This is a genomic window from Enterobacter cloacae complex sp. ECC445 (assembly GCF_021892025.1).
In the GTDB taxonomy this organism is placed as follows: domain Bacteria; phylum Pseudomonadota; class Gammaproteobacteria; order Enterobacterales; family Enterobacteriaceae; genus Enterobacter; species Enterobacter chengduensis.
This window is the reverse complement of the sequence record NZ_JAKLRZ010000022.1, coordinates 1-115343: the sequence shown is the minus strand read 5'-3', so window position 1 is coordinate 115343 and position 115343 is coordinate 1. Positions and strand designations below refer to the sequence as shown.

Below are 115343 nucleotides of genomic sequence, written 5' to 3'. Positions count from 1 at the left end.
CTTGGCGGACAGGTCTGGCACGTAGCTGGTCTGCTCGATAGCCAGTTGAACGCGCGCCAGCGTTTCCGGCTTAAGGCGTTCCGGGGTGTTCAGCGCACGTGAGACCGTCATCAGCGATACGTTAGCCAGCTTTGCGACGTCCTTCAGGGAAGCCATTTTTTTACTCCGTTAATGCTCTGTGTGAAAGGGTATACAACTAAGTCGCTGATGTAAAAGGAAGGCTGATGCACATGCCAGGTCAGGCTTACCTCCGTGATGAATGTTTGATCGCGATCTCATTCTCTTAATGTTAACGTTAACTTTCGTGATTAACATCTTAAATCTTCACCAAACAGCATGAGAAAGAAATTATGTTAACGTTACCATTGTGTCATTACTCCAACATGAGAATGTCATGATGAAAACGCATCACTCTCACAGCTACCCTTTATTAAGCGCACTACTCTTTTTCTTTTTTGTCACCTGGTCATCTTCCGGCTCGCTACTCTCCATCTGGCTTCATCAGGAGGTGGGCCTAAAAGCGGGGGATACCGGCGTTATCTATGCCGTGCTTTCCGTCTCCGCGCTTTTTGCTCAAATCTGCTATGGATTCATTCAGGACAAGCTCGGCCTGCGAAAAAACCTGCTCTGGTTTCTGACCAGCCTGCTCATTCTTTCCGGTCCGGCCTTCCTGCTGTTTGGTTATCTGCTGCAAATTAACGTGTTACTCGGCAGTATTTTCGGCGGGATTTATATCGGGCTGACGTTTAACGGCGGAATAGGGGTACTGGAGTCCTATACCGAGCGCGTGGCCCGCCAGAGCCAGTTCGAGTTCGGCAAGGCGAGGATGTGGGGATCGCTGGGCTGGGCGGCGGCAACCTTTTTTGCAGGGCTCCTGTTCAACATTAATCCGAAGCTGAACTTCGCGGTGGCGAGCTGCGCCGGGCTGGTGTTTTTTGTGTTGCTGGCGCGCCTCAGGGTCTCTTCCGCTCCGCACGCCATGCAGGAGGCGGTGTCCGGCGGTAAGGTCACGCTGGAGGATGCCTTGCGCCTGCTGACGCTGCCGCGCTTCTGGGCGCTGGTGTTTTTCGTTATCGGCACCTGTATTTATGGCGTTTATGACCAGCAGTTCCCTGTCTATTTCTCGTCCCAGTTCCCGACGTTACAGGAAGGGAACGCCATGTACGGCTATCTCAACTCCTTCCAGGTTTTCCTGGAGGCGGCGGGCATGTTTTGCGCCCCGTGGCTGGTGAATCGCCTCGGTGCGAAAAACGGCCTGATTTTCGCCGGAATGGTGATGGCGATGCGTATGGTGGCATCGGGTCTGGTTGAGGGGCCGGTATTGATCTCCGTTACCAAGCTATTGCACGCGGTTGAACTGCCGGTTTTGCTGGTCTCCATCTTTAAATACAACAGCTTGCATTTTGATAAGCGGCTCTCTTCCACCCTCTATCTGGTGGGCTTTGCCTGTACAAGCTCGGTGATTGCCTCGGTACTGTCGCCGCTGGCCGGCTACAGCTATGAGAAATACGGCTTTGCCCAGTCCTATCTCATCATGGGGTTGTTAGTTTTCAGCACCACGTTTATCTCCATCTTCCTGTTGCGCTCGGGGAAGTCCTCTTCTGACCCGCTCATGCCGCAACCTTCCACTATCTGATCGAAAGAGTAGAGAAATGACGTATTCCATTACAAAAGCAGAACAGGAACTGCAGTCCGGACGCGAAGGGCTTAACCTGCGCTGGTATCCGCGTTACCACCTCGCCGCGCGTGCCGGCTGGATGAACGATCCGAATGGCCTGGTCTGGTTTGACGGCTGGTATCACGCCTTTTATCAGCATCATCCTTATTCGACCCAGTGGGGGCCGATGCACTGGGGCCATGCGCGCAGCAAAGATTTAGTTCACTGGGAACACCTCCCGGTTGCGCTGGCACCGGAAGGACCAGACGACAAGGACGGCTGTTTTTCTGGCTCAGCGGTGGTGGATGGCGACACGCTGGCGCTGATCTACACCGGCCACAAATTCCACGGCGATCCCGGCGATGAGGCTAATCTCTACCAGGTTCAGTGCCTGGCAACCAGCCGTGACGGCATCCACTTTGTGCGGCACGGGACCGTCATTGACACACCGCCTGGACTGCATCACTTCCGCGATCCAAAAGTATGGCGTGAAGGGGAGTGGTGGTACATGGTCGTTGGCGCGCGAGAGGGTGATACGGGCCAGGTGCGTGCGTACCGGTCTGCCGATCTGCGTGAGTGGCAGGACTGGGGCGTGCTCGCGGTGGCTGAAAAAGAGATGGGCTACATGTGGGAATGTCCGGACTTTTTCACTCTCAACGGTAAACGCGTGCTGATGTTCTCTCCTCAGGGGCTGGCGGCGGACGGATTCAAAAACCGTAATCTTTTCCAGAGCGGGTATCTGGTAGGTGAATGGCAGCCCGGCCAGCCCTTTGTGCGTGAAGGTGAATTTGTAGAGATGGATTACGGGCATGATTTCTATGCGCCGCAAAGTTTCCTGACGCCGGATGGTCGACGCATCGTCATCGGCTGGCTGGACATGTGGGAATCACCACTGCCGGAACAGGAGGATGGCTGGGCAGGCATGCTCTCCTTACCTCGCGAGCTGACGCTGAGTGCGGATAATCATCTGCAAATGCATCCAGCCAGAGAAGTTGAAACCCTGCGCGGGGCGTGGTTCCCCTGGCCGATAAGTACGCTTAATAACCAGCAGATGACGCTGGTGGAACACTGCGATGCGATGGAGGTCACTCTGCAATGGGATTGCGCGAACAGCAGCGCGGAGCAATACGGCATTCGTCTCGGCGACGGGCTACGCATCTATGTTGATGCCCAGATGCAGCGCCTGGTGCTGGAGCGTCACTATCCGCAGTATGGCTTGTGCGGTACCCGAAGCGTCGCGCTTAACCTGAATGACATGCTGAACCTGCGCCTGTTCTTTGATAGCTCTTCCGTGGAAGTGTTTGTTAACGAGGGTGAGGCGTGCCTCAGCAGCCGTATTTATCCTGATGCAGACGGCCGCGAGCTGGCGTTGTTTGCCTGGGCGGGGAGAGCGTCGCTTATCCATGGTGGGGCCTGGCAGTTAGAATAAAAGGGCTTATGGCATTTCTGACCCTTTGCATGGAGTGAGACCGGCAAATAAAAAACCGCGACCGCAGTCGCCTGATTTATTTTAGCGAACCCTTCTTTTACTGCTTCATTTGCATCAATCATCATATAATCCTCAAGAATAATTGAAAAAAACGCCCATCTGTTAAGGGCGGCTTTAGCAATACACTAAAGACTGACAATCACGAATCTAATATACTTTGCTATTTAGTCCCTTTTAAGTCAGGGGGATATTATTTTTAAAGCTGCGAATTAACGACTTTTCCATTTTCAACAGTCAGCAAAAGCGTATAGCCTTGTTTCTTCCATACCCCATTATTAGGCTTCCAGCCATTAGCAAGAAGATATTCAGCACTATCAGAGATAGGCTTATTCATTACATGATCAGCTTCCTTAGTGATGTTATTCACTTTAGGTGCTTTTGTATTGCATTGCCCCGCAGCATCCATCACTTGTGTACAGCCTTTAGGTAAACCATGCGCAGATTGTGCTTTCTGTACTGGATAGAGCGCTTGCGCGTTTTCCATTGCTTGCTTTTCAGCTGAAGCGTTTATCGTTGCTTGCCTGTTTTGTTCTGCAATGTAACAAGCATCACGGCTAATACCTTGAGCTTCACAATCTGCCATGCGTTGAGCCTGTGAAGTACAACCCGCTAACGCAGAAACAGACAAAGCTACTATCATCAACTTGTTCATATGTCCTACACCGTTATTTAAATAAAGTGAATCGTTAAGCGTGTATCTATAAGAATAGCTTCTTTCATAATCTCACCCATTCAACATACATTAGCCCTATAAAGAAACCTGTGGCCACTAATGCTAATGCCACTATAGTGGAGAATAAAATATATTTTGTCATGTTCGCTATCATCAGAATAATCAAATTAAGCCAGTTAGCCATAAGTCATAGGGTGAGTTTGTAGTGATATCGTTGGTTAACTGGCTTGTTATTTAAAACTCTTAATAAAAGCCTCTAACGAAGAGGCGTGGGTTAAAAACTTTATTTAGAAACCGAAAGCTACACCAGCCCCGTAAGTAGCGCCGCCGAAGGAACCCGCACCAACAGAAGCTTTAGTTACGATGTGATCGGTAACACGAGCAGAGATTCCTATAGCAACAGCACCTTGAGAGTCATAACCGCCAGCACCAGCACCGATAGCGAAAGTCTGAGAGTCTGTTACCTGCGGGATGTTGCTCATAGCGGCCACAGAAGCAACACCAACAGCAGCACGTTTACGGTTGTTATCTACATCATCCTTAAGGTTCTGGAAGTTGTTATTACTTTCATTTTCTAACGCTGTAATACGTTCTTCATGGTTCTTCAGTTGTGCGCTGTGATTCTGAATAGTGGTTTCTTGTGCTTGTTGACGCGACTGAACGTTAGCGACAGCAGCTTTATTAGCAGCGGCTACTGTTTGTGCATCAACAGCTAAAGATTGCGCATAAGCGCTCGTATTGATTGCCTGAGTCGCTTTGTCAGAAGCATCTTGCAGGGCTTGATCTTGTCTATCCTGATCGGCTTTGAATGTATTTGAATCTACTTTAGTAGTAAGTGCGTTTGTGTTTGCATCAGCTTTAGCGTTTGCATTAATCGCAGAGGTTAAAGATGTGTTAGCCGTATTTGTAGCAGGAATTGTTGTAGCTACCGGAGTTTGGCTATCTACTACAGTGATTGTTAATTTCTGAACCCCGCCCTGAACCCCGATAGGATCATTACGGCTAATTATCTGTTGTACAGGAGCCTGAATAATAGCTTTTGGCGGTATAGTTGGAGTGTACATTAAGTTAGTTTGTACTGTTGGGATTTTGCTCGGAACATTGTAAGGCTGTGCAACTGGTATAGGTTGTTTGTTAGGAATCTGCTGAATAGGGAGACTTATTTTAGGTGGCACATTATAAGGTTGAATTGTTGGTTGTTTAACCGGAACGTTGTAAGCCATAGGGACAGGAATTTTATTAGGGGTGCTATTGGTCAACAAAGGAGGTACTTTGTTAGGTATGCTATGTGGTAATGGAGAAGGTACACCCTGATTAATAGGTGTAGGAATTTGTTGTTTAACTATAGGAATAGCAACAGGCGTAGCTACAGGAACCTTCTGAACCAAAGGAGGAGTTTTAATTACTGGCTTTGGTGGTTCAACAATCAAAGACTGCTTAGCTGGAGTAGTTATAATACTGTTAGCATTTGTAGTGTTAGCTGGTGCTGCAATCAAACCAGGCTCATTTAAAGTTGTTTTAGTATTAGTTACAGCAGTGTTACCAGAAACTACTACGGGTATATTAGCAGCTAAATTTACTTGTGCAGGTGTAGAAGGGGTTAACGTGCTCATAGATACAGGTGGAGTGATCCCTCCAATCTGTGTTACATAGATTAATTTACCTTGCGCCTGATCATAATAGCTATTGCTTACGAGTGTGTTATTAGCATCATTCAATGTGTTGCTTGCTATTACATTGTCACGAATCCACGGGGCATATTTTACAATGTCTGGATGTGAATTAAAGTAAGAGTTGGCAGCAGCAAGATCAGCACCAGTTAAAGAAGCTTCAGCTACACCAGTAGACACAACACTAAACATAAAAACAGCGATAGCTGATTTATTTAAAGACTTCATTTGAAAGCTCTCATCAATGCAAGAAAAAATTAAAGTAAGGGTGCTATCCGGGCAGGGAGATATAACCTCCTGTTATATCTGGATTAAACCTTGGTGCGTCTCAAAATTTAAGTTTGATAACTTATTTCGCAACGTGCAGTAACTATCTATGAATGTGTAATTTTGATTATTGATCTAGATCATGGATAGCATTTATCGCTAAACAGGTCTGCTGTAATATGAAAGGTATTATCTTAATAAATACAATTAGATAAGATTTATGACGTTCTGGATCTCAGAACATGAGAAAATTTCAATTCATAAGGTATGCTTAAGCATTTAACTATAAAATCATGCTAAATGTGTAAAACAGTTAATTCAAATTTATAGATTTTTCTACATTCTTTGCTTTTGAATCCTTTTTGTGTTTTGAATGAAAGTTGGTATTCAACTAAAGATTTTCTCTGTAGTTACTCACTAAAAATAAATGTGTTGAAAACTTATACGAAGTTGTATCTAGCTTGAATTGCTATATCTAAGTAAGAAGGTTGTTATACGAAATGGAGAGTTTAGAAGAGGGGGCATGATAGCCCCATATTTAGAGTGGGTTATGCTAAGCTTGTCTCTTTTCATTCCAGGCATCGGAATGCAAGATATTGCCATCTTTATAAAGGTGAGTGATCTTTTCATAAGCTAAAGACACATCTTCCATATGGCCTGTACCCGTAGCCGTTCGGGTATCATGCATCACAGGGCTAAAGCTAACTACTTTCACATTTTCTAGTGTAATGGTGTAGTAAATTTCCTCTTGCCCGCTGTTGTTGATACGATAGAAATTAAACTCAGCGCTTTTAAGAGTTTGCCCCGTTGCAACTGCTTTAAACAGATAGGGTGATGAACTATCAATCTCTTTAGTGAAATTGAATGAGCAATGTTGTCGGCTTCCTGTCACTTTACCTGTTAAATTGTCTGTAGGAATGATCACGCTATGCTGTAAGCTACGTAGTTCTATGCTTCCATCACGTCCATGAACGTCACAAGACCCCATGATCTGAGATCCACCATCATCTTTTAAAATCAAATGTACTGGTACAGCCATTTTTAACGCTCCTTGCTGTTAGTCGTATAACCATCTTCCTGCTTTAGCCGATTCTGCAAACATCCTTACAGTAAGAGGTTTTGAGATTTGCTTTACTGGTTTATCAGTAAACCATCTTCTAAAGAACCACGTTCTAAACCACGGATAATATTTCTGATAATTCATTGCTGACATGTCAACATTAAAAAATCTGTCGTATTTATTAATGCAATAAATTAAATCATCATCGTCTGCATAGTCTTGAAGAATATCATCAAGCTCTAACGGTATCAGCTTTCCTGTGAATGTACCTGACACAGGTAACTCTTTACGGAATAGCTCTAAAACTTCCTGATCTGTTACCATATGCGATCTTTCTCGTGTGCGATTGTGTTGTAGTCACGAACGGTTTTATAAACGATTTTACTAATGTCGCTCGCTACTATAGCCCAACCAACAACAGGTAATCCACGCCCCACAAAAGCGCCCAGGTTAGTAACATATTTAGGCTTAAGTGTTGTTATGCTCGCTTCTGTAAGAGTTGGAAGTCTTACAGGTAATTCAGTGTTAAGAAGTTGGCGAAGGTATTTTGATGCTATTGACGTACCCGCTGTGGTTCCGTAAGGTTTACCTCTTGTTTTTAATAATGGCAGCCCAGAATAATACAGCTTATTGAAATAACATCTTTAATTCCGCCAAATTGATCATTAACTCTATCCAGTAAAATCCCAAAAAATAACTCTCCTGCAGTGATATTGCATACGCCACGATAGAAATATGTTCCATTTAATTCTTCAACTGTATCCATCAGTAACCCTTTAGTTTCAGGTAACATGTTGATTAATCGTACTGCGTGCAAGTACAAAGGGGAAGCTGTTTTTATGAAAAAGCACTTAAAATCAAAGTGCTGTTGGCTAAATGATAAAGGTTATGTGTGCAGGCTATACATTGAGACAGTCGGATACCAGTGAATTATATAAGGGAAAGAGAAGGGGATTCATTAGCTACTGCTCAATACCATCTATTAAAATGTTAATTATTTTCTTTTCTGTGAAGGATCTTTTAGTCGTTTAATTAAAAAGACAGAGAGTAATTGGGTGTCGTTGTTCTTTCTGAGTATTCGAAGTCTTTCGCTCCTGCCTTGCGTGAAGAATCATTATCCGAAAGAGTGGGCTTGCTTGAGCAAGCAACTTCCCCTAATCTGGCAAAAAGTAAGCTAATGCTTACCAAATGACTCGGGGTGCCCTTCTTCGTTGAAGGCTGAGAAATACCCGTATTACCTGATCTGGATAATGCCAGCGTAGGGAAGTCAGATGCCTTCCCGGTCATCGCTTCTTCACGCAAGGCAGGAGCGAAACCATGCAGCCTGACCTGCTCGATTTACACGTTTTACATCACTTCCGCACCCGTTCTCCGCTGACCCAGTGTATGACCAACGATGTCGTACAGTCCTTTACGGCCAACGTTTTGCTGGCGCTTGGCGCATCCCCGGCGATGGTGATTGAGGCCGAAGAGGCCGAGCAGTTTGCCGCGATAGCCGATGCGCTGCTGATAAACGTTGGCACGCTGACCTCGCCGCGCGCCCAGTCGATGCGTCGGGCGATTGAACGCGCGGTGGCGGCAGGCAAGCCCTGGACGCTGGACCCGGTTGCCGTTGGCGCGCTCGCGTTCCGCACCCGCTTTTGCCATCAAATCCTTGCCCTGAAACCGGCCGCCATTCGCGGCAATGCGTCAGAAATCCTGGCCCTTGCCGGGATGAGCGCGGGCGGGCGCGGCGTCGATACGACCGATACCGCCGCCAGCGCGCTGCCTGCTGCCGAAGCGCTGGCTCGCCAGACCAATGCCGTAGTGGCCGTCACCGGCGAGGTGGATTACATCACGGACGGACAGCGCACGCGCACCGTAACGGGCGGCGATCCGCTGATGACGCGCGTGGTGGGCACCGGGTGCGCGCTCTCTGCCGTTGTGGCGGCGAGCTGCTCGCTGCCGGGTGACCGGCTGGATAACGTCGCTGCCGCCTGCGGGTTTATGAAGCGGGCCGGGACGATCGCCGTTGCGCAGTCGCGTGGCCCGGGCAGTTTTGCCAGCGCGTTCCTCGACGCGCTCTACACGCTGGAGGGGCAGGCATGAAGCGAATTAATGCCCTGACCATTGCCGGCACCGATCCCAGCGGCGGCGCGGGTATCCAGGCTGACCTGAAAACCTTCTCCGCCCTTGGCGCATACGGCTGCTCGGTCATCACCGCCCTGGTGGCGCAAAACACGCGCGGCGTGCAGTCGGTCTACCGTATTGAGCCGGATTTTGTTGCCGCGCAGATGGATTCGGTATTCAGCGACGTGCGTATAGACACCACAAAAATAGGCATGCTGGCCGAGACGGACATTGTGGAAGCGGTGGCCGAACGGCTTAAACGGTATCAGGTGCAAAACGTCGTGCTGGACACCGTGATGCTGGCGAAAAGCGGCGACCCGCTGCTCTCCGCCACTGCCGTGGAAACCCTGCGCAAAAAGCTGCTGCCGCAGGTGGCGCTCATTACGCCCAATCTCCCGGAAGCCGCCGCGCTGTTGGGCACATCGCATGCGCGAACGGAACGCGAGATGAAAGCGCAGGGGAACGCGCTGCTGGCGATGGGCTGCGGGGCGGTGCTGATGAAGGGCGGTCATCTTGACGACGCTGAAAGCCCGGACTGGCTTTTTACCCGCGATGGCGAGCTGCGTTTTACCGCGCCGCGCGTGCAGACCAGAAATACCCACGGTACGGGCTGTACGCTCTCGGCCGCGCTGGCGGCGCTGCGCCCACGCCATGACGGCTGGGCCGAAACGGTGCGGGAAGCGAAAACCTGGCTCTCGGCGGCGCTGGCAAAAGCCGATACTCTGGAAGTCGGTCACGGTATTGGGCCGGTACATCATTTTCATGCATGGTGGTAAGACAGTATACTGGCAGGAAACACCACGCCTGAGAAAACAGAGATGGAACAAGCGCATACCCGGTTAATCGCTCAACTGAATGAACGGATCGCCGCGCCTGACAACACGCCGCTGTACCTGAAATTTGCCGAAACGGTAAAAAACGCGGTGCGCAGCGGCGTGCTGGAGCACGGGAATATTTTGCCCGGCGAGCGCGATCTGAGCCAGCTAACCGGCGTGTCGCGCATTACCGTGCGAAAAGCGATGCAGGCGCTGGAGGAAGAGGGCGTGGTGACGCGCGCCCGTGGCTATGGCACGCAAATCAACAATATCTTCGAGTATTCCCTGAAAGAGGCGCGCGGGTTCTCACAGCAGGTCGTGCTGCGCGGCCAAAAGCCCAATACGCTGTGGGTCAACAAGCGGGTGGTGAAGTGCCCGGAAGAGGTGGCGAATCATCTTTCAATTCCCCCCGAGAGTGAGGTTTTCCTGCTCAAGCGTATTCGCTACGTTGATGAGGACGCCGTCTCGATTGAGGAGTCCTGGGTGCCGGTCGGGCTCATTCCCGATCCGGATGCGATCGGCATTTCGCTTTACGATTATTTCCGCAGCCAGAATATTTTCCCGCAGCGCACCCGTTCACGGGTCAGCGCCCGCATGCCGGACAGCGAGTTTCAGGCGCACATTAAGATGGATGAAAAAATTCCGGTGCTGGTGATCAAGCAGGTTGCGCTTGACCAACAGCACCGGCCGATTGAGTACAGCATCAGCTACTGTCGCAGCGATCTATACGTCTTTGTGTGCGAGGAGTAATTCCTCGCGGGTGGGGGCGCAATCCCCGCCGCGGTGGCTGACAACCCAGGAAGCCACGGCATTTCCCAGCAGAACGGCGTCTGCCAGCGGCCATCCCGCCGCCAGCCCGGCAAGCGTGCCGCCCGCGTGGCTGTCGCCCGCGCCGATGGTGTCCACGACCGTTGCCGGAAACGCCGGAACCACGCCCGAACAACCGCCGTCATACCAGACCGCGCCGTCTTTATCGTGGCGCACAATCAGCGCGGCCCCGAAGCGCTGCTGCCACTCCGTACCCAGGTTTTCAACCCCGACGCCTGGCCGCCCGGCTGCGATTTCCGCTTCCTGACGATTAAGGGAGACGATTGGCCTGCAGGCCATAATCCGCGCCATCAGCGCGTCGGGGATGTCCGCGATGCGGGGGCCAAAATCGATAAAGGCCGTCACGTCCTGCAACCCCTCCAGCCAGTCCGTTAACAGCTCGCCGCAGGGCGAGGCCAGCTGATAGCCGGACAAATAGACCAGGCTGTTTTGCGGGATGTTTAGCACATCAAGCCAGCGCTGCTGCCACTGGTTCTCCACGCCGCTAAAGGACATAAAGGTGCGCTCGCCGTCTGGCTCCACCAGCGCCAGGCACCAGCCGTTGTCGCCGGTTTCGGCCTCGATGGCGCTGTGCAGATCCTGCTTCGCCATGGCGTTGCGGATGATATCCGCCCACACGCCGTGGCCGACGGGCAGGGCGTTTTGCGCCGAAATGCCGAGCCGCTTCAGGGCGATAGCGATATTCAGCGCGCAGCCGCCAATATTCACACCCTGCTGTTTGAGCTCGATATCGCACCCGCGCCAGGGCAGGGCGTAGGCGTCGGCGATGACGTCAATCACCGCTGCGCCCAGCACCGTCACCGGGCGCGTAGCGTGCAGAGCATCAAGACGTTGGGCAAATGACGTCATACGCCCTCCCTTTGCTCCCGGTAGTGCAGCAGCTTCTCGCAATAGTGGCCGAAATCGAGCTGGTTAACGGCGTCGAGCTCGGCTTTAAGCGCCGGATCAATCGCCCGTACGCCGTGCAGCGCACCGCAGATGGCCGTCGCCATGGCGCCAATGGTGTCGGTGTCGCCGCCCAGGTTGGCGCATAAAATGGCGCAGCGGTTCGGGTCGGTTCCCGCCAGTTCAACCATGGCAATGGCTGCCGGAACGGACTCAATGGTGCTGGTTCCCGCGCCAATCAGCTGATAAATCTGCTCGCTGGCAGAGTCGATACCGTTGGCTTCCCGCACGGTCTTAAGCGCCAGCTCAATACGTGCCGCCAGCGATGCGCTAAAGGTGGTGGTTTTCGCCTCCTGCGCATAGCGGGCGATACCCGGCAGCGCGTCGACGATGTTCTGCCAGCTTTCGCCGTCGATAGCGCGAGAAACCGCCCAGGTAATCACCACCGCGCCGGCAATGGCGAGGTCCGATTTATGGGTCGGGCTGGAGGCCAGCGCCACCTGCCCAACAAAGTGTTCCAGACGCGTGGCCGGGAGCAGGCAGCCCAGCGGGGAGGCGCGCATCGCCGCCCCGTTGGTTACGCCGTTGTTTTCCAGTTCGCTGACCGGCTTTCCGTCGCGAATCGCGTTTAGCGCGATTTTGGAGGTCGGGCCGAGCACGTTCTTATTGAACGCGTCGAAATCGAGCGCCCAGTTAAGGATATGTTTGCCGATAACGTCCGCGTTAATGTCTCCCTCACACTCAATAATCGCATCCGCCAGGCACAGCGCCATGGAGGTATCGTCAGTGAACTCTGCCTGTTTGAAATAGCAGGCCGCATTATTCTCTGCCGGGCCGGGTAAAAAGCGGTCGATCCAGCCGAAGTGCGCCTTGACGCGCTTTCTCGGCCACAGCTCCGACGGCATGCCCATCGCATCCCCTAACGCCTGCCCGTATAGGGCACCGAGAACACGTTCTTGTTTCATTTAACTTCCCCTTGTGTCAGCGCGGTATCGCCATCAATCACCTCAATTGCGGCGATCTCTTTATCCGATTCGCGGAAAAACAGCATAAACAGCACGGCAATCACGGCAATCATGATTGCGCCAAACGCCCACATTCCGGCCCAGTTGAAGGTCAGCCCGTTCACCGGCTCTTTGTATGCGAACATTTTTTCCATCATTACGCCGCCCAGGCGGTAACCCAACAGGCTACCAAAGCCCTGGCAGCACAGCGTAATCAGGCCCTGCGCGGCGGTGCGCATATGCACCGGCGCTTTTTTATCCACGTAGATGTACGCGGTGACGTAGTAAAAGTCGTAGCTCACGCCGTGCAGCAGAATGCCGAGGAACAGCAGGGCGTAGGTGAAGTACTGTTCCGCGCCGCCGTACACAAAGAACCCGTAGCGGATGGCGGCGGTAATCAGGCCCAGCAGTAAGACCTTCTTAATACCAAAGCGTTTGGTAAAGAACGGCAGGGCGAGCATAAAGAAGATCTCGGAGAACTGCCCGAGCGTCATCCAGCCGGTGGCGTTTTTCATCCCCACTTCGGTGAGGTAGCCGTTGGCGAAGATGTAATAGAAGGCCAGCGGCATAGCAAACAGGAACGAGCAGAAGAAGAACACCAGAAAGTTTCTGTCGCGCAGCAGGATCAGCGCATCCAGCCCCAGCATCACTTTGAAATCCAGCTTGCCGGTGCTCTTCGGCGGCGTGTTCGGCAGGAACAGGGCAAAGACGCCGAGCAGGGCGGAGCTGGCTGCCGTCATCAGCAGCGGAATATTGGTATCGGAAATATCGCTGTAGCCCAGCATCTGCGGCAGAAAGCCGCACGCCAGCCCGGAGGCGATCCAGCCGATAGTGCCCATCACGCGAATGCGCGGAAAATCGGCCTCGACGTCGTCCACGTTAGCGAAGGCGATACTGTTGGTCAGCGCGATGGTCGGCATATAGGTCAGGGAATAAACCAGCAGCAGCGGGAAGAAGGTGCTGAATTGGGTTTGCTGCGCGGCGAAGTACATCAGAATGGCTCCGGCAAACATCAGCACCGCCAGCACTTTCTGCGCGGCAAAGAAGCGGTCCGTCAGCGAGCCGACCAGAATCGGGGAGAGGATCGCCGCAATGGCGGTACAGGCGTAAGACCAGCCAATTTCCCCGGCGGTAAACCCGCTTTTGCTCAGCCACAGCCACAGCGGCACAAACCATGCGCCCCAGATAAACCATTCAACAAACATCATGAATGACAGTTGGACTTTCGTTTTCATTTTTTAATCCTGCATGTCAGAGAGGGTACGCCTTTAACATACCACTGAATAATACCTTTTAAATACCTTTGTGGCGATTGTTTGATCAATGTAACAGTTTTGTTGTACACGAATCGAGCCAGCAGATTGTGCTGAAAAAGAATGCAAAAATTGGAAAATCGGTTAAGTCGGTACCAGGCTTAGTCTGCCCATCAATAATGGGACTGGATAAACACACACCGACACGACGTCGGACCTACGGGAGTATCACATGACTGATATTGCGCAGTTGCTTGGCAAAGACGCCGACAGCCTTTTACAGCATCGTTGTATGACCATTCCAGCCGACCAGCTGTATCTGCCTGGTCATGACTACGTTGACCGCGTGATGGTCGATAACAACCGTCCGCCTGCGGTCCTGCGAAACATGCAGACGCTCTACAACACCGGGCGGCTCGGCGGCACCGGGTATCTCTCTATTCTGCCTGTGGACCAGGGCGTAGAGCACTCGGCGGGCGCGTCCTTTGCGGCGAATCCCCTCTATTTCGATCCGAAGAACATTGTTGAGCTGGCGATTGAAGCGGGCTGTAACTGCGTGGCCTCCACCTACGGCGTGCTGGCCTCGGTTTCGCGTCGCTATGCCCACCGCATTCCGTTCCTCGTGAAGCTGAACCACAACGAGACCCTCAGCTACCCCACCGAATATGACCAGACCCTCTACGCCAGCGTCGAGCAGGCGTTCAACATGGGGGCGGTAGCCGTCGGGGCGACGATTTACTTCGGCTCTGAGCAGTCCCGTCGTCAGATTGAAGAGATCTCCGCGGCGTTTGAGCGCGCGCACGAGCTCGGCATGGTGACCGTGCTGTGGGCGTACCTGCGTAACTCGGCGTTTAAAAAAGACGGGGTGGATTACCACGTGTCTGCCGACCTGACCGGCCAGGCGAACCACCTGGCGGCAACCATCGGCGCGGATATCGTGAAGCAGAAAATGGCCGAAAATAACGGCGGCTATAAAGCGGTGAATTTTGGCTATACCGATGACCGCGTGTACAGCAAGCTGACCAGCGATAACCCGATCGACCTGGTGCGCTACCAGCTGGCGAACTGCTATATGGGCCGCGCGGGGCTGATTAACTCCGGCGGCGCGGCGAGCGGCGATACCGACCTGTCAGACGCGGTGCGTACGGCGGTGATTAACAAACGCGCGGGCGGCATGGGGCTGATCCTTGGCCGCAAGGCGTTTAAGAAATCGATGGCCGACGGCGTGAAGCTGATCAATGCGGTGCAGGACGTCTATCTGGACAGCAAAGTCACGATTGCCTGACCTGGGGACGAAACGTAGGCCGGGTAAGGCGTAGCCGCCACCCGGCAATACCATCAGCGCAAAAGCACACAGTCCGGCGGCAGCCTGCACTGCAGCGCGCCGGGCAATACCTCAATGCGGAACTGCGTTCCGCTCAGCGGTTCCCCGTCGAGGTTAAACGTCATCCCGTGCGGGGCATTTACCTCAAACCACGCGGATTTCCCGTCAATGATATTTGGGCTTTCTTCCGGCTGCGTCAGCGTGGTAAACAGCGCGGGCAGCAGGCCGTCGCCCGTGAAAATCCGCAGCTGTAGCTGACCGTCATCGATCAGCGCCTCCGGGCACAGCTGCTGACCGCCCCCCGCCTGACGGCCATTGCCAATGCCGATCACCAGCGCGTCACCCTGCCACTGAAAATTCTCGCCGCGAATTTCGCAGCGGTCAGGCTTGAGGGTGTCCATGCGCATCAGACCGTGGATGAGATACGACACGCCGCCCAGCGCTGCCTTCAGTTTTTCCGGCGTTTCGCTGGTGATGCGCGTGCCGAACCCGCCGGTCGCCATATTGATAAAGCAGGTTTTGTCATTCACCTGCGCGATATCTACGGCGGTGGCCTTGCCGAGGATCGCCAGCTGAAGCGCCTTATCTAACGTCTCAGGGATCCCGGCGCTAGTGGCAAAATCGTTGGCGGTGCCGAGCGGTAAAATGCCCATCGCCGGGCGGTCTGTCGGCGGCAGGTCGATAAGCGCAGAGGCGATCTCGTTGATGGTGCCATCGCCGCCGCCGGAAATGACGGTGCTGACGCCAAGCCCGAGGGCTTCATTGATATAGCGTGCCGCGTCGCCTTTCTCCCACGTCACTCTGACGTGAATGCGTGCGCCGTCGTCACGCAACCCCTGAATGGCCTGACGCAGCAGATCGTTGCCTGCACTTTTGCCATTGAGAATCAATAAACTGTCTGGATAGGTTGCCATCCGCGCTGCTCCCTTTTTTAGCGTTAGTAAGAGTGTATAGCAGAGCGGCAAAAAGCGGGTAAGAACAGGATGAAAGACAAAAATATGGCTTCGGAAAGGGGGGGATATCCCCCTATGAGGCGTTTACCTTTTATAGGCCGATCTCTCAATTGACTCTTGCTGTCAACGTTTGAGTCCTGCCATTTGCCTGTTCTCAATCTTCAACTGCTTACGCCACACCCGATTATGTAGCGTTAGCGCAATTGAGCGGTAAAAGACTGATGTATTCATCCACACAATGTTCAGGCAGAAAAATCCCAGGCCTAACAAGGAGGTTATCTGCGGTGTGTAATTTTCTACAGCGCTGAATAAAAGCGAAATCCACGTCCAGAGAAAATAAACGATGCTCATCACGCCAGTCAGTGTAATAACAGAAATATGCAGCTTATATCCTATTAAGGACCCTCTGGCAGTTAAAAACATAGTGCTCATCACTACCATGCAATACACCACTGCTGCAAAGAATACCCCCATCATAACCTTAAATTCAGGTAAACCAAGCAGGCGAAAGAGCAAAATCCAGACAGAAACTTGTAGCAAAGCGTAGCAAAAAATAGTGAGTAAGGTACTTATTGCTAATGGAATGCCTGTCATATGTACACCCACAGGAACACCGAACTGATCTTTTAAGCGATCTTTCAATGATTCAAGCCTTTGGCGATCGTCAGTCGCCATTTCACCTGTTATCACAGTGCTTAATGCCAGGCTCTTCTTGATATAATTTATCATGTCCGGTTTAATAACTTCCTGTAAATGAAAAAGACTGAATCAAACCAAAAACGTATTTACCAGATTGTGTAATATTCTGAGGATTCCGGATTGTACCCGAGACAGCACTGCCAACAAACGCTGAGGAGTTTGAAATAGCATTCAATAGCTCACGCTGTAAGAGCTGCTGTAGCGCTTCTGAAGGATAGCGTTTAGGGTAAACCCCGGCTTTCATCGCTGCTTTAACGCCTGAATTCGAGATTCCGGGATTTCGGATACGAATGATTTCCTCAGTTAACCGCGTGCGATCCGCTCGGCTCATTTTTTGTAATAACGAGAGTAAGCTTTCAGACGTAGAGCGATTAAGCAGGCGATAGGTTAATACAGCGCTTTTCAGACCCGCAGCGGCCCCGGCAAGTGATATCGCATCGAGAGCAGTATTGGTTGCGGTGTACCACTCCTGGGAATCCATCCACGCAACATAGTCATTATGGTTCATGGCAATAAGCGACAAGCGGCCAAGCCCGTTTGCACACTGAATTCCTGTTGCTACACCACCAGCGACAATCACAGCGGCAACAGCACCGGAAGAACCTGCGGTGAGAGGAATGGCCATACCTGCGCCTGCAGCAAGAACGACAGTGAGAATGGCAGCTCCGCAAGAAATCGCCGTAGAACCAATTTCAGTTGCGAGTGAAGGTGACTGAATCGTCGTCGTCGTTGCCTGGATAGGATTACTTGATGAAGCGTTTACTTTAGTGATGACGACATGACTTACCGAGCTTTCGTTTGGCGATGCAATTCGTCTTGAGGGTCTCACTAACCACTGACGCGCACCGTCTGAGTAGATGATCCCAACCTGGCTAAAGTTACGGCTACAGTCTAACTGACTGGCAAGAGCGGTGAAATTTATATCGCCGCCGGAGGCAAGACCCAGACTGCGTGCGAGTGCGTAATCCGGAATATCCTTTGAAATCTGACCAGGAAATGTCATATCTACTCTCCGTCCGTGTGAAATCGTATATCGCCAAGAAATTAAGAGTAAGGGGCATGTTGTGGACGGGGATTAGGAATGATCCGAATAACGCGTTATCCCGCCAGCTCCACGAAAAGTTGTGATGAACGTCATACACCCGCCCGATTTTCGTAAAAGATATTCCAGCAGAATCTGTCACGAATCAACACCCTTCATTTGGTGGGGCAATGCATTCTCATTCTTAATAAGTGGAATGAATGGTACAAAAAAATAAGCCCGCGTAAGGGAGATTACGCAGGCTAAGGAGGTGGTTCCTGGTACAGCTAGCATTTATGGGTTATGTTTTTCAGCGGGGGGATAATACCCGTATTGAACGAAGCGGTATGTGATCCGATTCTAAGAATTATCCCACCGTGAAAAAATTTCCCTGATTGACTATTTGCCGTGCGGATTTCGGGTGCTTTCACCGTTGAAGTTACGCATCAGCAGCGCGAACTTCAGCTCCACCTCTTCCGGCACCGGCAGCCAGACGGTATGACCGTCGCCCGGCGCCACGTCAATCGCTTCGCCTTTGCCGTTTTCCAGATGCTCCAGCGTGAAGTTCATGTTGCCCTGCGGGGTCATCAGCTCCAGGCTGTCGCCTTTGGTGAACTTGTTTTTCACCGCCACGGCCGCCAGCGCGCCTTTGCGCTCGCCGGTGAAGTCACCGACAAACTGCTGGCGCTCGGAAACGGAGTAGCCGTGCTCGTAGTTCTGGTAGTCGTCGTGGGTATGACGGCGCAGGAAGCCTTCGGTATAGCCGCGGTGGGCCAGGCCTTCCAGCGTTTCCAGCAGGCTGGTATCGAACGGTTTACCGGCTGCCGCATCGTCGATGGCTTTACGGTATACCTGCGCGGTGCGCGCGCAGTAGTAATAGGATTTGGTGCGGCCTTCAATCTTCAGAGAGTGCACGCCCATCTGCGTCAGGCGCTCGACGTGGGCGATGGCGCGCAGGTCTTTCGAGTTCATGATGTAGGTGCCGTGCTCGTCTTCAAAGGCGGTCATGTACTCGCCCGGACGCTTGGCTTCTTCAATCATAAACACGCTGTCGGTTGGCGCGCCGATGCCCAGCGTCGGCTCAACGTTGGTCACCGGGATCGGCTCGTGCTTGTGGACGATGTTGCCGACGTCGTCCTCTTTGCCTTCCTGGACGTTATATTCCCAGCGGCAGGCGTTGGTGCAGGTGCCCTGGTTCGGGTCGCGCTTGTTGATGTAGCCGGAGAGCAGGCAGCGGCCGGAGTAGGCCATGCACAGCGCGCCGTGAACGAAGATTTCGATTTCCATATCCGGCACCTGGGTGCGGATCTCTTCGATCTCTTCCAGCGAAAGCTCGCGGGACAGAATGACGCGGGTCAGCCCCATCTGCTTCCAGAACTTCACCGTCGCCCAGTTGACGGCGTTCGCCTGTACGGAGAGGTGAATATCCATCTCCGGGAAGTTCTCCCGAACCAGCATGATTAAACCCGGATCTGACATGATCAGCGCGTCCGGGCCCATATCCACAACGGGCTTCAGGTCACGGATGAACGTTTTCAGCTTGGCGTTGTGCGGCGCGATGTTGACCACCACGTAGAATTTTTTGCCCAGGGCATGCGCTTCGTTGATGCCGAGCTGCAGGTTCTCGTGGTTGAATTCGTTGTTGCGCACGCGCAGCGAGTAGCGCGGCTGGCCCGCATACACGGCGTCGGCGCCGTAGGCGAAAGCGTAACGCATATTTTGCAGCGTTCCCGCCGGGGAAAGGAGTTCCGGTTTAAACATGTTTGTTCTCGTTCTGATGACAGGTCAGATCCGCGTGCACCAGGTGCAGCGGTAAGGGGAGATCCCCCACATTAAGGGCGGGCATTGTAGCGCTGCGGGGCAGGGAGGTAAAGCTTTGCCCCTCACCCTAACCCTCTCCCCAAAGGGGCGAGGGGACTGAAACACCCTCTCCCCTTTGGGGAGAGGGCTGGGGGAGGGGGTGTTTATTTACGCAATCCTGCACGCGTCCGCTTCCCAGCGGTACCCCACGCCGTACACCGCGCGGATAAACGACTGCTCGGCGTCCAGTGCCTCCAGCTTGCGGCGCAGGTTTTTGATATGGCTGTCGATGGTGCGGTCGGTCACCACGCGGTAATCGTCGTACAGGTGGTTCAGCAGCTGCTCGCGGGAGAACACTTTTCCCGGCTCGTGAGAGAGGGTTTTCAGCAGGCGGAACTCCGCGGGCGTCAGGTCCAGCAGCTTGCTGCGCCAGCTTGCCTGGAAGCGGCTTTCATCGACTATCAGCGGGCTTTCGGCGTCCAGCACCTGGAGCTCGCGCTGCGGCCTGCAGCGGCGCAGAATGGTCTTCACGCGGGCGACCACTTCACGCGGGCTGTAGGGCTTGCAGATGTAATCGTCCGCGCCGATTTCGAGCCCCAGCAGGCGGTCAATCTCCTCAATTTTGGCGGTGACCATGACGATCGGCACGTCGGAGAAGCGACGGATTTCCCGGCACAGGGTCAGGCCGTCAACGCCCGGCAGCATTAAATCAAGCAGGATCAGGTCCGGCGGCGTCTGGCGCACGTATGCCAATACCTGGTCGCCGTGGCTGATGAGTGACGGCGCGTAGCTGGCCGCGCGTAAATAGTCGATCAGCAGCTGCCCCAGCTTGGGTTCGTCTTCCACAATCAAAATGCGCGGCGTGTTTTCGTCAATCGGTAACTCGGTCATGCTTCTCTCGATAAATCCCGTTCCAGAGGTAACTCTACTGTAATGCTAACCCCGCCAAAAGGCGAATGGGCGGCGCGGATCGTGCCATTATGCGCCTCGACGATGTTAACGCAAATCGCCAGCCCCAGGCCGGATCCGCCGCTGGCGCGGTTGCGCGAGCCTTCGGTGCGGTAGAAACGTTCAAACAGTTTTTCCAGCTGCGCGTCCTGCACGCCGGGGGCGGAATCCGCGAAGGTGAGGGCAAAGCGCCCGTTTTCCTGCCTGCCGGAGATATGCAGCCCGCCGCCGCTGTCGGTGTAGCGCAGGCTGTTTTCCAGCAGATTGTTGAACAGCTGCATCAGCCTGTCTTTGTCGCCAAACACCACCGCGCTGTCCGGCAGGGAGAGATCGATTTTCAGGTTTCGGCTGGCAAACCGCTCGCGGAAGGCGCCGCTGATCACCTCCAGAATATTAATCACGTCCACCGGCGCTTTCTGGTAGGCCAGCGCGCCTTCGTCGGACATGGAGAGCTGGTGGAGATCGTCCACCAGCTTGGTGAGCGTGCCCACCTCCGCCTGCAGAGAGGCCACCGATTCGGGCGTAAACTGGCGCACGCCGTCCTGAATGGCTTCCAGCTCGCCGCGCAGCACCGCCAGCGGCGTGCGCAGCTCGTGAGAAATGTCGGCCATAAAGTCGCGGCGCATCTGCTGGTTTTTCTCCAGCGTGCTGGCGAGCTGGTTAAAGTCCTGGGCCAGCTTGCCGAGTTCGTCCTGGCTGCGGGTATCGACGCGGGTGGTGAAATCCCCGGCGGCCAGCCTGTGCGTGCCTTCCACCAGCCGTTTTACCGGGGCGAGCAGACCGCGCGCCAGCGGGAAGGTGGCGAGCGCGGCGAGCAGGGTGGAGAGGGCGACAATCAGCCAGCTGGTCCGGCGCTGCTGGCGGTCAAAGTTGATGTCGGTGTTGCGCGTCAGGCGCTCCACCGGGGAGGCGATAACCCAGCCGACGATGGCGTTATTGACCTTAATCGCCCGCCGGGTGCCGTCCGGCGGTATCGGCGCGCGCGGGCCAACCAGCGTGCGCATCTCCTGGTCGATTACCCAGAACTGCGTGCGCCAGCCGTGCGGCGGCATGCCCGGGCCCGGACGATCGTCACCGGTATCGTGCTCCAGCGAGCGCAGGATCTGGAAAATAAAGCGGTCGTTATTGCGAAGAAAACGCCAGTTGCCGTGCTGGGCGTACTGCTCGCCCAGCGCATCGCTTAAGCCCTGCAAGCGCTGTTCATTGCCATGCTTGATGTAATCGATAAAGCCGCGCTCGAAGCTGATCCGTACCGCCCAGTGCATGGTGATCAGCAGGACGATACAGGTGGCAAATATCGCCACGAAGAGCTTGCCGGTTATGCCCGGTCGCCAGAATTTCATGAGCCACTCCTTTTGCCGCGCCGAATCACGACGTTCTTGCTGGTATCATCCGGCACGCGGGCGAAGATGACAGCGGGCAGGGCGATGATAACCGCCATGCTGAGGTAGGTATACATAAAGACCTGATGCGCCACCGGCGTATCGACGCTGAGATGGTGCTGGCCGTACATGCCGAGCAGTAAACCGGCGAGGGTCACCCCAACGCTCATGGAGAGCTGCATGATCATCGACAGCAGGCTGTTGCCGCTGCTCGCCAGATCGTCCGGGAGGTCCTTCAGCGTCAGGGTATTCATCGACGAAAAGCGCATGGAGTTGACGATCCCCTGGCAGAACAGCACCAGCGGCAGAACGTAGTACCAGCCCATCAGCGCCACGGCCATAAACAGCAGGCTGACCAGCGCCAGCCCCAGCGTGGCGGTCACCAGCACGTGACGGTAGCCAAAGCGGTTCACCACCTGCACCACGATGCGCTTCATTCCCATGCTGCCGAGCACCATCGGGATCATCATCAGGCCCGCGTGAAACGGCGAAAATCCCATGCCAATCTGCAGGAACACGGGCGTCATAAACGGCAGCATGCCGCTGCCGACGCGTCCGGCAAAGCTGCCTAACAGGCCAAGGCGATAGGTAGGGTTTTTAAACAGGTTCAGGCTGAACAGCGCCTTATCGTTACCGCTGGCGTGCCGCAGATACCACAGTATGGCGGTAACCCCGAGCGCGATCAGCAGCCCGAGCGTCAGGGGCGAAATCCCCAGCCCTTTTTGCCCGTCCAGCGCCAGGGTAAGCGTGGCCATGCCCGCCGCCAGCAGGATAAAGCCGAAGAAATCAAAGCGCCGCGTCTGCATTTTGTAGTTCGGCATCAGCGTCAGGGTGGCGATGGCGCCGATGATGCCAACGGGAAGGTTGATTAAGAAGATCCAGTGCCAGGAGGCGTACTCCACCAGCATCCCGCCGAGCGCCGGGCCCAGCAGCGGCCCCACCTGGCCGGGCAGGGTGACAAAGGTCATCGCCGCCATGTACTGCTCGCGCGGCACAATCTTCATCACCGTTAACCGCCCGACGGGCACCATCATCGCCCCGCCAACGCCCTGCAGCACCCGCGCCATCACCAGCTGGTCGAGGGTACTGGCCTGCGCGCAAAACAGCGAGCCGGTGGTAAACAGCACGATGGCGGTAAAGAAAATATTGCGCACGCCCACCTTGTCCGCCAGCCAGCCGCTGGCGGGCAGCATCACGGCCACCGTCAGCACGTAGGCAACAATCACCATATGCATGTGCAGCGGGCTCTCCCCCAGGCTTTTCGCCATGGAGGGGAGGGCGGTATTGACGATGGTCGTATCCAGCGACTGCATAAAGAAGCCGAAGGCGACGATCCATAACTGCCAGCGAACGTTAGCGGGGAGATCGGTCATTTACTCGGTCACCGTGGTTCTGTTTTTACGCGAAAAGCGCAGCCGCAGGCGGTCGAAGAACAGATAGACCACCGGCGTGGTGTACAGCGTCAGCAGCTGGCTCATGACCAGGCCGCCGACGATGGCGATCCCCAGCGGCTGGCGCAGCTCGGAGCCGTCGCCGCCGGAAATCACCAGCGGCAGCGCGCCAAAGAGCGCCGCCAGGGTGGTCATCATAATAGGACGAAAACGCAGCAGGCACGCCTGGAAGATCGCCTCCTCCGGCGAGAGGCTGCCGTTGCGCTGGGCGTCCAGCGCGAAGTCGACCATCATAATCGCGTTTTTCTTCACGATGCCTATCAATAGCATAATGCCGATGAGCGCGATAAGGCTGAACGGCGCGCCGAACAGCTCCAGCGCCAGCAGCGCCCCCACGCCCGCCGACGGCAGCGTCGATAGGATGGTCAGCGGGTGAACGTAGCTTTCATACAGCACGCCCAGCACAATATAGACCGTGGCGATGGCGGCCAGAATCAAAATCACCTGCGAGTTCATCGTCTCCTGGAATACCTGCGCCGTTCCGGCAAAGCTGCCGCGCACGGTGGACGGCACGCCAAGCTGGGTCATCGCGCGGTTGATCGCATCGCTGGCTTCGGACAGCGACGAACCGGCGGGCAGGTTGAAGGAGATGGTTGACGCCGCCGACAGCCCCTGGTGATTGACCGACAGCGGGGCGTTGGCTGGCTGCCAGCTGGCGAAGTAGGAGAGCGGAATCGCCTTGCCGTCGCTGTTAATCACAAACATTTTGTCCAGGGCGCTGATGTCCTGGGTGTAGCGCGGGTCTACCTCCATCACCACCTTGTACTGGTTCATCGGCTGGTAGATGGTGGAAATTTCGCGCTGGCCGAAGGCGTTGTTCAGCAGGCCGTTGGCGGCCTCCACGTTAATGCCCAGACGCGACATGGTTTCGCGGTCGTAGGTCAGGGCCATCTCGGCGCCGTTGTCCTGCTGATCGGAGTTGACGTCCGCCAGCTCCGGCAGGGCGGCCAGCGCCTTGCGGATCTTCGGCTCCCACTCGCGCAGGGCGGCTAAATCGTCCGAAAGCAGCGTGTACTGATAGCTGGCGTTCGCCTGACGCCCGCCGACTCGGATATCCTGAACGGCCATCAAAAACAGGTTGGCCCCCGGCTCTTTGGCGAGCTTGACCCGCAGGCGGTCAATCACCTGCTGGGCGGTTTCGTTGCGTTCGCCGCGCGGTTTGAGGGTAATAAACATCATCCCGCTGTTGACGCGCGACCCGCCGGTAAAGCCGGTGACGTTATCCACGGCCTTGTCTTCACGAATGATCTTCATAAAGTCCTGCAGCTTGCCGCGCATCGCCTGGAACGAAATGCTCTGGTCCGCCTGAATGCCGCCCATCAGCACGCCGGTGTCCTGCTCGGGGAAGAAGGTTTTCGGGATGGTGATGTACATCCAGACGTTGAGCACGATGGTGCCGATCAGCACCAGGCCGACCAGCCGGGTATGGTTCAGCACCCACTTCAGCGATTTGCCGTAGCCCTCCTGCATCGCCATCAGGACGCGGCCAAAGCCTTTGCGGCGCGGCTGGGCGTGCGGCCTGCTGCGCTTGAGCATCCAGCCGCACATCATCGGCGTCAGCGTCAGGGAAATCACCAGCGAGATGCCGATGGCGACCGAAAGCGTGACGGCAAACTCGCGCAGCAGGCGGCCCGGCAGCCCGCCCATCAGCAGCAGCGGCAGAAACACCGCCACCAGGGACAGGCTCATGGAGAGCACCGTAAAGCCCACCTCGCGCGTCCCCTGCAGCGCGGCCTGCAGCGGCTTCACGCCCGCTTCCAGATGGCGGGAAATGTTTTCCAGCACCACGATGGCGTCATCCACCACGAAGCCCGTCGCAATCGTCAGGGCCATCAGCGACAGGTTGTTGAGGCTGAACCCGCACAGGTACATGGCGGCAAAGGTGCCGATCAGCGATACCGGCACGGCCACCGCCGGGATCAGCGTCGCGCGGCCGGACCGCAGGAACAGGAAGACTACCAGGATCACCAGCGCGACGGAGATAATCAGCGTCTGCTCCACCTCCTCAAGCGAGGCGCGAATGGTCGGGGAACGATCCTGGGCAATTTGCAGATCGATCGCGGCCGGGATGGTCTCCTGCAGCGCCGGGAGGCGGGCGCGGATGCTGTTCACCGTCTCGATAATGTTGGCTTCCGGCAGCTTGCGGATCATCAGCAGAATGGCGGGTTTGGCGTTGGTCATCCCCGCGTTGCGCACGTCCTGCACCGAATCGGTGACGCTGGCGACGTCGCTTAAGCGCACCGCCGCGCCGTTGTTGTAGTGAATAATCAACGGCTGATATTCGGCGGCAGTTTTCAGTTCGTCGTTGGTGTGGATCTGCCAGCGGTGGCTGCTGTCCTCAAGCGCCCCCTGCGGTTTGCGCACGTTGGCGTTGCTGATGGCGGAGCGCACGTCGTCCAGCGACACGCCCTGATTGAACAGCGCCTGCGGGTTTAATCCCACGCGCACGGCGGGCAGGGAGCTGCCGCCGACGCTCACGTCACCCACGCCGTTAATCTGCGAGATCGTCTGCGCCAGCTGGGTAGACGCAAAGTCGTAAAGCTGTCCCTGCGAGTAGGTGTCCGACGTCAGCGTCAGGATCATGATCGGCGCGTCGGACGGGTTGGCCTTGCGGTAGGTTGGACGGCTCGGCATGCCGCTCGGCAGCAGGCTTTGCGCGGCGTTGATGGCCGCCTGCACGTCGCGCGCCGCGCCGTTAATATCCCGGTCGAAGCTGAACTCCAGAATGATGCGCGTGCTGCCGAGCGAACTGCTGGAGGTCATCTCGTTCACCCCGGCAATCCGCCCGAGGGACCGCTCCAGCGGCGTGGCGACGGATGACGCCATGGTTTCCGGCGAGGCGCCCGGCAGCGAGGCGCTGACCATGATCACCGGGAAATCCACCTGCGGCAGCGGCGCGACCGGCAGCAGCCGGAAGCCCAGCACGCCGCAGAGGGTAATGGCGAGCGAGATGAGGATCGTCGCCACCGGGCGATAAATGAAGAGGGCGAAAAACTTCACTTATGCCTCCTCTTCACGTTTCGGGAAGCGGCTTTTGGCCCACAGCGCCAGGCGGTCAAACAGCAGATATATCACCGGCGTGGTGAACAGGGTTAATACCTGGCTCACCAGCAGGCCGCCGACCATGCCGATCCCCAGCGGACGGCGCAGCTCCGCCCCGACGCCGGTGCTGAGCATCAGCGGCAGCGCGCCCAGCAGGGCCGCCAGCGTGGTCATCAGGATCGGACGAAAACGCAGCAGGCAGGCCTGGAAAATCGCATCCCGCGGCGACATGCCCTGCTCGCGCTCGGCGGCCAGAGCGAAGTCGATCATCATGATGGCGTTTTTCTTTACGATCCCGATAAGCAGGATGATGCCGATAATGGCAATCACGTCCAGCTCGCTGCCCGCCAGCATCAGCGCCAGCAGCGCCCCCACGCCCGCGGTCGGCAGGGTAGAGAGGATGGTGATCGGGTGGATAAAGCTCTCGTACAGCACGCCGAGCACGATGTACATCGCCACGACCGCCGCGACGATCAGCCAGATGGTGTTGCCCAGCGCGGCCTGGAACGCGAGGGTACTGCCCTGGAACTGGGTCTGGATATCGGACGGGAAGCTGAGCGCTTTTTCAGCCGCCTGAATGGCCTCCACCGCTTCGCCGAGAGAATAATTGTCCGGCACGTTAAAGGAGATGGTGGTGGACGGGAACTGATCCAGGTGGTTAATCGACAGCGGGGTATAGCGCTCCTCCACCGTGGCGATAGCGCTCAGCGGCACAATCCCGCCGTCTTTGCTGGTCAGGCGCACCGAGTCCAGCCCCGCAAGGCCGGGCGTGTTCTCCGTGTTGTGCTCCAGCACCACGCGGTACTGGTTCGCCTGGGTGTAGATGGTGGAGATCAGGCGCTGCCCGAAGGCGTTATACAGGGCGTTATCCACGTCCGCCATGGTAATGCCGAGACGGCTGGCGGTATCGCGGTTGACGTTCACGTACGCCGCCAGGCCTTTGTCCTGCCAGTCGCTGCTGACGTCGGCGAGCTGCGGCAGGGTGTTAAGCTTATTCACCAGCTGCGGCACCCAGGTGCTGAGGGCATCCAGTGAGGTGGCCTGCAGCGTGAACTGATACTGCGTGCGGCTGACCTGGGTATCAATGGTCAAATCCTGTATCGGCTGCAGGTAAAGCTCCACGCCCGGCACGCGCGCGACGGCGCTTTGCAGCCGCTCAATGACGGCGTTGACGCGATCGTCGCGCTCGTCCAGCGGCTTGAGGTTGATCTGCAGACGCGCGCTGTTGAGCGACGGGTTGGTGCCGTCGACGCCCACGTAGGAGGTCAGGCTCTCGACCGCCGGGTCCTTCATGACGATCTCAGACACCTGCTGCTGGCGGTGGGCCATGTTGGCGAAGGAGACCGACTGCGGGGCCTGAAGCGTGCCCTGAATAATGCCGTTGTCCTGGATGGGGAAGAAGCCTTTCGGAATGAAAATCCACAGCATCACGCTGAGCGCCAGCGTGCCCAGCGCCACGCCGAGCGTGGCCCAAGGATGGTTCAGCACTTTCGCCAGCACCCGACCGTAGGCGGCAATAATGCGCTCGAACATCCGCTCGGAGGCGCGCGAGAAGCGGTTTTGCCTGCGCAGGGACGCGTGGCTCAGCATGCGGGCGCACATCATCGGCGTCAGGGTCAGCGACACCACGGCGGAGATCAGAATGGCCACCGCCAGCGTCACGGCAAACTCGCGGAACAGCCGCCCGACGATATCGCCCATAAACAGCAGCGGGATCAGCACCGCAATCAGCGAGAAGGTCAGGGAGATAATGGTAAAGCCGATTTCGCCCGCGCCCTTCAGCGCCGCCGCCAGCGGTTTTTCGCCTTTCTCGATATAGCGCGAGATGTTCTCGATAACCACGATGGCGTCGTCCACCACGAAGCCGGTGGCGATGGTGAGCGCCATCAGCGTCAGGTTATTGATCGAAAAATCGAGGAACACCATCACCGCAAAGGTGCCGACCAGCGAGAGCGGCACGGCGACGGCGGGAATAATGGTCGCCGGGACGTTGCGCAGGAACAGATAGATGATCATCACCACCAGCGCAATGGCCAGCATCAGCTCGAACTGGGTGTCGGTCACCGACGCGCGAATGTTGGTGGTGCGGTCGGAAAGCACCTTCACGCTGACCGATTTCGGCAGGCTGTCGATCAGCTGCGGCAGCATGGTGCGGATGCTGTCGGCGGTTTCGATGATGTTGGCGCCCGGCTGGCGCTGGACGTTCATCACGATCGCCTGCTGCTTGTTGGCCCATGCGCCGAGCCAGCTGTTTTCCGCCCCTTGCTCCACCGTCGCCACGTCGCCCAGACGGACCGGCGCGCCGTTCTGGTAGGCGATAATCAGCTGGCGGTATTCATCCGCGGACTGCATCTGGTCGTTGGCAGAGAGGGTGACCGCGCGGGTCGGGCCGTCCAGCGAGCCTTTCGCCGAGTTGACGTTGGCACTGCTGATGGCGCTGCGGATGGTTTCGCTGGTCAGCCCCAGCGCGGCAATCGCCTGCGCGTTGAGCTTCACGCGCACCGCCGGGCGCTGGCCGCCTGCCAGCGTAACGAGCCCGACGCCGGACACCTGAGAAATCTTCTGCGCCACGCGCGTTTCAACCATGTCTTCGACCTGCGTCATCGGCATGGCGGAGGAGGTGACGGCCAGCGTCACGATCGGTGGATCCGCCGGATTCACCTTGCTGTAGACCGGCGGGTTAGGCAGGTCCGACGGCAGCAGGTTGGTGGCGGCGTTGATGGCGGCCTGCACCTCCTGCTCGGCGACGTCCAGCGACAGCGACAGCTGGAACTGCAGCGTCACGACGGAGGCCCCGCCGGAACTCTGGGAGGACATCTGTTTTAGCCCCGACATCTGCCCGAACTGGCGCTCCAGCGGGGCGGTAATGGCGGACGTGACTACATCGGGGCTGGCGCCGGGATACAGCGTCACCACCTGAATGGTCGGGTAATCCACCTCCGGCAGCGCCGACACGGGCAGGAAGCGGTAGCCGATAATCCCGGCGAGCAGGATCGCCACCATCAGCAGCGTGGTGGCGACAGGACGGAGGATAAACAGGCGTGACGGCCCACCTGTAGAGCCTGGGGGCAGCACCTGCATCAGGATTTCTCTCCCTGTTTTGCAGGTTCAACCACTTCCACTTTGGCCCCTTCGGTCAGACGGTCGATGCCGTCGGTGACCACGCGGTCGCCTGCGGAAAGGCCTGCGGCGATCACTACCGTCTGGCTGTCCTGAATACCGGTTTTCACCAGGTGCTTGCTGACCTTATTGTCGCCGTTAAGCACCCAGACGAAGTTACCCTCGTTACCCATCTGCAGCGCGGCGGTGGGGATCACTACCGCGTTCTCTTCGGTGGCAACCAGCATCCGCGCGTTCACGAACTGGTTCGGGAAGAGGGCATCGTCCTGGTTATTAAAGCGCGCCTTCAGCCTGATGGTGCCGGTAGTGGTGTCGATCTGGTTATCCAGGCTGAGCAGGGAACCTTCGCTGAGCTTCTGCTTGTTGGTGCGGTCCCAGGCTTCCACCACCAGGCCCTTTCCGGCTTTCTGCGCCTGCATGACCGTCGCAATGTCGCTCTCCGGCAGGGTGAAGACTAAATCAATCGGGTGAGTCTGGGTGATCACCACGATGCCCGTGGTGTCGCCGCTGGAGATCTGGTTGCCGATATCGACCTGCTTCAGGCCCACGCGTCCGTCAATCGGCGCGGTGATGCGGCTCCAGTCGAGCTGCAGCTGCGCGCTGGCGACGGCGGCCTCGTCGGCTTTGATGGTGCCCAGCGTTTCGCTGACCAGCGACTGCTGGGTGTCCAGCTCCTGACGCGAGACGAGGTTGGTTTTTACCAGCTGCTGATAGCGCGCTAAATCGCGCCGGGCGTTGGCAAGGGTGGCGTTGTCTTTCGCGAGCTGGCCCTGCGCCTGGGCGAGGGTGACCTTAAACTGGCTCGGGTCGATTTCCGCCAGCAGATCGCCGGCTTTAACCTGCTGACCTTCCTGGAAGTGAATGGCCATCAGCTGGCCGTCGACGCGGCTGCGCACCGTAGCGGTGTTGGCGGCGGTAATGGTCCCGAGACCTGTGAGATAGCGAGGAACGGCTTTATTCACCGCCGTCGCCGCCTGTACAGGTGCAAGCGCGCCGCCGCGCATGCCGTGACGCCCACCGCCTGCCGTGCGCTGTGCCTGACCGCTGGCACCGGCGGGCGCAGCGGAGTTTGCGGATTGGCTGTGCCAGTACCAGGCGGCGGCAAGTGCCACCACAATGATGCCAGCGGCGATTGCCCAGCGGGATTTGTTACTGCCTTTCATCGTTATACGTTCTCATCCTGAAGACTTCGGGGAATGATACTAGTTTAGTCAGGCAACACAGCGGAAAAATGGAGGAAATATGGAAGACTGTCAGGAATGGTCTGAATGGAGGTAAAAGCAAAACGGCAACATCCGTTGCCGTTTTTGGGGTTTTCTCCCTCTCCCTGTGGGAGAGGGCCGGGGTGAGGGCAACAGACCGCACCACTACAACACTAGCTAAACATCACCTGCGCCCAGCGCGCCAGCCCTGCGGTAACGGAGCCAAAGTCATCCCCACCGGCAATCGGAATGCCCGGCAGCTGTTCGGCCAGCGCTTTCTTGATCAGCGGCGAACGGGCGCTGCCGCCGGTCAGGTAGATAACGTCCGGCTTCTCCTTGCCGTTCTCCAGCGCCAGCTGCACCTGCTCCAGAATACGCTGCAGCGGCTGCGCGAGCGCCGTTTCCAGGCCGTCCTGCGAAATCGCGGTGGCCAGATCGTCGCTGATAAACGGCAGGGAGACCGCGTGCTCAGCGCGGTCGGAAAGGGCAATTTTGCTCTCTTCCGCAGTACGCACCACGCGGTAGCTGAGGCGCTGACGCCACACTTTGTACAGCAGCGCGACCTTATCGGCGTCCTGCGCGTCGCGCACCAGATCGTTCAGCAGGCGACCGTTGGCGGTGCTGTAAAAATCACTCTGTGCAGGCACGTCGTTGATGGCAATCGCGTTCCACCACGGCAGGATCGGCAGGGCGATGCCCTTTTCCGTTTGCCCGCCCATGCCGAGCAGCGGCATCAGGCTCTTGAAGGCCAGGGCGATGTCAAGATCGTTACCGCCCACGCGGCAGCCGCTGTGCCCGAGCAGGCTGTTTTCGCGATCGCGACGGCTATGCCACTGGGGGCCCATCAGCAGCAGCGAGCAGTCCGTCGTTCCCCCGCCGATATCCACGACGAGTACGCGCTTCTCTTCCGTCAGCGTGGCTTCAAAGTCCAGCCCCGCGGCAACCGGCTCATACTGGAACACCACGTCGCGAAAGCCAGCGCGGTGCGCCGCGCGTTCAAGGATCCCCTGCGCCTGCTGGTTAGCCTCGTCGCCGCCCAGCCCCTGGAAGTTGATCGGGCGGCCAATCACCGCCTGGGTGATCGTATCCGTGACCTGCGTCTGCGCCTGATTGCGAATATGCAGCATCATCGCGCACACCAGGTCTTCGAACATCGCCACCTGCTGCGGCTTCAGGCCGCTGGCGCCGAGGAAAGATTTTGGCGACTTAACGAAGTAGACCTCTTCGGGGTCTTCAATGTAGTGCCCGAGCGAAGAGAGACCAAACTGCACGCTCGACGGGGTAACGTCGATATCTTCCTCGCGGTTAAAGCTAACCGCCCGGCGCAGCAGCGCCTGGGTTTCAGCCGCCGTGGCCGGAACCTGATGGTGGCGGAACAGCCACTCGCTTACCGCTTCACGCGTCGGCGCGCAGAGCATTGAGGGCAGCAGCGTGCTCTCTTTTTCCATTTTCAGGAGCTGCGGCTGTCCGTTTTGCATAACCGCAACCGAGCAGTTTGCCGTACCGTAGTCGAATCCAATAAACACAATAAATCCCCATGCCGGTGAGAAGGGGCGAGACTTTAGCGGAATGCCTCTCCTGCGACAACAGGAATATGAAAGCAAGGCGCAACAGGCCTTTTGCGTTTATCCTGAGGGGAACAAAAAAGGAGCAACGATGTATACCCTGACCTGGCTTCCCCCTTACGACTGGCAGTGGATGTTTGGCTTTCTTGGCGCGCGTGCGGTGACGGGCATTGAAACCGTCACGCAAGACGACTACGAGCGCAGTTTTGCCTGCGAAGGGCATCAGGGGATCTTCCGCGTGACGCCGGATATCGCCACCCATACGCTGACCGTGACGCTCAGCCCGGGGTTAATCCCGGTTGCGCAGACGTGCCTGGAACGCATAGAACGCCTGTTCGATCTCGCCTGTAACCCGCAGCGCATCGCGGATGCGCTGGGCGATCTCGGCGCGGCGCGGCCAGGCTTACGCCTGCCGGGGGCGATGGATGCGTACGAGCAGGGCGTCCGGGCGATCCTCGGGCAGCTGGTGAGCGTGTCGATGGCGGCGAAGCTGACGTCGCGCGTGGTGGCGCTGTGCGGCGAACCGATCGCGGATTGTCCGGGGTATCGCTGTTTCCCGCCGCCGGAGGCGCTGGCTGCAGCGGACCCGCTGGCGCTGAAGGCGTTGGGCATGCCGTTAAAACGCGCGGAGTCGCTGATTCATCTGGCGCAGTCGGCCGTTGACGGGACGTTTCCGCTGACGCCGCCTGAAAACGTTGAGGCGGGCATGAAGGCGCTCCAGCAGCGTCCGGGAATCGGCCGCTGGACGGCAAACTACCTGGCCCTGCGCGGCTGGCAGGCGAAAGATGTGTTTCTGCCGGACGATTATCTGATTAAGCAACGCTTTGCCGGGATGACCCCCGCGCAAATTCGTCGCTATGCCGAGCGCTGGCAGCCGTGGCGCTCTTACGCGCTGCTGCACATCTGGTATACCGACGGCTGGACGCCGTCAGTTAATGGCGAAATAGCTGGTGTTGAGCAGTAGATCCAGCGGCTGCGGCTCGGCGATGGTGTCGCCATAGATAAAATCGATGCCGATACCGGAGAGCGTATCCATCATGATGGGCTGATTACACGGGCCCGCGATGGTTTTCATCCCCAGACGCTGGGCGTGGCCCTGAACAATGGTCACCATCATCTCATCCATCAGGTTGCCATACACGTTGCTTACCACCTCTGCGTCCAGCATCAGATAGTCGGCCATATTGGCGCTCAGGTGGCTAAAGACGTTCATGTCGCGGCCCACCTGGCTAAAGATGACGCGGCAGCCCGCCTGGCGAAGCTTTTGCAGACCCCGCTGCAGGTTCTGGTCCGTGCTGCACACCACGTCGACAGAGATGACCAGATGCAGGAGCCGGCCCGGCATGGGGCTTTTATCCAGCAGGTCGAGAAGTTCATCAACCAGCGTCACGCTGGCTAAGCCGGCCTCCGAGAGCGGCAGCGCCACCCCCATGCCTTTGCTGGCGACCTGTGCGGCAGAGGCACGGAAAAATTCGCTAAAGATACGCCTGTCGAGGGCGTGCAGAAGCTCAGGCTCCGCCAGGCCCGAGCGGAAGGCGTGCTCTTCCAGCACTTCGCCCTGGCTGGTCCACAGGCGTAACGACAGCAGCCAGAAATTACTGCTCTCCGGGATGCGCGGGGAGGCGACGCTGCGGGCAATCATCATCAGATGATTGTCCTTAATCATGTGCCACTGTTCATCAAGCGACATCATGCTGCGCGTGTGGTGATCCCGCTCCTGCTGGGGCTCGTACACCGTCACCATGCCACGGCCGCTGTTTTTCGAGGCGTAACAGGCAATGTCCGCCTGGGACATCACCTCCGACGCCTGATGGTTATTTTCATCAATCAGCGTGATGCCGGCGCTGGCGCCGATACGGTGCAGACGGCCTTCCCACGTAAAGTGATAGTCATTGATCGTATGGATCAGGCGACCGGCGATATAGCGCGCGCTTTCTATGTTGCAGTCCGGTAGCAGTAACCCGAACTCATCTCCCCCAAGACGCGCCAGCACGTCGCTGGAGCGGAGCATGGTCAACATCAGGGAAGCAAGCTCTCGCAGCAGGGCATCACCCGCCGCATGGCCAGCCGTATCGTTGACGGCTTTGAAGCGATCGAGGTCGATAAAGACCAGGGCATGACGCTGGCGCGTTTCGCGAACGGTCTGCAGGAGCCGTTTGAGATGGCTTTCGAAGCTGACCCGGTTTGCCAGATGGGTCAGGGCATCGTGGGAGGCGCTGTAGCTCAGCTGGCGCAGCATTTTGCGCGACTCGGTCACGTCCTGAATGACGATAACTGAGCCAATATTCTGCCCATCCAGCGTGCTGAGCGGCGTAATGCTGTAATGAATATCGAAATTTCCCCCGGTGCGGCAGTTCAGCACCACGTCCTGATCGATATCGGAACGGGACATATCGCCGCTGTGAATATTCTCCATCAGCGGCCCTTTTTCACCAAAGGTGATGTGCAGCACCTTCAGGATCGGCTGACCAATAGCTTCGGTCTGCAGCCAGCCGCTCATTTTCTCGGCGACCGGGTTCATAAAGGTGACGTTCATGTTGACATCGGTGCACAGCACCGCTTCACCGATGGAGTCCAGGGTGATGTGCAGACGCTCTTTTTCCTGGAAGAGGGCCTCGTTGAGCTGCTTAACCTCGGTCATGTCCATGTTGATGCCGAGCAGGCGTTCGACTTCACCCTGCTTGTTGAGCACGCGGTTCGCCAGGGAGCGAATATGACGCACGCCTTCCTTCACGCGGATGCGGAACTCCAGCTTGAAGGGCAGGCGGGAAATCAGCGAGTCGCGCAGCACCTGCTCAGCGTGGGCGCGATCTTCCGGCAGCATCGTGTCGTGCCAGAGCTGCCAGGTGGGCTTGATGTGCGGCGGGATCTCATAGAGTTCAAACATCCGCTTATCCCAGCTGATAATGTCGGGCTCCAGATCCCACTCCCAGATGCCGATGCCGCCCGCTTCGTTGGCGAGGGTAATGCGCTCCATCAGGCGTTTATTGACCCACTCGGTCTGCTTCAGATCGTTAATGTCTTCAATCTGCGCGATAAAATAGAGCGGCGAGCCGTCGGCATGACGCACGACGGAGACGGCAAGCAGCGCCCACACCACTTCCCCGTTGCGGGTGTAATAGCGTTTCTCGAGGGTATAGGTATTGATCTCGCCGTTGACCAGCTGTTCGAGCTGCTCGAGGTCGGTGTCCAGGTCTTCCGGCCAGGTGAGCTGCTGGAAGGTTAATGACTGGAGCTCCGTCTGGCTGTAACCAAGGAATTTGCATAGCGCCTTGTTAGCCTGAAGCCACTGTCCCTCAATGCTGACCAGCGCCATACCGATGGCGGAATACTCCATCGCGTTACGGAAACGCGCCTCGCTTTCGGTAATGTGTTTGCGTTCGGCGCGGAAGGCGTACATCACCATCGTCATCACGTTCGCGGGAAGCAGGAGCATCAGGAACGGCAGCCACGGCGCGTTCATCATTGGCCCTTCGTGCTGCGTGGTCAGGGCTGAAGGGTTATGGGCAATCATCAGCGAAACGACCATCACGGTGACCAGAAACACGAGGAATGCTTCCACCCGCGGCAGGCGCACGGCGCTCCACATGAGCAGGACGATCACGCAGGTAAAGGGCCACGGCAGCCAGGTAATGGCGGCCCAGCTCAGGGCTAACGTCACGGCCATGGTGGCCAGCGTTTCCACGAGCAATCGCGGATCCCGGTGGCGCAGCAGGTAATGGGGTTTAAACAGCAGCCCCAGCGGCACCAGCGCCAGCGCGCCAATGGATTCAGACAACACCCAGACGATAAAATTACGCAGCGGCTCGGAGCCGGGGACCAGCAAAGAGACCAGAATACCGCCCACCAGCGGCGGCACCAGCGCGCTGCCGATCGCGAGGCGGATCCAGTCGCTCAAATTTTGCAGCGGGTTATACCACGGGAGCAGTTTGCGCAGTAGCACTGCACCAATGATGGCCTCAATAACGTTAACGACGGTGTAGATGGGGTTTATCTCAGCCCAGGAGAACAACATCCACGAGGCCAGAATATTGCCGAACGAGCAGGCCAGGGCAATGCCCGGCCACATTTTTCCTGCATGGCGGTAAAACGCCACCATCATAATGGCGGTGGGGAACCAGAGCGGCGCCAGCAGGGTACCGAAGCGGGTGAGCTCCAGCGAAAATAAGGTAAAGATAAAGGTGACCAGGCCCAGACAGACAAGTCGTATTAAAGGATGTGGGGTGGTAACCAAAACCCGCTGGTATTGTTTATTCATTACCGCTTTATCCAGAGACGCCATGCCGTCAGGGAAGATGTCCGAACGCGTGAATTTAATAATTTGGTTTATGCTAGTACAAACAATTTACAATTCATATGGCGACCGCTCAGAATTTGACATCGCAGACTTATTAAATAGAGACGCCGAGAAAAAAAACGGTGAAATGCTGAAAAAACGTTCATTTAAATTTCACTCAGGGAATAAAACGTCACTTTTCGGCCCGTCTCGCAGAACCTGTGCATTCGACTGGTATCACGCCCGCGAAATCCCTATAATTGCCGCGTTTGACGCTCCGGCGTCGTCCTTCCTTAACATCCAGGTTAATCAGGTCGCTAAATTTATGACTGATAAGTCTCATCAGTGCGTCATTATAGGCATCGCCGGCGCATCGGCTTCAGGTAAAAGTCTAATTGCCAGTACGCTTTATCGCGAACTGCGTGAACAAGTAGGTGATGAGCATATCGGCGTCATTCCCGAAGACAGCTATTACAAAGATCAATCCCATCTGTCGATGGAAGAGCGCGTCAAAACCAACTATGACCATCCCAATGCGATGGATCACAGCCTGCTGTTCCAGCATTTAGAAGCGCTCAAGAGCGGTCAGGCAATTGAGCTGCCCGTTTACAGTTACGTAGAACACACCCGCACCCAGGAAACCATCCGCATCGAGCCGAAAAAGGTCATTATCCTTGAAGGTATCCTGCTGCTGACCGACGCGCGTCTGCGTGAATCCATGAACTTCTCGATTTTCGTCGATACCCCGCTGGATATCTGCCTGATGCGCCGCATCAAGCGTGACGTGAATGAACGCGGCCGTTCGATGGACTCGGTCATGGCGCAATACCAGAAGACGGTTCGTCCGATGTTCCTGCAGTTTATTGAGCCCTCCAAACAATACGCCGATATCATCGTGCCGCGCGGGGGGAAAAACCGCATTGCAATTGATATCTTAAAAGCGAAAATCAGCCAGTTTTTTGAATAAGCCGCGCGAATTGTGTACCGTTCAGAGATAACCTGGTTTTACCCTGAGCGCTTACCGCCTCAGGGTACGATGCATAAAAGGAGAAAGTGCCGTGCGTCTTTGCGATCGCGATATTGAAGCCTGGCTGGATGAAGGCCGTTTGTCTATTACCCCACGTCCACCTGTTGAGCGTATCAATGGCGTGACCGTTGATGTTCGGTTAGGGAATAAGTTCCGCACCTTTAGCGGCCACACCGCGCCGTTCATTGACCTTAGCGGGCCGAAGGACGAGGTCAGCGCCGCGCTCGATCGCGTGATGAGTGACGAAATCATCATTGACGAAGGCGAAGCCTTTTATCTGCATCCGGGTGAACTGGCGCTGGCGGTCACGTTTGAATCCGTCACCCTGCCTGCCGATCTCGTTGGCTGGCTGGACGGCCGTTCTTCGCTGGCGCGACTGGGGCTAATGGTTCACGTGACCGCGCACCGTATCGATCCGGGCTGGTCCGGGCGTATCGTACTGGAATTCTTCAATGCCGGTAAATTGCCGCTGGCGCTGCGTCCGGGCATGATGATCGGGGCGTTAAGCTTTGAACCGCTGTCAGGCCCGGCAGACAGACCTTATAACCGTCGGCAGGACGCAAAGTATCGCGACCAGCAGGGCGCGGTGGCGAGCCGTATTGATAAAGACTGATCGTTAGTCCATTGAGGATGCCATGAGAAGAGTTCTGACAACGCTGATGATTTTGCTGGTGGTGCTGGTGGCTGGCCTTTCGGCGTTGGTACTGCTGGTTAACCCTAATGATTTCCGCGCTTACATGGTGCGGGAGGTCGAGGCACGCAGCGGTTATCAACTGAAGCTTGACGGGCCGCTGCGCTGGCACGTCTGGCCGCAGCTCAGCATTCTCTCTGGCCGCATGTCGCTCACGGCGCCGGGGGCGTCCCAGCCCCTGGTGTCCGCAGACAACATGCGTCTTGATGTCGCGCTGATCCCGCTCATTTCCCATCAGCTGCAGGTTAATCAGGTGATGCTGAAAGGCGCGGTGATTCAGCTCACACCGCAATCCGAGGCCGTGCGTGACGTAAATGCGCCGGTTGCGCCGCGCGAAAATACCCTGCCTGATGAACCGTCCGATACGGGCTGGTCCTTTGATATCGGCAAGCTGAAGGTGGCCGACAGCGTGTTGGTTTTCCAGCATGAGCACCAGGAGCAGGTGACCGTTCGCAACATCAGCCTGCAGATGGAACAGGATGAACACCATCTTGCGTCGGTGGAATTTAGCGGGCGCATGAACCGCGATCAGCGCGATTTGACCCTGTCTCTGAACGCCAGCGTCAACGCCTCAGACTATCCGAATCAGCTTACGGCCGACATCCAGCAGCTCAACTGGCAGTTGACGGGAGCCGATCTTCCCACCCAGGGGATCGCCGGGCAGGGAACGCTGCAGGCCGTATGGCGCGAAGAACAAAAGCAGCTGGAGCTGGATAATCTCAACCTGCAGGCCAATGACAGTAGCCTGAAGGGGCAGGCGAGCGTCACGCTTGAAGAGAAGCCGAAGTGGGTGGTGAACCTGCAGTTTGACAAGCTCAACCTGGAAAACCTGCTGCCGCCTCAGTCAGCCAGCGATACGGACCGCAATGCTGCGCAGACGGGACAAAGCCAGGCGCCGGTCTCTCGTCCGGTTATTTCGTCCAATCTCGACCAGCCTGAGTATAACGGCCTGCGCGGATTCACGGCGGATATCCTGCTGAAAGCCAATAGCCTGCGCTGGCGCGGTATTGATTTTACCGACGTGAGCAGCCAGATGTTTAACCATAACGGTTTGCTGGTGATCTCCGAACTGAGCGGTAAGATGGGCGCAGGGAACCTCTCGCTGCCCGGCACGCTGGATGTCCGTAAAGACGTTGCCAGCGCCGAATTCCAGCCGCGTCTCGACAACGTTGAGATTGGCACCATTCTGAACGCGTTCAACTATCCGATTTCGCTAACGGGGCAGTTGACGCTTGCGGGTGACTTTTCGGGCACGAAAATTGACGCCGATGCTTTTCGCCGCGAGTGGCAGGGGCAGGCGCATCTCGATCTGAAAAATACCCGTATGGAAGGGCTCAACTTCCAGCAGCTGGTGCAGCAGGCGGTGGAGCGCAGCAGCGATGTGAAAGCTCAGGAAAACTACGACAGCGCCACCCGCCTCGACAGCTTCACCACGGATCTGACGCTGGATAACGGGCAGCTCGCACTCGAAGGCATGCAGGGCACCTCTTCACTGTTATCAATCACCGGTGACGGCAAGCTGGATCTGGTGAAAGAGACGGCGGACACGCGCTTTAACGTGCGGGTACTTTCCGGCTGGCAGGGTGAAAGCAAGCTTATCGACTTCCTCAAAGAGACGCCGGTCCCGCTGACCGTCTACGGCAAATGGCAGGCGCTGAATTACAGCCTGCAGGTGGACCAGATCCTGCGTAAGCATCTGCAGGATGAGGCAAAACGTCGGCTTAGCGACTGGGCGGATCGTAATAAAGATTCGCAGAGCGGCAAGGATGTGAAGAAGCTGCTCGACAAGCTTTGATGCCCGTTGTGCCGGGTGCAAGTGCAGCTTGATGCCCTGACCCCGGCCCTCTCCCACGGGGAGAGGGCGCAAACACAAAAAACGGCAACGGGGTTGCCGTTTTGCTTTTACCTACACCTCAAAATCCAGTTCTTCCTCATCCCGTAACGGTATTAACTGCACCTTCTGCACGCGATGGTTTTCAATCTGCAGCGTTTTGAGCAGATAGTCGCCCACCTGAACCTCTTCTCCCGGCTGCGGGATACGCTGCAAATACTCCATCAGCAGGCCGGCAATCGTGTGATAATCCCGCTTTTCATCCAGCGGCAGCGGCACGTACTGCACCAGGTCTTCAAGCGGCATATGGCCGTTAGCCGTCCACGAGCCGTCTGCGTTTTTCTGAATGTCGTGGCGGGCGTCAATTTCATCCACCTCGTTTGGCAAGTTACCGGCGATGGTTTCCATCACGTCGCTGAGCGTAACCAGCCCTTCCACCGAACCAAACTCGTCGACCACAAAGGCAAAATGCGTGCGCGCGTTGCGGAATTGCTCAAGGGCGGAAAGCAGCGGTAGCCCCTCCGGGAAAACCAGCGGCTGGCGTACCAGGGCGCGCAGATTGAGCGCTTCGCCGTGAAGCTGCTGCGAAAGCAGATCAATGACGTGCACCACGCCCAGCAGCTCCTCTTCCTCTTCACCGCCTGTTACCACCACGCGGGTGTGCTGGTTTTTATCCAGCAGGGCGCGGATTTGCGCTTCCGGGGCCGTCAGGTCGATATGCTCAATGTCATGCCGCGACGTCATGATGCTGCTGACCGTCCGTTGATTCAGATTGAGCACCCGCTCGATCATCAGCCGTTCCTGCGGGTCAAAGATTTGCCCGTCCCTGTGATCGGCCAGCATCGACGAGGATTCGGGGTCCAGCTCCGCATCCTCTTTCTTGCCGCTTAGCAGACGCATGACCGTGTCGGCCGTGCGCTGGCGCAGGGTCTGATTGGCGGAAAGGAAGCGGCGGCGGTTAAATATCGCCAGCTGGTTGAGCGCTTCAATCATGACGGAGAACCCGATGGCGGCATACAGGTAGCCTTTCGGAATATGGAAGCCGAAACCGTCGGCGACCAGGCTAAAGCCAATCATCAGCAGGAAGCTCAGACAGAGGATCACGATGGTGGGGTGACTGTTCACGAAGCGGGTCAGCGCCTTGCTGGCCATCACCATCAGCGTGATGGCAATAATGACCGCGGCCATCATCACCGCAAGATGGTCCACCATCCCGACGGCGGTGATCACCGAGTCGAGGGAGAAGACCGCATCCAGCACCACAATTTGCGCCACCACCGGCCAGAATTTCGCCCCGCGGCGCTGGGTCGGGTTCTCGCTGTCTTTGCCTTCCAGCCGCTCATTCAACTCAACGGTGGCTTTAAACAGCAGGAACAGCCCGCCGAAGAGCATGATCAGATCGCGGGCGCTAAAGCTCAGACCGTGAACGGAGAACAGGGGCTGAGTGAGGGTGACCAGCCAGGAGATAGAGGCCAGCAGCAGTAGCCGCATCACCATCGCCAGCAGCAGACCGGTCACGCGCGCGCGGTCGCGCTGGGAAGGGGGCAGTTTTTCAGCGAGGATGGCGATAAAAACCAGATTATCAATCCCGAGCACGAGCTCGATGACGACCAGCGTAACCAGCCCGGCCCAGATTGAGGGATCGGCAATCCATTCCATAGTAATAGCAATACCTTCTGTTATATGACGAATGTCACACTTCGATCATGGATAAAGCTGGGGGAAATTGCAATGCCGGGGTGAGATTTCTCTTAATACGCAGGGTGAAAAAGAGAGCATTCCGATGACGGTGTAAATAAGGCGAATACGTATATTTAATTATGGGAATCGCACTTTAGGATATATCGCAGGTAAGGATTTTTACTCTCTTTTTGTCAATATAAAGAAAATCCTAAAAGGTCAAAAATTTGCCCTTAATATTAATCTTAAAAACGGATATTAGGACAGTTGTCTCCTTGCCTGCTATTAGGTTAGCTGCAACAATTCTCCCAGCATCAAATGTTAAATCTCGGTGTTGCTATTATTGTTCGGTCTTCTGGGATGGTTATTCATTATCCGTCGGGTATTTGCAGCGGCTGATATATTCCCACAAGACCTTACTTGAGAGGGTGTCTATCCATAACACATTGTTTAGTCAGTGGATTGGTAACTGAAAGCCAAGGGCGGTAGCGTGCCTGAAAGCGTGTGAATCAGCATCGATTATTCTGTCAATAGCCAATGGATGAATAAGCTTTTTTTAGGACTGATGCCAGTTAAATTTCTATTTGATTAACTGCATGCTGAAAACCAATACGACCCGAGCTTATTTAAATCGCACAGGATAATTACTCTGCCAAAGTGATAAATAATCAATGATGAAATCCAAAATGAAATTGATGCCATTATTGGTGTCTGTGACCTTGATGAGTGGTTGCACGGTCTTTCCCGGCAGCAATATGTCAACAATGGGTAAGGATGTGATCAAGCAACAGGATGCCGATTTTGATCTCGACAAAATGGTGAATGTTTATCCACTTACGCCACGTCTGGTCGAACAATTACGTCCACGTCCGAATGTTGCCCAGCCGAATATGTCTCTGGACCAGGAAATTGCCTCCTACCAGTACCGCGTGGGGCCGGGAGACGTGATCAACGTGACCGTCTGGGACCACCCGGAACTGACCACGCCAGCGGGCCAGTATCGCAGCTCAAGCGACACCGGTAACTGGGTGCAGTCAGACGGCACCATGTTTTATCCCTATATTGGTAAAGTCCACGTTGCGGGGAAAACGCTTGCCGAGATCCGTAGTGATATTACCGGCCGCTTAGCGCAGTACATCGCCGATCCGCAGGTGGACGTTAATATCGCCGCATTCCGCTCGCAAAAAGCCTATATCTCCGGCCAGGTGAACAAGTCCGGCCAGCAGGCCATCACCAACGTGCCTCTTACCGTGCTGGACGCCATTAACGCCGCGGGCGGGTTAACCGACGGCGCCGACTGGCGCAACGTGGTGCTCACCCACAACGGGAAGGAGCAGCGTATTTCGCTGCAGGCGCTGATGCAAAACGGCGATCTGACCCAGAACCGCCTCCTCTATCCGGGCGATATTCTCTACGTGCCGCGCAATGACGATCTGAAAGTCTTCGTGATGGGCGAAGTGAAGAAACAGAGCACGCTCAAGATGGACTTCAGCGGCATGACGCTGACCGAAGCGCTGGGCAATGCGGAAGGCATCGATCTGACCTCCTCCAACGCCAGCGGCATCTTCGTGATTCGCCCGCTGAAGGATGACGCCAGCAACAAAGGCAAGATTGCCAACATTTACCAGCTCGATATGTCCGACGCGACCTCGCTGGTAATGGCAACGTCGTTCCGCCTCCAGCCATATGACGTAGTGTACGTCACCACCGCGCCGGTTGCCCGCTGGAACCGTCTGATCAACCAGTTGCTGCCAACCATCAGTGGCGTTCGCTACATGACGGATACGGCGCGCGACATTCATACCTGGTAATCCGCGATGTTTAACAAAATTCTGGTGGTATGCGTGGGGAACATTTGCCGTTCCCCTACGGGTGAACGGTTGTTGAAGCACTACCGGCCCGAACTGATCGTTGAGTCGGCAGGGCTGGGCGCGCTGGTCGGTAAAGGTGCCGACGAGCGCGCAACCAGCGTGGCGCGGGATCATCAACTCTCGCTCGACGGCCACGTCGCCCGCCAGGTTACTGGCCGCATGTGCCGGGAGTATGACCTGATCCTGACGATGGAAAAACGGCATATTCACGCGCTGTGCGACATCGCGCCGGAGATGCGCGGCAAGGTGATGCTGTTTGGTCACTGGGACAATGAACGTGAAATCCCCGATCCGTATCGCAAAAGCCAGGAGGCCTTTGAGGCGGTTTACACCTTACTTGACCAGTCTGCCCAGCAGTGGGCGCAGGCACTGAAAGTTCAGCAGGGATAACAATGACAGAAAAAACAAGACCTTCTGCCGCCCCGACTTCGGGCAGTGATGAAATTGATATTGGACGCCTGGTCGGCACGGTTATCGAGGCAAAGTGGTGGGTGCTTGGCATTACCGCCGTTTTTGCCGCGGCGGCTGTCGTCTATACGCTGTTCGCCACCCCTATCTACAGCGCCGACGCGCTGGTGCAGATCGAGCAGAATACCGGCAACTCGCTGGTGCAGGATATTGGTTCCGCGCTGGCGAACAAGCCGCCGGCCTCCGACGCTGAAATTCAGCTTATCCAGTCACGCCTGGTGCTGGGTAAAACGGTTCACGACCTCGGGCTCGATATCTCCGTTACCAAAAATACCTTCCCTGTCTTTGGTGCGGGCTGGGATCGTCTGATGGGGCGAAACAACGACACGGTGAAAGTGACTGACTTCGTGCTGCCGAAAGGGGCTGCCGATCGGACGTTTACCCTGATGGTGCTTGGCCCGAAACAGTATCAGCTGACCAGCGACGCGGGCTTCAGCGCCCGCGGTGAAGTGGGGCAGATGCTGAGCAAAGACGGCGTCAGCATGATGGTCAGCGCGATCAACGCCCAGGAGGGCGGTGAATTCACCGTCACCAAATTCTCCACGCTGGGGATGATCAACAATCTGCAAAACAACCTCACCGTGACCGAAAACGGTAAGGACACCGGCGTGCTGAGCATGACCTTTACCGGTGAAGATAAGGATCAGATCCGCGACATCCTGAACAGCATTACCCGCAACTATCTTGAGCAGAACGTTGAGCGTAAGTCGGCCGAAGCGGCGAAAAGCCTGGCCTTCCTCGCGAAACAGCTCCCGGAAGTGCGCGCTCACCTGGATGATGCCGAGAACAAGCTGAACGCCTACCGTCAGGATAAAGACTCCGTTGACCTGCCGCTGGAGGCGAAATCGGTTCTCGATTCGATGGTCAACATCGATGCTCAGCTCAACGAGCTGACCTTTAAAGAAGCCGAGATTTCCAAGCTCTACACCAAGCGTCACCCGGCCTACCGCACGCTGCTGGAGAAACGCCGTACCCTGGAAGAGGAGAAGGCGAAGCTCAATGACCGCGTGACCGCGATGCCGAAAACGCAGCAGGAGATCGTGCGTCTGACCCGCGACGTGGAGTCCGGACAGCAGGTTTATATGCAGCTGCTGAACAAACAGCAGGAGCTGAAAATCACCGAAGCCAGTACCGTCGGTGACGTGCGCATCGTCGACCCGGCGATTACCCAGCCCGGCGTGCTGAAGCCGAAGAAAGCGCTGATTATTCTCGGCAGCATTATTCTCGGCCTGATGCTCTCCATCGTGGGCGTGCTGCTGCGTTCCCTGTTCAACCGCGGCATCGAAAGCCCGCAGGTGCTGGAAGAGAGCGGTATCAACGTTTATGCCAGCATTCCGCTGTCTGAATGGCAAAAATCCCGCGACAGCGTCAAAACCATTAAGGGCGTTAAGCGCTACAAGCAGAGCCAGCTGCTGGCGGTGGGTAACCCGACCGACCTCGCCATCGAAGCGATCCGCAGCCTGCGTACCAGCCTGCACTTCGCCATGATGCAGGCCAAAAATAACGTCCTGATGTTGACCGGCGTTAGCCCGTCAATCGGTAAAACCTTCGTCTGCGCCAACCTGGCCGCGGTGGTCAGCCAGACCAACAAGCGCGTGCTGCTGATCGACTGCGATATGCGTAAAGGCTATACCCACGAGCTGCTGGGCACCAACAACGTGAACGGCCTGTCGGAAATTCTGCTCGGCAAGGGTGACATCAGCCAGAGCGCGAAACCGACAACGGTGCCGAAATTTGACCTGATCCCACGCGGCCAGGTGCCGCCTAACCCGTCCGAGCTGCTGATGAGCGAACGTTTCACCCAGCTGATCGAGTGGGCGAGCAAAAACTACGACCTGGTGCTGATCGATACGCCGCCAATTCTGGCCGTGACCGACGCTGCCGTCGTGGGCCGCCATGCGGGCACCACGCTGATGGTGGCGCGTTACGCGGTGAACACCCTGAAAGAGGTGGAAACCAGCCTGAGCCGCTTCGAGCAGAACGGGATTGAGGTGAAAGGGGTGATCCTGAACTCCATCTTCCGCCGCGCGACCGGGTACCAGGATTACGGGTATTACGAGTACGAATATAAATCTGACAGTAAATAAAAAACACACCCCACACCCCTCACCCTAACCCTCTCCCCTGAGGGGAGAGGGTACGGTTCGGTGCCACTTTCACCCTCTCCCCTCTGGGGAGAGGGCTGGGGTGAGGGGTAGGAGGAAGATATGACCACACAACGCCCTTTGATTTCTATCTATATGCCGACATGGAATCGTCAGCAGCTGGCGATCCGCGCAATTAAGTCGGTCTTACGTCAGGATTACAATAACTGGGAACTGATCGTCGTGGATGACTGTTCTTCTTCGTATGAACAGCTGCAAAAGTTTGTCACCGATCTCAACGACCCGCGCGTGACGTATACCCATAACCCGATGAACTCCGGCGCCTGTGCGGTGCGCAACCAGGCGATTATGCAGGCCAAAGGGCAGTATCTGACCGGGATCGACGACGACGACGAATGGACGCCGAACCGCCTGTCTATCTTCCTGTCGCATAAAGCGCAGCTGGTCACGCACGCCTTCCTGTATGCCAACGACTATGTCTGCCAGGGCGAGGTCTACTCGCAGCCTGCCAGCCTGCCGCTGTATCCAAAATCACCGTACTCCCGCCGACTGTTCTACAAGCGCAACATTATTGGTAACCAGGTCTTCACCTGGGCGTGGCGCTTCAAAGAGTGCCTGTTCGATACCGAACTCAAGGCCGCGCAGGATTACGACATCTTCCTGCGCATGGTGGTGGAGTACGGCGAGCCGTGGAAAGTGGAAGAGGCCACGCAGATCCTGCACATCAACCACGGGGAGATGCAAATAACCTCCTCGCCGAAGAAGTTCTCCGGGTACTTCCATTTTTACCGCAAGCATAAGGACAAGTTCGACCGTGCCAGCCGGAAGTATCAGCTCTTTACCCTCTATCAGATCCGCAATAAGCGCATGAACTGGCGCACGCTGCTGACGCTGCTGTCCGTGCGTAACGGCAAGCGCCTGGCTGACGGGCTTCGGGGGAAATAATGTTTCTGGAAGATTGCCGCGCAAACAGCTGGAGCCTGCGCCCGTGCTGCATGGTTCTGGCGTACCGCATCGCGCACTTTTGCTCGGTGTGGCGTAAGAAAAACGTGCTGAACAATATCTGGGCGGCACCGGTGCTGGTGCTGTACCGCATCATCACCGAATGCTTTTTTGGCTATGAAATCCAGGCCGCTGCCACCATTGGCCGTCGCTTTACCATCCACCACGGCTATGCGGTGGTGATCAACAAGTTCGTGGTCGCCGGGGATGATTTCACCATTCGCCATGCCGTCACCATTGGCAACCGGGGTCCGGACAGCCTGGCCTGCCCGGTCATCGGCAATAACGTCGAGCTGGGGGCAAACGTGGTGATGATTGGCGACATTACGATTGGCAATAACGTGACGATTGGTGCGGGCAGCGTGGTGCTGGACAGCATTCCGGACAACGCGCTGGTGGTGGGAGAAAAAGCCCGCGTGAAGGTGATTAAATGAATATTCTGCAATTTAACGTACGCCTCGCAGAAGGCGGTGCGGCGGGCGTGGCGCTGGATCTGCACCAGCGCGCGCTGCAAAAAGGGCTTCAGTCTCGTTTTATTTACGGCTACGGCAAGGGCGGCAAGAAAAGCGTCAGCCACGATAACTTTCCGCAGGTGCACAAGCACACGCCGCGCCTGACCTCTATCGCCAACATTGCGCTGTTCCGCCTGTTTAACCGCGACCTGTTTGGCAACCTGAACACGCTTTACCGCACGGTGACCCGCACCTCGGGCCCGGTCGTGCTGCATTTTCACGTGCTGCACAGCTACTGGCTGAACCTGGACGAGGTGGTGGCGTTTTGTCAGAAGGTGCAGGCCCACAGGCCCGACACCCGCTTTGTCTGGACCCTGCACGATCACTGGAGCGTGACCGGACGCTGCGCGTTTACCGACGGCTGCGAAGGCTGGAAGGATAACTGCCGGAAATGCCCGACGTTAAGCAACTATCCGCCGGTGAAGGTGGATCGCGCCCACCAGCTGGTGGCCGGCAAGCGTCAGCTGTTCCGCGACATGCTCTCGCTCGGCTGCACGTTTATCTCCCCGAGCCAGCACGTGGCCGATGCCTTCAACAGCCTGTACGGGGCAGGGCGCTGCCAGATTATCAACAACGGCATCGATGTGGCGACGGAAGCCATTCTGGCGGAGCTGACGCCGGTGGCGGACACCGCGGGCAAGCCGAAGATCGCCATCGTTGCGCATGACCTGCGCTACGACGGGAAAACCAACCAGCAGCTGGTGCGCGACATGATGGCGCTGGGCGACAAGATTGAACTGCATACCTTCGGCAAGTTTTCGCCGTTCGACGGGGCCAACGTGGTAAACCACGGGTTTGAAACCGACAAGCGCAAGCTGATGAGCGCGCTGAACGAAATGGACGCGCTGGTGTTCAGCTCCCGCGTGGATAACTATCCGCTGATCCTCTGCGAAGCGCTCTCCATCGGCGTGCCGGTGATCGCTACCCACAGCGACGCGGCGCGTGAAGTGCTGGAAAAATCCGGCGGGAAAACCTTCGCGGAGCACGAGGTGCTGCCGCTGGTGCAGCGGCCGAAGGCGCAGATCGCCGAGGCTGTTTTTGGCACTGACCTGGAATCGTTCCGCAACCGCAGCCGCAAGGCCTACAGTGGACAACAGATGCTGGAGGAGTATGTCTCGTTCTATCAGAATCTGTAGTTATCTGCTGCTGCCGCTGATCTACCTGCTGGTCAACGTCAAAATTGCCCAGCTCGGCGAAAGCTTCCCGATAACCATCGTCACCTTCTTGCCCGTTCTGCTTCTGCTGTATGTCGATAAAATCAACCTGAAGAAGCTGATGATTGCCCTGGGATTGGGCACGGGACTGACGCTGTTTAACTACATCTTCGGCCAGTCGCTGGATGCCAGTAAATACGTCACCTCGACCATGCTCTTTGTATATATCGTCATTATTATCGGAATGGTCTGGAGTATTCGCTTCAAAACTATTTCCCCGCACAATTATCGGAAAATCCTCAGGTTCTTTTATATTGCCGTAGCGTTAATTGTTATGCTTGCTGCAATGGAAATGGCGCAAATTATTCTCACCGGCGGCAGCAGCCTGATGGAGATAATTTCGAAATATCTCATTTACAGTAACAGCTATGTATTGAACTTCATCAAGTTTGGCGGGAAGCGCACCACGGCCCTCTATTTTGAACCGGCGTTTTTCGCTCTGGCGTTAATCTCAATTTGGCTCAGCATCAAACAGTTTGGTATCAAAACGCCTAAGACCGATGCTATGATTCTTGCAGGAATTGTTCTGTCTGGATCGTTCTCAGGGGTAATGACATTTATCCTGTTTTACCTGCTGGAGTGGGCGTTTCAGTACCTGAACAAAGAAGCGATTAAGAAAAAACTGCCGCTGGCGATTATCTCCCTGACGGTATTTATGGTGGGCGTGGTATTTGCCTTCCCGTACATTTCAGAACGTCTGGGTGATTTGGGAACGGAAGGGTCATCGTCCTATTATCGCATCATCGGGCCACTGGTCATGGTGGGTTATTCATTAACCCATATTGATGGGGTAGTAAGATTCGGCTCACTTTACGAATATGTTGCATCATTCGGAATCTTTAACGGTGCGGATGTCGGTAAAACCATAGACAATGGTCTGTATCTGTTAATTATTTATTTTTCGTGGTTCGCCGTACTGTTGACCCTGTGGTATCTGTTTAAAGTTTTCAAGATGATGATTAACGCGTTTGGTGATAACCAGAACTTTCGCGTGCAGCTTTATCTTTTTACGCCGGTGTCGCTGTTTTTTACCGGGTCAATATTTAGCCCGGAATATGCTTTCTTAATTGTTTGTCCGTTTATTTTGCGCAAAGCGCTTAATATTACGAGTTCATGACGAGGTGGTCTTATGTTTCTTAGCGTCATTACTGTCGCTTTTCGTAATTACGAAGGGGTGGTAAAAACCTGGCGCTCGCTGCGCAACCTGGCGCGCGATCCCAGCCTCACCTTTGAGTGGATTGTCGTCGACGGCGGCTCGAACGATGGAACGGCGGAGTTTCTGGAAAAACTCAACGGTGAGTTCAACTTACGCTACATCAGCGAGAAAGATAAAGGCATCTACGATGCGATGAACAAAGGCATCAGCATGGCCCAGGGCCGTTATGCCATTTTCCTCAACTCCGGCGATATTTTCCATGAAGACGTGGCGCTGTTCGCCCGTCAGCTGGCGCGTCAGAAAGAGGACGCCATGTATATTGGCGATGCGCTTCTCGACTTTGGCGACGGGCATAAGGCGTGCCGCAGCGCGAAGCCGGGCTGGTATATCTACCACAGCCTGCCCGCCAGCCATCAGGCCATTTTCTTTCCGGTAAAGGGTCTGAAAAAACAGCCTTACGATTTGCAGTATAAAGTGTCATCCGATTATGCGCTGGCCGCCAGCCTGTATAAATCCGGCTACCCGTTCCGTCGAATTAAAGGGCTGGTGTCTGAATTTTCAATGGGCGGCGTGTCAACCTCAAATAATCTGGAATTGTGCCAGGATGCGAGAAACGTGCAGCGCAAAATACTACGCGTGCCGGGTTTCTGGGCGGAATTGTCTTATTTATTACGCCTGCGCACTACCGGCAAAACGAAAACCTTATATAACAAAGTCTGAATATAAGGAAGCACAATGCAGGATTTGAACGGTTTCTCCGTGCCGAAAGGCTTTCGGGGCGGGAACGGTATTAAGGTACAGCTGTGGTGGGCCGTTCAGGCAACGTTATTTGCCTGGTCACCACAAATATTGTACCGCTGGCGAGCATTCTTATTGCGCCTGTTTGGCGCAAAAATCGGAAAAAACGTAGTCATTCGGCCTTCGGTAAAAATTACCTACCCCTGGAAATTAACGCTTGGGGATTACGCCTGGGTAGGGGATGACGCGGTGTTATATACCCTGGGCGAGATTACGATTGGCGCAAATTCGGTGGTTTCACAGAAGTGTTATTTGTGCACCGGCAGCCACGATTTTATGAGTCAGCATTTTGATATTACCGCTTCGCCGATTGTGATTGGTGAAAAATGCTGGCTGGCAACGGATGTTTTTGTTGCACCGGGTGTTTCTGTTGGCGATGGCACGGTTATTGGTGCCCGCAGCAGCGTTTTTAAATCGCTACCGGCAAATAAAGTTTGCCGTGGCAACCCCGCAGTGGTGATACGCGAACGCGTTGAAACTGATTAAATTCATAAGTAGAGGAATATAAACATGTCTAAAGTCGCTCTCATCACCGGCGTTACCGGGCAGGATGGTTCTTATCTGGCAGAGTTCCTGCTGGAAAAAGGGTATGAAGTACACGGTATTAAACGTCGTGCATCGTCGTTCAATACCGAACGTGTGGATCATATTTATCAGGATCCTCACGCGGCGAACCCGAAATTCCACCTGCACTACGGCGACCTGACCGATACCTCCAACCTGACCCGTATCCTGCAGGAAGTGCAGCCGGATGAAGTGTACAACCTGGGCGCAATGAGCCACGTCGCGGTCTCCTTCGAGTCTCCGGAATACACCGCTGACGTTGACGCCATGGGTACACTGCGTCTGCTGGAAGCAATCCGCTTCCTCGGCCTTGAGAAGAAAACGCGCTTCTACCAGGCGTCCACCTCCGAGCTGTACGGCCTGGTGCAGGAAATCCCGCAGAAAGAGACCACGCCGTTCTACCCGCGCTCTCCGTATGCTGTCGCAAAACTGTACGCCTACTGGATCACCGTGAACTACCGTGAATCCTACGGCATGTACGCCTGTAACGGCATCCTGTTCAACCACGAATCTCCACGCCGTGGCGAAACCTTCGTGACCCGTAAAATCACCCGCGCTATCGCCAACATCGCGCAGGGCCTGGAGTCCTGCCTGCACCTCGGCAACATGGATTCCCTGCGTGACTGGGGCCATGCCAAAGACTACGTCAAAATGCAGTGGATGATGCTGCAGCAGGAACAGCCGGAAGACTTCGTGATCGCGACCGGCGTGCAGTACTCCGTTCGCCAGTTCGTTGAAATGGCCGCGGCACAGCTGGGCATCAAGCTGCGCTTCGAAGGCACCGGCGTGGAAGAGAAGGGTATCGTGGTTTCCGTAACCGGCCACGACGCGCCGGGCGTGAAGCCAGGCGACGTGATTGTCCAGGTTGACCCGCGCTACTTCCGTCCTGCTGAAGTGGAAACCCTGCTGGGCGACCCAACCAAAGCGCACGAGAAGCTGGGCTGGAAACCTGAAATCACCCTGCAGGAGATGGTTTCCGAGATGGTTGCCAAAGATCTTGAAGCAGCGAAAAAACACTCCCTGCTCAAGTCTCATGGCTACGAGGTTGCCATCGCGCTGGAGTCCTGAGAATGACAAAACAACGTATTTTTGTCGCCGGCCATCGCGGAATGGTGGGTTCCGCGATTGTTCGACAGCTCGAACAGCGCGGTGATGTAGAAGTGGTTGTCCGCACCCGTGACGAGCTGAACCTGCTCGACAGCCGTGCGGTGCAGGACTTCTTCGCGAACGAACGCATTGACCAGGTGTATCTGGCGGCGGCGAAGGTGGGCGGTATTGTCGCCAACAACACCTACCCGGCGGATTTCATCTACGAAAACATGATGATTGAGAGCAACATCATTCACGCGGCGCATCTGCACAACGTGAACAAGCTGCTGTTCCTCGGCTCATCCTGTATTTACCCGAAAATGGCGAAGCAGCCGATCGCCGAAAGCGAACTGCTGCAGGGCACGCTGGAGGCCACCAACGAGCCGTACGCGATTGCCAAAATTGCCGGGATCAAGCTGTGCGAGTCCTACAACCGTCAGTACAACCGCGACTATCGCTCGGTGATGCCGACCAACCTGTACGGACCGCACGACAACTTCCACCCGAGCAACTCGCACGTGATCCCGGCGCTGCTGCGCCGCTTCCACGAGGCGACCGCCGAGAACGCACCGGACGTGGTGGTGTGGGGAAGCGGCACGCCGATGCGCGAATTCCTGCACGTGGACGACATGGCTGCCGCCAGCATTCACGTGATGGAGCTGGATCGCGAAGTGTGGCAGGAGAACACCGAGCCGATGCTGTCGCACATCAACGTCGGTACCGGCGTGGACTGCACCATTCGCGAGCTGGCGCAGACCATCGCGCAGGTGGTGGGCTACAAGGGCCGCGTGGTGTTTGACGCGACGAAACCGGACGGCACGCCGCGCAAGCTGCTGGACGTGACCCGTCTGCATCAGCTGGGCTGGTATCACGAGGTGTCACTGGAGCAGGGGCTGGCCAGCACCTACCAGTGGTTCCTGGAAAACCAGCACCGCTTCCGGGGGTAACGATGTTTTTAAGTCAGGAAGATTTTGCCACGGTGGTGCGTTCCACTCCGCTCATCTCGATTGATTTGATCGTGGAGAACGAACGCGGCGAGTTCTTGCTGGGGAAACGAACCAACCGTCCTGCACAGGGCTTCTGGTTCGTGCCCGGCGGGCGCGTGCAGAAGGATGAGACGCTTCATGATGCGTTTGAGCGTCTCACTCTGGCGGAGCTGGGCCTGCAGCTGCCGATGGCGGCGGGCCAGTTTTACGGGGTCTGGCAGCACTTCTATGACGATAACTTTTCAGGCACCGGGTTCACCACGCACTACATCGTGCTGGGGTTCCGCCTGAAGGTGACTCAGGCAGACCTGCGTCTGCCTGATGCTCAGCATGACGACTACCGCTGGCAGACGCCAGAGGCGCTGCTGGCGAGCGACAATGTGCATGACAACAGCCGTGCCTATTTCCTCGCTGAACGTCAGTCCGGGGTGCCGGGCTTATGAAGATCCTCGTATACGGAATCAACTACTCGCCGGAATTAACCGGCATCGGAAAGTACACCGGCGAGATGGTGGAATGGATGGCGAGCCAGGGACATGACGTGCGGGTCATTACCGCGCCGCCGTACTACCCGGAATGGAAAGTGGGGGAGCGCTACTCAAGCTGGCGCTACCGTCGCGAAGAGGGGGCAGCCACCGTCTGGCGCTGCCCGCTGTATGTGCCTAAGCAGCCCTCGACGCTGAAAAGACTGCTTCATCTTGGCAGCTTTGCCCTGAGCAGTTTTTTCCCGCTGATGGCGCAGCGTCGCTGGAAGCCGGATCGCATTATCGGCGTGGTGCCGACGCTGTTTTGCACGCCGGGCATGCGCCTGCTGGGCAAACTCTCCGGCGCGCGCACCCTGCTGCACATTCAGGATTATGAAGTTGACGCCATGCTGGGCCTGGGGATGGCAGGTAAAAGCAAAGGCGGCAAGGTGGCGAAGCTCGCCAGCGCCTTTGAGCGCAGCGGGCTGCACAACGTGGATTACGTCTCGACCATCTCGCGCTCGATGATGAACAAGGCGCAGGAGAAGGGCGTCCCGGCGGATAAAGTGATCTTCTTCCCGAACTGGTCCGAAGTGGCGCGTTTTCGCGACGTGACTGAGCAGGACGCTCGGGCGCTGCGCGCCCGGCTCGGTTTGCCTGATGACCAAAAAATCATTCTTTACTCAGGCAATATCGGCGAAAAGCAGGGGCTGGAGAGCGTGATCGAGGCGGCCCAGCTGCTGAAAGAACATCCATGGATGTTTGTGATTGTCGGGCAGGGCGGCGGCAAAGCGCGGCTGGAAAAACTGGTCGGCGAACGCGGCCTGAGCAACGTGAAATTCTTCCCGCTTCAGTCCTACGAGGCTTTGCCTGCGCTGCTGAAGATGGGGGACTGCCATCTGGTGGTGCAAAAACGCGGCGCCGCGGACGCGGTGCTGCCGTCCAAGCTGACCAACATTCTGGCGGTGGGCGGCAACGCGGTGATTACGGCCGAAGCCGAAACTGAATTAGGCCAGCTGTGCAACAGCTACCCGGGCATTGCCGTTTGCGTGGAGCCGGAATCGGTTCCTGCCCTGGTGACCGGCATTGAGCAGGCGCTTGCCATGCCAAAAGCGAACACGGTGGCACGTGAATATGCCGAACGCACGCTCGAGAAAGAGAACGTGCTGAACCAATTTATTGCAGATATACGGGGATAAATCATGAGTCAAACCACTTTGTATCCGGTTGTGATGGCTGGTGGCTCTGGTAGCCGGTTGTGGCCGCTGTCCCGCGTGCTCTATCCAAAACAGTTCCTCTGCCTGAAAGGGGATCTCACCATGCTGCAGACGACGGTAAACCGTCTCCACGGCGTGGAGTGTGAAAGCCCGGTGGTGATTTGTAACGAACAGCACCGCTTTATCGTTGCCGAGCAGCTGCGCCAGCTGAATAAACTCACTGAAAACATCATTCTGGAGCCTGCCGGTCGTAACACCGCGCCAGCGATCGCCCTCGCGGCGCTGGCGGCAAAACGCAGCAGCCCGGACTGCGACCCGCTGATGCTGGTGCTCGCGGCAGACCACGTTATCCAGCAGGAAGACGCGTTCCGCGATGCGGTGCGTGCGGCCATTCCTTACGCCGAGAGCGGCAAGCTGGTGACCTTCGGCATCGTGCCGGATCTGCCGGAAACCGGTTACGGCTACATTCGCCGCGGCAGCGTGACGCCGGGTGAAGGCGATAGCGTCGCCTTTGACGTGGCGCAGTTTGTCGAAAAACCGAATCTGGAAACCGCGCAGGCGTACGTTGCCAGCGGGGAGTATTACTGGAACAGCGGGATGTTCCTGTTCCGCGCCGGTCGCTATCTGGAAGAGCTGCGCAAATACCGCCCGGATATTCTGAACGCCTGCGAGAAAGCGATGGCGGTGGTGGACCCGGACCTCGACTTCATCCGCGTGGATGAAGAGGCGTTCCTCGCCTGCCCGGAAGAGTCCATCGACTATGCGGTAATGGAACGCACGGCTGACGCCGTCGTGGTACCGATGGACGCCGGCTGGAGCGACGTGGGCTCCTGGTCCTCCCTGTGGGAGATCAGCGCCCATACCCCGGAGGGTAACGTCCATCACGGCGATGTCATTAGCCACAAAACGGAAAACAGCTACGTCTACGCCGAGTCCGGCCTGGTGACCACGGTCGGGGTGAAGGATCTGGTGGTGGTCCAGACCAAGGACGCGGTGCTGATTGCCGACCGTAACGCCGTGCAGGACGTTAAAAAAGTGGTAGAGCAAATCAAGGCCGACGGCCGACACGAACACCACATTCACCGCGAAGTGTACCGTCCGTGGGGGAAATATGACTCCATCGACGCGGGCGAGCGTTATCAGGTGAAACGCATCACCGTGAAGCCGGGCGAGGGGCTGTCGGTGCAGATGCACCATCACCGCGCCGAGCACTGGGTGGTGGTGGCGGGTACGGCCAAGGTCACCATCGACGGCGAAGTCAAACTGCTGGGCGAAAACGAGTCCATCTATATTCCGCTGGGGGCGACGCACTGTCTGGAGAACCCGGGGAAAATTCCTCTCGACTTAATTGAGGTGCGCTCCGGCTCGTATCTGGAAGAGGACGATATCGTGCGCTTCCAGGACCGCTACGGACGGGTGTAGCCCTCAGCATCATGCCCGGTGGCGCTGCGCTTACCGGGCCTACGAATGACAAAAAAATCAATTTGGCCATTAAGTGGTCAGGACCGACTGTTGCCTGAAAAAGGGGTCATCATGGAAAAATTAACCTGTTTTAAAGCCTACGATATTCGCGGCAGGCTGGGCGAAGAGCTGAATGAAGACATCGCGTGGCGCATTGGCCGCGCGTACGGCGAATATCTCAAGCCAGAAACCATCGTGCTGGGCGGCGACGTGCGTCTGACCAGTGAGTCCCTCAAGCTGGCGCTGGCGAAAGGGTTGCAGGACGCGGGCGTGGACGTGCTGGACATCGGTCTTTCCGGAACCGAAGAGATCTACTTTGCCACCTTCCACCTGGGCGTGGACGGCGGTATCGAAGTGACCGCCAGCCACAACCCGATGGACTACAACGGCATGAAGCTGGTGCGCAAGGGCGCGCGCCCTATCAGCGGCGACACCGGCCTGCGCGACGTGCAGCGCCTGGCGGAAGCCAACGATTTCCCGCCGGTCAACGAAGCGAAGCGCGGCAGCTACAAAAAAATCAACCTGCAGAAAGAGTACATTGACCACCTGCTCGGCTACATCAACGTGGCGAACCTCAAGCCGCTGAAGCTGGTCATCAACTCCGGTAACGGCGCGGCCGGCCCGGTTGTCGATGCCCTGGAAGCCCGCTTTAAGGCGCTGAACGTGCCGGTGACCTTCGTCAAGGTGCACAACAACCCGGACGGCAACTTCCCGAACGGTATTCCTAACCCGCTGCTGCCGGAGTGCCGCGACGACACCCGCAATGCGGTGATTGAGCACGGCGCGGATATGGGCATCGCCTTTGACGGCGACTTCGACCGCTGCTTCCTGTTCGACGAGAAAGGGCAGTTCATCGAGGGCTACTACATTGTCGGCCTGCTGGCGGAAGCGTTCCTCGAGAAAAACCCGGGCGCAAAAATCATTCATGACCCGCGCCTCTCCTGGAACACCGTCGACGTGGTGTCTGCCGCAGGCGGCACGCCGGTGATGTCCAAAACCGGCCACGCGTTCATCAAAGAGCGCATGCGTGAAGAAGACGCCATTTACGGCGGCGAGATGAGCGCCCACCACTACTTCCGTGATTTTGCCTACTGCGACAGCGGGATGATCCCGTGGCTGCTGGTGACCGAGCTGCTGTGCCTGAAGGGGAAAACCCTGGGCGAGCTGGTGCGCGACCGCATGGCGGCCTTCCCGGCGAGCGGGGAGATTAACAGCAAGCTGGCGCAGCCCGCCGAGGCGATTGCCCGCGTGGAGCAGCACTTTGCGATTCACGCGCTGGAAATAGACCGTACGGACGGCATCAGCATGGCGTTCCCGCAGTGGCGCTTCAACCTGCGCTCGTCGAACACCGAGCCGGTGGTGCGCCTGAACGTGGAGTCCCGCGCTGACGCGGCGCTGATGGAAGCCCGAACGCAGGACATTCTGGCGCTGTTGAATCAGTAATAACTGCCCCTCACCCCAGCCCTCTCCCCAAAGGGGAGAGGGTGTTCAAGTTCCCTCTCCCCTTTGGGGAGAGGGTTAGGGTGAGGGGTAAGGTTTAGAACTAAAGGAACAACGATGACGAATCTAAAAAAACGCGAACGAGCGAGAACGAATGCATCGTTAATCTCTATGGTGCAGCGTTTTTCTGATATCACCATCATGGTCGGTGGATTGTGGGCGGTGTGTCGAATCAGCGGGCTGCCGTTCTTATATATGCATCTGCTGATGGCCCTGATTGCGCTGGTCGTGTTTCAGATGATCGGCGGGATGACCGATTTCTACCGCTCGTGGCGCGGCGTGAAAATGACCACCGAACTGATGCTGCTGCTGCAGAACTGGACCCTGAGCCTGATCTTCAGCGCGGGCCTGGTGGCGTTCAGCCATGATTTTGATAATCGCCTCGTGACCTATCTTTGCTGGTATCTGTTGACCAGCGTCGGCATGGTGGTGTGCCGCTCCCTGATCCGCTTTGGCGCGGGCTGGCTGCGCAACCGGGGTTATAACCGTCGCTTCGTGGCGGTGGCAGGCGATCTGCCGGTCGGAAAGGTGCTGCTCGACAGCTTCCGCAAGGAGCCATGGTTAGGGTTTGAAGTGGTTGGGATTTACCACGACGCGAAGCCGGGCGGCGTGCCGTCGGACTGGGCGGGTAATTACGAACAGCTTATTGAAGACGCGAAGGCCGGTAAAATCCACAACGTCTACATCGCCATGCAGATGAAGGACGAATCCCGCATCAAGCAGCTGATGCGCGAGCTGGCGGACACCACCTGCTCGGTGATCCTGATCCCGGACGTGTTTACCTTCAACATCCTCCATTCACGCATTGAAGAGGTGAACGGCGTGCCGGTGGTACCGCTGTACGACACCCCGCTGTCGGGCATTAACCGCGTGCTCAAGCGCGTGGAAGATATCGTGCTCTCTTCGCTGATTTTGCTGCTCATCTCCCCGGTGCTGTGCTGCATCGCGCTGGCGGTGAAGCTGAGCTCTCCCGGCCCGGTTATTTTCCGCCAGACCCGCTACGGCATGGACGGTAAGCCGATTATGGTGTGGAAATTCCGCTCCATGAAGGTGATGGAAAACGACAAGGTGGTGACCCAGGCCACGCAGAACGATCCGCGCGTGACCCGCGTGGGTAACTTCCTGCGCCGTACCTCGCTGGACGAGCTGCCGCAGTTTATCAACGTCTTTACCGGCGGGATGTCGATTGTGGGCCCGCGTCCGCACGCGGTGGCGCATAACGAACAGTACCGCTCGCTGATTGAAGGCTACATGCTGCGCCATAAGGTGAAGCCGGGCATCACCGGCTGGGCGCAGATCAACGGCTGGCGCGGCGAAACCGACACGCTGGAAAAAATGGAAAAACGCATCGAATTCGATCTGGAGTACATCCGCGAGTGGAGCCTCTGGTTCGATATCAAGATTGTTTTTCTGACCATCTTCAAAGGCTTCGTGAACAAAGCGGCGTACTAAGATGAGCTTACGTGAAAAAACCATCAGCGGCGCCAAGTGGTCAGCGATGGCGACCATCGTCATCATTGGCCTCGGCCTCGTGCAGATGACCGTGCTGGCGCGCATTATCGATAACCACCAGTTCGGCCTGCTGACCGTCTCGCTGGTGATCATCGCGCTGGCCGATACGCTGTCTGACTTTGGTATTGCCAACTCGATTATCCAGCGCAAAGAGATCAGCCATCTCGAGCTGACCACGCTCTACTGGCTGAACGTGGGGCTGGGGGCTTTCGTGTTCTTGCTGGTGTTCCTGCTGAGCGACACCATTGCCAGCGTGCTGCACAACCCGGATCTCGCCCCGCTGATGCGAACATTGTCTTTTGCCTTCGTGGCGATCCCGCACGGGCAGCAGTTCCGCGCGCTGATGCAGAAAGAGCTGGAGTTCAACAAGATCGGCATGATCGAAACCAGCGCCGTGCTGGCGGGCTTCACCTTCACCGTGGTGAGCGCCCATTTCTGGCCGCTGGCGATGACCGCTATCCTCGGTTACCTGGTCAACTCCGCCGTGCGTACCCTGCTGTTCGGCTACTTTGGCCGCAAGATTTATCGTCCCGGGCTGCATTTCTCTCTCGCGTCCGTCTCGTCCAACCTGCGCTTTGGCGCGTGGCTGACGGCGGACAGCATCATCAACTACGTGAACACCAACCTCTCGACGCTGGTGCTGGCGCGCATCCTGGGCGCGAGCGTGGCGGGGGGCTACAACCTGGCCTACAACGTCGCGGTGGTGCCGCCGATGAAGCTCAACCCGATTATTACCCGCGTGCTGTTCCCGGCGTTTGCCAAAATCCAGGACGACACCGAGAAGCTGCGCGTCAACTTCTACAAGCTGCTTTCCGTGGTAGGGATCATCAACTTCCCGGTGCTGCTGGGGCTGATGGTGGTCTCAAGCAATTTCGTGCCGCTGGTGTTTGGCGAGAAGTGGAACGGCATTATCCCGATCCTGCAGCTGCTGTGCGTGGTGGGGCTGCTGCGCTCCGTGGGGAACCCGATTGGTTCGCTGCTGATGGCGAAGGCGCGGGTGGACATCAGCTTTAAGTTCAACGTGTTCAAAACCTTCCTGTTTATTCCGGCGATCGTCGTCGGCGGGCATATGGCGGGCGCTATTGGCGTCACGCTCGGCTTCCTGCTGGTGCAGATAGTCAATACCGTTCTGAGCTACTTCATCATGATCAAGCCGGTGCTGGGCTCCAGCTACCGCCAGTACATCCTGAGCCTGTGGCTGCCGTTCTATCTCTCATTGCCGACCCTGGCGGTGAGCTACGGTCTGGGCATCATCCTTCGCGGTCATCTGCCGCTGGCCGCGCTGCTGGCGGTGCAGGTGGCCGCAGGCGCGCTGGCGTTTGGCGTGATGATTGTGCTGTCACGCAATGCGCTGGTGGTGGAGATGAAGCGCCAGTTTTGCCGTAACGAAAAAATGAAAACGCTGCTTCGCGCAGGCTAGTTATTTAAGAGGCCATTATGAAATTATTAATTCTTGGCAACCATACCTGCGGCAACCGTGGCGACAGCGCCATCCTGCGCGGTTTACTGGATGCGATTAACACCCTTAAGCCTGAAACCGAAGTGGACGTGATGAGCCGTTATCCGGTCAGCTCATCCTGGCTACTGAACCGCCCGGTAATGGGCGATCCGCTCTACAGCCAGATGAAACAGCATAACAACGCTGCGGGCGTGATGGGTCGCGTGAAGAAAGTGCTGCGTCGCCGCTACCAGCACCAGGTGCTGCTTTCCCGCGTGACCGATACCGGCAAGCTGCGCAACATCGCGATCGCCCAGGGCTTTACCGATTTTGTTCGTCTGCTGTCCGGCTATGACGCCATTATCCAGGTGGGCGGATCGTTCTTCGTCGATCTCTACGGCGTGCCGCAGTTTGAGCATGCGCTGTGCACGTTCATGGCGAAAAAGCCGCTGTTTATGATTGGCCACAGCGTCGGGCCATTCCAGGATCCGCAGTTTAACCAGCTGGCGAACTACGTCTTCGGCCACTGCGACGCGCTGATCCTGCGCGAATCGGTCAGCCTCGACATGATGAAGCGCAGCGAAATTGACACCTCTAAAGTTGAGCACGGCGTGGATACCGCCTGGCTGGTGGATCACCAGGACGACAGCTTCCAGGCAAGCTACGCGGTGCAGCACTGGCTGGACGTGGCGGCAAAACAGAAAACCGTCGCGATTACCCTGCGCGAGCTGGCGCCCTTCGATAAACGTTTAGGCACCACGCAGGCGGCGTACGAGAAAGCTTTTGCCGACGTGGTGAACCGCGTGCTGGACAGCGGGTATCAGGTGCTGGCCCTGTCCACCTGCACCGGTATCGACAGCTACAACAAAGACGACCGCATGGTGGCGCTGAACCTGCGCAACCTGGTGAACGACCCGTCCCGCTATCACGTGGTGATGGACGAGCTGAACGACCTGGAGATGGGCAAGCTGCTCTCCGCCTGTGACCTGACCGTCGGCACACGCCTGCACTCGGCGATTATCTCCATGAACTTCGGCACCCCGGCGATTGCCATTAACTACGAGCACAAGTCTGCCGGGATTATGCAGCAGCTCGGCATGCCGGAAATGGCCGTGGATATTCGCCATCTGCTGGACGGTTCGCTGGGTGCGATGGTGGGCGACACGCTTGGCCAGCTGCCTGCTATCAATGAACGCCTGGCGGTGGCGGTGAAGGCCGAGCGCGAGAAGGGGATTGGGATGGTGAAATCGGTCCTCGACCGCGTGCGGGAGGGGAAATGAAGGTTGGTTTCTTCTTGCTGAAATTTCCGCTGTCGTCCGAGACCTTTGTTCTGAACCAAATCACGGCGTTTATCGATATGGGATATGACGTGGAGATTATCGCCCTGCAAAAGGGCGATACCCAAAATACCCATGCGGCGTATACCCAGTACGGGCTGGAGGCGAAAACCCGCTGGCTGCAGGATGAGCCGTCCGGGAAGCTGAGCAAGCTTGGCCGCCGGGCCAGCCAGACGTTGCGCGGGATCCATCGCGCGTCGACCTGGCGGGCGCTGAATGTTTCCCGTTATGGGGCCGAATCCCGCAATCTGATCCTGTCGGCCATCTGCGGTCAAACCGCGCGGCCGTATCGCGCCGACGTGTTTATTGCCCACTTCGGTCCGGCGGGCGTCACGGCCGCGAAACTGCGCGAGCTGGGGGTGATTGACGGCAAAATTGCCACCATCTTCCATGGGATAGACATCTCCAGCCGCGAGGTGCTGAACCACTACACGCCGGAGTATCAGCAGCTTTTCCGGCGCGGCGACATGATGCTGCCCATCAGCGATCTGTGGGCTGGACGGCTGAAAAACATGGGCTGCCCGGGCGATAAAATTGCCGTTTCGCGCATGGGCGTGGACTTAACGCGCTTTACCCGCCGCCCGGTGAAAGTGCCGGGCAAACCGCTGCAGATCATCTCCGTTGCGCGTCTGACCGAGAAGAAAGGCCTGCACGTGGCCATTGAAGCCTGCCGCCAGCTGAAAGCGCGCGGGGTGGATTTCCACTACCGCATTCTCGGCATTGGGCCGTGGGAGCGCCGTCTGCGGACGCTCATCGAACAGTATCAGCTGGAAGATGTCGTCGAGATGCCGGGCTTTAAGCCGAGCAACGAGGTCAAGGCCATGCTCGACGAGGCGGACGTGTTCCTGCTGCCTTCCGTGACGGGCGCCGATGGCGATATGGAAGGCATTCCGGTGGCGCTGATGGAGGCGATGGCCGTCGGTATTCCGGTGGTGTCGACCCTGCACAGCGGGATCCCGGAGCTGATCAAGTCCGAACATTCCGGCTGGCTGGTGCCGGAGAATAACGCGATGGCCCTTGCCGACCGACTAGCGGCCTTTAGCGACATTGACCAGCAGGCGCTGGAGCCCGTGCTGCACAATGCCCGCCAAAAAGTGGAAACCGATTTTAACCAGCAGGTGATCAATCGCCAGCTCGCGAGCCTGCTGCAAACGCTGTAACGCCGAGGTTGTATGCTGAAAAAGATTACCCGACGCACCTTTGTCTCTTCTCTGTCCGTTCTGGCGGCCACGCCGCTGCTGTCGTCACGCATTGCGCGTGCGGCAGCCGGGAGAACGGTCTCTGTTAATCAGTACAATAACAACGACTGGATTGCCGCCTTTAAGCAGGCGTTTAATGACGGCGACACGGTCGTGGTCCCCGCCGGGCTCACCTGCGAAAACGTCAATACGGGCATTTTCATTCCCGACGGGAAAACGCTGCTGATCCGCGGGGCGTTAACCGGCAACGGGCGCGGCCGCTTTGTTCTGCAGGAAGGGAGCAAGGTGATCGGCGAAGGGGCCGGGCGCACGGAGAACATTACGCTCGACGTTCGCGGCTCTGACTGCGTCATCAAAGGTCTGGCGATGAGCGGTTTTGGCCCGGTGGCGCAGATTTATATCGGCGGCAAGAATGCCAGCGTGATGCGCAATTTAATGATAGATAACATCAGCGTGAGTCAGGCCAACTACGCCATCCTGCGCCAGGGATTCCACAACCAGGTGGACGGTGCCCGCATCATCAACAGCAAATTTAGCCATCTGCAGGGCGATGCGATTGAGTGGAACGTGGCCATCAACGATCGCAATATCCTGATCTCCGATCATGTCATCGACAACATCAACTGCACCAACGGCAAGATCAACTGGGGCATCGGCATTGGCCTCGCCGGCAGCACTTACGATAACGACTATCCGGAAAAGCAAACCGTCAAGAACTTCGTGGTGGCTAACATCACCGGCAGCAACTGTCGCCAGCTGGTGCACGTCGAAAACGGTAAGCATTTTGTTATCCGTAATATAAAGGCCAAAAATATTACCCCTGACTTCAGTAAAAAGGCGGGAATAGACAACGCCACGGTGGCCATTTATGGCTGTGATAATTTCATTATTGATAATGTCGACATGGTCAATAGTGCGGGAATGTTAATTGGTTATGGGGTTATAAAAGGCGATTATTTGTCCATTCCGCAAAACTTCAAGCTCAATAATATTCACCTTGATAATCGACAGCTTGCGTATAAATTGCGCGGAATACAGATTTCCTCCGGTAACGCCACCTCGTTTGTGGCAATAACTAACGTGGAAATGCAGCGCGCCACGCTTGAATTACACAACAAGCCACAGCATCTTTTTTTACGCAACATCAATGTGATGCAGGAGGCCGCTGTAGGGCCCGCCCTGAAAATTAACTTCGACCTGCGTAAAGATGTGCGGGGTAAATTCATGGCGAAAGACGAGACGCTGCTGTCGCTGGCGAACATTAAGGCTGTGAATGAGAAGGGGCAGAGCTCGGTGGATATTGACCGGGTCGACCAGAAGGTGGTGAATGTGGAAAGGCTGAACTTTACGCTTCCGCACAGATAATCGCCACTTGTCAATTTTGAGACTATTCCTGGCATAAAAACGTGATCTTATCAGATTACAACTACGGAAATTTGTAGTGTCAGGGCGTAACATTACCCATGAATTACGGCAAATCATGCTGGCGAAAACAGGTTTAAGAGCTATAATTCGTCAACCATTTTAAGGTGGAAGAAATAATGATTAATTTGAAAGCAGTCATTCCGGTAGCAGGCTTGGGCATGCATATGCTGCCAGCCACAAAAGCCATTCCTAAAGAGATGCTGCCGATCGTCGACAAGCCAATGATTCAATACATTGTCGACGAGATTGTTGCTGCAGGGATCAAAGAAATCGTCCTGGTTACGCATTCGTCCAAGAATGCGGTTGAGAACCACTTCGACACCTCTTACGAACTCGAAGCGTTGCTTGAGCAGCGCGTCAAACGCCAGCTGTTGGCGGAAGTGCAGTCCATCTGTCCGCCGGGCGTAACCATCATGAACGTGCGTCAGGCGCAGCCGCTGGGTCTGGGACACTCTATCCTGTGTGCCCGCCCTGTTGTCGGGGATAATCCATTCATCGTCGTGCTGCCGGACATCATCATCGATACCGCATCTGCCGATCCGCTGCGTTACAACCTGGCGGCCATGGTGGCGCGTTTCAACGAAACGGGTCGCAGCCAGGTGCTGGCGAAACGCATGAAGGGCGATCTCTCCGAGTACTCCGTGATTCAGACGAAAGAAGCGCTGGAGACGGAAGGGCAGGTGAGCCGCATCGTTGAGTTTATCGAAAAACCGGATCAGCCGCAGACGCTGGACTCAGATCTGATGGCGGTGGGCCGCTATGTTCTGAACGCCGATATCTGGGCGGAACTGGAAAAAACCGAACCAGGCGCCTGGGACCGTATTCAGCTGACTGACGCGATTGCCGAACTGGCGAAAAAACAGTCTGTTGACGCGATGCTGATGACCGGCGACAGCTATGACTGCGGTAAGAAAATGGGGTATATGCAGGCGTTTGTGAACTATGGTCTGCGTAACCTGAAGGAAGGGGCGAAGTTCAGAACCCGTATTGAGAAGTTGCTGGCAAACGACTGATATTTTCTTAAACGCTTTGTATAAGCGGTAGTCATCATCAGGATATGTGAAAACATAGCTAAAATGATGACTACCGTTTTTTGTTATTATTCATAATGATAACATAGAGTTATCTGATTCAAATCTCGACAGATTTGTAACGATTTGTGCTTGTTTCTATGGTCATTTAGGACGACAATTAACGCCAGTTTTTTGTCTGTATCCAGACCAGAAACTGCTTTTCAGTAAATTCAATCAGTGCACTGGTAGCTGTTAAGCCAGGGGCGGTAGCGTGCCTTGCATTCGCAATTGAATATTGAACGAACAGTCCTGGTCTATACAGAGTTTCTCGCGATTCAGCACTTCTCGCGGGCAAAAAAATCAGATTGAGCAGATAGGGGATGGCAATGAAAGTATTGGTGACGGGTGGCACCGGGTTTCTTGGTACTGCTTTAGTCCGGACGTTGAAATCATCAGGACATGAGGTGATATTAACAACGCGCAAACAGGGGAACCCTGAACAGGGAATTTACAACCTGGGAGATATCTCCGCCGATACCAACTGGGTTAACCTCCTTGAGGGATGCGAGACTGTCATTCATACTGCGGGGAGGGCGCATATTCTTAATGATGATGCACAGGATGCTTTGGCGGAATTTCGTCGGGTTAATCACGACGCGACCATGAAATTAGCGGCAGATGCCGCGACCAGCGGGGTGAAGCATTTTATTTTCGTCAGCTCGATTGGTGTCAACGGTAACGCTACCTCGGGGATCCCTTTTTCTGAAGCGTCAAAACCCCAGCCAACTTCTGATTATGCCATTTCTAAGCTTGAAGCCGAGCAAAGTCTGCTTAAAAATTTCTCTGGCAGCAACATGGCGATCACCATTGTTCGTCCTGCATTAATTTGCGGTGAAAATGCTCCAGGTAATATACAGCGTCTTTTGAAACTGGTGTCGAAAAACCTACCGTTACCATTTAAAAACGTGAAGAATAAGCGGGCACTTGTGTCGCTAGATAATGTCGTCAGCTTTATCAGTGAGTGCGTAATTAATGAAAAATCAAAAAATCAGCTCTATCTGCTCGCAGATGCAGAACGACCTTCAACTGAAGATATGATTAATGCCTTTGCTTCAGGCATGAACATTAAAGCGAAAGTTATCTATTTCCCTAAGGTAATCCTGAAAATATTGCTTTCCGCTGCAGGTAAAGGCGGAATTTACGATCAGTTATTTGGCGATCTGGAAGTTGATGCCACCAAATCTCGGGAGCATTTAAACTGGACTCCTCCAATAACGCTTTATGAAACGATGAGAAAAACGGCGAACTATTATATCGAAGGTAGCAAATAATGATGAATTTGGGGATTGTGATATTCGCTTTTTTAGTGTCATGCGCACTGACTTGGGGATTGCGAGGTTATGCTATTAAGCATAACGTTATTGATCGTCCAAACCAGCGAAGTTCGCATTCTGTGCCAACGCCTCGTGGTGGTGGCGTAGCGATCGTCCTGACGGTCCTCGTTGCTTTAGTATACTTTTATTTTAACCAAACGTTTACGTTGGAGAACTTCCTGGGCCTATTTATTCCAGGCGTGATTGTTGCAATCATCGGTTTCCTTGACGATCATGGTCATATTGCGGCTCGCTGGCGCCTGTTGATGCATTTCCTTGCTGCTGCAATTGGTATTTATTTCTTGGGTTCCTTCCCTGTAATTACGCTTTTTAGTTACGATCTATCCTTATCCTGGATTGGTATGATTCTGGGCTGTGTGTATCTGGTCTGGATGCTGAACTTATATAATTTCATGGACGGGATTAATGGCCTGGCCAGCGCAGAAGCAATCACGTTTGCCGCATGCAGTGCGATATTGATTGTTGTAAGCCAGTACACGGACCTCCCTGGAAGTATTTATCCGCTGACGTTGGCCCTTATCGGTGGCGCGGCAGGCTTTATTGTCTGGAATTTTCCAGTAGCGAAAATCTTCATGGGCGATGCCGGGAGTGGTTTCCTAGGGATAACCATTGGGCTGATGATCCTCCATATTGCGAAAGTAGACACCCATTTCTTTATCGCGGAATTATGTTTGCTAGGCGTATTTATCGTCGATGCAACGACAACGTTGCTAAGAAGGCTCGTGGCGGGTAAAAAGGTCTATGAAGCGCATGCCAGTCATGGCTATCAAATTCTCGCTAGAAAATATGGCAGTCATGTTCCGGTGACAATGATGGCGATCGCCGTCAACCTGCTGTGGCTTTTCCCGATCGCCTTCCTTATCGCCTCAGCCAAAATTGATGGCGTTGTTGGGTTGATTATTGCCTGGCTCCCGCTTTTCGCAGTAGCACTCAAATGCGGTGCAGGCGTAAAAGACAAAGAGAGCAACGTCAATGCATGACCTAATGATTTTAGGTGCAGGTGGGCATGGAAGAACCCTGTACGAGATGGCGGGACTTCTGGGGTATGAGGATATCGTTTTCCTTGACGATAATAGATCACCAATCGTTGATACTAACAAACTTATCATCGGGAAAATTTCCGAACTAAAATTACACATCAAAAATGCCAATCACATAGCTATCGGAATTGGGAATAATACAATCAGAGAACAACTCTTTCGGCAGCTTATTAGCTTAGGTATTTCCCCCGTAACGCTTATACACCCCTTTGCATTTGTCAGTCCATCGGCAACGATTTCAGATGGCGCGGTTGTATTAGCAGGCGCAGTGGTTGGTGCCAATTCGAAATTAGGGGCGGGTACGATTGTAAATAGTCATTCGACAGTAGATCATGATTCTATTCTGGATGATTTTTCCCACTTAGGGGTAGGTGTCCATCTTGCTGGAGGTGCTGTCATTGGTAAGTCAGCGTTTCTGCAGGCGGGTACTGTCGGTGGGTATAATACAAAAGTAGACGATTACTCAGTGTGTCCTGCTGGTACTATTTTATAAACTGAATGCAAGCTTTAACGAGGCGACCAGTTTTAAGTATGCTAAATTATTTAATATCTTTGCCCAGACCAATAAAACGGATTATTACACTTTCGATAGATGTTGTACTTCTTTTATGCGCATTTTGGTTTGCATTTTGGGTACGCATTGATTCAATGACGCCGATATATAGTGCGAAATATTGGTTATTTATATTTTCGATAATCATCGTAACTTTGGCGATATTTGTAAAATTAGGACTTTATCGAGCTGTTATTCGCTATATAACTGCAAAAATATTATTGGTTGTTACAGTAGGGATGGTTATATCATCCATTTTGCTTATTGTTGCAGCATTTTATACCAATCTCTTTCTGCCAAGAACGATTCCATTTATTTATTTCTCCTTCGGATTACTGCTCATTGCCGGATCACGACTTGGGATGAGAATGCTGGTAAATCGTGGGTTAAACCTGGGCACTCGGGTGGTAATTTATGGTGCTGGGGCATCGGGCCGTCAATTACTACCTGCGCTGAGCCAGATGGATGAATACTATCCAGTAGCTTTCGTCGATGACAACCGTGCTCTGCAAGGTCAGGTCATTCATGGTGTCAGCGTTTTCGCCCCGGAAAAACTGCCATGGTTAGTTGAGAAATACGAAGCGAAAAAGATTCTGCTTGCCATGCCAAGCGCCAGTCGAGCCAGGAAGAACGAAGTCATTAAAACACTGGAAGGTTTGCCGTGCGAGGTACTCTCCATTCCCGGCATGGTCGATCTGGTGGAGGGGAAAGCGCGTATTGATGCATTGCGCAAAGTGGTTATTACCGATCTGCTGGGCCGCGATCCCGTTTCACCGATTCCGGAATTGGTGTCTCGTAATATTAACGGGAAAACGGTCATGGTTACCGGGGCAGGGGGATCGATTGGTTCGGAGCTTTGTCGACAGATAATTAAAAATAAACCGAACCAGCTTATTCTTTTCGAATTGTCCGAGTTCTCACTTTATTCCATCGACTCGGAGCTGCGTAATCTGAATCTGAGCCAGAATCTTCAGGTTAAAATTTATCCTATTCTCGGTAATGTTCAGGATAAAGAGCATCTCGAAAGATTAATCAACGCATTTAACGTTAATACGATTTATCACGCTGCGGCCTACAAGCATGTACCGCTTGTCGAATTCAACGTTCTTGACGGAGTTCGCAATAATATCTTTGGTACGCTGAGCTGTGCACAGGCTGCAGCGCGCTGCGGTGTAGAAAACTTTGTCTTAATTTCGACTGATAAAGCCGTGCGGCCGACCAATACAATGGGGGCGACCAAACGAATGGCTGAGTTAGTGCTTCAGGCGCTAGCGAAAGAATCCAGTAAAACTTGCTTTAGCATGGTTCGCTTCGGCAATGTACTAGGCTCGTCGGGTTCTGTCGTGCCACTGTTTGAAAAACAAATAGCTGCGGGTGGTCCCGTGACGCTGACCCATGAGAATATTACGCGCTACTTTATGACGATTCCTGAAGCGGCGCAGTTGGTAATCCAGGCGGGAGCTATGGGGACGGGCGGCGATGTCTTTGTTCTGGATATGGGTGAACCCGTCAAGATTATAGAGCTTGCGCATCGCATGATTACCCTTCAAGGGCTCACCGTTCGTGATGATAAAAATCCGTACGGTGATATTGAGATAAAAACGACGGGCCTACGTCCAGGTGAGAAACTTTATGAAGAGTTACTTATCGGCGACAATGTGTCTGTCACGCAGCACCCGCGAATAAGGACTGCTAACGAAGTGATGTTGCCGTGGAATGAGATGAGCATTATTCTCCACGACCTCGACAAGGCCTGCCGCGATTTCGACTACGAACGCGTACGTGAGATCCTGTTGCAAGCACCTGCAGCGTTCAATCCAACCGATGGTATCTGCGATTTACTTTGGAATGAAAAGATAAGTTAAAATAGCAGATTGTGCTTTCCTCCGCCCTGAATGCTTGCCGATAGCTACCGGGGCGATGGAATGTAATTGATTGTTTCTGAAAACATTAAGAGCGAAATAAACGTGAAAATTCTGGTCACTGGTGGAGCAGGCTTTATTGGGTCTGCAGTGGTACGACACATTATTAATGATACACAAGATTCTGTTATCAACGTCGATAAGCTGACTTATGCAGGTAATCTTGAATCGCTGGCTGATGTCTCACACAGCGATCGCTATCATTTTGAACATGCCGATATCTGCGACAGCGACGCCATGGCGCGTATTTTTGCAGAGCACCAGCCGGATGCTGTGATGCATCTGGCCGCTGAGAGCCACGTTGATCGCTCGATTACCGGCCCGGCAGCTTTTATAGAGACTAACATTCTTGGCACCTATGTGCTGTTGGAAGCGAGCCGCAAGTACTGGTCTGAGTTAAGTGCTGATAAAAAAGCGTCATTCCGTTTCCACCATATCTCCACAGATGAAGTGTATGGCGATCTTCCGCACCCGGATGAGATTGCAGGGGGCTCTAAACTGCCTCTCTTTACTGAAACTACCGCTTATGCCCCAAGCAGCCCATATTCTGCGTCTAAAGCGTCAAGCGACCATTTGGTCCGTGCCTGGCTTCGCACTTACGGCTTCCCGACCATAGTGACTAACTGTTCAAACAACTACGGTCCTTACCACTTCCCTGAAAAACTTATCCCACTGGTCATTCTCAATGCGTTGGATGGTAAAGCCTTGCCGGTTTACGGTAAAGGAGACCAGATTCGCGACTGGCTATATGTTGAAGATCACGCCCGTGCATTATATACCGTGGTGACGAAGGGTAAGATTGGGGAAACCTATAACATCGGCGGCCACAATGAAAAACAAAATCTTGATGTAGTAAACACCATCTGCTTCCTGCTGGATGAGATTGTGCCGAAAGAAGGCTCCTATCGTGACCAGATAACGTATGTTGCCGACCGTCCGGGCCACGATCGCCGCTACGCGATTGATGCAGAGAAAATTGGTAAGGAACTTGGCTGGAAGCCCCAGGAAACCTTCGAAAGCGGCATTCGCAAAACCGTAGAATGGTACCTGGCGAACACACAATGGGTAGAGAACGTAAAAAGCGGTAGCTACAAGTCCTGGATTGAAGAAAATTATGGAGATCGTACCTGATGAATATTCTTCTTTTCGGTAAAACCGGTCAGGTGGGTTGGGAGCTTCAACGTGCTCTTGCACCTCTGGGTAATTTGATTGCTGTTGACGTCAATTCTCAAGAGTATTGCGGCGATTTCAGTAATCCTGAGGGTGTTGCAGAAACTGTGCGTCGTATTAAGCCAGATGTGATCGTTAACGCAGCTGCGCACACCGCCGTTGATAAGGCTGAGTCAGAACCTGAATTCGCTCAGCTTCTGAATGCCACAAGTGTCGAGGCGATTGCCAAAGAGGCACAGAAATTAGGTGCCTGGGTTATTCATTACTCTACTGATTACGTATTTCCGGGTAATGGAACTACACCTTGGCTGGAAACTGACGCTACTGCGCCGCTCAATGTTTATGGTGAGACCAAACTAGCGGGTGAAAAAGCATTAAGCGAAAATTGCTCACGCCATTTGATCTTCCGTACTAGCTGGGTTTATGCCGGCAAAGGGAATAACTTTGCGCGTACTATGTTACGACTGGCAAAAGAGCGTTCTGAGTTGTCTGTGATTAACGACCAATTTGGTGCACCCACAGGAGCCGAATTATTAGCGGACTGCACGGCTCATGCAATTCGGGTTGCTCTGAATAAACCTGAAGTAGCAGGAACTTATCACCTGGTTGCCAGTGGTACGACAACCTGGTTCGACTATGCCTCTCTGGTATTCGAAGAGGCGCGTGCAGCAGGGATTGAATTGGCATTAAACCAGCTTCATGGGGTTGCGACCAGCGCGTACCCTACGCCTGCTAAACGCCCGGCAAACTCCCGTCTGAATACTTCAAAGTTTCAGGAGAATTTCGACCTTGTACTGCCACAGTGGGAGACTGGGGTTAAGCGTATGCTGACTGAGTGGTTCACAGCGACTGCGATTTAATGATGATCAAGATGCCTGGGTATGGGCATCTCACGAATATAGAGATGATGAAATGAAAACGCGTAAAGGTATTATTCTGGCGGGTGGCTCTGGTACTCGTCTGTATCCAGTGACCATGGCTGTTAGTAAACAGTTATTGCCTATTTATGATAAGCCGATGATTTACTATCCGCTTTCAACGCTGATGCTGGCTGGTATTCGAGATATTTTAATTATTAGTACTCCGCAGGATACACCGCGTTTTGAACAACTTCTGGGTGATGGAAGCCAGTGGGGGCTAAATCTGCAATACAAAGTCCAGCCAAGCCCGGATGGCCTGGCGCAGGCTTTCGTTATTGGCAAAGAATTCATTGGTAACGATGATTGTGCCCTGGTGTTGGGCGATAACATTTTCTATGGCCACGACCTTCCTAAATTGATGGATGCCGCGGTTAATAAAGAAAATGGTGCAACGGTCTTTGCCTATCACGTGAACGATCCTGAGCGTTACGGTGTTGTCGAGTTTGATAAAAATGGAACCGCCATCAGCCTCGAAGAAAAACCGCTGGAGCCGAAGAGTAATTATGCGGTGACAGGGCTGTATTTCTACGACAACAGTGTCGTTGAAATGGCAAAAAATTTGAAACCTTCAGCACGTGGTGAGCTAGAAATCACGGATATTAACCGTATTTATATGGAGCAAGGAAAGCTTTCCGTAGCTATGATGGGGCGTGGTTTTGCCTGGCTTGATACAGGGACTCACCAGAGTCTAATTGAAGCGAGTAATTTCATTGCAACCATTGAAGAGCGTCAGGGACTTAAAGTTGCTTGCCCTGAAGAAATTGCCTATCGCAAAGGGTTTATTGATGCTGAGCAGGTTAAAAAACTTGCCGCGCCTTTATCAAAAAACCAATATGGACAATATTTGTTGAAAATGATCAAAGGTTATTAACTGATGAATATTATTAAAACAGAAATCCCAGAAGTATTAATCTTTGAGCCGAAAGTATTTGGTGATGATCGTGGTTTCTTCATGGAAAGTTTCAATCAGAAAATTTTCGATGAAGCTGTGGGTAAAAGTGTTAATTTTATTCAAGATAATCATTCTAAATCCAGTAAAAATGTGCTACGTGGATTGCACTATCAACTACAACCCTATGCTCAAGGTAAATTGGTACGCTGCGTTGTAGGCGAAGTTTTCGATGTCGCTGTCGATATTCGCAAAGACTCAAAATATTATGGGAAATGGGTTGGAGTACATTTATCTGCCGAAAACAAAAAACAGTTATGGATTCCTGAGGGTTTTGCTCATGGATTTTACGTATTAAGCGATACAGCAGAGTTTGTATACAAAACCACTAGTTACTATTCCCCTGAACATGAACGTTCAATTTTATGGTCAGATAGTGAACTGAATATTGAATGGCCAATTAACCATGGTTGTTTACCGAGCTTGTCTTCAAAAGATCTTGTTGGTAAAGCTTTCAGAGATTCAGATTATTAATTTCTGCTTAGGCCTGTAAATATAATGCAGGCTTTTTTCGTTTAACTGAGTGTATCATACCAGTGAAAAAAAACATTATATTGCTGTTTTTTGTTCAGGCGTCAAACTATTTATTCCCTCTGCTAACGCTTCCTTATTTAATGCGTGTTTTGGGAGCGGAAAATTTTGGCGTTGTAGCTATGGCTCAGGCGTGGATACAATACATTATAATTTTTGTTGATTATGGGTTTAACTTTAGTGCAACATTGTTAGTATCAGTCAATAAAAATAAACAATCTAAAATAAACTCTATTTATACAGCAGTAACTGTAGCAAAGATAGTATTATTCTTGATAGTGTTATGTGCTTTTTCTATATATGTTATATTTAATGGTACGAATGTATACTCTTATTTAATTCTATTAGGGATGATATCCGTAATTGGAACAGTCTTATTTCCCGTCTGGCTTTTTCAAGGGATTGAAAAAATGCAGGGTATTGCGATCTGTACAACTATTGCAAAATGCATTTCTCTAATGCTGATATTCCTTTTAGTAAAAACACCGGAAGATATGAACATGGCCGTTATCAGTCAATCATCAGGAATGTTTTTCTCGGGGGTTTTGGCATGTTTCTTTATAAAAAAACAGAAACTGGCAAGGTTTACAAAAGTTTCAACAAAAGAAATATATTCGGTTTTATCCAAGGGGTTTGACCTTTTTGTATCAAATATAACGATTAGTTTCTATACAACTTTAAATATATTAATTATTGGGTATTTTGGTGGGCCTGCGTTAGCTGGTTATTTCTCTGCAGCAGATAAAATCCGAACTGCTGCACAAGGTTTAATGAGTCCGGTTCAACAAGCGATGTTTCCACGTGTCAGTTCATTGATCAATGAAGGTAAAGAGCTCACAGAAATCTTTAGATTATATGGAAAGAAATTTATTGCGTTTGGGATGTTAATTTCGATTTCTATTGCTATTGTTGGTTTTCCAGTATCTCTCTATTATTACAGTGCTGAATATCGCATATCCTCAATGATATTACTACTGATGTCACCTTTGCCATTAATTGTCTCAATAGGTGTTGTATTTGGGCAGTGGTGGTTGATACCTAATAATTTAACAAGAATTGTCAGGAAAACATATCTTGCTGTAAGCTTTATGCACGTTGTAGTTTCTATTATACTAATACATTTTACTCCAGTATATGGAGTGACCATTAGCGTGATTATAACAGAAATAACTGTTTCGGCTATTTTTGTCTTAGCTAGTTTTAATAGCAGAAAGAGATCAAAATGATTAAACCAAGGCCTAGAAATCCAGCTGGTTATTTAAGTCTTTATGTTATTGTTTCATTAGTATTATGGCTTTCACAAAATAGCCTATATAGAACATTTGACTCTGGCTTGATGATCCTGATTGTTGCTTACTTATACTTTTTTTTAGGATGTTATATTGGTAATAAAACAATAAGATCCAATCGGCAAATAATAACGGCAAGCAATCAACCAATAGTTAATTTTACCGTACAGATAAAAGTTTTACTTGTTATCAATTTATTGATATTAGTTTATCTGTCTCTACTTTTTAAGGATATAATATCAAGTGGTATATCTTTCGCGGACTATAGAGATAGTTTATTTAAAGACCAATCAATAAAAGAATATTATGGTTCATTTGCAGCATATCTATTTGTTTTTTCAACCTTAGTACCTCTCTTCGGTATCAGTTATGGGCTGTATTTAAAAATTAATAAAAACAGATCCACTATTTTATTTTTCTCTTTTTTAATGTTGATTGCAAAAGAAAGTATTTTAATTTCAAGATACTATGTATTCGCCCCGATGCTTGCAGCAATATTGGTTTTATATTGTTATGATAACAAAATGACCTTGAAAAAGGTTATATTTGCTCTTGTTATATTTTTGATGTTACTCTTAGCCATATTTGCTTTCAGAGGTGATAGTGATCTAAGTCAGAGCCTAGTTAATACTCGTAATTATGCTGTTGCCGGTTACTCACTTTTTACTCATGCAATTGATAGCGGTGATATTGAAACATTTTATGACCTATCTAGCCCATTTTCATTTTTAGGTATAGTCGGGTCAAAGTTTTATGATCAAAGTGCGTTCTTCGCAAAAGTACAGAATTTTGTTCTTTTAGGAAATTCTGGATATTTTAATGCCTTCTATACATCCTTATTATTACCTTTTTTATATTTTGGTAGTATAGGATTGTCTTTATTAAGTTTGGTATATGGATATATTGTATCGAGAAATCACAAACTATTTGTTTGTAAAAACTCATTCCTTAACTTTAACTCTCTCTTTGCTTTGATTGTTATTTTCTTTTCTCATCAGTTTTTGCCAGTGCAGCTATCCTTTTTTTGGGATTATTTTCTTATCTCAATATCAGTTCATTTTATTGTAGCGTGTTATAGAAATTTAAGGAGCAATTTTTGAAAACGTTAGCATTTTATCTTCCGCAATTTCATGAGATTGAAGAAAATAATAAGTGGTGGGGCAAAGGATTCACAGAATGGGTTAATGTCAAAAAAGCCACACCTCTTTTTAAAAATCATAATCAGCCTAGAGAACCACTGAATGACTATTATTATAATTTGCTCGAGGTAGAAACGTTAAAATGGCAGTCGGAAATCGCAAAAAAACACCACATTGACGGTTTTTGTTTTTATCATTATTGGTTTAATGGTAAGCGCCTATTGGATAAACCAGCTGAACTACTTTTAGATAATAAAGATATAGATCTCCCGTTCCTGTTCTCATGGGCTAACGAACCATGGACGCGTAGCTGGGATGGCAGTCATCGTGATGTTATCATGCCCCAAAGTTATGGGGATGAATCAGACTGGTTAAATCATTTTAATTATCTCAAGCCATTTTTCGAAGACGAAAGATATATTAAACATAATGGGAAGCCTGTTTTTCTTTTATATCGTTCTGCTAGCTTCGAAAAATGTAACGAGTGGATCCAATATTGGCGTAAATTGGCTAGAGAAACTTCGTTCGGTGACATCCATTTTGTTTCCACACTCACTTCTTTCGTTCAAGATCATCGTAAGCTAGATTTTGATGCAGAATTGAATTTTGAACCCATGTGTACTTTTGAACACAATATGGGGAAAGTTAAGCCGCTGGTGCGAAAGGTCGTCGGAAGAATAAAGCGTATTTCTAATGAAAAGTTGAAAACAAATTACGTTGAGCAAATATTATCTTATCAGTCAGTCTGGGATAAAATACTTGAAAAAGATTTTAGTGAGACACATTACTCTGGTGCATTTGTTGATTGGGACAACACGCCAAGGAAAAAAACTAAATCGTTGGTTATGAAAGGAAGTAACCCTCAAGTATTTAAGAGTAATTTTGACAACCTTTATAAAAAATCTGTCACAGCTAATGTTCCATACTTATTTATAAATGCATGGAATGAGTGGGCTGAAGGCACTTATCTTGAGCCTGATAAAAAAAATGGTTATGGTTATTTGGAAGCAGTAAAAGAAACTGTTGAAAAATACAAAGAAATTAATAGGTAAACGGCCGTGATTAGTTCTGTAACTGTAACATTTAATCCTGACATTCTTTGTTTAGAAAAACAGTTTCTGTCTTTGCAAGACCAGATAGATACTGCTGTAATTATAGATAATTGTTCTCGGAATTATAAAGATATAAAAGAACTAGCAGATAAATTTGATTTCAAATTAATCAGTTTGCCAGTAAATATGGGACTTTCCTATGCACAAAATATTGGTATCGAAAACGCAATATCACGCGGTGCTGATTATTTATTACTGCTTGATCAAGACAGTGTGCTAGGAGCTAATTTTATTAGCGCCATGAGCCAGATATATACCCAGTATAATGTTGGTATTCTGGGGCCCTCGTTTTATGATCCACACACGAACGAACTCTATTGGGGCACTAATTATATTGGCCCTTTCATTAAACGAACGGCGATACAAGAAATAACCGATGTAACTTATGTTATTGCTTCTGGCTCCTTCTTTTCTTCCGAAGTTTTCAAAAGAGTTGGCAAGATGGAAGAAGCACTTTTTGTGGATTATATTGATGTTGAGTGGGCTCTGCGTGCCAAAAAATTAGGGTATCGTGTGGCAATGACTAATAAAGCATCAATGGCTCACACGATCGGTGATTCAAGGCTGAATTTATTAGGGCGCAAAATATCTGTTCATAGTCCCATGCGACGTTACTTCCTGGTAAGGAATAGTTTCTTTATGATTAGGAAACCATATATTCCTTTGGGATATAAAATTCGCGAGATTTTCTTGAATTTTGTTCGCGCAGGAATATCTTTAATTCTTAACAAAGAAAAAAAGAAAACGTTGATGATGATATTTTACGGTGTCTATGATGGTCTTTCAGGTAGATTCGGTCCATTTAATAGAAATTAATATAAGTTCTATGTCTCGTTGCGAGTTGGTGGGAGTGAGTAACAATATACTCATTGAACTGATTCTAAAAACATGAGAACTCTTTATTTGATTACATGCGCGAATGAAATTGGTGGTGTTCATACTCGTTTGCGTAATATGACATCCACTTAGTAAATGATGGTCAATAAGTTAATCATTGAAGACAGAGTACTCTGGTTGATGAATTTAGCGCCTTTGAAGTGAAGGTTTATATTATAGCAGAGTTTTCAAGGAAATGTTGCCTTGTTAAGGAAATCATAAGCGTTATAATTACACGCAAACTTATAAAATAATCTCCTCAGCATGTGATTGCTCTTCATTCTTCTAGCGCAGGAATCGTAATGAGTTCTTCTCTGAAAACTTCTCATTCAACGCAATGTATAATAAAACTCAGAGCTTTATCAAAAAGCAATAAATAATAAACATAATAAGTGTTTCGATTTGTTATTTGTCATGATTAAGTTTAAATATAAATAAATCATACCTGTACTTTTCCTAAGGTTTATAATATATCCAGTTTTGTGTCGTCTTGGGTGATCAAGGCCACAAATGCCTATCTCTGACCCCGATTTATGAGTTAAGATTCTTGCAAATTATATCTGTCGGGGTTACCCGACAGTGACCACACCTGACAGGAGTATGTAATGTCCAAGCAACAGATCGGCGTTGTCGGTATGGCAGTGATGGGGCGCAACCTGGCGCTCAACATCGAAAGCCGTGGTTATACCGTCTCCGTTTTCAATCGCTCCCGTGATAAGACCGAAGAAGTGATTGCCGAAAATCCAGGCAAGAAACTGGTTCCTTTCTATACGGTTAAAGAGTTCGTTGAGTCTCTGGAAACACCTCGTCGTATCCTGTTAATGGTGAAAGCGGGCGCAGGTACCGATGCAGCCATCGACTCCCTGAAGCCATACCTCGAAAAAGGTGACATCATCATTGATGGCGGTAATACCTTCTTCCAGGACACCATCCGTCGTAACCGTGAGCTGTCTGCTGAAGGCTTCAACTTCATCGGTACCGGTGTATCCGGTGGTGAAGAGGGCGCGCTGAAAGGCCCGTCTATCATGCCTGGCGGCCAGAAAGATGCATACGAACTGGTTGCGCCTATCCTGACCAAAATCGCAGCCGTCGCTGAAGATGGCGAGCCTTGCGTAACCTATATCGGTGCGGACGGTGCAGGTCACTATGTGAAAATGGTGCACAACGGTATCGAATATGGCGACATGCAGCTGATTGCGGAAGCGTATTCCCTGCTGAAAGGCGGCCTGAACCTCTCTAACGAAGAGCTGGCTGAAACCTTCACCGAGTGGAACAAAGGCGAGCTGAACAGCTACCTGATCGACATCACCAAAGATATCTTCACGAAAAAAGATGAAGAGGGTAAATACTTGGTTGATGTGATTCTGGATGAAGCAGCCAACAAAGGTACCGGTAAATGGACCAGCCAGAGTTCGCTGGATCTGGGCGAGCCGCTGTCTCTGATCACCGAGTCCGTCTTCGCTCGCTACATCTCTTCTCTGAAAGAGCAGCGCGTTGCGGCATCAAAAGTGCTGTCAGGCCCACAGGCCAAACCAGCCGGTGATAAAGCTGAATTCGTTGAGAAAGTGCGTCGTGCCCTGTACCTGGGTAAAATCGTCTCTTACGCGCAGGGCTTCTCTCAGCTGCGTGCCGCATCAGACGAGAACAACTGGGATCTGAACTACGGCGAAATCGCCAAGATCTTCCGCGCGGGTTGCATCATTCGTGCGCAGTTCCTGCAGAAAATCACCGATGCCTACGCTGAAAACGCCGGTATCGCCAACCTGCTGCTGGCTCCGTACTTCAAGAAAATTGCGGACGAATATCAGCAGGCGCTGCGTGATGTGGTGGCCTATGCAGTTCAGAACGGGATTCCGGTTCCGACCTTCTCTGCTGCAGTAGCCTACTACGACAGCTACCGTTCAGCCGTTCTGCCTGCCAACCTGATTCAGGCACAGCGTGACTACTTCGGCGCGCATACTTACAAACGCACCGATAAAGAAGGCGTGTTCCATACCGAATGGATGGAATAATTTAACTACACGCTATTCGCAACCCGGAGCCTGTCTCCGGGTTTTTTTTGCAAAAAATGTCGCCTGTTATTCGAAGTAGTCCGAATCTCATCCTGCTCGAAGCGATTACTCCTGGTTTGCCTTGACAGTTAACTTTGCCAGGAGGTACAAAGCCCAACAGTTATGTTTATCGCGATGGTCTGGCGACCATCAGTACAGTTAACTCACAGAAGTCATTAGCGAATGAAAATAACAATCTCCGGAACAGGGTATGTCGGTCTTTCTAACGGCATTCTGATTGCTCAAAATCATGAAGTGGTTGCGCTGGATATCGTGCAGGCCAAAGTGGATATGCTCAATCAGAAAAAATCGCCGATTGTGGATAAAGAAATCCAGGACTATCTCAGCAATAAATCGCTGAATTTCCGCGCCACGACAGATAAAGAAGATGCATACCGCAATGCGGATTACGTCATCATTGCAACGCCTACTGACTACGATCCTAAAACCAACTATTTCAATACCTCAACGGTAGAAGCGGTGATCAAGGACGTTATTGCGATCAACCCTAATGCGGTGATGGTCATTAAATCAACCATTCCTGTTGGGTTTACCAAATCTATTAAAGAAAAGTTCGGTATTGATAATATCTTCTTCTCGCCGGAATTCCTGCGTGAGGGGAGAGCCCTTTACGATAACCTGCATCCTTCCCGTATCGTGATTGGCGAACGTTCCGAGCGCGCTGAGCGCTTTGCCGCTCTGCTTCAGGAAGGCGCAGTGAAGAAAGATATTCAGGTGCTGTTCACTGATTCCACCGAGGCGGAGGCGATTAAGCTTTTCGCAAACACGTATCTCGCAATGCGGGTAGCTTACTTTAATGAGCTCGACAGCTATGCAGAAAGTCTTGGGCTGAACACCCGCCAGATTATTGAAGGTGTCTGTCTCGATCCACGCATTGGCAACCACTACAACAACCCGTCATTTGGCTACGGCGGTTATTGCCTTCCGAAAGACACGAAGCAGCTGCTGGCAAACTATCAGGCGGTGCCGAATAACCTGATTTCGGCGATTGTTGATGCTAACCGTACGCGCAAAGACTTTATCTCCGATTCCATCCTCGCGCGCCAGCCGAAAGTGGTCGGCGTTTATCGTCTGATCATGAAGAGCGGTTCCGATAACTTCCGCGCCTCTTCCATTCAGGGGATCATGAAGCGTATCAAGGCGAAAGGGGTTGAGGTTGTCATCTATGAGCCAGCCATGCCGGACGACCAGTTCTTCAATTCCCGGGTGATCCGCGATCTGGATGCCTTCAAGAAAGAAGCCGATGTCATCATCTCAAACCGCATGGCGGAAGAGCTGGCTGACGTGGCGGATAAGGTTTATACCCGCGATCTCTTTGGTAGCGATTGATTCTCTGTTTTATCCTGTAAAAAACCCGGCTGATACGCCGGGTTTTTTATGTTCAGACGTTATAGTAGTCGCGATACCAGTCAACGAAGTTTTTCACGCCATCTTTAACCGAGGTCTGCGGCTTAAATCCAATTGCGTCATAAAGTGGCTGGGTGTCGGCGCTGGTTTCCAGTACATCCCCGGGCTGGAGCGGCATCATATTTTTTTCCGCTTTTTTACCCAGAGCGTCCTCCAGGGCGAGAATATAGTCCATGAGTTCTACGGGTGAACTGTTACCGATGTTGTAAACCCGGTATGGCGCCGAGCTGGTCGCCGGTGAGCCTGTCTCCACCGTCCATTCGCTGTCTGCTTGCGGAATGACATCCTGCAGGCGAATAATCGCTTCAGCAATATCATCAATGTAGGTGAAGTCGCGCTTCATCTTACCGTAGTTATAGACATCAATGCTTTTGCCTTCAATCATCGCTTTCGTAAATTTGAATAGCGCCATGTCCGGGCGTCCCCATGGACCGTACACGGTAAAGAAGCGCAGGCCGGTAGTCGGCAGGTTATAGAGATGCGAATAGGTATGCGACATCAGCTCATTGGCTTTTTTGGTCGCGGCATAAAGAGACACCGGATGGTCAACGGAATCGTCAGTGGAGAAAGGCATCTTGCGGTTGAGACCATAAACGGAGCTGGATGAGGCATAAAGAAGATGCTGAACGTTGTTATGCCGGCAGCCTTCGAGCACGTTGAGGTGGCCAATCAGGTTGGCTTCCGCGTAAACGTGAGGGTTTTCCAGGGAGTAGCGTACCCCCGCCTGTGCGGCCAGATGAATAACGCGATCAAACTTCTCGCGCGCGAAAAGCGCTGCCATACCTTCGCGATCGGCTAACTCCAGCTTGTGGAAGGTGAAGCTCTCGGAATTTAGCAGTTCCAGCCGCGCCAGCTTCAGATTGACATCGTAGTAGTCATTCAGATTATCAACACCAACAACCTGATGACCCGCCTCAAGGAGGCGTTTACTGACATTCGCACCAATAAAACCCGCTGCACCCGTGACCAAAAATTTCATAGCTTCCCTCATAAACCTGTCTTCTTACTGACGCCATAGCGCATCATATGGGGGCTATGATAGCGCGAAGGGTGAAAGTTACATAACCCATCTTTCCGATATTACTCATCGGATTCTTATAGAAATATCCACAGCATTGGATAAACTATACAAACAAAATTAAGTTTGCCCTTTTTTATCAGTTAGGGATTGTATGACGCAAAACAACAATAGCCAGGTCAGCCGAAGCAATGAGCCTGAGCAAATTGATTTACTTGATTTAATGCTGCAACTGTGGCGTGGGAAGTGGACGATAGCAATCTTTGTTGTTGTTTTTATTGCCCTGGCTGTAGGATATCTGTCTGTTGCGAAAGAAAAATGGACGTCAAGTGCGATTATCGCGCAACCTGATGCGGCTCAAATTGCAACTTATTCCAACGCATTGAACATCCTGTATGGTAGTGCTGCTCCTTCCATGACGGACATTCAAACGCGCGCGATTGGTCGTTTCAATTCTTCCTTCTCTGCGTTGGCGCAGGCACTTGAAAACCAGGAAGAACCTGAAAAACTGACCATCGAACCTGCTGTTAAGGGAGAAGCGTTACCTTTAAGTGTTTCCTATACCAGCACTTCATCCGAAGCTGCACAAAAACAGCTGGCGCAATACATTCAGCAGGTTGATGAGCAAACGGCGAAAGAACTTGCCGTTGACCTTAAGGACAATATCAAGGAACAGATCAAGACCCTGAACGATTCTCTGCAAAACCAGGAGAAGGTTGCTCAGGAGCAGAAAGATCTGCGTATCAAACAGATTGCTGAGGCGCTGAAAAACGCTGAGGCTGCTAAAATCACCTCCCCGCAGATTCAACAAACCCAGGATGTGACGCAGGAGACGATGTTCCTGCTGGGAAGCGAGGGGCTGAAATCAATGATTGAAAACGAAGCTACGCGTCCACTGGTCTTTTCCGCTGCATACTATCAGACCAGGCAGAACTTACTGGATATTCAAAACCTGAACGTCAACCCGGACACAGTCCACGTATACCGTTACGTGATGAAACCGGATCTGCCAGTTCGTCGTGACAGTCCGAAAAAAGCTGTTATTTTGATCCTCTCCGTTTTGCTTGGTGCTGTGGTCGGTTCTGCTGTTCTACTAGGCCGCAACGCATTGCGCAACTACAAGCCTAAAGCTTGATTCACATCAGATATAAAAAAACCGGGGAATTTCCCCGGTTTTTTTACTTGTGACGCTTACGAAGATTCTCTATCACAGCAGTCAAATCCAGCTGCTGATCCTGCAGCAGTACGAGCAGGTGATACATCAGGTCAGACGCTTCATTCGTCAGCTCATCGCGGTCATGTACCGTCGCGGCCAGGGCCGTTTCCACGCCTTCTTCACCCACCTTTTGCGCAATACGCTTAGTCCCGCTGGCGTACAGCTTCGCGGTATATGAACTTTCAGGATCGGCAGTTTTACGCTCTGCCAGCAGCTGTTCAAGTTGATACAGGAACAGCCACTGGTGACTCGCCTCGCCGAAGCAGCTGCTGGTGCCCTTATGGCAGGTTGGGCCGATTGGGTTGGCCAGCACAAGCAGGGTGTCGTTATCGCAGTCCGGCGCCATGCTGACCACATTCAGGAAATGACCTGATGTTTCACCTTTCGTCCACAGTCGCTGTTTGGTGCGGGAGAAGAAAGTCACCTTGCCGCTGTCGAGGGTTTTCGCCAGCGCGTCCTGGTTCATATATCCCAGCATCAGCACTTCGCCTGATACGGCATGCTGGACAACCACCGGCAGTAATCCGTCGGTTTTTTCCCAGTCCAGCTGCGCCTGTTGTTGCTCTGTTAACATACCCTGATCTCCACTCCCTGGTCGGCCAGGAACGTTTTTAACTCACCAATATTAATAATCTGCTTGTGGAACACGGACGCGGCCAGCGCGCCGTCCACGTTCGCGTCGCGGAAGGCTTCCAGGAAGTGTTCCATGGTGCCCGCGCCGCCGGAGGCAATCAGCGGAACGTGGCAGATCGCGCGGACCTTTTTCAGCTGCTCGAGGTCATACCCGTTACGCACGCCGTCCTGGTTCATCATGTTGAGGACAATCTCGCCCGCGCCACGCTTCTGCACTTCCTGCACCCAGTCGAGCGTTTCCCACTGCGTCACGCGCGTGCGGTTTTCATCGCCGGTATACTGGTTGACGTGGTACTTCCCCGTGGCGGCGTCATACCAGGTATCGATCCCCACCACAATGCACTGCACGCCAAAGCGATCGGCCAGACGGGTAATCAGCTCCGGATCGGCCAGGGCAGGGGAGTTGATGGAAATCTTGTCGGCGCCAAAAGAGAGAATTTTGGCGGCGTCGTCTGCAGACTTAATGCCGCCCGCCACGCAGAACGGAATGTCGATCACTTCCGCCACGCGCGCGACCCAGCTTTTATCGACCACGCGGCCATCGCTGGATGCGGTGATATCGTAAAAGACCAGCTCGTCTGCGCCTTCATCGGCATAGCGTTTTGCCAGCGGGACGATGTCGCCAACGATTTCATGGTTGCGGAACTGCACGCCTTTCACGACCTGACCATCGCGTACGTCCAGGCAAGGAATTATCCGTTTTGCCAGCATTGGATCGCCTCCGTTACAGTAAATTTACCTTCCAGCAGGGCCCGGCCCACAATCACGCCCTTTACGCCGGTTCCGCGCAGCGCGGCCACGTCGCCTATATCACCAATTCCGCCCGAAGACTGGAACGCCACCTGCGGATAACGCGCACAAACCTCTTCGTACAGCGAGACGTTGGAGCCCGCCAGCGTACCGTCGCGGGAGATGTCCGTGCACAACACGTGTTTGAGACCAACGGGCAGATACATGTCAACCAGCTCTTCCAGCGTCACGCCGGAGTTTTCCTGCCAGCCGCTCACGGCCACCTGCTTATTGCCCTGTTCGTCAATGCGAACGTCCAGCGCCAGCACCAGGGCATCGGCACCAAAGCGGCGGAACCAGCCTTTCACGGTCGCAGGATCTTTCACGGCGGTTGACCCCACCACCACGCGGGCCACGCCAGCGGCCAGCAGCGCCGCGACGTCATCTTCAGTACGCACGCCGCCGCCGACCTGGACGGGCACATCAACACCGGCAACAAGGTGTTTAAGCAGCGCGATCTGACGTTTTGCCGGATCTTTCGCACCGGTCAAATCCACCAGGTGCAGTACCTGCGCACCCTGAGCGGCATAATCCTGCAGACGCGGCAGCGGATCGTTTCCGTAGTCGCGCTGCTGGCCGTAATCACCCTGATGAAGACGGACAACCGTGCCGTCAATTAAATCTAACGCGGGAATAATCATCACATCTCCAGGAAGTTTTTCAGCAGCTGCGCGCCTGCGGCACCCGAGCGCTCCGGGTGAAACTGCACGCCGAAGAAATTGTCTTTCTGTACGGCTGCCGTAAACGCCTCGCCGTAATTGCACTGGGCGATCGTATTCACGTTCACCGGCATGGCGTAGCTGTGCACGAAGTAAAAATACGCGCCGTCTTCTATGCCGCGAAACAGACGGTCGCCCGCCTTGGCGTAAACGCGGTTCCAGCCCATATGCGGCAGAGGCAGGCCGTGGTCGGTCATTTTCGGCACGTCTTCGTCAATGATGCCTAGCAGCTCAACGCCGTTACTCTCTTCACTGCGGCGGCCGAGGATCTGCATCCCTAAGCAAATCCCCAGCACCGGCTGGGTACAGGCTTTGATTAGATCGACCAGCTCGCGTTCGCGAATTTGATCCATTGCCGCCTGCGCGGTGCCCACGCCCGGCAGGAATAGCTTGTCGGCGCGCAGCACCACGTCCGGGTCACGGCTGACCACCGGCTCATAGCCGTGGCGCGCAATCGCCGATTTGACGGAGTTCAGGTTGGCGCATCCGGTATCCAGAATCACCACGTTCATTACAGCACTCCTTTCGATGAAGGCAGAGCGTCACCGTCCACGCGAATCGCCTGGCGAAGGGTACGGCCAAAGGCTTTAAACAGGCTTTCCACCCGATGGTGATCGTTTTTACCTTTGGTCTTCAGGTGCAGCGTCAGGCCCATGGTGTAGGACAGGGAGCGGAAGAAGTGTTCCACCATTTCGGTGCTGAGATCGCCCACGCGCTGGTAGGTGAAGTCGGCTTTATACTCCAGGTGCGGACGACCGGAGATGTCCATCGCGCAGCGCGCCAGACACTCGTCCATCGGCAGGACAAAGCCGAAGCGGTTGATGCCGCGCTTGTCGCCGAGCGCCAGCTTCAGGGCTTCGCCCAGCGCCAGGCCGGTGTCTTCCACGGTGTGGTGATCGTCGATATAGAGGTCGCCTTTTACCGCGATCTCCATGCGGAAGCCGCCGTGGGTGGCAATCTGGTCCAGCATATGGTCGAAGAAACCGACGCCGGTGTGGATCTTGCTGCCGCCTTCACGGTCCAGCCAGACCTTCACGTCAATCTGCGTCTCTTTGGTGTTGCGCTCAACGTGGGAATAGCGGTCACGTTTTGTCAGCTGCTCGCCAATCTTCGCCCAGTTAAGGCTGTTGCGGTCGTAGCGAAGCCCCGCAATGCCCATGTTTTCCGCCAGCGTAATATCGGTAATGCGATCCCCGATGACGTAGCTGTTGGTTTTATCCAGCGCATCATCCGCCAGGTAGCGCTCGACCAGCTTCACCTTTGGCTTACGGCAGTCGCACTCATCGGCCGGCATGTGCGGGCAAATCAGTACCTCATCAAATATCACGCCCTGAGAGGTCAGCACCTGCATCATCAGATTATGCGGGCCGTCAAAGTCCGCCTGCGGGAAGCTGTCGGTACCCAGGCCGTCCTGGTTGGTGATCATCACCAGCCGGTATCCGGCCTTTTGCAGCTTGAGCAACACTGGTATCACGTCCGGTTCAAAAGCCAGCTTGTCGAATCGGTCAACCTGAAAATCGGCTGGTGGCTCCGAAATAAGGGTGCCGTCACGATCGATGAAAAGGATCTTCTGGGTCATACTTTCTCCGCTTTCAGGGCGTCAATCACGCGCTGGCTCTCTGCACGGGTGCCGATGGTAATGCGCAGGCAGCCGCTCAGGGATGGTTGTTTATTCTGGTCACGTAAGATAATGCCCTGATCCCATAAAGATTTAAATACGGCGCTGGAGGCGGTGAAGCGCACCAGGATGTAGTTCGTTTCCGAGTCGAACACCTGCTCTACGCAGGGAATCTCCTTCAGAGCGGTCACCAGATACTGACGTTCCACCAGGATTTGCGCCACGCGCTCGCGCATCGCGTTGATGCCCTGGGGCGTCAGCGCCTGGGCCGCAATATCGGCAACCGGCGTGGAAAGCGGATACGGGGCGATGACTTTCAGCAGCAGGTCGATGACCGCTTTATTCGCCAGGGTGAATCCGCAGCGCAGACCCGCGAGGGCAAAGGCTTTCGACAGCGTACGCAGGACGACCAGGTGCGGATATTCTTCCAGCCAGCCTGCCAGTGTCGCCTGCGGGCAGAACTCGATGTAGGCTTCGTCGGCCACCACCAGCGCTTTACCGCGGGTCATCTCCAGCAGGGTGCGGATATCCTGCGGGTTGATAATCTGTCCGGTGGGGTTGTTCGGGCTACAGACAAACACGACTTTTACGCCATCAAGACTGTCGGCAATGCCCTGCAAATCCAGCTGCCAGTTGTCCAGCGCCTGCACGTTGCGGCACGCCACGCCGAAGGTTTCCGCGCTGACGCTGTACATGCCGTAGGTCGGCTGGCAGTACATCACCGCGTCTTTGCCCGGCTCGCAGAAGGCGCGGATCAGCAGCTCAATCCCTTCATCCGCGCCGCGGCTGACAAGCACCTGCTCGGGCTTTACGCCTGCGTACTGCGCGTAGTTTTCAATCACCGCTTTCGGCTGGCATTCCGGATAGCGGTTCAGCGTCTGCTGCGACAGCTCGAACTGCACCGCGGTCGGGAATTCGTTAGCGTTCAGCCAGACATCACCTTTGCCGCCCAGACGGCGCGCGGACTGATAAGGCGTCAGGCGACGGACATTTTCGCGGGCTAACTCTTCAATGTTCATGCTTGCTCCTTCAGGGCTGCAACGCGCAGCGTAACGGCATTTTTGTGGGCGGTCAGTCGCTCGGCGGCGGCCAGGGTTTCAATGGTGGACGCCAGGGAGGCAAACCCTTCGCGGGAGAGCTCCTGCACGGTCATGCGTTTCTGGAAATCCGCCAGGCCCAGGCTGGAACAGGTAGAGGTGTAGCCATACGTCGGCAGCACGTGGTTGGTGCCGGAGGCGTAATCGCCCGCGGATTCCGGTGACCAGTCGCCGAGGAACACCGAGCCCGCGCTGGTAATGCCGTCGACCAGATCGCGCGCGTTGCGGGTCTGAATAATCAGGTGCTCCGGGCCGTACTGGTTGGAGATGGCAATGCACTGGTCCAGGTCGCGCGCCACAATCAGGCGGCTGGCCGCTAACGCCTGGCGTGCCGTGTCGGCCCGGGGCAGGTCGGCAAGCTGACGCTCCACGGCCTCACCCACGCGTTTCGCCATATCGGCATCCGGCGTCAGCAGGATGACCTGCGAGTCCGGGCCGTGTTCAGCCTGTGAAAGCAGGTCGGAGGCCACGAAATCCGGCGTTGCGCCGCTGTCGGCAATCACCAGCACCTCAGACGGACCGGCAGGCATATCGATGGCCGCACCGTCCAGACGCTGGCTGACCTGGCGCTTGGCTTCGGTCACGTAGGCATTGCCGGGGCCAAAGATCTTATCGACCTTTGGAATGGATTCGGTGCCGAACGCCAGAGCTGAAATCGCCTGCGCGCCGCCCACTTTATAGACCGCCTGCACGCCGCACAGCTTTGCCGCATAGAGGATCTCGTCGGCAATCGGCGGCGGGGAGCAGAGCACCACTTTCTGACACCCGGCAATGCGCGCGGGAGTCGCCAGCATCAGTACGGTGGAGAAAAGCGGCGCAGAGCCGCCGGGAATATAGAGGCCAACGGACGCAACCGGGCGCGTCACCTGTTGGCAACGCACGCCGGGCAGGGTTTCGACATCCACGGTCTGGAGCTTTTGCGCGGTGTGGAAGGTATCAATGTTCTTCACCGCCACGGCCATTGCCTGCTTGATGTCGTCACCCAGACGATTGCTGGCATCAATGATTTCCTGCTCTGTAACCCTCAGCGCGCCGACTTCGGCTTTATCAAACTTCGCGCTGTATTCACGCAGCGCGTCATCGCCGCGGGCTTTGACGTTATCCAGGATCTCCGCCACGGTGCGCGAGATGCTTTCAGAGGCGGAAATCGCCGGGCGCATCAGCAGCTCGCGCTGCTCTGCGTCGCTACGGGTATTCCAGTCGATGATTGCGTTGAAGCTCATGGCCATTACTCCATCATCTTCTCAATTGGCAGCACCAGGATGGAGCTTGCGCCCAGCGCCTTCAGTTTTTCCATGGTTTCCCAGAACAGGGTTTCGCTGCTCACCATGTGCATTGCCACGCGCTGCTGATCGCCCGCCAGCGGCAGGATGGTTGGGCGCTCGGCGCCCGGCAGCAGGGCAATCACCTCATCCAGACGCTCGGTTGGGGCGTGCATCATGATGTATTTGGATTCACGCGCCTGAATCACGCCCTGAATACGGGTCAGCAGTTTGTCGATGAGCTGCTGCTTGGCGTCGGCCATCTCGCCGTCACGCTGAATCAGGCACGCCTTAGAGCGGTAGATAACTTCCACTTCGCGCAGGCCGTTGGCTTCCAGCGTCGCGCCGGTAGAGACAAGGTCACAGATGGCGTCAGCGAGACCCGCGCGCGGCGCCACTTCAACAGAGCCGTTCAGCAGGCAGGACTTGAACTGCACGCCTTTCTGGTCGAGATAACGCTTTAACAGGTGAGGGTAGGAGGTGGCGATACGTTTGCCGTTCAGCGCGGCCGGGCCGTCCCACGCTTCATCGACCGGCGTTGCCAGCGACAGGCGGCAGCCGCCGAAGTCCAGGCGACGCAGCGTAAAGTAACGCGGATCTTCGCCCTGCGCGCGGCGGGTCAGCAGCTCTTCTTCCAGCACGTTTTCCCCAATGATGCCGAGGTCAACGACGCCATCCATGACCAGGCCAGGAATATCGTCATCACGCACGCGCAGAATGTCGATGGGCATGTTTTCAGCCAGGGCAATCAGGCGCTGGGTGTGCAGGTTAATTTTAATCCCGCAGCGGGCCAGCAGTTCGCGTGAATCGTCACTCAAACGGCCTGATTTTTGAATAGCTATGCGTAAACGTGAGTTATCTAACATTCTTTATTCCTCGTTAACCTGTTTTAACCTGTCTGAATTTGGTCCAAAAAAAAGCCCCCGGAAGAAGATCTTCCGGGGGCTTTTTCATGCGTTCATGCACCACTGGAAGATCCAAACGTCTTCCAGCACACATCGCCTGAAAGACTAGTCAGGATGATGGTGATGATGGTGGTGTTTAAATTGAACGCGTGTCATATAAATTCTCGATGAATGCTTATTCATTTGATGTCTTTTAACCTAAACCAGTTGTACGACATATTGCAAGGGCTTTTTTTGATCATTAATTCATTTCATATTGATGCTATGAATTGTGTGTTCTGCCAGGCTGGCGTAGCCTTATGAAAGACGAGTAAGAGCCAGGAGAATTCGCATGAAAAAGGTCGCGATTGTCGGTTTAGGATGGCTGGGAATGCCGCTGGCGATGTCATTAGCCGCGAAAGGCTGGGAGGTGACCGGCAGCAAAACCACGAGGGATGGGGTTGAGGCAGCGCGGATGTGCGGTATTGATGGCGTTGAACTGCGTCTTGAACCGGAGCTGGTGTGTGATGCTGACGATCTGGACACGCTGATGAACGTCGATGCGCTGGTCATCACGCTACCCGCGCGGCGCAGCGGCCCGGGCGAGTCGTTTTATCTGCAGGCGATGCAGGAGATTGTCGACAGCGCGCTGGCGCACCATGTTCCGCGCATCATTTTTACCAGCTCGACGTCGGTCTATGGCGAGGTTGAAGGCGTGGTGAAAGAGAGTTCCGCGCGCCGTCCCGTTACGGCCAGCGGTCAGGTTCTGAAAGAGCTGGAGGACTGGCTGCATAATCTGCCCGGCACGCAGGTCGATATCGTCCGCCTTGCGGGGCTGGTGGGCCCGGGCCGCCATCCGGGGCGCTTTTTTGCCGGGAAGTCGGCGCCAGACGGCCAGCATGGGGTCAATCTTGTGCATCTTGATGATGTGGTTGGCGCAATTGAGCTACTCTTACAGGCTCCAAAAGGTGGACACATCTATAATATATGTGCACCGTCTCATCCGGCTCGCAGCACGTTTTACCCGCTGATGGCGCGTCAGCTGGGCCTGGCACCGCCGGTCTTTGGTGAGGCAAAAGAGGGCAGTAAAGGCAAAATTGTCGATGGCAATCGCATTTGCCATGAGCTGGGGTTTGAGTATCAGTATCCCGATCCGCTGGTGATGCCCATGGAATAAGTCCCGCAGCGGAGACGATCGCGCACCAGAAGGGGGCGAGCATGAAACCGCTGCTGGATGTTCTTATTATTCTGGATGCTCTGGAAAAAGAGGGGAGCTTTGCCGCGGCGTCGGCAAAGCTCTACAAAACCCCGTCTGCGTTGAGCTATACCGTTCAAAAGCTGGAGAGCGATCTCAATATCCAGATCCTCGATCGCTCCGGGCATCGCGCCCGTTTTACCCGTACCGGACAGATGCTGCTGGAAAAAGGCCGCGAAGTGCTCCATACCGTTCGTGAACTTGAGAAACAGGCCGTAAAACTCCATCAGGGGTGGGAAAACGAGCTAACTATTGGCGTGGATGATACCTTTCCGTTTTCTCTGCTAACGCCGCTGATTGAAACCTTCTATCAGCACCACAGCGTCACCCGGCTTATCTTTATTAATGGCGTATTGGGTGGCTCCTGGGATGCCTTAACGCAGGGGAAGGCGGATATCTTTGTGGGGGCGCTTCATGAGCCTCCCCAGTTGAGTGAGTTTGGTTTTGCCCGTCTGGGCGTGCTGGAGCAGGTGTTTGCCGTGGCGCCCCATCATCCGCTGGCACAGGAACCCGAGCCGATTAACCGTCGCGTGATTAAAGGCTACCGCGCCATCGTGGTCGGAGACAGCGCGCGTCCGGAATGTTCGGTCTCCTCGCAGCTGCTTGATGAGCAGGAGGCCATTACCGTTTTCGACTTTAAAACCAAGCTGGAACTGCAAATAAGCGGCCTGGGCTGCGGCTATTTACCCCGCTATCTGGCGCAGCGCTTCATTGATAGCGGCGCGCTTGTTGAAAAGCAGGTACTTTCTCAAAGCAGCCATGAATCGGTGTGGGTGGGCTGGAATGAACAAACGGCCGGGCTGGCCAGCGCCTGGTGGCGGGATGAGATTTTAGCAAATAGTGCTATCGCCGCCGTTTACTCTCAGCCCGGCGTCCAGAAATCAGCCAGTTAGCAAAAAGAAAATTCCCCGCTGCGTTGCAAAGTATTGCCTTTTGTATCCGATGTGGGGCAAAATGCCGCCGCTGCAACCAAATGAATAATCGACGATATAAAAGGCGTCGGTTATTTTTTTTTGCATGTACGAAACGAAACTAAAACCAAGAGGCCGGGCTTCGTACCGGATAGATATTTACTAAAATCCGACAGTTGTTGTCGCTGAGGAAGAAAGAAATGGGGCAATTTTTCGCTTACGTGGCGGTTATCACCGTAAAGGAGAATAACGATGTCGCATAACGCAACTCCAAACACCTCTCGCGTGGAATTACGTAAAACGCTTACGTTGATTCCGGTTGTTATGATGGGCCTGGCCTATATGCAACCGATGACGCTGTTTGATACATTCGGTATCGTATCGGGCCTCACCGACGGTCACGTTGCAACGGCGTACGCCTTTGCGCTGGTTGCCATTCTCTTTACTGCGCTGAGCTACGGTAAACTGGTTCGCCGTTTCCCGTCTGCAGGCTCTGCCTATACCTATGCCCAAAAATCCATTAGCCCTGCGGTTGGCTTTATGGTGGGCTGGTCATCCCTGCTGGACTACCTGTTCATGCCGATGATCAACATTCTGCTGGCAAAAATTTACTTCGAAGCGCTGGTGCCTTCTGTTCCATCGTGGATCTTCGTTGTCGCGCTGGTGGCCTTTATGACCATCTCTAACCTGCGCAGCATCAAGACCGTGGCGAACTTCAATACCCTGATTGTTATTCTGCAGATGGGCATTGTGGCGGTAATCGTTGGCCTGATCATTTACGGCGTTTCTCATGGTGAGGGTGCCGGTACGCTGACCAGCACGCGTCCATTCTGGTCTGAAGGTGCGCACGTTGTGCCGATGATTACCGGTGCGACGATCCTGTGCTTCTCGTTCCTGGGCTTTGACGGTATCTCTTCCCTGTCCGAAGAGACCAAAGATGCTGAGCGCGTGATCCCGAAGGCGATTTTCCTGACGGCGCTGATTGGCGGCCTGATCTTTATCGGGGCGTCCTACTTCCTGCAGCTGTACTTCCCGGACATCTCTCGCTTTAAAGATCCGGATGCGTCACAGCCTGAAATCATGCTGTACGTAGCGGGTAAAACCTTCCAGTGGGGCGTGCTGATCTTCTCCAGCGTGACCGTACTGGCATCCGGCATGGCGGCACACGCAGGCGTATCTCGCCTGATGTACGTGATGGGCCGTGACGGCGTATTCCCGACGCGTTTCTTCGGCTACGTGCATCCGAAATGGCGTACTCCGGCGTGGAACGTGCTGCTGGTTGGCGCGATTGCCCTGCTGGCGATTAAATTCGACCTGGTGACGGCGACCGCGCTGATTAACTTCGGTGCGCTGGTGGCGTTCACCTTCGTTAACCTCTCCGTGATTTCGCAGTTCTGGATCCGCGAGAAGCGCAACAAAACGCTGAAAGACCACTTCAACTATCTGGTACTGCCGGTGTGTGGTGCCCTGACAGTGGGCGCGCTGTGGATTAACCTGGAAGAGAGCTCAATGGTTCTGGGTCTGATCTGGGGTGCTATCGGTCTGGTTTACCTGGCCTGCGTTACGAAGAGCTTCCGTAACCCGGTTCCGCAGTACGAAGACGTCGCGTAATGACTCGCCGGGTGGCGCTAGCGTTTACCCGGCCGACAAAATAACGCACCCGTAGGCGCGCGTAAGCGCAGCGCCACCGGGCAAAAAAAAGCCGGAGACATCGCCTCCGGCTTTTTTTTGCCCCTCTCTCAAACTATCTCTTGCGCGTACTGGAACAGGGATTTCAGCAGCGCCTGTTTCTCAGCATTTCCCTCATACTGGCCATAAAGCATTTCCAGCTCCTGGGCGTAGCTGTGCAGATACTCCGGCGTAAACACGTTACGACGATGCTGCAGCCAGCGTTCCTGCTCTGCTTCATCTAGCGTGCCTGGGAAGTTACGCGCGCGGTAGTTAAACATCAGCTTTTCGATACGGCTATCAGCGAAGGTGATATCCAGCGCCGGTAGGTTGCGCGGTTCGGTTTGCAGTACGATATTCATGGCCGCGCGATCGGCATCGCTGAAGAAACCGTTATAAAGCTGGGCGTCCACGTTTTCAGACGGCACGAACGGCTCCGCTTCGGCAAAGATGGCGACCACCTTCTCGCGCACCTGCGGGTTATCGCGCAGCACCTTCAGGTTATCGAGGCAGTGCTGGCGGTTAATACCCAGCCTGTCCGCATCTTCCGGGCGCAGCGTATTTGCCTGCGCCAGGACCGGACATTTATTGATATGCACCAGTTTAACCGGCACCGCAGGCAGATCCCCGAGCTCATTTTTTGGGGTGTAAAGCCGTCCGCGCAGGGTATCGCTGTCGAGCTCCAGAAGCGGCGAAACATCGCCGGCCAAATCGACCATAATGACCGCGTTACGGTTGTCCGGATGCCACGCCAGCGGCGCGACCCAGCTGGTATTGCCGCGCCAGGCGCCAAACATGCCGGAAATATGCACCAGGGGTTTCATCTGCGGTACGTCGATAAGGGTCATGAGCTTCTGCTTGCTGCGGTGGCTCAGCAGATAGTCAAACAGCCGGGGCTGCGCGCTTTTCACCAGCTTAGCCATGGCAATGGTGGCGTAGACGTCAGCCATCGCGTCGTGGGCATTGCTGTGCTCAATGCCGTTGGCGCGCGTCAGGTGTTCCAGCCGGAAGCTGGTCAGCCCTTCCTCATTTTCCGGCCAGTGAATGCCCTCAGGACGCAGGGCGTAGCATGCCCGCATGATGTCGAGCAAATCCCAGCGCGAATTGCGGTTCTGCCAGCTCCAGGCATAGGGATCGTAGAAGTTGCGATAGAAAACGTTGCGCGTTACTTCGTCATCAAAACGGATGTTGTTGTAACCGACCACGCAGGTATTGGGGACGGTAAAGAGATCGTGGATGCGGCGGGCGAATTCTGCCTCGTTAACGCCTTTTTCCCGCGCTTCCTGAGGGGTGATGCCGGTTACCATGACCGCCCCGGGCTGCGGCAGGTAGTCATCAGCCGGTTTACAGTAAAAGACCTCGGGCTCGCCAATAATGTTGAACTCGTCGTCGGTGCGGATGGCGGCAAACTGCGCCGGCCGGTCCAGCGCCGGGTGCGTGCCAAAGGTTTCGTAGTCGTGAAATAAAAAAGTCGGGCGAGCGGCAGAGTCAGACACCAGTAATACCATCCTGTTAAAAAATGACGTCACTATGGTAAACGATCGTGCCGTCCAGACCGAATAAAAAGCGCCGCTGTGACGCAAATCTGCGCGCCAGCTTCAGGGAAAAATCTGCGCTCTGTCACATTTCTTTGCAATTAAGCCAGGTAACGACATCAGAACTCCCGTAAAAAGGTCATCGATTTTTAATGACCTGAGGATATACCGTTGAAACGCCGTCTGTTTATTGCTGTTTCTTTACTCGCTTCGAGTATCTCATCTGCTTTTGCGGCCGAACCGCTGGATTTTTCGCCGCAGCCTCCTGCCATTCAGGCGGGCTCCTGGGTGCTGATGGATTACACGACTGGTCAGATCTTAACGGCGGGCAACGAGCATCAACAGCGTAATCCGGCGAGCCTGACCAAGCTGATGACGGGGTATGTGGTCGATCGGGCCATTGACAGCCACCGTATAACGCCGGACGACATCGTCACCGTCGGGCGCGATGCCTGGGCAAAAGGAAACCCGGTGTTTGACGGATCGTCGCTGATGTTCCTGAAAGAGGGCGATCGCGTCTCCGTGCGTGACTTAAGCCGCGGCCTGATCGTCGATTCCGGCAACGACGCCTGCGTGGCGCTGGCCGATCACGTGGCGGGCGGGCAGCCGCAGTTTGTGAAGATGATGAACGACTACGTGCAGAAGCTGAACCTGCGCGATACGCACTTTGAAACCGTCCACGGGCTGGACGCGCCGGGCCAGCACAGCTCCGCTTACGATTTGGCCGTGCTCTCCCGCGCCATCATCCACGGTGAGCCCGAGTTTTATCATATGTACAGCGAAAAGAGCCTGACCTGGAACGGGATCACCCAGCAAAACCGTAACGGCCTGCTGTGGGATAAAACCATGAACGTGGATGGCCTCAAAACGGGACACACCTCGGGGGCAGGGTTTAACCTGATTGCCTCCGCCGTGGACGGCCAGCGCCGCTTAATCGCGGTGGTGATGGGGGCCGACAGCCCGAAAGGCCGCGAAGACCAGGCCCGAAAACTGCTGCACTGGGGGCAGCAGAATTTCGATACGGTGCAGATCCTGCATAGCGGTAAAAAAGTGGGGACGGAGCGCATCTGGTACGGCGACAAGGAGCAGGTGAAGCTGGGCACCGACCAGGACTTCTGGCTGGCCTTGCCGAAAGCGGAAGTGCCCAACATCAAAGCCAAATACGTGCTGGATAAAAAAGAGCTGGAAGCGCCGATTGCCGCACATCAGCGGGTAGGGGAGATCCAGCTCTATGACCGTGACAAAGTGGTGGCGCACTGGCCGCTGGTGACGCTGGAAGCCGTTGAGAAAGGGGGCGTGTTCTCCCGCCTGAGCGATTATCTTCACCACGTGCTCTGACGGCAGATGAGCAGACTGGCAGGGTTGCGAGTCTGCTCACATAATAAACACTTCACGTTTGCTGAACGCTCAGAGCTTGCATTATAGTGTATATATATACAGTAATAAGTGGAGGCAGCATGGACTACAGCATCAAGCAGCAAAAGAAACGTAAGATTGCCGGTTTTCATTTGGTGGGGCCGTGGGAACAAACGGTAAAGCAGGGCTTTGAACAGCTGGTCATGTGGGTGGACGGGCGTCACATTGAGCCGCTGGAGTGGGTTGCGGTCTACTACGATAACCCGGATGAAGTCCCGGCAGAAAAACTGCGCTGCGACACGGCAGTGACGGTAGCGGATGATTTCGTTATTCCGGAAAACAGCGAAGGCGTCATGATGACGGAAATCGCGGCCGGGGATTATGCCGTGGCCACGGCGCGCGTGGAAAACTACGACTTTGCCACACCGTGGTACCAGTTCTTCAACTCCCTGCTGCAGGACAATAAGTACCAGATGGCGCTCAAACCCTGCTTCGAGCGCTATCTCAATGACGGCAATGCGGACGGCTACTGGGATATCGAAATGTATATCGCGGTAGAGCATAAAACGGTTTAAGCCTGCTTAATGAAGGGTTTTTCAGCCGGAAGCGATCCGCCCGGCTGAAAACACAGTACAATTGTGATTTGCCGTGTAGCTGGAGAGCGGGTGTGCGTCCCGACAAATCATTAACCCCTTTTGAAATTCGATTGTATAAACATTATCGCGTGGTGCACGGGTGTCGCATCGCGCTGGCTTTCGTGTTGACGTTTATCCTGGTCCGTATGCTGGATGTTCCGGAAGGGACGTGGCCGCTGATCACGCTGGTGGTGGTGATGGGGCCTATCTCGTTTTGGGGGAACGTTGTTCCGCGCGCCTTCGAACGAATTGGCGGGACGGTGTTAGGCTCAGCCCTCGGGCTTATTGCCCTAAAGCTTGAGCTCATCTCATTTCCCGTCATGCTGGTATGGTGCGGTGCGGCCATGTTCCTGTGCGGCTGGCTGGCGTTGGGTAAAAAGCCCTATCAGGCGCTGCTGATTGGGATTACGCTCGCGGTGGTGGTCGGTGCGCCCGCCGGGGACATGACCACGGCGCTGTGGCGAAGCGGGGATGTCATTTTGGGTTCACTGCTGGCCATGCTCTTCACCGGTATCTGGCCGCAGCGTGCTTTTCTGCACTGGCGTATTCAGATGGCTAACTACGTTACCGCCTTTAACCGCGTGTATCAGGCCGGTTTTTCTCCGAACCTGGTAGAGCGCCCGCGGCTGGAAAAGCACCTGCAAACCATCCTCAACGACGTGGTCAAAATGCGTGGACTGATTACGCCTGCCAGCAAAGAAACCCATATCCAAAAATCGATTTTCGAAGCCATCCAGACGGTAAGCCGCAATCTGGTCTGCATGCTTGAGCTGCAGATCAACGCCCACTGGGCCTCGCGACCCAGCCATCTGCTGATGCTTAACGCGCAGACACTCAAAGAGACCCAGCAGATGACGCAGCAGACGTTGTTGACCATCGCCCATGCGCTCTATGAAGGGAACCCGCAGCCGATACTGGCCAACAGCGAGCGATTGAATGAGATCGTTGCGGAGCTCAGGCTGTTAATCAATGAACGCCAGAGCGATAACGTGGCGGAAACGCCTATTCATGGCTACGTCTGGCTGAGCATGGAGCTGGCGCGGCAGCTTGAGCTGTTATCGCATCTTATTTGTCGGGCGCTGCGCAAATAAAACGCGGATGTGACGGCTGCTGCTTCGATTCAGCAGCAATTGGGGTTATGATACCTTTAAACGATATAGTCATTGTCATTCGCAGCCGCTGTCAGTAAGGTTATTGTTACAACGGTTGCTTTAACGAATCCGAATCTCACATTATCAGGGGTGTAAAAATGGAAACTACCAAGCCTTCGTTCCAGGATGTTCTGGAATTCGTCCGCCTGTTCCGCCGCAAAAACAAGCTGCAGCGTGAAATCCAGGACGTTGAGAAGAAGATCCGTGACAACCAGAAACGCGTTCTGCTGCTCGACAACCTGAGCGACTACATCAAGCCAGGTATGAGCGTAGAAGCAATCCAGGGCATCATCGCCAGCATGAAGAGCGACTACGAAGACCGCGTTGATGACTACATCATCAAAAACGCCGAGTTGTCCAAAGAGCGCCGCGACATCTCCAAGAAGCTGAAAGCAATGGGCGAAATCAAAAACGGCGAAGCAAAAAGCGAGTAATCGCAGCGAACAGTGAAAAAGGCTCTCTGGTGACAGAGAGCCTTTTTTTATGATGCAGACTGCGGCTGTAGCTGATAAATCCAGGCCTGAACCTGCCGGCCTTCAAGGGAGGTCACCGTGACCTCAACCCTATCGTAGCCGTCTTCAAATTCATCCAGCATGTCCCAGTGCGCGGCAAGGCTATCAGAGATAAACAGATAGCCTTCGACGCGGGGTCCATCAGGGTGGAGCACAACCCCCGGGAATTCCGCCGCAGCGCCCCAACCGCGTTCGTAAAACGTACCGGTGACGAAGCCGGCCAGCCACTCGCCGCCAATTTTTTCAAGAATATGCGCATTAGCGTGGCCCGGGCGCAGCGTGCCGTAGACAAACAGAGCGTTCATTTTCCCTTACCTGTGAAGCGAAAAACAGAGCGCTATAGTTTAAGTGTACTCGAACGACCCTGACAATAAAAAACGATGAGCATCGTCAGCGGGTTACGCATTAATAAATGCATAAATAATTCAATCAGCATATTGATACCGCCAGAACTGTTGCGCTCAATAAATTGCATTTTAATTGCACGCCGTGTAATTATATTTTAGTCAGTTTCATGTATTTTCATATGCCATGATTGTATTTACTCAATGGTGAGTATTAAAGAGGTAAATAAATCATGAAAGATATTAAAAAAGATGTTATTGACGTCCCGTTCACGACATCTACAACTGAATCAACAACGATCTACCAGTATACGGCTACGGAAGATATGATGTTTCTGGCTGAAATTATGGATAGTACATATTATCCCGTTTCGCTTGAACTCTATCAGACTGACTCTCAAACGGCGAGCCAGATTGTTTTCGAATATCAGTATTCTATTGGCGCTGATAGAGGTTATGTATTTATGCCAGCCGGGAGTCAGTGGTCATTTGAAATGAGTTTGACACATACTGCTGCTTCAGGAACCATTTCGTTCCAGTTTACACCTGCTGCCGAAGCCTCAATTCCGTTTTCACTCCCGCCGCAATCAAGAACGTTGCTCACTTCTTTCACTGCGCCTATCTATTCAAATATGGAGCTCGCATTATATGCTGCCTCGGCGTTTCCTCTGGATGCTCAGGTTGTCGACAAAGCAGGAAACGTGCTTGGTGCGTATTCCTACATGAGCGACCCGTATATGCATGTATCGTGGTTCTTTAACGGTACGACATTTGAACCAGGAAGTGAGTATGATATTTATATCAGCAATCCCGCAGATTCTGGCAGTGATGTTTCTGGTTATTTTATTTTAGAACTCTTACTTACAGAAAATGACTCAGCGCAGTTTACCCTTCCGGCAGATAAACTACCGCAGACAGTTTACACACGCGTGTCTCCAAGTGACGAGTATATTACGAAAGTGACATTAGCTGAGGCTTCTGATCTACCGGTCATTTTACAAATTACTAATGGCGATTTAGTGATGGAGCATGAGTTCTTCATTGCAGGTCAACAGTGGCAGCCGGATCAGATTGTGTATTTTAAATTCAATTCTGAAACGCAGTTCAACCTAATCAATAACACATCACCGCTAACTGCTGTCAACGGTCAACTGGACTTCATTTTTACACCGCATAACAATATGGAATAAAGGCAAGACGGTCATCTGGTGATGATTTTGCGTTAATCAATAGGCGGGTGGCGCTTCGTTCACCCGGCTATTTTTCGCGGGTAGTGGCGTGACCCCTGATAGTGATGATGCAGAGCGCCAGAGAATCGAAATAGACAACGTTTATAAATGCAAAAAGCAGACGTCAGTGACGTCTGCTTTTCTTAAATTTGGCTCCTCTGACTGGACTCGAACCAGTGACATACGGATTAACAGTCCGCCGTTCTACCGACTGAACTACAGAGGAATCGTTGTGGAGGCTTATCTTAGCGGCGAAAAAAGTTTTGTCAAACCTGATCTTAGGAAAAATCGACTGATTGCTGATTCTGTCGACAGTTTGTTGTAAATCCACACATCTTTTTCTGGAAAATACTTTGCAGGATGAGCATTTGTCCCCCATTATTTGAAATGGAGTTTCAACTTTTCTTGCTAAGGTCCATTTTGAACGTCACTGCCTCCTTACGCCAGGCGATAGCCCGCACGCCATGGTATGCAAAACGTAAAAGCTATCGTGTCCTGTTCTGGCGTGAAATCACCCCGCTTGCTGTGCCTATCTTCCTGGAAAATACCTGCGTTCTGCTGATGGGGGTATTAAGTACCTTCCTGGTGAGCTGGCTGGGGAAAGAGGCGATGGCGGGGGTGGGGCTAGCGGACAGCTTTAACATGGTGGTGATCTCGTTCTTTGCCGCCATCGATCTCGGGACGACGGTGGTGGTGGCCTTTAGCCTCGGCAAGCTTGATCCCAAACGTGCCCGCGAGGCGGCCCGCCAGTCTCTGATGATCATGACTGTCTTTTCGATCCTTCTGGCGGCGGCGATCCACTATTTCGGTAAAGAGATTATCGACTTTGTTGCCGGCGAGGCTTCGAACCAGGTTAAAGACCTGGCGCTGACCTACCTGGAGATGACCGTCATAAGCTACCCGGCGGCGGCGATCGCGCTGATTGGCAGCGGTGCGCTGCGCGGGGCGGGCAACACGAAAATTCCGCTGTTGATCAACGGCGGGATGAATATCCTGAACATTATCATCAGTAGCGTCCTAATCTACGGCGTGTTCTCGTGGGACGGGCTAGGCTTCGTCGGCGCGGGACTGGGGCTGACTATTTCACGCTATATCGGTGCGGCGGCCATCATTGGGGTGCTGATGGCGGGGATCACGCCTTCGCTGCGCCTGACGCTGAAGAGCTATTTCCGCCCCTTTAATTTCGCCATTATCTGGGAAGTGATGGGGATCGGCATTCCTGCGAGCATAGAGTCGGTGTTATTTAACGGCGGGAAGCTGCTGACGCAGATGTTTGTCGCCGGGATGGGAACCGACGTTATCGCCGGCAACTTTATCGCTTTTTCGATCGCCTCGCTGATTAACCTGCCGGGTAACGCGCTGGGGTCGGCATCGACCATCATCACGGGTAAACGGCTCGGGAAAGGGCAGATAGGTCAGGCGGAGCGACAGCTTCGGCACGTGTTCTGGCTGTCGACCATTGGGCTGACGCTGATCGCCTGGGGAACCGCGCCGTTTGCCGGGCTGATGGCCTCGTTCTATACCCATGAAGACGACGTTAAAGAGGTGGTTAAGATCCTCATCTGGCTCAACGCGGCCTTTATGCCGATCTGGGCGGCCTCCTGGGTATTGCCCGCCGGGCTGAAAGGCGCACGCGACGCCCGCTTTGCGATGTGGGTGTCGATGTTCGGCATGTGGGGATGTCGCGTTGTCGCGGGGTATACGCTCGGGGTGATGCTCGGTTGGGGTGTGGTTGGCGTCTGGCTGGGGATGTTCCTCGACTGGGCCGTGCGGGGCGCGCTGTTCTACTGGCGTATGGTTAGCGGACGCTGGCTGTGGAAATACCCGCGGAAAAATGCCTGACAATTGCGCGAAGTGAAGAATAATTCGGCAAACGATCGAAAAACTGCATTCTGCCTTTGACATCACGGGGGAGCATCGATAATATGCGCCCCGTTCACACGATTCCTCTGTAGTTCAGTCGGTAGAACGGCGGACTGTTAATCCGTATGTCACTGGTTCGAGTCCAGTCAGAGGAGCCAAATTTAAAAAGCCTGCTTTTAAAGCAGGCTTTTTGCTATTCTGGGGCGGGTGAAATTGTCGGGTGGCGGCTTCGCCTTACCCGACCTACGGGATTGTAGGCCCGGTAAGCGCAGCGCCACCGGGCAAACAACAAACCGCACTTCACTTACAAACGAATCGGTGCCGTCGCCTCTTCCAGCCACGCACGCGCCTCGCTGTTCACCAGCGGTGCCAGCGCCTCACGCACCTGCCGGTGGTATGCATCCAGCCACTGTATTTCCTGTTCGCTCAACTGATGCAGCTCAACCTGGCTTAAGTCGATCGGGATCAGCGTCAGCGAGGCAAATCGGCAGAACCCCGGTCGGCTCTCCACAATCTCCACCTGGTTTTCGATACGAATACCGTGGCTATCGCCCAGATAGTAGCCCGGCTCGATCGTCATGATATTGCCCGCCACCAGCGGCCACGGGTTGACCTTTTTGGCGATGCGATGCGGGTTCTCGTGGATCAGCAGCTGGTGCCCCACGCCGTGCCCCGTGCCGTGATCGTAATCCAGCCCCATCTCCCACAGCGGGCGACGCGCGAATGCATCCAGCTGATGCCCCTGAGTTCCGGAAGGAAACTGCAGGGTAATGAGCGACAGGAAGCCTCTCAGCACGGCAGTGTAGTGCAGACGCTGCTGCGGACCGACGTTACCCCACGCCAGCGTGCGCGTGGCGTCGGTGGTGCCATTAGCATACTGTCCGCCGGAATCGTTCAGGTAAAAATGATCGTGGCCGATGGGCTTATTGCTGGCCACGCTCGAATGATAGTGGCACATCGCCGCATTGCTCGAAGAGGCGGAGATAGTCGCAAAGCTCTGCTCGATAAAGCCGGGCTGCTGTTGACGGAACGCAAGCTGCTGCGCCTGGACGTCGAGCTCGGTTAGCGGATGACCTGCCGCCTCTCGCCGAGGCACTTCACGGCTCAGCCAGGCCAGGAAGTTGACCCACGCGGCGCCGTCCCGGTGATGACACTCGCGATAGCCCGCCAGCTCGACCGGGTTTTTGGTGGCCTTCATCAGGGTGATGGGGTCGGTTTGCCAGACAATCTCTCCCCGTGGCTCAATGGCGAAGCGCAGGGCAACCGGCGCGGAATCGGCATCAACCATCACCCGTTTGCCTTCAGCAATCTGCCGGCAGCGATCGATAAAGGTATCCTGCGGCGCAAGGGTGAAAGCACCGCGCACATCGTCAGGCAGCGCGCTGAGCTTGTTGTCGTTAACAAACCACTCAACGTAGCCGTCACGCCCCAGCAGGGCAAAGGAGAGCGGTACCGGGCTGTAAGGGATATCCGCGCCGCGCACGTTTAACAGCCAGGCGATGTTATCCGGCAGGGTAATGGCGAGATAATCGGCACTATTTGCGGCCAGCACGGCGGCGACGCGCTGACGCTTGTCCGCGCTGCGTTCGCCGCTGTGCTCAATCGGCATTTCCCGGATAAGCCCCGCCGGCGCGGCAGGGCGGTCGGTCCATAAGGTGTCAAACGGACTGGCCTTCAGGGGAACCAGCTCGCACGGCGTGGCAGACAGTTGCTCAAACTCCGTGTTGGTCATCAGCAGCGCGTCAAAACCGATGCGTGTTCCTGCCGCAACGTTTTCTGCCAGCCATTGCGCCAGGGGCTCGTTGTGCAGGTGGTGGATCGCAATCTCATCCGTATTAACCTGAACGCGGGCCTGAACCTGATAGCGACCGTCGACGAACAGCAGCGCTTTGTTTTTCAGCACCAGCGCCACGCCGGCCGAACCGTCAAATCCCGTCAGCCAGGCCAGCTTTTCGTCGTAGGGCGCGCAATATTCACTCTGCCAGGCATCCGCGCGCGGGACGATCATCCCGTCGAGATGGCTGGCCTCAAGCCAGTGGCGCAGGGCAGAGAGCGGAGATGTGCTGGACATGGTTTTTCCTTATTGCTGTTAGCGGAACGGCGGCTCGTTGAAGGTACGCAGCTTGCGGGAATGCAGTTTGTCACCTTCTGCCCGCAGCAGGTCAATGGCGCGAATGCCAATTTGCAGATGCTCTGAGATGGCCCCTTCGTAGAAGCGGTTGGCCTGACCCGGCAGCTTAATTTCACCGTGCAGCGGCTTATCGGAGACGCACAGGAGCGTGCCGTAAGGAACGCGGAAGCGATATCCCTGCGCGGCGATGGTGGCGCTCTCCATATCGATCGCCACCGCGCGGCTCAGGTTGAACCGCAGCGCGGAGGCGGAGTAGCGCAGCTCCCAGTTGCGATCGTCCGTTGTGACGACCGTGCCGGTGCGCAGGCGCTGTTTAACCTCTTCACCCGGCATGCCGCTGACCTCTTTGGTGGCGTCATACAGGGCGCGCTGGACTTCGGCGATGCTCGGGATGGGGATGTCCGGCGGCAGTACCGCATCCAGCACGTGGTCATCGCGCAGATAGGCGTGGGCCAGCACGTAGTCGCCAATCAGCTGGCTTTCGCGCAGGCCGCCGCAGTGGCCAATCATCAGCCAGACGTCCGGGCGCAGCACCGCCAGATGGTCACAGATGGTTTTGGCGTTTGACGGGCCTACGCCGATGTTGATCAGCGTGATGCCCTGACCGTCGGCGGTGATCAGGTGCCAGGCGGGCATCTGATGTTTTTTCCACGCCAGGTCGGAAATGGCCTGCTCGGGCGCTTCGGTCTCCGCGGTGATCCAGATCCCGCCCGCGCAGGAGAGCGCGATGTAGGGGCTTTCCGGGTCGAGGATCTGGCTGCAGCCCCAGCGGACAAACTCGTCAACGTAGCGGGTGTAGTTGGTAAAGAGCACGAACGGCTGGAAATGTTCGACCGGCGTCCCGGTGTAGTGGCGCAGGCGCGCCAGGGAGAAATCGACCCGGCGGGCATCAAAGTGCGACAGGGGAGAAAACTCTGCCGGGTGATAGATCCCGTCAGCCGTCTCGTCGCCAATTTGTGAAAGCTCAGTGGTCGGGAAGTGGCGGGTTAGCCCCGCGCTCATGGAGCGGTCAAGCGTCAGCGCCGAGCCGTCAATCACGTAGGGATAGGGGATCTCATGCCGCGATGGCTCAACGGCAATGTGCGCACCGTAATCCTGGTATAACAGCGTGAGCTGTTCTTCGAGGTAGGGGCGGAACAGTGCAGGGCGGGTGACGGTGGTGCTGTAGCAGCCGGAGTGGGTAAAACGGGCGTAGGCGCGAGTTTTCGGCGTCGTGCTGGCGCTGCCGTCCCAGGTCACAGAGAGCGATGGATAAACAAAAAGGCCCTCGGATCTGGCCTTTTCGTCGGGAAGTTTCCCTGTTTCAATATATTCGCTGATGGCGTTGCGCAGCGCGTTGACGGACTGTTCATACAGCGCGTCGAGTTGTTCCAGCGCCTGAGCCGGGGTCAGGCTGGAGCCCTTATTATTCATCTCTGTCTCCTTGTTCCACAGGTGTGCGACTCTACCCGATAGTATGTCACACGCCTGTGAAACAAAAGGGAGATCAGCCGTGGCGCGTCTCTTTCATCAGCAGCGCCGTCGCCGCCGACAGCAGACAGCCGGCCAGCAGATAAATCGCCACGCTGTGCCAGTTACCGCCGGAGAAGGTCACCAGCGCGGCAGCAATAAACGGCGTAAACCCACCGCCGACCACGCTGGCGACCTGGTAGCCTACGCCCGCGCCGCTGTAGCGATAGCTTGCGCCGAACAGCTCGGTAAACATCGGCTGCTGCACGCAGACCACCATATCGTGAGCGATGTTCGCGAGCATGATGGCGAAGAAGACGATCCAGAAGACGGACTGCGCCTCCAGCGCCATAAAGAACGGCCAGGCGCTGAGGGTGCCAATCAGCGCCCCGGTGATGTAAACGCGACGGCGGCCAAACCGGTCCGCCAGCCAGGCAAAGCAGGGGATGGTCAGGCAGCTGATCCCGCCCACCAGCAGGCCGATATTCAGGAACAGTTCGCGCGGCAGGCCGAGATTCTGCGTCGAATAGTTCAGGGCAAACGCGGTGACGATATACATCGTCAGCAGTTCGCACAGCCGCAGGGCGATAATTTTCAGAAAAGCGCCAGGGTGCTGAATCAGGGCTTCCATCACCGGCAGGCGTTTTTTGGCGGCCGGTTTTTCCTGCTGCTGTTGTTCGAATTCAGCGGACTCCTCCATCCCGTTACGGATCCACAGGGCGGCAATCACCAGAACGATGCTGAAGATGAACGGAATGCGCCAGCCCCAGCTCAGGAACTGCGCGTCGGTGGTGAGCTGGCTGATTAACGATACCAGCCCCGTGGAGAGCAGCAGGCCTACGCCGTAACCCACCTGCACGCCGCTGCTGTAGAACGCTTTACGGTTTTTCGGCGCGCTCTCGACGGACAGCAGCGCCGCACCGCCCCATTCGCCGCCCACGGCGAAGCCCTGGATGGCGCGCAGGGTGACAAGCAGTACCGGTGCCCACCAGCCAATGGCGGAAAACGAAGGGAGAACGCCTATCAGCGCGGTGGCGATCCCCATCATCCAGACGGTGAGCATCAGCATGCGCTTGCGGCCGAGACGGTCGCCGAAGTGGCCGAAGATCACCCCGCCCAGCGGGCGAAACAGAAACCCGACGCCGAAGGTGGCAAAGGCGGCGAGCGTGCCCATCGCGGGGCTGACCTGCGGAAAGAACTCGCGGTTGAAGACCAGCGCGGCAGTGATGCCGTAAAGCAGAAAATCATACCAGTCGACGACGGCGCCCGCGAAGCTGCCCAGGGCTGCGCGGCGGGCACGATTGAGCGAAGGGGTCTCCTCGCCGGGGCGGTCGGAGATAAGGGTGGAGTCCATAGTTGTCCTGTCCATACTGATTTTAATTATTGGTATAAGAAAAGGTCACTCACATAGCGGCCGTCATATAAACGGAACCTATGAGACTACCGCGACAGAACGTCTGAGAAAACGTTTTTATCTTTCCGAAAGACGCTGAATAAAGAAATTTCATCAACACCTTCAGCGATATAATTATGTCTGCTTGACGCGGTGATCTGCTGAATGGTTTACAGTAATAGTGACCGCTGCGTGAGTTAAGCTGAGGGAAACACGATGCAACGCACCTTTTCGGCAATCTGGATGTTCCTGTTTTTATTCGTCGCACCGCTTCACGCGGAGCCCAACGTCTACGGCGAACAGCGCATCAGCGGCTGGTGGAATGCGCTGACGGATGATATTTCACAAACCTGGGAGCAGCCTCAACGTTACGATCTGTACCTGCCATTTTTAAGCTGGCATGCCCGCTTTATGTACGACAAAGAAAAAACCGACAATTACAATGAAATGCCGTGGGGCGGTGGCCTGGGCGTCTCCCGCTATAATGAAGAGGGCAACTGGAGCGCCCTTTTCGCAATGATGTTCAAAGACTCGCACAACGAATGGCAGCCCGCGATGGGCTATGGCTGGGAGAAGGGCTGGTATCTGGATGACGCCAACGATTTCCGGCTTGGGCTCGGTGCCGCGGCGGGGATCACGGCGCGAGATGATTTTGCAAACTATGTCCCGCTACCGTTCATCTTCCCGCTGTTCTCGGCAAGCTACAAGCGCGTTACCGTCCAGTTCACCTATATTCCAGGAACCTATAACAACGGGAACGTGCTTTTTGCCTGGCTGCGCTTAGGCTTTTAAAGGGTGATCACCTTTTTTGCCACGGCGTTAGACAATACCAGCATGGAGAAGAGAACAGAGCTGACGAACGTGAGCACAATCAACGTCAGCTTCATGCCGAGAGAGGTCACCGGTATCAGCGCCGTCAGCAGATGAAATACCGAGTAGTGCATAATGTACACGCCGGTCATCGTTTTGCTGATGGCGGCCAGGATGGACTCCTTCAGTTCAGCATTGCGGCGAAAGCGTACGCCGTTCGCCGCAATCACCAGCGCGACGATCAGAACGTAAATTTGAGAGCCGGTGAGGATAAAGGCGTTTCTGTCGGCCTTAAACAGGGCAAAAAAGAAGTGGCGCTCGTAAAACCAGGTAAAGAGGTAGATGAACGGGATGGCAATAACCGCTGCCCGAACCACCGATTTGCGGCTTATCCACTCGGCTATTTTGGGGTCGCAGAAGAGTTGCCCCGTCAGATAAAACAGCAGCCATGTCCACAGCCGATACTGCGGTGACAGGGAGAGGATGTGCGCGTCAGGATACAGCGCCGATAACAGGTCGTATCCGTAAGAAAAGACCAGCAGTGCAGCAATCGCGGTGCAGAACAGCGCTCGCCGATGGCTGAGCCATTCCACCGCAGGATGGAAGGCGTAAATCACGACAAACGCGAACACGAACCACGGCTGGATTAAATACCCGCGCTGATATGGCTCCCACAGGTAGTAGATCGTTATCCAGAAAAGAAAGACGGTCACCAGGCTTTTAATTTTGCCCAGCTGCCAGCGGCTCCCGTGCCGGGATTGCCCGTCGAGATAGCCCGACACCACAAAAAACAACGGTGTGGCAATCGTCGAGATGAAGGTTAAAAATCCCAGGATCCAGTGGTAGTCATAATCATAACGATCCCAGGTGTTGTAGATGGTGAAGAAGGTAACCGCCGTCATACAGCCCAGCGTCTTGATAATATTCAGCCCTGTCGCATTCATTGTTGTTTGGCTTCGTCCTTACGATGGAAACACGCGTAGATTACGGGAAGTACCAGCAGCGTCAGGATTGTAGCAAACCCCAGTCCAAACATAATCACAACGGCCATGCTCTGGAAGAAAACATCCAGCAGAAGCGGCGCCAGGCCCAGTACGGTCGTAAACGCGGTAAGCAGGATGGGGCGCAGGCGCGAGGTGGCGGCGTAGACGATCGCCTCACGCTGAGCTTTGTGCGCCTTCTGCTGCTCGATCTCTTCCACCAGCACGATGCCGTTGCGGATGAGCATTCCGCTCAGGCTGAGCAGGCCGATCAGCGCCATAAAGCCGAACGGGATCCCGGTGATCAAGAATCCCGGCGTGACGCCAATCAGCGCCAGCGGCACGGTCAGCCAGATGGCGACGGCGTTTTTCACCGAGCTGAACATCAGCACGGTGATGACAAACATCACCAGGAACCCGATCGGCAGCGTGGTGAAGAGCCCCTGCTGTGCTTCGCTGGAGTTTTCCGCATCGCCTCCCCATTCGATGCTATAGCCGTGGGGCAGGGCGAGGGCGTCAATGCGCGGCTTCACCCGGGCGAGGATATCGCCGGAGGTTTGCAGGCTAAGGGGATCGGGGTCGGTCATCACCGTCAGCACCCGCGAGCGGTCGCGCCGAAGGATGAGCGGATCTTCCCACTCCAGCGAGAAGCGGCTAACGACGTTGCTTAGCGGGATATACTGCTGTCGCGTCTGGCTCCAGACCAGCACGTTGTTCAGGTGATTGGCGTCCAGCCGTTCGCTTTCCGGCGGGCGCACCACGACCGGAAGCAGGTCGCTGCCTTCCCGGTATAATCCCGCCCGGCTGCCGGAAAAGTTCATCTCCAGCGCGTTGTCGACGTCCTGCTTGTCCACGCCAAGCTCGCGGCCCAGCGCGGCGACGTACTGCGGACGGATCACCTTGCTGCGGTTTTGCCAGTCGTTTCTCACGCTGCCCGTCGCCGGGTCGCTCGCCAGAATATCGTCCACCCGGCTGGCAATCAGGCGCAGCCTGTCAGGATCGGGGCCCTTGATGCGTACCTCAATGGCGCTGTCGCCGGAGGGGCCAAACATCACGCGTTTGGTGCTGGCGTTAACCTGCGGATAGTTTCGCGCAATGTACTCATCGACGTGGCGCGTCAGTGCGGAGATGTTGCGCTGGTCATCCATGCGCACCATGATCTGCGCGTAGTTGCTGTACTGCCGCTGTCCGCTATAGGTCAGAATAAAGCGCATGCTGCCCTGACCGATGGTGGAGACGGTGGTTTCCACGCCGGGCTGGCCGTTAATGGTTTTCTCGATATCGCCGGTCATCTTCTCGGTCCATTTGATATCGGTGCCGTACGGTAACCAGAGGTCGACAAAGAAAATCGGCGTATTTGACGAGGGGAAAAAGTTTTGCCGCACGGCGCCAAAACCCCAGACTGACGCGGCCAGCAGCGCAGCCATCACGATGAGCGTTGGCGCTTTGCGGAACAGCAGCGCGTTCAGGAGGCGCTGATAAAGGCGGTAGAGACGTTTGTCGTAAGGATCTGACTCGTCGGGCTTCGCGGCCGCACCGTCGTTTTTAAACAACCACCACTTAATCAGCACCGGCGTGATGGTGAGCGCCGAGAACCAGCTCAGCATCAGGGAAATCAGCAGCACCTGGAACAGGGATTTACAATATTCCCCGGTAGAATCCTGCGACAGCCCGATAGGCGCAAATGCCAGGATGGCGATCACCGTCGCTCCCAGCAGCGGCAGGGCGGAGCGCCGGATGATGTAGTTAATGGCGGTCAATAGCGGGGAGCCCTGCTGACGCGCAACCAGCACCCCTTCAACAATCACGATGGCGTTATCCACCAGCATGCTCAGGGCGATGATCAGCGCCCCGAGCGAGATGCGCTGCAGCTCAATGCCCCACAGATACATGATCAGCAGCGTGCCCAGCACGTTAAGCGCGAGGGAAAACGCAATGATGATCCCGCTGCGTACGCCCATAAAGATCAGCAGCACGCCGATGACAATCGCCAGCGCCATCAGAAAGTTGATGATAAAACCGTTAACAGAGTGGCCCACTTCGGCGGCCTGATCGTAAAACAGGTCGATGTGTATCCCGGCCGGTTTTTCCGCTGACATCTGGTTTAGCTTCGCCTCCAGCGCGTGGCCCACGTCGATCACGTTCACGCCGGGAATAAACGAGACGCCCATGGTGACGGCTTTTCTGCCGTTAGCATGGTAGATACTGGCGGGCGATTCGTTCAGCCCGCGCGACAGCGTGGCGATATCCCGCAGACGCGTCGCTGCCCCGGTGCCGGAAGGCGTGATGATGAGGTCGGCCAGTTCATCCAGATTTTCGAACTCACCGGTCGGATGCAGGCGAATGGATTCCGTTCCCGAGCTGATTTCTCCGGCGCTGGAAACCACGTTCAGCCTGCCGAGCAGGGCGGAAAGCTGGTTCAGCGTGATGCCGCGCGCGGCCATTTTGGTCAGGGAGATATCGATGTTGACCTGCTGGCTGACGGCTCCGCCGATGGCAACTTTACCCACGCCGGGGACCAGAACCAGTTCGCGACGCAGCTGCTCGGCATATCTCACCAGTTCAGGATTGCTGAATTCATCCCCGGAAATCGCAAAGAAAAAACCGAACACGTCGCCGAAATCGTCATTTACAAAGGGCGTCACGACGCCGGGCGGGAACTGGCGCGAGGCATCGCCCACGCGACGGCGCAGCTCGTCCCAGATCTGCGGCAGTTCGTTCGAATGATAGCGCGAGGCAATGTTCACGGTGATTTGCGACAGGCCGTTTGAAGAGATCGAGCTGACATTGTCCAGATAAGGCAGCTGCTGAAGGGCATTCTCCAGCGGAAGCGTCACCTCTTCTTCCACCTGCTGAGCGGAGGCGCCAGGATAGTGGGTAATGACCACGGCGGTTTTGATGGTAAAGGCCGGATCTTCCAGCCTGCCAATGTTGAGCAGGGCGAAAATGCCCCCCACGCCGAGCAGCAGGATCGTTAGCCAGACGCGAATGGGGTTATTAATAAACTGGCGAGAGATATCCATTACAGTCCCCGTTCACGCGTCCAGACACGTACCGGCTGGTTAGCATGAAGCTCACCAACGCCTGCAGCCACCACGCGCTCGCCCGCCTTGAGCCCGTGCGTAATGACAACGCCCTCGGTGGTGACTTGCCCCACGCTGACCTTGCGATCTTCAAGATGAAGCGCGTCGCCTTCTCCCGCGACGACCCAGACGTGCGGCTCATTGCGCGGGCTGTTGTTTGGGTTAAAGACCGCCTCCACCGGGACGACCAGCGCCTCGGCGCCCGCACCTGCCGGGAGGTTGGTTAGATTGATTGTCACCGTACCGCTTACGCCGCCCACGGCGGGGAAATCATCCGGGCGCGGCATGGTGAGGATCACCTGCCAGGTCAGGGTGTTGCTGTCGCTGCTGCCCGAGTGCTCTTTATAGACGGCGGTAAACTCCCGATCCGGGAAGGCGTTAATTCTCACCACGGGACGATACTGCGCGTTACGAATATCAAAGGTCCTGAACAGGTTCTCAGGAATACTAAACACCACGTCCAGCAGGTCTGTGCGGGTCAGCGTCAAAACAGGCTGACCCGCAGACACCACCTGATGGTTTCGGACATGCACGCTGGCCACCGTTCCGCTGAAGGGGGCGACGAGCGTCATTTGATTGAGCTCTTCACGGGCAATCTGCAGCGCCGCATTTGCCGAGTCGCGGTTCGCGCGCTGCACGTCCATCTCTGCTTTTGAAATGGCCTGGCGGCCCGCCAGCGTCTGGAAGCGGTCGAACTGCCGCTGGGTCAGCGTTGCCGCTGTTTGTCTGTCGTTAACGCGCTGCTGGGCTTCACGGGCATTTAATCTCGCAAGCTGCTGCCCCTGCTTGATGGCTGCGCCCTGACGGATATCGAGCGCCTCAATTTGACCCGCGCGCTTGAAGGAAAGGTCTGTGGCATCACCCGATTCTATGCGTGCGGGAAAAACGCGCTGCTGGGCGTGGCCGGGGACCGTCACCTCCGCCACTTTTACCATGCGCGGCAGGGGGGCAGCTTGCTCGGATTTCGGGTCACATGCCGTGAGCGTTAACAAAACGAACGGTAAAAAAGTGAGGTAGCGGTTCACTGTATTCCCCTAATAAATAACTGTTTTATTTATTCCATAACCTGGGCAGGGGTGACACTATTCTGCCAGAACAGTGACGACCATATAGGTAAATAAACCAATCGCCGTACTGGCGATAATGGCAAGCGCAATAAACAGACCGAGGCGGAGCAGGCTTAAACCATACATAAATTCCTCCATGAGCCGGAAGCGGTGGCTGACTATGAGCATAGTCGGCGAAAAGATAAATGTTAAATAACCATTATCAGTGGGGGGCGCTAAACCTGATATTCATGTGCTACGTTTAATATCATTCATCTCTTTTTTCCGTAACTGGCATTAAGGGCAACCCCCTGCATTTAATGCGCTTT

The 115343-nt window shown here is 54.5% G+C and carries 96 protein-coding genes, 2 tRNA genes, 1 pseudogene, 1 riboswitch and 1 other annotated feature (1 of these 101 running past the window's edge); of the genes and pseudogenes, 58 read left to right on the top strand and 41 right to left on the bottom strand.

What is annotated here, in order from left to right; all coding sequences use genetic code 11:
* On the bottom strand, nucleotides 1-156 hold the 5' portion of the coding sequence (locus L6R44_RS17285) for a LacI family DNA-binding transcriptional regulator (protein ID WP_237424913.1). Its footprint begins 852 nt before the window's first position; 156 of the gene's 1008 nt are visible here — the first part of the coding sequence; it begins with the start codon at nucleotides 154-156; its stop codon lies beyond the left edge, outside the window.
* Nucleotides 157-394: 238 nt separating this feature from the next.
* Here L6R44_RS17285 and L6R44_RS17280 point away from each other — a divergent pair, with 238 nt between their 5' ends.
* The gene (locus tag L6R44_RS17280) at nucleotides 395-1636 is read left to right on the top strand and encodes an MFS transporter (RefSeq protein WP_237424912.1); all 1242 of its coding nucleotides are present in this window, start codon (nucleotides 395-397) and stop codon (nucleotides 1634-1636) included.
* Nucleotides 1637-1652: 16 nt separating this feature from the next.
* Nucleotides 1653-3086 (top strand): glycoside hydrolase family 32 protein, encoded by a 1434-nt coding sequence (locus tag L6R44_RS17275; protein ID WP_032641705.1) that lies wholly within the window; start codon nucleotides 1653-1655, stop codon nucleotides 3084-3086.
* A 256-nt stretch (nucleotides 3087-3342) separates the two neighbouring features.
* On the opposite strand, the gene L6R44_RS17270 is transcribed toward L6R44_RS17275, so the two are convergent.
* The 5 genes and pseudogenes from L6R44_RS17270 to L6R44_RS17250 all read right to left on the bottom strand — a co-directional run bounded on the left by L6R44_RS17270 (nucleotide 3343) and on the right by L6R44_RS17250 (nucleotide 7582).
* Nucleotides 3343-3798: a hypothetical protein gene (locus L6R44_RS17270; protein WP_237424911.1), complete on the bottom strand. Its 456-nt coding sequence runs from the start codon at nucleotides 3796-3798 to the stop codon at nucleotides 3343-3345.
* Nucleotides 3799-4106: 308 nt separating this feature from the next.
* Nucleotides 4107-5717, bottom strand: coding sequence for a YadA C-terminal domain-containing protein (locus L6R44_RS17265; protein WP_237424910.1), 1611 nt, complete (start codon nucleotides 5715-5717; stop codon nucleotides 4107-4109).
* Nucleotides 5718-6309: 592 nt separating this feature from the next.
* Entirely contained in the window at nucleotides 6310-6795 is a 486-nt protein-coding gene (locus tag L6R44_RS17260; RefSeq protein ID WP_237424909.1) for an Hcp family type VI secretion system effector, read from the bottom strand.
* An 18-nt stretch (nucleotides 6796-6813) separates the two neighbouring features.
* Nucleotides 6814-7140 carry a DUF1493 family protein gene (locus L6R44_RS17255; protein ID WP_032646524.1) on the bottom strand — a complete coding sequence of 109 codons (327 nt, stop codon included), beginning with the start codon at nucleotides 7138-7140 and terminating at the stop codon, nucleotides 6814-6816.
* Nucleotides 7134-7582: pseudogene (locus tag L6R44_RS17250) on the bottom strand (STM2901 family protein). The gene L6R44_RS17255 and the pseudogene L6R44_RS17250 overlap by 7 nt, the downstream one beginning before the upstream one ends.
* A 418-nt stretch (nucleotides 7583-8000) precedes the next feature.
* Nucleotides 8001-8098, top strand: a riboswitch (TPP riboswitch).
* Nucleotides 8099-8133: 35 nt separating this feature from the next.
* Here L6R44_RS17250 and thiM point away from each other — a divergent pair.
* Genes thiM through L6R44_RS17235 form a run of 3 tightly spaced genes read left to right on the top strand, consistent with a single transcriptional unit; the run spans nucleotide 8134 to nucleotide 10490 of the window.
* Nucleotides 8134-8904, top strand: coding sequence for a hydroxyethylthiazole kinase (thiM, locus tag L6R44_RS17245; RefSeq protein ID WP_237424908.1), 771 nt, complete (start codon nucleotides 8134-8136; stop codon nucleotides 8902-8904).
* The gene (gene thiD / locus L6R44_RS17240) at nucleotides 8901-9701 is read left to right on the top strand and encodes a bifunctional hydroxymethylpyrimidine kinase/phosphomethylpyrimidine kinase (protein WP_237424907.1); all 801 of its coding nucleotides are present in this window, start codon (nucleotides 8901-8903) and stop codon (nucleotides 9699-9701) included. Before thiM ends, thiD begins: the two co-directional genes overlap by 4 nt.
* A gap of 42 nt (nucleotides 9702-9743) precedes the next feature.
* Nucleotides 9744-10490, top strand: a complete 747-nt coding sequence (locus L6R44_RS17235) for a GntR family transcriptional regulator (RefSeq protein WP_025760289.1) — start codon at nucleotides 9744-9746, stop codon at nucleotides 10488-10490.
* Here the strand turns inward: L6R44_RS17235 and L6R44_RS17230 are convergent.
* The 3 genes from L6R44_RS17230 to L6R44_RS17220 are packed head-to-tail and all read right to left on the bottom strand — an operon-like array spanning nucleotide 10464 to nucleotide 13692.
* On the bottom strand, nucleotides 10464-11417 hold the full coding sequence (locus tag L6R44_RS17230) for a PfkB family carbohydrate kinase (RefSeq protein ID WP_237424906.1): 954 nt from the start codon (nucleotides 11415-11417) through the stop codon (nucleotides 10464-10466). The two genes, L6R44_RS17235 and L6R44_RS17230, sit on opposite strands and share 27 nt — an antisense overlap.
* Nucleotides 11414-12418 (bottom strand): ADP-ribosylglycohydrolase family protein, encoded by a 1005-nt coding sequence (locus tag L6R44_RS17225; protein WP_032641694.1) that lies wholly within the window; start codon nucleotides 12416-12418, stop codon nucleotides 11414-11416. Before L6R44_RS17225 ends, L6R44_RS17230 begins: the two co-directional genes overlap by 4 nt.
* Nucleotides 12415-13692 carry a nucleoside permease gene (locus tag L6R44_RS17220; RefSeq protein WP_237424905.1) on the bottom strand — a complete coding sequence of 426 codons (1278 nt, stop codon included), beginning with the start codon at nucleotides 13690-13692 and terminating at the stop codon, nucleotides 12415-12417. Before L6R44_RS17220 ends, L6R44_RS17225 begins: the two co-directional genes overlap by 4 nt.
* A 250-nt stretch (nucleotides 13693-13942) precedes the next feature.
* Here L6R44_RS17220 and fbaB point away from each other — a divergent pair, with 250 nt between their 5' ends.
* A complete protein-coding gene (gene fbaB, locus L6R44_RS17215; protein ID WP_237424904.1) occupies nucleotides 13943-14995 on the top strand; it encodes a class I fructose-bisphosphate aldolase in 1053 nt (350 codons plus the stop codon).
* Nucleotides 14996-15048: 53 nt separating this feature from the next.
* On the opposite strand, the gene yegS is transcribed toward fbaB, so the two are convergent.
* From yegS to yegD, 11 genes are all read right to left on the bottom strand, one after another.
* A complete protein-coding gene (gene yegS / locus L6R44_RS17210) occupies nucleotides 15049-15948 on the bottom strand; it encodes a lipid kinase YegS (RefSeq protein WP_237424903.1) in 900 nt (299 codons plus the stop codon).
* 162 nt (nucleotides 15949-16110) lie between these two features.
* A complete protein-coding gene (locus tag L6R44_RS17205; protein WP_032642669.1) occupies nucleotides 16111-16662 on the bottom strand; it encodes a hypothetical protein in 552 nt (183 codons plus the stop codon).
* Nucleotides 16663-16723: 61 nt separating this feature from the next.
* Nucleotides 16724-17689, bottom strand: a complete 966-nt coding sequence (locus tag L6R44_RS17200) for a hypothetical protein (RefSeq protein ID WP_032641686.1) — start codon at nucleotides 17687-17689, stop codon at nucleotides 16724-16726.
* Nucleotides 17690-18106: 417 nt separating this feature from the next.
* On the bottom strand, nucleotides 18107-19468 hold the full coding sequence (gene trhP / locus L6R44_RS17195) for a prephenate-dependent tRNA uridine(34) hydroxylase TrhP (protein WP_023312421.1): 1362 nt from the start codon (nucleotides 19466-19468) through the stop codon (nucleotides 18107-18109).
* Between the two features lie 207 nt (nucleotides 19469-19675).
* Nucleotides 19676-20398, bottom strand: coding sequence for a two-component system response regulator BaeR (gene baeR / locus L6R44_RS17190; protein WP_237424902.1), 723 nt, complete (start codon nucleotides 20396-20398; stop codon nucleotides 19676-19678).
* Nucleotides 20395-21798, bottom strand: a complete 1404-nt coding sequence (gene baeS, locus L6R44_RS17185; RefSeq protein ID WP_032641678.1) for a two-component system sensor histidine kinase BaeS — start codon at nucleotides 21796-21798, stop codon at nucleotides 20395-20397. The genes baeR and baeS overlap by 4 nt, the downstream gene beginning before the upstream one ends.
* A complete protein-coding gene (locus tag L6R44_RS17180; RefSeq protein WP_237424901.1) occupies nucleotides 21795-23210 on the bottom strand; it encodes an MFS transporter in 1416 nt (471 codons plus the stop codon). The genes baeS and L6R44_RS17180 overlap by 4 nt, the downstream gene beginning before the upstream one ends.
* A complete protein-coding gene (mdtC, locus tag L6R44_RS17175) occupies nucleotides 23211-26288 on the bottom strand; it encodes a multidrug efflux RND transporter permease subunit MdtC (protein WP_237424900.1) in 3078 nt (1025 codons plus the stop codon).
* Nucleotides 26289-29411, bottom strand: a complete 3123-nt coding sequence (locus L6R44_RS17170) for an MdtB/MuxB family multidrug efflux RND transporter permease subunit (protein WP_237424899.1) — start codon at nucleotides 29409-29411, stop codon at nucleotides 26289-26291.
* Complete coding sequence (locus tag L6R44_RS17165) at nucleotides 29411-30613, bottom strand: MdtA/MuxA family multidrug efflux RND transporter periplasmic adaptor subunit (RefSeq protein WP_237424898.1); 1203 nt, start codon at nucleotides 30611-30613, stop codon at nucleotides 29411-29413. The genes L6R44_RS17170 and L6R44_RS17165 overlap by 1 nt, the downstream gene beginning before the upstream one ends.
* Before the next feature lie 212 nt (nucleotides 30614-30825).
* On the bottom strand, nucleotides 30826-32178 hold the full coding sequence (yegD, locus tag L6R44_RS17160; RefSeq protein WP_237424897.1) for a molecular chaperone: 1353 nt from the start codon (nucleotides 32176-32178) through the stop codon (nucleotides 30826-30828).
* A 130-nt stretch (nucleotides 32179-32308) separates the two neighbouring features.
* Between yegD and alkA the strand changes: the two genes are divergently transcribed.
* The gene (alkA, locus tag L6R44_RS17155; protein WP_237424896.1) at nucleotides 32309-33181 is read left to right on the top strand and encodes a DNA-3-methyladenine glycosylase 2; all 873 of its coding nucleotides are present in this window, start codon (nucleotides 32309-32311) and stop codon (nucleotides 33179-33181) included.
* Here the strand turns inward: alkA and L6R44_RS17150 are convergent.
* Nucleotides 33146-36475: a diguanylate cyclase gene (locus L6R44_RS17150; RefSeq protein WP_237424895.1), complete on the bottom strand. Its 3330-nt coding sequence runs from the start codon at nucleotides 36473-36475 to the stop codon at nucleotides 33146-33148. The genes alkA and L6R44_RS17150 overlap by 36 nt on opposite strands.
* Before the next feature lie 343 nt (nucleotides 36476-36818).
* Between L6R44_RS17150 and udk the strand changes: the two genes are divergently transcribed.
* The 3 genes from udk (at nucleotide 36819) to asmA (ending at nucleotide 40006) form a co-directional block, all read left to right on the top strand.
* Nucleotides 36819-37460, top strand: coding sequence for a uridine kinase (gene udk / locus L6R44_RS17145; protein WP_008500855.1), 642 nt, complete (start codon nucleotides 36819-36821; stop codon nucleotides 37458-37460).
* A gap of 91 nt (nucleotides 37461-37551) precedes the next feature.
* On the top strand, nucleotides 37552-38133 hold the full coding sequence (gene dcd, locus L6R44_RS17140; RefSeq protein WP_032641661.1) for a dCTP deaminase: 582 nt from the start codon (nucleotides 37552-37554) through the stop codon (nucleotides 38131-38133).
* Nucleotides 38134-38155: 22 nt separating this feature from the next.
* Nucleotides 38156-40006, top strand: a complete 1851-nt coding sequence (asmA, locus tag L6R44_RS17135) for an outer membrane assembly protein AsmA (protein ID WP_237424894.1) — start codon at nucleotides 38156-38158, stop codon at nucleotides 40004-40006.
* A gap of 111 nt (nucleotides 40007-40117) precedes the next feature.
* On the opposite strand, the gene L6R44_RS17130 is transcribed toward asmA, so the two are convergent.
* On the bottom strand, nucleotides 40118-41701 hold the full coding sequence (locus L6R44_RS17130) for a TerC family protein (protein WP_237424893.1): 1584 nt from the start codon (nucleotides 41699-41701) through the stop codon (nucleotides 40118-40120).
* 692 nt (nucleotides 41702-42393) lie between these two features.
* Between L6R44_RS17130 and L6R44_RS17125 the strand changes: the two genes are divergently transcribed.
* The 35 genes from L6R44_RS17125 (at nucleotide 42394) to ugd (ending at nucleotide 82349) form a co-directional block, all read left to right on the top strand.
* A complete protein-coding gene (locus L6R44_RS17125; RefSeq protein WP_032641654.1) occupies nucleotides 42394-43533 on the top strand; it encodes a polysaccharide export protein in 1140 nt (379 codons plus the stop codon).
* A 6-nt stretch (nucleotides 43534-43539) separates the two neighbouring features.
* A complete protein-coding gene (gene wzb / locus L6R44_RS17120; protein WP_237424892.1) occupies nucleotides 43540-43983 on the top strand; it encodes a low molecular weight protein-tyrosine-phosphatase Wzb in 444 nt (147 codons plus the stop codon).
* Nucleotides 43984-43985: 2 nt separating this feature from the next.
* Nucleotides 43986-46148 (top strand): tyrosine-protein kinase Wzc, encoded by a 2163-nt coding sequence (gene wzc / locus L6R44_RS17115; RefSeq protein ID WP_237424891.1) that lies wholly within the window; start codon nucleotides 43986-43988, stop codon nucleotides 46146-46148.
* A 120-nt stretch (nucleotides 46149-46268) separates the two neighbouring features.
* Nucleotides 46269-47111, top strand: coding sequence for a colanic acid biosynthesis glycosyltransferase WcaA (gene wcaA / locus L6R44_RS17110; protein WP_237424890.1), 843 nt, complete (start codon nucleotides 46269-46271; stop codon nucleotides 47109-47111).
* Entirely contained in the window at nucleotides 47111-47602 is a 492-nt protein-coding gene (gene wcaB, locus L6R44_RS17105) for a colanic acid biosynthesis acetyltransferase WcaB (protein WP_032641646.1), read from the top strand. The genes wcaA and wcaB overlap by 1 nt, the downstream gene beginning before the upstream one ends.
* A complete protein-coding gene (gene wcaC / locus L6R44_RS17100) occupies nucleotides 47599-48816 on the top strand; it encodes a colanic acid biosynthesis glycosyltransferase WcaC (protein WP_237424889.1) in 1218 nt (405 codons plus the stop codon). Before wcaB ends, wcaC begins: the two co-directional genes overlap by 4 nt.
* A complete protein-coding gene (wcaD, locus tag L6R44_RS17095; RefSeq protein ID WP_032641641.1) occupies nucleotides 48791-50011 on the top strand; it encodes a colanic acid polymerase WcaD in 1221 nt (406 codons plus the stop codon). The genes wcaC and wcaD overlap by 26 nt, the downstream gene beginning before the upstream one ends.
* A gap of 12 nt (nucleotides 50012-50023) precedes the next feature.
* Nucleotides 50024-50770, top strand: a complete 747-nt coding sequence (gene wcaE, locus L6R44_RS17090; protein ID WP_032641639.1) for a colanic acid biosynthesis glycosyltransferase WcaE — start codon at nucleotides 50024-50026, stop codon at nucleotides 50768-50770.
* A gap of 15 nt (nucleotides 50771-50785) precedes the next feature.
* Nucleotides 50786-51334 (top strand): colanic acid biosynthesis acetyltransferase WcaF, encoded by a 549-nt coding sequence (gene wcaF, locus L6R44_RS17085; protein WP_237424888.1) that lies wholly within the window; start codon nucleotides 50786-50788, stop codon nucleotides 51332-51334.
* A 24-nt stretch (nucleotides 51335-51358) separates the two neighbouring features.
* Nucleotides 51359-52480: a GDP-mannose 4,6-dehydratase gene (gene gmd / locus L6R44_RS17080; protein ID WP_014884502.1), complete on the top strand. Its 1122-nt coding sequence runs from the start codon at nucleotides 51359-51361 to the stop codon at nucleotides 52478-52480.
* A gap of 2 nt (nucleotides 52481-52482) precedes the next feature.
* Nucleotides 52483-53448 carry a GDP-L-fucose synthase gene (gene fcl, locus L6R44_RS17075; RefSeq protein WP_013097874.1) on the top strand — a complete coding sequence of 322 codons (966 nt, stop codon included), beginning with the start codon at nucleotides 52483-52485 and terminating at the stop codon, nucleotides 53446-53448.
* Nucleotides 53449-53450: 2 nt separating this feature from the next.
* Complete coding sequence (locus L6R44_RS17070; protein ID WP_032641633.1) at nucleotides 53451-53930, top strand: GDP-mannose mannosyl hydrolase; 480 nt, start codon at nucleotides 53451-53453, stop codon at nucleotides 53928-53930.
* Nucleotides 53927-55150, top strand: a complete 1224-nt coding sequence (gene wcaI, locus L6R44_RS17065) for a colanic acid biosynthesis fucosyltransferase WcaI (RefSeq protein ID WP_237424887.1) — start codon at nucleotides 53927-53929, stop codon at nucleotides 55148-55150. The genes L6R44_RS17070 and wcaI overlap by 4 nt, the downstream gene beginning before the upstream one ends.
* Before the next feature lie 3 nt (nucleotides 55151-55153).
* Nucleotides 55154-56590, top strand: a complete 1437-nt coding sequence (cpsB, locus tag L6R44_RS17060) for a mannose-1-phosphate guanyltransferase (protein WP_032641629.1) — start codon at nucleotides 55154-55156, stop codon at nucleotides 56588-56590.
* Nucleotides 56591-56701: 111 nt separating this feature from the next.
* The gene (gene cpsG / locus L6R44_RS17055) at nucleotides 56702-58072 is read left to right on the top strand and encodes a colanic acid biosynthesis phosphomannomutase CpsG (protein WP_237424886.1); all 1371 of its coding nucleotides are present in this window, start codon (nucleotides 56702-56704) and stop codon (nucleotides 58070-58072) included.
* A gap of 114 nt (nucleotides 58073-58186) precedes the next feature.
* Nucleotides 58187-59581 carry an undecaprenyl-phosphate glucose phosphotransferase gene (wcaJ, locus tag L6R44_RS17050; protein WP_237424885.1) on the top strand — a complete coding sequence of 465 codons (1395 nt, stop codon included), beginning with the start codon at nucleotides 58187-58189 and terminating at the stop codon, nucleotides 59579-59581.
* A gap of 1 nt (nucleotide 59582) precedes the next feature.
* The gene (gene wzxC, locus L6R44_RS17045; RefSeq protein ID WP_237424884.1) at nucleotides 59583-61061 is read left to right on the top strand and encodes a colanic acid undecaprenyl disphosphate flippase WzxC; all 1479 of its coding nucleotides are present in this window, start codon (nucleotides 59583-59585) and stop codon (nucleotides 61059-61061) included.
* Between the two features lie 17 nt (nucleotides 61062-61078).
* Nucleotides 61079-62359, top strand: coding sequence for a colanic acid biosynthesis pyruvyl transferase WcaK (gene wcaK / locus L6R44_RS17040; protein WP_024908095.1), 1281 nt, complete (start codon nucleotides 61079-61081; stop codon nucleotides 62357-62359).
* Complete coding sequence (wcaL, locus tag L6R44_RS17035) at nucleotides 62356-63576, top strand: colanic acid biosynthesis glycosyltransferase WcaL (protein WP_237424883.1); 1221 nt, start codon at nucleotides 62356-62358, stop codon at nucleotides 63574-63576. The genes wcaK and wcaL overlap by 4 nt, the downstream gene beginning before the upstream one ends.
* Before the next feature lie 12 nt (nucleotides 63577-63588).
* The gene (wcaM, locus tag L6R44_RS17030; protein WP_237424882.1) at nucleotides 63589-64980 is read left to right on the top strand and encodes a colanic acid biosynthesis protein WcaM; all 1392 of its coding nucleotides are present in this window, start codon (nucleotides 63589-63591) and stop codon (nucleotides 64978-64980) included.
* Nucleotides 64981-65156: 176 nt separating this feature from the next.
* On the top strand, nucleotides 65157-66053 hold the full coding sequence (gene galF, locus L6R44_RS17025) for a GalU regulator GalF (protein WP_032641615.1): 897 nt from the start codon (nucleotides 65157-65159) through the stop codon (nucleotides 66051-66053).
* Nucleotides 66054-66433: 380 nt separating this feature from the next.
* Nucleotides 66434-67384 carry an NAD-dependent epimerase/dehydratase family protein gene (locus tag L6R44_RS17020; RefSeq protein WP_237424881.1) on the top strand — a complete coding sequence of 317 codons (951 nt, stop codon included), beginning with the start codon at nucleotides 66434-66436 and terminating at the stop codon, nucleotides 67382-67384.
* A complete protein-coding gene (locus L6R44_RS17015; protein ID WP_237424880.1) occupies nucleotides 67384-68427 on the top strand; it encodes an MraY family glycosyltransferase in 1044 nt (347 codons plus the stop codon). The genes L6R44_RS17020 and L6R44_RS17015 overlap by 1 nt, the downstream gene beginning before the upstream one ends.
* On the top strand, nucleotides 68420-68980 hold the full coding sequence (locus tag L6R44_RS17010) for a PglD-related sugar-binding protein (protein WP_032641611.1): 561 nt from the start codon (nucleotides 68420-68422) through the stop codon (nucleotides 68978-68980). The genes L6R44_RS17015 and L6R44_RS17010 overlap by 8 nt, the downstream gene beginning before the upstream one ends.
* 155 nt (nucleotides 68981-69135) lie before the next feature.
* The gene (locus L6R44_RS17005) at nucleotides 69136-70905 is read left to right on the top strand and encodes a polysaccharide biosynthesis protein (protein ID WP_442876511.1); all 1770 of its coding nucleotides are present in this window, start codon (nucleotides 69136-69138) and stop codon (nucleotides 70903-70905) included.
* A gap of 102 nt (nucleotides 70906-71007) precedes the next feature.
* A complete protein-coding gene (rfbB, locus tag L6R44_RS17000) occupies nucleotides 71008-72093 on the top strand; it encodes a dTDP-glucose 4,6-dehydratase (RefSeq protein ID WP_237424926.1) in 1086 nt (361 codons plus the stop codon).
* Nucleotides 72093-72992 carry a dTDP-4-dehydrorhamnose reductase gene (gene rfbD / locus L6R44_RS16995; RefSeq protein ID WP_237424878.1) on the top strand — a complete coding sequence of 300 codons (900 nt, stop codon included), beginning with the start codon at nucleotides 72093-72095 and terminating at the stop codon, nucleotides 72990-72992. The genes rfbB and rfbD overlap by 1 nt, the downstream gene beginning before the upstream one ends.
* A 52-nt stretch (nucleotides 72993-73044) precedes the next feature.
* Complete coding sequence (gene rfbA / locus L6R44_RS16990; RefSeq protein WP_237424877.1) at nucleotides 73045-73923, top strand: glucose-1-phosphate thymidylyltransferase RfbA; 879 nt, start codon at nucleotides 73045-73047, stop codon at nucleotides 73921-73923.
* A gap of 3 nt (nucleotides 73924-73926) precedes the next feature.
* On the top strand, nucleotides 73927-74475 hold the full coding sequence (gene rfbC, locus L6R44_RS16985; RefSeq protein WP_237424876.1) for a dTDP-4-dehydrorhamnose 3,5-epimerase: 549 nt from the start codon (nucleotides 73927-73929) through the stop codon (nucleotides 74473-74475).
* A gap of 62 nt (nucleotides 74476-74537) precedes the next feature.
* Complete coding sequence (locus tag L6R44_RS16980; RefSeq protein WP_237424875.1) at nucleotides 74538-75758, top strand: oligosaccharide flippase family protein; 1221 nt, start codon at nucleotides 74538-74540, stop codon at nucleotides 75756-75758.
* Complete coding sequence (locus tag L6R44_RS16975) at nucleotides 75755-76921, top strand: O-antigen polymerase (RefSeq protein WP_237424874.1); 1167 nt, start codon at nucleotides 75755-75757, stop codon at nucleotides 76919-76921. The genes L6R44_RS16980 and L6R44_RS16975 overlap by 4 nt, the downstream gene beginning before the upstream one ends.
* Nucleotides 76918-78012 carry a glycosyltransferase WbsX family protein gene (locus tag L6R44_RS16970; protein WP_237424873.1) on the top strand — a complete coding sequence of 365 codons (1095 nt, stop codon included), beginning with the start codon at nucleotides 76918-76920 and terminating at the stop codon, nucleotides 78010-78012. Before L6R44_RS16975 ends, L6R44_RS16970 begins: the two co-directional genes overlap by 4 nt.
* A gap of 6 nt (nucleotides 78013-78018) precedes the next feature.
* On the top strand, nucleotides 78019-78888 hold the full coding sequence (locus tag L6R44_RS16965; RefSeq protein ID WP_237424872.1) for a rhamnosyltransferase: 870 nt from the start codon (nucleotides 78019-78021) through the stop codon (nucleotides 78886-78888).
* A 665-nt stretch (nucleotides 78889-79553) separates the two neighbouring features.
* Nucleotides 79554-80960, top strand: a complete 1407-nt coding sequence (gndA, locus tag L6R44_RS16960; RefSeq protein WP_032641595.1) for an NADP-dependent phosphogluconate dehydrogenase — start codon at nucleotides 79554-79556, stop codon at nucleotides 80958-80960.
* A gap of 222 nt (nucleotides 80961-81182) precedes the next feature.
* Entirely contained in the window at nucleotides 81183-82349 is a 1167-nt protein-coding gene (ugd, locus tag L6R44_RS16955; RefSeq protein ID WP_032641594.1) for a UDP-glucose 6-dehydrogenase, read from the top strand.
* A 52-nt stretch (nucleotides 82350-82401) separates the two neighbouring features.
* Here ugd and L6R44_RS16950 read toward each other — a convergent pair whose 3' ends face one another.
* The gene (locus L6R44_RS16950; protein WP_237424871.1) at nucleotides 82402-83406 is read right to left on the bottom strand and encodes an NAD-dependent epimerase; all 1005 of its coding nucleotides are present in this window, start codon (nucleotides 83404-83406) and stop codon (nucleotides 82402-82404) included.
* 193 nt (nucleotides 83407-83599) lie between these two features.
* Between L6R44_RS16950 and wzzB the strand changes: the two genes are divergently transcribed.
* The gene (wzzB, locus tag L6R44_RS16945) at nucleotides 83600-84580 is read left to right on the top strand and encodes an LPS O-antigen chain length determinant protein WzzB (RefSeq protein ID WP_237424870.1); all 981 of its coding nucleotides are present in this window, start codon (nucleotides 83600-83602) and stop codon (nucleotides 84578-84580) included.
* A 43-nt stretch (nucleotides 84581-84623) separates the two neighbouring features.
* On the opposite strand, the gene hisIE is transcribed toward wzzB, so the two are convergent.
* From hisIE to hisL, 9 genes are all read right to left on the bottom strand, one after another.
* Nucleotides 84624-85235, bottom strand: coding sequence for a bifunctional phosphoribosyl-AMP cyclohydrolase/phosphoribosyl-ATP diphosphatase HisIE (gene hisIE, locus L6R44_RS16940; protein WP_237424869.1), 612 nt, complete (start codon nucleotides 85233-85235; stop codon nucleotides 84624-84626).
* Nucleotides 85229-86005, bottom strand: coding sequence for an imidazole glycerol phosphate synthase subunit HisF (gene hisF, locus L6R44_RS16935; protein WP_237424868.1), 777 nt, complete (start codon nucleotides 86003-86005; stop codon nucleotides 85229-85231). The genes hisIE and hisF overlap by 7 nt, the downstream gene beginning before the upstream one ends.
* Nucleotides 85987-86724: a 1-(5-phosphoribosyl)-5-[(5-phosphoribosylamino)methylideneamino]imidazole-4-carboxamide isomerase gene (gene hisA, locus L6R44_RS16930; RefSeq protein ID WP_237424867.1), complete on the bottom strand. Its 738-nt coding sequence runs from the start codon at nucleotides 86722-86724 to the stop codon at nucleotides 85987-85989. Before hisA ends, hisF begins: the two co-directional genes overlap by 19 nt.
* Complete coding sequence (hisH, locus tag L6R44_RS16925; protein ID WP_237424866.1) at nucleotides 86724-87314, bottom strand: imidazole glycerol phosphate synthase subunit HisH; 591 nt, start codon at nucleotides 87312-87314, stop codon at nucleotides 86724-86726. The genes hisA and hisH overlap by 1 nt, the downstream gene beginning before the upstream one ends.
* Complete coding sequence (gene hisB / locus L6R44_RS16920; protein ID WP_237424865.1) at nucleotides 87314-88381, bottom strand: bifunctional histidinol-phosphatase/imidazoleglycerol-phosphate dehydratase HisB; 1068 nt, start codon at nucleotides 88379-88381, stop codon at nucleotides 87314-87316. Before hisB ends, hisH begins: the two co-directional genes overlap by 1 nt.
* Complete coding sequence (gene hisC / locus L6R44_RS16915; RefSeq protein WP_237424864.1) at nucleotides 88378-89439, bottom strand: histidinol-phosphate transaminase; 1062 nt, start codon at nucleotides 89437-89439, stop codon at nucleotides 88378-88380. The genes hisB and hisC overlap by 4 nt, the downstream gene beginning before the upstream one ends.
* Nucleotides 89436-90740 carry a histidinol dehydrogenase gene (gene hisD, locus L6R44_RS16910; protein WP_237424863.1) on the bottom strand — a complete coding sequence of 435 codons (1305 nt, stop codon included), beginning with the start codon at nucleotides 90738-90740 and terminating at the stop codon, nucleotides 89436-89438. The genes hisC and hisD overlap by 4 nt, the downstream gene beginning before the upstream one ends.
* 5 nt (nucleotides 90741-90745) lie before the next feature.
* Complete coding sequence (gene hisG / locus L6R44_RS16905) at nucleotides 90746-91645, bottom strand: ATP phosphoribosyltransferase (RefSeq protein ID WP_000886595.1); 900 nt, start codon at nucleotides 91643-91645, stop codon at nucleotides 90746-90748.
* 45 nt (nucleotides 91646-91690) lie between these two features.
* Nucleotides 91691-91814 (bottom strand) — a sequence feature (His leader region).
* On the bottom strand, nucleotides 91790-91840 hold the full coding sequence (gene hisL / locus L6R44_RS16900) for a his operon leader peptide (protein WP_001364200.1): 51 nt from the start codon (nucleotides 91838-91840) through the stop codon (nucleotides 91790-91792). It overlaps the preceding feature by 25 nt.
* Before the next feature lie 175 nt (nucleotides 91841-92015).
* Between hisL and L6R44_RS16895 the strand changes: the two genes are divergently transcribed.
* From L6R44_RS16895 to L6R44_RS16880, 4 genes are all read left to right on the top strand, one after another.
* A complete protein-coding gene (locus tag L6R44_RS16895; protein WP_237424862.1) occupies nucleotides 92016-92840 on the top strand; it encodes an SDR family oxidoreductase in 825 nt (274 codons plus the stop codon).
* A 41-nt stretch (nucleotides 92841-92881) separates the two neighbouring features.
* A complete protein-coding gene (locus L6R44_RS16890) occupies nucleotides 92882-93811 on the top strand; it encodes a LysR substrate-binding domain-containing protein (protein ID WP_032641573.1) in 930 nt (309 codons plus the stop codon).
* A gap of 218 nt (nucleotides 93812-94029) precedes the next feature.
* Nucleotides 94030-94092: a membrane protein YoeI gene (yoeI, locus tag L6R44_RS16885; RefSeq protein WP_100166194.1), complete on the top strand. Its 63-nt coding sequence runs from the start codon at nucleotides 94030-94032 to the stop codon at nucleotides 94090-94092.
* Nucleotides 94082-95440 (top strand): APC family permease, encoded by a 1359-nt coding sequence (locus L6R44_RS16880; RefSeq protein WP_023336236.1) that lies wholly within the window; start codon nucleotides 94082-94084, stop codon nucleotides 95438-95440. The genes yoeI and L6R44_RS16880 overlap by 11 nt, the downstream gene beginning before the upstream one ends.
* Nucleotides 95441-95568: 128 nt before the next feature.
* Here L6R44_RS16880 and sbcB read toward each other — a convergent pair whose 3' ends face one another.
* Entirely contained in the window at nucleotides 95569-96993 is a 1425-nt protein-coding gene (gene sbcB / locus L6R44_RS16875) for an exodeoxyribonuclease I (RefSeq protein WP_237424861.1), read from the bottom strand.
* Between the two features lie 210 nt (nucleotides 96994-97203).
* Here sbcB and dacD point away from each other — a divergent pair, with 210 nt between their 5' ends.
* From dacD to L6R44_RS16855, 4 genes are all read left to right on the top strand, one after another.
* Complete coding sequence (dacD, locus tag L6R44_RS16870; protein WP_237424860.1) at nucleotides 97204-98370, top strand: serine-type D-Ala-D-Ala carboxypeptidase DacD; 1167 nt, start codon at nucleotides 97204-97206, stop codon at nucleotides 98368-98370.
* A gap of 119 nt (nucleotides 98371-98489) precedes the next feature.
* Nucleotides 98490-98963, top strand: coding sequence for a DNA gyrase inhibitor SbmC (gene sbmC / locus L6R44_RS16865; RefSeq protein WP_045328130.1), 474 nt, complete (start codon nucleotides 98490-98492; stop codon nucleotides 98961-98963).
* A 92-nt stretch (nucleotides 98964-99055) separates the two neighbouring features.
* Nucleotides 99056-100114, top strand: coding sequence for an FUSC family protein (locus L6R44_RS16860; protein WP_237424859.1), 1059 nt, complete (start codon nucleotides 99056-99058; stop codon nucleotides 100112-100114).
* A gap of 158 nt (nucleotides 100115-100272) precedes the next feature.
* Nucleotides 100273-100608, top strand: a complete 336-nt coding sequence (locus L6R44_RS16855) for a DUF496 family protein (RefSeq protein ID WP_237424858.1) — start codon at nucleotides 100273-100275, stop codon at nucleotides 100606-100608.
* 47 nt (nucleotides 100609-100655) lie between these two features.
* Here the strand turns inward: L6R44_RS16855 and L6R44_RS16850 are convergent, their stop codons facing one another.
* A complete protein-coding gene (locus tag L6R44_RS16850) occupies nucleotides 100656-100991 on the bottom strand; it encodes a gamma-glutamylcyclotransferase family protein (protein ID WP_237424857.1) in 336 nt (111 codons plus the stop codon).
* A gap of 272 nt (nucleotides 100992-101263) precedes the next feature.
* Between L6R44_RS16850 and L6R44_RS16845 the strand changes: the two genes are divergently transcribed.
* On the top strand, nucleotides 101264-102220 hold the full coding sequence (locus L6R44_RS16845) for a hypothetical protein (RefSeq protein ID WP_032641562.1): 957 nt from the start codon (nucleotides 101264-101266) through the stop codon (nucleotides 102218-102220).
* A gap of 189 nt (nucleotides 102221-102409) precedes the next feature.
* On the opposite strand, the gene L6R44_RS16840 is transcribed toward L6R44_RS16845, so the two are convergent.
* Nucleotides 102410-102485: transfer RNA gene (locus L6R44_RS16840), tRNA-Asn, on the bottom strand.
* Between the two features lie 161 nt (nucleotides 102486-102646).
* On the opposite strand from L6R44_RS16840, the gene emmdR reads away from it, so the two are divergent.
* A complete protein-coding gene (gene emmdR, locus L6R44_RS16835) occupies nucleotides 102647-104101 on the top strand; it encodes a multidrug efflux MATE transporter EmmdR (RefSeq protein WP_120286689.1) in 1455 nt (484 codons plus the stop codon).
* 103 nt (nucleotides 104102-104204) lie between these two features.
* A tRNA-Asn gene (locus L6R44_RS16830) sits at nucleotides 104205-104280 on the top strand.
* Between the two features lie 146 nt (nucleotides 104281-104426).
* On the opposite strand, the gene L6R44_RS16825 is transcribed toward L6R44_RS16830, so the two are convergent.
* The 3 genes from L6R44_RS16825 to shiA form a co-directional block, all read right to left on the bottom strand.
* Nucleotides 104427-106193 carry an aminopeptidase P family protein gene (locus L6R44_RS16825; protein ID WP_237424856.1) on the bottom strand — a complete coding sequence of 589 codons (1767 nt, stop codon included), beginning with the start codon at nucleotides 106191-106193 and terminating at the stop codon, nucleotides 104427-104429.
* 18 nt (nucleotides 106194-106211) lie between these two features.
* On the bottom strand, nucleotides 106212-107666 hold the full coding sequence (locus L6R44_RS16820; protein ID WP_237424855.1) for an AMP nucleosidase: 1455 nt from the start codon (nucleotides 107664-107666) through the stop codon (nucleotides 106212-106214).
* Nucleotides 107667-107739: 73 nt separating this feature from the next.
* On the bottom strand, nucleotides 107740-109056 hold the full coding sequence (gene shiA / locus L6R44_RS16815; protein WP_237424854.1) for a shikimate transporter: 1317 nt from the start codon (nucleotides 109054-109056) through the stop codon (nucleotides 107740-107742).
* A gap of 255 nt (nucleotides 109057-109311) precedes the next feature.
* Between shiA and pagP the strand changes: the two genes are divergently transcribed.
* The gene (pagP, locus tag L6R44_RS16810) at nucleotides 109312-109887 is read left to right on the top strand and encodes a lipid IV(A) palmitoyltransferase PagP (RefSeq protein ID WP_237424853.1); all 576 of its coding nucleotides are present in this window, start codon (nucleotides 109312-109314) and stop codon (nucleotides 109885-109887) included.
* Here the strand turns inward: pagP and L6R44_RS16805 are convergent.
* From L6R44_RS16805 to L6R44_RS16795, 3 genes are read right to left on the bottom strand one after another with little or no spacing between them, the layout of a single operon-like run.
* Nucleotides 109884-110849 carry an acyltransferase gene (locus tag L6R44_RS16805; protein WP_237424852.1) on the bottom strand — a complete coding sequence of 322 codons (966 nt, stop codon included), beginning with the start codon at nucleotides 110847-110849 and terminating at the stop codon, nucleotides 109884-109886. The genes pagP and L6R44_RS16805 overlap by 4 nt on opposite strands.
* The gene (locus L6R44_RS16800) at nucleotides 110846-113908 is read right to left on the bottom strand and encodes an efflux RND transporter permease subunit (protein WP_237424851.1); all 3063 of its coding nucleotides are present in this window, start codon (nucleotides 113906-113908) and stop codon (nucleotides 110846-110848) included. Before L6R44_RS16800 ends, L6R44_RS16805 begins: the two co-directional genes overlap by 4 nt.
* Nucleotides 113908-114993 (bottom strand): efflux RND transporter periplasmic adaptor subunit, encoded by a 1086-nt coding sequence (locus tag L6R44_RS16795; RefSeq protein ID WP_237424850.1) that lies wholly within the window; start codon nucleotides 114991-114993, stop codon nucleotides 113908-113910. The genes L6R44_RS16800 and L6R44_RS16795 overlap by 1 nt, the downstream gene beginning before the upstream one ends.
* Nucleotides 114994-115343 lie beyond the last annotated feature (350 nt).

Excerpts from the sequence above, each read along its gene's own strand:
- L6R44_RS17280 (WP_237424912.1), top strand. The coding sequence starts at position 395 with ATGATGAAAACGCATCACTCTCACAGCTACCCTTTATTAAGCGCACTA.
- L6R44_RS17275 (WP_032641705.1), top strand. The coding sequence starts at position 1,653 with ATGACGTATTCCATTACAAAAGCAGAACAGGAACTGCAGTCCGGACGC.
- L6R44_RS17270 (WP_237424911.1), bottom strand. The coding sequence starts at position 3,798 with ATGAACAAGTTGATGATAGTAGCTTTGTCTGTTTCTGCGTTAGCGGGT.
- L6R44_RS17265 (WP_237424910.1), bottom strand. The coding sequence starts at position 5,717 with ATGAAGTCTTTAAATAAATCAGCTATCGCTGTTTTTATGTTTAGTGTT.
- L6R44_RS17260 (WP_237424909.1), bottom strand. The coding sequence starts at position 6,795 with ATGGCTGTACCAGTACATTTGATTTTAAAAGATGATGGTGGATCTCAG.
- L6R44_RS17255 (WP_032646524.1), bottom strand. The coding sequence starts at position 7,140 with ATGGTAACAGATCAGGAAGTTTTAGAGCTATTCCGTAAAGAGTTACCT.
- thiM (WP_237424908.1), top strand. The coding sequence starts at position 8,134 with ATGCAGCCTGACCTGCTCGATTTACACGTTTTACATCACTTCCGCACC.
- thiD (WP_237424907.1), top strand. The coding sequence starts at position 8,901 with ATGAAGCGAATTAATGCCCTGACCATTGCCGGCACCGATCCCAGCGGC.
- L6R44_RS17235 (WP_025760289.1), top strand. The coding sequence starts at position 9,744 with ATGGAACAAGCGCATACCCGGTTAATCGCTCAACTGAATGAACGGATC.
- L6R44_RS17230 (WP_237424906.1), bottom strand. The coding sequence starts at position 11,417 with ATGACGTCATTTGCCCAACGTCTTGATGCTCTGCACGCTACGCGCCCG.
- L6R44_RS17225 (WP_032641694.1), bottom strand. The coding sequence starts at position 12,418 with ATGAAACAAGAACGTGTTCTCGGTGCCCTATACGGGCAGGCGTTAGGG.
- L6R44_RS17220 (WP_237424905.1), bottom strand. The coding sequence starts at position 13,692 with ATGAAAACGAAAGTCCAACTGTCATTCATGATGTTTGTTGAATGGTTT.
- fbaB (WP_237424904.1), top strand. The coding sequence starts at position 13,943 with ATGACTGATATTGCGCAGTTGCTTGGCAAAGACGCCGACAGCCTTTTA.
- yegS (WP_237424903.1), bottom strand. The coding sequence starts at position 15,948 with ATGGCAACCTATCCAGACAGTTTATTGATTCTCAATGGCAAAAGTGCA.
- L6R44_RS17205 (WP_032642669.1), bottom strand. The coding sequence starts at position 16,662 with ATGGCGACTGACGATCGCCAAAGGCTTGAATCATTGAAAGATCGCTTA.
- L6R44_RS17200 (WP_032641686.1), bottom strand. The coding sequence starts at position 17,689 with ATGACATTTCCTGGTCAGATTTCAAAGGATATTCCGGATTACGCACTC.
- trhP (WP_023312421.1), bottom strand. The coding sequence starts at position 19,468 with ATGTTTAAACCGGAACTCCTTTCCCCGGCGGGAACGCTGCAAAATATG.
- baeR (WP_237424902.1), bottom strand. The coding sequence starts at position 20,398 with ATGACCGAGTTACCGATTGACGAAAACACGCCGCGCATTTTGATTGTG.
- baeS (WP_032641678.1), bottom strand. The coding sequence starts at position 21,798 with ATGAAATTCTGGCGACCGGGCATAACCGGCAAGCTCTTCGTGGCGATA.
- L6R44_RS17180 (WP_237424901.1), bottom strand. The coding sequence starts at position 23,210 with ATGACCGATCTCCCCGCTAACGTTCGCTGGCAGTTATGGATCGTCGCC.
- L6R44_RS17170 (WP_237424899.1), bottom strand. The coding sequence starts at position 29,411 with ATGCAGGTGCTGCCCCCAGGCTCTACAGGTGGGCCGTCACGCCTGTTT.
- L6R44_RS17165 (WP_237424898.1), bottom strand. The coding sequence starts at position 30,613 with ATGAAAGGCAGTAACAAATCCCGCTGGGCAATCGCCGCTGGCATCATT.
- alkA (WP_237424896.1), top strand. The coding sequence starts at position 32,309 with ATGTATACCCTGACCTGGCTTCCCCCTTACGACTGGCAGTGGATGTTT.
- L6R44_RS17150 (WP_237424895.1), bottom strand. The coding sequence starts at position 36,475 with ATGAATAAACAATACCAGCGGGTTTTGGTTACCACCCCACATCCTTTA.
- udk (WP_008500855.1), top strand. The coding sequence starts at position 36,819 with ATGACTGATAAGTCTCATCAGTGCGTCATTATAGGCATCGCCGGCGCA.
- asmA (WP_237424894.1), top strand. The coding sequence starts at position 38,156 with ATGAGAAGAGTTCTGACAACGCTGATGATTTTGCTGGTGGTGCTGGTG.
- L6R44_RS17130 (WP_237424893.1), bottom strand. The coding sequence starts at position 41,701 with ATGGAATGGATTGCCGATCCCTCAATCTGGGCCGGGCTGGTTACGCTG.
- L6R44_RS17125 (WP_032641654.1), top strand. The coding sequence starts at position 42,394 with ATGATGAAATCCAAAATGAAATTGATGCCATTATTGGTGTCTGTGACC.
- wzb (WP_237424892.1), top strand. The coding sequence starts at position 43,540 with ATGTTTAACAAAATTCTGGTGGTATGCGTGGGGAACATTTGCCGTTCC.
- wzc (WP_237424891.1), top strand. The coding sequence starts at position 43,986 with ATGACAGAAAAAACAAGACCTTCTGCCGCCCCGACTTCGGGCAGTGAT.
- wcaA (WP_237424890.1), top strand. The coding sequence starts at position 46,269 with ATGACCACACAACGCCCTTTGATTTCTATCTATATGCCGACATGGAAT.
- wcaB (WP_032641646.1), top strand. The coding sequence starts at position 47,111 with ATGTTTCTGGAAGATTGCCGCGCAAACAGCTGGAGCCTGCGCCCGTGC.
- wcaC (WP_237424889.1), top strand. The coding sequence starts at position 47,599 with ATGAATATTCTGCAATTTAACGTACGCCTCGCAGAAGGCGGTGCGGCG.
- wcaD (WP_032641641.1), top strand. The coding sequence starts at position 48,791 with ATGTCTCGTTCTATCAGAATCTGTAGTTATCTGCTGCTGCCGCTGATC.
- wcaE (WP_032641639.1), top strand. The coding sequence starts at position 50,024 with ATGTTTCTTAGCGTCATTACTGTCGCTTTTCGTAATTACGAAGGGGTG.
- wcaF (WP_237424888.1), top strand. The coding sequence starts at position 50,786 with ATGCAGGATTTGAACGGTTTCTCCGTGCCGAAAGGCTTTCGGGGCGGG.
- gmd (WP_014884502.1), top strand. The coding sequence starts at position 51,359 with ATGTCTAAAGTCGCTCTCATCACCGGCGTTACCGGGCAGGATGGTTCT.
- fcl (WP_013097874.1), top strand. The coding sequence starts at position 52,483 with ATGACAAAACAACGTATTTTTGTCGCCGGCCATCGCGGAATGGTGGGT.
- L6R44_RS17070 (WP_032641633.1), top strand. The coding sequence starts at position 53,451 with ATGTTTTTAAGTCAGGAAGATTTTGCCACGGTGGTGCGTTCCACTCCG.
- wcaI (WP_237424887.1), top strand. The coding sequence starts at position 53,927 with ATGAAGATCCTCGTATACGGAATCAACTACTCGCCGGAATTAACCGGC.
- cpsB (WP_032641629.1), top strand. The coding sequence starts at position 55,154 with ATGAGTCAAACCACTTTGTATCCGGTTGTGATGGCTGGTGGCTCTGGT.
- cpsG (WP_237424886.1), top strand. The coding sequence starts at position 56,702 with ATGGAAAAATTAACCTGTTTTAAAGCCTACGATATTCGCGGCAGGCTG.
- wcaJ (WP_237424885.1), top strand. The coding sequence starts at position 58,187 with ATGACGAATCTAAAAAAACGCGAACGAGCGAGAACGAATGCATCGTTA.
- wzxC (WP_237424884.1), top strand. The coding sequence starts at position 59,583 with ATGAGCTTACGTGAAAAAACCATCAGCGGCGCCAAGTGGTCAGCGATG.
- wcaK (WP_024908095.1), top strand. The coding sequence starts at position 61,079 with ATGAAATTATTAATTCTTGGCAACCATACCTGCGGCAACCGTGGCGAC.
- wcaL (WP_237424883.1), top strand. The coding sequence starts at position 62,356 with ATGAAGGTTGGTTTCTTCTTGCTGAAATTTCCGCTGTCGTCCGAGACC.
- wcaM (WP_237424882.1), top strand. The coding sequence starts at position 63,589 with ATGCTGAAAAAGATTACCCGACGCACCTTTGTCTCTTCTCTGTCCGTT.
- galF (WP_032641615.1), top strand. The coding sequence starts at position 65,157 with ATGATTAATTTGAAAGCAGTCATTCCGGTAGCAGGCTTGGGCATGCAT.
- L6R44_RS17020 (WP_237424881.1), top strand. The coding sequence starts at position 66,434 with ATGGCAATGAAAGTATTGGTGACGGGTGGCACCGGGTTTCTTGGTACT.
- L6R44_RS17015 (WP_237424880.1), top strand. The coding sequence starts at position 67,384 with ATGATGAATTTGGGGATTGTGATATTCGCTTTTTTAGTGTCATGCGCA.
- L6R44_RS17010 (WP_032641611.1), top strand. The coding sequence starts at position 68,420 with ATGCATGACCTAATGATTTTAGGTGCAGGTGGGCATGGAAGAACCCTG.
- L6R44_RS17005 (WP_442876511.1), top strand. The coding sequence starts at position 69,136 with ATGACGCCGATATATAGTGCGAAATATTGGTTATTTATATTTTCGATA.
- rfbD (WP_237424878.1), top strand. The coding sequence starts at position 72,093 with ATGAATATTCTTCTTTTCGGTAAAACCGGTCAGGTGGGTTGGGAGCTT.
- rfbA (WP_237424877.1), top strand. The coding sequence starts at position 73,045 with ATGAAAACGCGTAAAGGTATTATTCTGGCGGGTGGCTCTGGTACTCGT.
- rfbC (WP_237424876.1), top strand. The coding sequence starts at position 73,927 with ATGAATATTATTAAAACAGAAATCCCAGAAGTATTAATCTTTGAGCCG.
- L6R44_RS16975 (WP_237424874.1), top strand. The coding sequence starts at position 75,755 with ATGATTAAACCAAGGCCTAGAAATCCAGCTGGTTATTTAAGTCTTTAT.
- gndA (WP_032641595.1), top strand. The coding sequence starts at position 79,554 with ATGTCCAAGCAACAGATCGGCGTTGTCGGTATGGCAGTGATGGGGCGC.
- ugd (WP_032641594.1), top strand. The coding sequence starts at position 81,183 with ATGAAAATAACAATCTCCGGAACAGGGTATGTCGGTCTTTCTAACGGC.
- L6R44_RS16950 (WP_237424871.1), bottom strand. The coding sequence starts at position 83,406 with ATGAAATTTTTGGTCACGGGTGCAGCGGGTTTTATTGGTGCGAATGTC.
- wzzB (WP_237424870.1), top strand. The coding sequence starts at position 83,600 with ATGACGCAAAACAACAATAGCCAGGTCAGCCGAAGCAATGAGCCTGAG.
- hisIE (WP_237424869.1), bottom strand. The coding sequence starts at position 85,235 with ATGTTAACAGAGCAACAACAGGCGCAGCTGGACTGGGAAAAAACCGAC.
- hisF (WP_237424868.1), bottom strand. The coding sequence starts at position 86,005 with ATGCTGGCAAAACGGATAATTCCTTGCCTGGACGTACGCGATGGTCAG.
- hisA (WP_237424867.1), bottom strand. The coding sequence starts at position 86,724 with ATGATTATTCCCGCGTTAGATTTAATTGACGGCACGGTTGTCCGTCTT.
- hisH (WP_237424866.1), bottom strand. The coding sequence starts at position 87,314 with ATGAACGTGGTGATTCTGGATACCGGATGCGCCAACCTGAACTCCGTC.
- hisB (WP_237424865.1), bottom strand. The coding sequence starts at position 88,381 with ATGACCCAGAAGATCCTTTTCATCGATCGTGACGGCACCCTTATTTCG.
- hisC (WP_237424864.1), bottom strand. The coding sequence starts at position 89,439 with ATGAACATTGAAGAGTTAGCCCGCGAAAATGTCCGTCGCCTGACGCCT.
- hisD (WP_237424863.1), bottom strand. The coding sequence starts at position 90,740 with ATGAGCTTCAACGCAATCATCGACTGGAATACCCGTAGCGACGCAGAG.
- hisG (WP_000886595.1), bottom strand. The coding sequence starts at position 91,645 with ATGTTAGATAACTCACGTTTACGCATAGCTATTCAAAAATCAGGCCGT.
- L6R44_RS16895 (WP_237424862.1), top strand. The coding sequence starts at position 92,016 with ATGAAAAAGGTCGCGATTGTCGGTTTAGGATGGCTGGGAATGCCGCTG.
- L6R44_RS16890 (WP_032641573.1), top strand. The coding sequence starts at position 92,882 with ATGAAACCGCTGCTGGATGTTCTTATTATTCTGGATGCTCTGGAAAAA.
- L6R44_RS16880 (WP_023336236.1), top strand. The coding sequence starts at position 94,082 with ATGTCGCATAACGCAACTCCAAACACCTCTCGCGTGGAATTACGTAAA.
- sbmC (WP_045328130.1), top strand. The coding sequence starts at position 98,490 with ATGGACTACAGCATCAAGCAGCAAAAGAAACGTAAGATTGCCGGTTTT.
- L6R44_RS16855 (WP_237424858.1), top strand. The coding sequence starts at position 100,273 with ATGGAAACTACCAAGCCTTCGTTCCAGGATGTTCTGGAATTCGTCCGC.
- L6R44_RS16850 (WP_237424857.1), bottom strand. The coding sequence starts at position 100,991 with ATGAACGCTCTGTTTGTCTACGGCACGCTGCGCCCGGGCCACGCTAAT.
- L6R44_RS16845 (WP_032641562.1), top strand. The coding sequence starts at position 101,264 with ATGAAAGATATTAAAAAAGATGTTATTGACGTCCCGTTCACGACATCT.
- emmdR (WP_120286689.1), top strand. The coding sequence starts at position 102,647 with ATGGAGTTTCAACTTTTCTTGCTAAGGTCCATTTTGAACGTCACTGCC.
- L6R44_RS16825 (WP_237424856.1), bottom strand. The coding sequence starts at position 106,193 with ATGTCCAGCACATCTCCGCTCTCTGCCCTGCGCCACTGGCTTGAGGCC.
- L6R44_RS16820 (WP_237424855.1), bottom strand. The coding sequence starts at position 107,666 with ATGAATAATAAGGGCTCCAGCCTGACCCCGGCTCAGGCGCTGGAACAA.
- shiA (WP_237424854.1), bottom strand. The coding sequence starts at position 109,056 with ATGGACTCCACCCTTATCTCCGACCGCCCCGGCGAGGAGACCCCTTCG.
- pagP (WP_237424853.1), top strand. The coding sequence starts at position 109,312 with ATGCAACGCACCTTTTCGGCAATCTGGATGTTCCTGTTTTTATTCGTC.
- L6R44_RS16805 (WP_237424852.1), bottom strand. The coding sequence starts at position 110,849 with ATGAATGCGACAGGGCTGAATATTATCAAGACGCTGGGCTGTATGACG.
- L6R44_RS16800 (WP_237424851.1), bottom strand. The coding sequence starts at position 113,908 with ATGGATATCTCTCGCCAGTTTATTAATAACCCCATTCGCGTCTGGCTA.